The following is a 115343-nucleotide window of genomic DNA, read 5'->3' on the forward strand; positions in this document are numbered from 1 at the left end:
ACGCAAGACGATCAGACTTTTAATGAATGGAAGGAAGTAGGAGAAGACGTATTATTTCCACTACCTGCAAATGAAGAGCAAATGGAAATAACTAAAAAACTTTCTGAAAACTTTGGCATAGTTATACAGGGGCCACCAGGTACTGGTAAAAGCCATTCTATTGCTAATTTAATATGTCATCTTTTGGCTCATGGCAAAAGGGTATTAGTGACAAGTCAAACAGATAGGGCACTAAGGGTATTGTCTAATAAAATACCAGAAGAGGTTAGAGCATTATGCATTAGCATACTAGGAAATGATACTAAGTCTCTGGAAGAATTGGATGAGTCTGTTAGAAAAATAACAGAAAGTTTATCTATGGACACTAAAGAATTGCGTAAGGAAATAAAACTTTTAAAATATAAACACAATAATTGTGTTGAGTCGCAGAAAAGGTTATATAAAGAGCTAAAATGTATTGATGACAGAGAGAATGAAAAGATAGAATATGCGGGTCAAAAGTATACACTGATGTATATGGCTAAGTGGGTTAAAGATAATGAAGTTAATCATTCGTGGATAGTAGATAATCTTGATTTTAATAAAGAAAAACTCTTAACTTCTGAAGAATTTAAAAGGCTAGTTACATTGTCATCTGTGATTACAAAACAGCAAATAGATGAAATAGATAACATAAATAAATACATAGCGATACTTCCAAGGGAAGAAGAGTTATGTGATGATATCGAGGAACTAATTAAACTAGGGCAGCAAAAACATATTTATGAAGATGATATTAAGGACTTAAATAGTGTAAGTTCTATAGATTATGGAAATAGAAGATTACTAAAACTGGTAGATGATGCAATAGAAAAATTCGAGGGTTTTGATAATAGCTGGTTAGGTAATGTTATGAAAAGTTATTACTCTAATAGTGAGCAACAAGGTTTGTGGCAACAATTAGCACATAAAGGTAATGAATATATAAAAGAGATAAGTAAATTAAAACAAGAATTAAATAATCATAAATTGGAGTTGCCATCAATCATTGATATAAACACATTTAAAAATGATTTTGGTATTATAGCAAAAACAATTAACGAAAAAGGTAAACTAGGAGGTCTCTTTAAAATACTTCATGGGAATCTTAAATATATATTCGAGGGCTGCAAGGTAGATTATGAGTGTATAAATACAAGCGAGCAAATAATTGTGGTTGATTTATATATAAAACTGCAGCTAGTAGAGAGAGAACTTAAAAATATTTGGAATAACACAGTAAAAGAATATGGTGGAAAACTTATCGATGATACAAATTTAAATTATGTAAGTGAAATAGTAGATGATATTAAGAAGATTTACGAAATTATTAATTGGGACAAAACCTTTAAAAATAACATAATTAATTTTTTACCAGATAAAAACTTGAATGGAAAGAATTCAACCAGTGATTCTTATTGGTATGATAAAGAAACTTATGTTCATCTCAAAAATGAGTTTGAGAGTTTAAAGCACATAAATAGATATAATAAATTAAACCTAAAAATGGAAGAAATAAAGACAACCTTTAATAATGATGGCTCTTTAGGTAAATTACAACATGCTATAAATATAAGAAGCTTAAAGGGTGTACAAGCTATTTATATAGAGATCAGAGAACTAATGCAGATAGCCCATAATGCGTTAGAGTTAAAAAAATTATGTTATAAATTGAAAATGTGTTGCCCCCTATTACTTGAAAATATTATAAATGATGAAGATAAAACCATAGAAGATTTAGAGAGTTTAAGTTTTGAAAAGGCATGGACGTGGAGAAAATGGAATGACTATTTACAAAAATTAGAAGAGGTTGATATAGAAGTATTAGAGAAAGATATTGCCCGGGAAAAAGGTAAAGAAAAACAAATTATAAGAGATCTTGTTTCTAAAAGAAGTTGGTTTAATCAAATAGAGAGGACTACAGAGGCACAGAAACGAAGTCTATTTACATGGATGGAAGCTATAAAAAGGATAGGGAAAGGTACGGGTACTCAGGCAGTAAAGTATAGAAAAATCGCACAAAAGGAAATGGATAATTGTAAGGATGTAATTCCTGTATGGATAATGCCAATAAATAGAGTTATGGAGAATTTGAAGCTAACAGATAATTTGTTTGACGTTATAATCGTAGATGAGAGCAGTCAAAGTGATATATCGGCTATAACCGTTTTAATGAGGGCTAAAAAGGCGATTATTGTAGGGGATGAAAAGCAAATAAGTCCTGAAGCAATTGGAAAAGATCATGTTATTGTTGAAACACTTATAAGTACTTATTTAGAGGATATTCCACATGCTGAGTGGTTTGATTTAAAGACAAGTTTGTATAATACTGCCTTAAGAGTATTTCCGAGCAGGTTATTACTAAAGGAACACTTTAGATGCGTACCAGAGATAATTGGATTTAGTAATGAATTGTGTTACTCCAATGAAATAATACCTTTAAGGCGAATAGAAGAAAAAGAAAAAGTTGGACCATTTATAGTAACGTCTAAAGTGATAGGCGGATATAAGGACAAAACCAAGGCTATAAATGTATTAGAGGCAGAGAAGATCGTAGCACAGATATTAGAGTGCTGTAGTAACGAAAGGTATAAAGGCATGAGTATGGGGGTAATATCGCTTCTAGGAGACGTCCAAGCTGAATTAATACTAAGTATGTTAGTGGATAAACTCGGTATGGAGGAAATTTTGAAGCGAAGGCTTATATGTGGAGATGCATATTCATTCCAAGGTGACGAGAGAGATGTAATGTTCTTATCTATGGTTATTGCAAACAATGCCAAATTTGCAGCTTTAACTAAAGACTCTGATATAAGAAGATTTAATGTAGCAGCTAGCCGTGCTAGAAATCAAATGTGGTTATTTCACTCAGTAGATTTAGAGGACCTTAATGATAAGTGTGTTAGATATGCTTTATTAAAATATTGTATAGATGAGAATGAACCAAAGGGAGAGATTAAATCTGAGAAACATTTATTATTAAATGATTTTGAAGAAAATATAGGAAGACATATAAAAGAAAATGGGTATAAGATTACACCAAAAGTTAAAGTAGGAAAATATATTATAGATTTCGTTGTAGAAACAGACTTGTCTATACCTTCTAGCGATGATTTTTATAAAAAAATAGCAGTGAAATGTATTGGAATGACTGGCGACGAAGATTATGACTGGAAAAAACAGTATGAAATGCAGATGTGCCTCGAGAGAGTTGGATGGGAGTTTTATAAGATACGTGCTAGTGAATTTTATAGAAATCCTACATTAGTTATGGAGAAGTTGATTAAAAAATTAAGAAATTAAGGTAGATAAGAAAATTAGTATTGCTTGAATTTTTATACTAATATTTGTTATATAGTTATAACCATAACAATATAATAATACTATAATTTTTTTAATAAGAGGGTGAGAAGAATGACTTGCAAATCTGGAAGTACAATATGTATGATGTGGAAAAATAAAGAAGGTCAATCATTTAATGTAGGGGAATTAAGTAAAAAAACTGGAAAGTATTATTTTAGATATGACATTAATGGTGTGGAAAATGCTAAAGAATATGGATTTTGTCCATTGCCGTATTTCCCTAAAATAGATGCAAAGTATTTTAGAGAAGAATTATTTAGAACATTCTCGAAGTATATACCAGGTCATGGTAAAAAGGATAAAACGTCTATTTTAAAAGAGTATGGCCTTGAAAAATATGACGACTTCGAATTGTTAAAAAAAATCGGAGACAAAATGCTAAACGACAACATTGAATTTATTTCGCCTTTTGGTGAAGAAAAAACTGTTTTGGATGAAGAACATAGTGCTTTGGATGAAAAATAAATAAAAATGTTAAAAGCGTGTAAAATGAAAATATACTTTTTATTTTACATGCTTTTATTTTTTTGACATAAAAATTGTTCTCACAACATAGACATGTAATTCATAAAATAAAATGAGTAATAATTTGGGGTGGTATTTTGTTATACGTACTAATCTTAGCAGGTGGAAAAGGAACAAGACTTTACCCTCTATCTCGTGCCCAAAACCCAAAGCAGTTTTTAAATATTATTGATAATAAGAGCTTTTTAAGAAGCACTGTGGATAGAATAAAATGTTTGGTTAGCAATGAAAATATCTATGTAGTTACTAATGAAGAGTACTTTGATAAAATTTGTGAGGAACTTCCAGAGATTAAAAAAGAAAATATATTTGTAGAACCAAGTAATAAAGAGACCGCTACGTGTATTGGTCTATCTGCCGCGAAACTATTAAAACTAGACAAGGAAGCAACCATGATAGTGTTACCCTCAGATCACTATATAGAAAATGAAAGGAAGTTTAAAGAAACAGTATTACAAGGAGTTGAAATTGCAAATAAAAAAAGAGGTCTAGTAACCATAGGGGTACAGCCCACAAGAGCAGAGACTGGTTACGGTTATATAGAAATGGGCGATAGGGTAAATGCAGATATGCCTACATTTAGAGTAGAGCGATTTTTAGAAAAACCTAACTCAGAAGTAGCAAAAGATTTGCTTATAAAAGGTAATTTTCTTTGGAATAGCGGTATGTTCGTATGGAGAGCAGATGTGTATTTACGTGAAATGGAAAAGTATTTACCTAAGATGTATAAAAGATTAATGACCATATATCAATCTTTAGAGACTGATGAAGAAAGTAATGTAATAAAAGAACAGTATAATGAGATTGATGGGATATCAGTAGATTTTGGTATAATGCAGAAAACCAGAAAGGCATTTGTTATAAAATGCGATTTTGTATGGGACGATATAGGGACGTTTGCAGCACTTTCAAGATTTCTAAGTAATTTACGTGGTAATAATGTTTTGGGTAATACATTTATGGAAGAGAGCGAAAATTGCTCAGTATTTGGTAAAGATAGATTAATAATTGGTTTTGGTATAAAGGATCTTATAATTGTTGATGCGGGAGATGTAATACTCGTAATGGACAAAAATAAGGATCAGGAGATTAAACATTTAGTTAATGAACTTAAAGAAAGTAAAGAAACCGAGAAATATATATAAAACATTTTAATAAGCTCCACTTGGGTGTTCAGGCCTAGGTGGAGCTTTTTATCTATCCTTTTATATAGAAGATTAAATTTAACCCTAATCATTTAATTTAGTATATTTAAAAAAAGTTGCCAATATATCCTTATGGTGTATAATTACACTATAAGGATATATGCATTCTGAATATAAAATACAGTCAATATTAAAAACTAATTGAAAGGTGATGCATTTATGACAAGGATTGAATTTATAAAAAAAGTGGATGAGAAAGTAAAGCTTATAAGAACCGAAAAAGGATATACACAAGATAAAATGGCAGAAATACTCGGAATTTCTAAAAAAACACTAGTGCAAGCGGAAAAAGAAAGAAGTAGTTTGGGTTGGGCAGTTGCGATTGCAGTATGTGTTATCTTTAGAGATAGCGAGATATTGGAATTAACTTTTGGAGGAGATGTTGAAGACATTATTCATTCATTATCATTTCCAAATAACGATAAAAAATACATTCCAACACTTGGTGGGAGAATATGGTGGAAAAATATAGACACTAAAAATGGTTTCACAGTTCAACAAAATATGATATCAAAGCATTACAGAATTTTGGATAACAATCATAGAAGAATATGTTTTTCTTTTGAACATGAATATATAAATAAAAGGCTTAAGGAGCTTACCGACTAATATTAATAAATTATTTAATTGAATTTTATAAACATAAATAAGGGGAGGTTATAAAATGGAAAACAAGAGAACCTTAATAACTATTTTATCTGTTGCAACGGTTATTTTATCTGTTGCGAATGTTATTACCTGTATGGTTTTGAATTTTTTCGATTTAAAAATGGGAGGTCCAGCAACAATAAGAAGTGTGATTGTCACATTTTCATATATAGCAATTTGGATTTTCGTTTTAATAGTTGGCAGAATAATTAAAAATCGTGGAATTGTGAGGTATTGTTCGGCACTTTGGATTATCACGCTATTTATTGCTACATTAACGGTATATATTAATGCTACAGGAAATGCTGCTACTTGGGCACTACCTCTTGTTGTTTTATTTCTTTGTCCGTTGTGTGGAATCGGATTTTTTGTTAGTAGTGTTCTATATCAGTCTATCATAATTACAATTATATCTTTAGTGATGTTAATTATTACTGTTATATCGGCTAAGAGCAAATTAAACTTAAACATAAGGCCTCATTAATAATATTCATATTCGAGTTTGGCAATTAATTGAACATTAAATGTCAATAAGGTATAATATAGTATATATTATAGCGGTGAGGAGTGGAAAAAATGACAGATAAACAAAAATTAATAATTTTATTAGATGATTTTGAATTAGGATACACCGATGAAGATAATAACATTGTACTTAAGGAAGGCAATGAAAATGTAATAGGTCGAGGTGGCTACGGGGCTACATTTATATTTGAAAAATATAATTCTTTTGATGCATTAAAGATTCATAAAGAATAAATAAGGTTATGACTAAAAGATTATTTATATAGGGTAGCTTAGTTATTATACTATTATCAATTAGAAGCTGAAAGGCTTCTTTTTTTGTTTCGTATATTTTTAATAACACTACAGATTTTTAACAATAGAACAAATATTGCTAAGGATACTACCAGAATATCACTGATTAACTATGAAGAAGTATTCAATCCCAGGAGCAGCTATATCTATATGTACAAACCTTTCTCTGCAATGCTCACAAATATTATTCCGTTTAGGAGTCAAAAGGTACGTTATAAGACTTTTGTATTGTTTTATTCTAAAATACTAGTAAAATAGTAGAATGTTGATATGTGAGCACTTATTGACTCGTGAATATAAAAATTGTAAAAACAAGAGAAATAGAGTAAAATTGTATTAAGATAACAGTTAAGTTTTTTACTTAATATGCATTTATGGGGGGAAATATATGAAAAAGAAACATATTATTTTTATTAGTATTATTGGTGTAATAATAGTAGCTGGAATTATTGGTTACGCAGCTAAAAACAATAAAGGTTCAGCAGGTAATAAAGGGAAAGCAGTAGAGGTATATACGATACCGGCCAAAGACAAAATATTCGTAAATGGTATCGTTGTTCCTGAAAAAACGGAAAATATATTTCGAGATGAAACAAAAGGAACTATAGATAAGGTTTCGGTTACTAATGGACAAGTAGTAAAAAAGGGAGATTCTCTTTTTACATACAAAAACGATTCGGTTACAGATCAAATAGATAAGGAAAACCAAAGCATTACTAACAATGATAATCAAAAGAAGAAATTAGTTGATAAAAAAGCAAAGCAGAAGGGAGAAACACCCGTAGCGGCTACTGAGGCTAAATTAGATGGATATCAAGAGCAAATAGATACTGTGCAAACTTTAATCGATACTTCCAAGGATGTAGTCGAAAAGTTAAGAGATAAAGAATACACTTCTATAAAAGCTCCGATAGATGGAAAAGTAATATTAAGTGATTCTAAAGATATGACAAAACCATATATTGTAATAGAGTCTACTACAGTTTATGTAAAAGGTAATATTAATGAAAAGGATCAAACAAAGATAAAGGAAAATCAAAAAGTTGATATACTTATATTCGCTATAAATAAAACCATAACTGGAAAGATAAAAAGTGTAGGGAATAGTCCAGCTACGCCAGATGTAATGGCTGGGGCGCAAGGGTCTACAGGTGGAGCTTCTGCTGTATCTTATTATGATGCAAATATAGCACTTGATTCTCAAGAAAATGTTGTAAATGGGTTTCATGTACAAGCAACAGTGAAGCTTGAAGGAGAAGGCGAGATGAGAATACCCAAGAGTGCAATACTTGAGGAAGATGGAAAGCAATACGTGTTCAAGGTTGTGGATAAAAAGTTAAAAAAACAAATAATAACTTATAAAAAAGCTACAACACCTGAAGTTGTTGTACTTACTGGGTTAAATGAAAATGACAGTATAGCAAAATCTACTAAAGATATGAAGGAAGGTATTTCTGTTGAGTAATCTTATTGAGTTAACAAATATTAATAAGTATTATAAATTAAAGGATTCTAAATTACACGTATTGAAGGATATAAATTTAACTATAGAGCAAGGTGACTTTGTTATGATAATGGGAAAGTCAGGTAGCGGAAAAACTACGCTTTTAAATCTTCTTGGTTTCCTTGACCATTTTGATAATGGAAAATATGAATTTAATGGCAAGGATGTTACTCATCTTAGTGAAAATGAAAGATCAGAACTTAGAAATAGTTATCTGGGATTTATATTTCAACAGTTTCATTTGATAGATGCTTTAAGTATTGGTCAGAATGTTGAACTTCCTTTGCTTTATAAAGAAGGTACTGATATACCTAAAAAAGAAAGAGCTCGTAGGGTAGAAAAATATTTAGAGACTGTAGGATTGCTTCATAAAGAGAAGCAATCACCTTCGCAATTATCTGGAGGACAGCAACAACGTATTGCAATAGCGAGAGCTCTCATTAACAATCCTTACTTGATTTTAGCTGATGAACCAACAGGTGCTCTAGACAGTAAAACCAGAGAGGAAATTATGAATATACTAAAGAAACTTAATGAAGAAAATAAAACAATAATAATGGTAACACATGATGATGATTTAACTAAATATGCTAGCAAAGTAATCCATTTAAAAGATGGAGAGATAACAAAGGTGGATTAGATATGTCTATAATAAATTTAATCAAAACTTCGGTATACAGTCTAAAATCACATAAATTGAGAGTTTTTCTCACAATGATAGGAATAATTATTGGCATAAGCTCTGTAATAACTATTATGTCAGTTGGTAATGGGCTAAAGGTAAAAATGAATGAATCTATGGCAGACACGAGCGCAAATAAAATAAATGTTAATTTTGAACCAGAAAACAAGGATGTGGATTTAACCTTGATTGAATCCTTTAGTAAATCTGATCCATATTATCTTAAAACAGTACCTGGAGTAGAGAAGGCTGAGGCATCAAAGGATATGGGTGGGATGGGAGGATTTACATCAGGCGACGCTACGTATTTTGATAAAAAAACATACATTACGCTAGAGGATTATGATGGTAAAGAAATAAATGTTAAGTATGGTCGTTCTTTTAAAAAAAGTGAAAATGATAAAAAGTTAATTATATTGGGTTATAAAGTAGCAGAAAAACTTTTTAAATCTCCAGAAAAGGCTATAGGTTGTGGAATAACAGTAAATGGAGTTATCTACGAGGTAATAGGAGTTAAGCAAGAAGAGGGTGCATTTTCTCTAACGGGGGAAACAAGTTATATTTCAAAGGAATCAAAAGAAAATATGAATACAGATACAACTATTTCAAGCTTAGATGTTTATATTAAAGCTGGTGAAGATAAAGATAAGGTTTTTGAAAACGTAAAAAATGAGCTTGTTAAGGTTCATCCTAATTTAAAAGGCGAGTATAAGCTTCAGGATCCTCAGGCAGCGACTAAAATCTTTGGACAAATTATTGGTTATTTAACTGCTTTCATAGCGTTGATTAGTGGTATTTCCTTATTCGTTGGGGGAATAGGTGTAATGAATATAATGTATGTTTCTGTAACTGAGCGGAAACGAGAAATTGGTATACGTCGTGCTATTGGGGCAAAACCTAAAAGTATATTACTTCAATTTCTTATAGAAGCGATTATGGTGACAGGGCTTGGTGGTTTACTTGGCATATTATTTGGATTTATATTTTGTAAAATAATTGGTATATTTATGCCATTCCCTCCAGTCATGAGTGGGGCAAGCGTTATAGGAGCAACTGCAATCTCCGTTATTATTGGAATAATTTTTGGAATTATACCAGCAATTAATGCATCGAAAATGGATCCAATTAAGGCGATTTACAATTAAAAGTTAAATTTTGGCGAAAGTCATTATTATATTATTTTAAAAATATATTTATCGGAGGTAAAATTATGGAAAATGTTCAAAAACCAAAAGTAGGCGCAGGTATAAAAACAGTATCAATTATTGAATTAGTTTTAATGGGTTTTATGGCAATAGGTCTAATCACTAGTTTATTTATTACGGATAAGATTAAAGCTATCAGTAAAGCAGCAGGGGTACCTGAAACACCCACTTCAACTATAGTTATCAGTTTAGTAATTGCATTACTAGTAATAATAAGCGTTATTTTAATTTTAATGAAGAAAGAATTGGGAATATATATGTATTTTATTGCTACAGTAGCAAATATCGTATATTCAATTGTAACTACTGGATTTAAGCCAGCTATAATTCTTTCATTGATACTTCCTACACTTATGGGGATATTTATTTGGAAGAAAAAAGAAATTTTTAGTACTGAAACTAAAAACATAGAAGTATAACATTAATAAATGTTAGAGATATGAATTGTACCCCCTTTAATGGACACAACAATAAAAGTTGTAAAATCCATTTGAGGGGGTATTTTTAGCTTTCATATCAAGTCTATAGCTATTCTCTTTAACAGTTTTAATCGTATATGTCTGAAAACTCTATCTGTAGCCTCTCTATATCACTTATTTTAGCTATATTTGCATCTAAAATAAACGGTTGATTCTCTGGTAAACCTGTCTCAGGAAGGTCTATTATAAATTCACTGCCACTACCATATTGGCTCTCAACCCTAATTGTTCCGCCATGCATCTCAACAAGAGATTTTACAAGAGAAAGACCGATGCCACTCCCCTCTCTGTCTCTTGAAAGAGATTTATCTACCTGTACGAACCTTTCAAAAATAGACGATTTCATATCAGTAGGAATTCCAACACCTGTGTCCTTTACAGATACCGATATACCCCAATCTTTCTCTGTAATGCTCACAAATATGTTCCCTCCTAGCGGAGTGAATTTTATTGCATTTGAAAGAATATTTAATATTATTCTTTCAATTTTATATGCATCACAAACCATTATTTTATCTTCAATGTCAGTATCAAAAATAAGTTCCAACCCCTTACGTTCAGCGTAAGCGGTTACGGACAGCGTTATGTCTTCAATAATAGATACAATATTTTCATTTTTTAATCTAAGATTGAAATATCTTGCATCAATTTTGGTAATATCGATTAAATTATTTACTAACCTTAACAATCTATAACTGTTTTGCTTCATTATTTTATAATATTTCTTTATTTTCATTTCGTTTTTAACGGTAGGGTGATTTGTTTCATCCAAACTTAGTAATTGCAATGCGCTAAGAAGTACATTTATTGGTGTTCTAAGTTCATGGGATATATTACAAAAAAAATTATTCCTTAACTTGTCATATTCCATTGCATCATTTATAAGCTTGTTTTGATCGGAAATTTTCAACTTAAGATTCTCAGAGATTTTACGTTCTGAAATATTTCTTACCACACTAAGTATGCACCAATTGCCCTCATATTTAATAGCACTAGAGTATATTTCAACATCTATAATACAGCCATCGTATTTTATAAATTTTTCTTCAATTAAAGGTGCTGATATCTTATTATCTAGTATATTTTTAAATCTTTTAAGTACAATTTCACGATATTCATCGGGGACAACATCAAATACGCTTTTACCTATAATATCTCTAAAATCATTAAGACTCACCAAGTTCTCTACAGCTTTATTTACAAATATGGCTTTATAATTTGAATTTATGATATATACTCCCTCATGAATGTTATTTAGAATGTATGAAAGTTGCTGTTTGGCTGACTTATGATCAGCAAATTGTATATTTGTGTTCGCAAGTAGCAAAGTTGATTTCATTCTTTCACATTCAAAATGCCATTCGATTACGCTTTTTTTTATAAACATACTAAAAAAATCTAATCCTACAAAAATGCAATCATAAGGAATATTAACATATTGTGAAAATTTATGAAGTCTTTCTAAACTATCATCACAAATGCCTGTATCTAGGAATTTAATTTTCACTTGTTCTTTATCAAAGCCTAAGATTTCAATGTTTTTTTCCCAATTTTTAAGCCAACCTGGTGTAACAAGGTATGATTTTTCACTTATAAAATGAGCGATTATATCTCTATTAGTGAATAATTCAAAACAGTATTCAAGTCTATGTATTTTACATTTTTCACTATCAAGCACCATCTTATTTAAACTTGTACAGCATTTACCACCAATAATAATTATTTTATTACAGGTTGATTGACAACTATTAATTGCTTCTAACTGCTCATTATGGCCGGTATTTCCATAGATACACGCTGGTGTAAATTCTAAAATTTCGACATTCTTAATATTATTATCCTTTATTATAAATTTAAGTTCTTCAGAGAAAATTTTACAAATAATTATTCCTAATTTTTCATCCATTATTTACTTCACCCATTCTAAAATATATTTATCTTTTTTATAACATTCCTTTATTATACCTTAAAAGCAATATAATGTAATGCATATTGCTATATTTATTTTTGAAATATAAAATATAAAATGAAAATGTCACACCAACGAATGAAAGTAATTATGACTGATAAGTAATATTCATATTATAGTTACAAAATACACGAAAGTAACATGTTGTTGACACATTGTTGACATAAGAGGTGCCTATAATAAAAGTATAGACATTAACAAAAAAATAAATTAGTGAGGAGCAAATAATATGAAAAGTGTAGCTTTAAGAACTAAAATAATAACTGGAATAATAACCGGAGGCATGCTTTTATCCTCTGTTAGTCTAGCTTTTGCAACAGGTATTAAATCAACAAAGACAGATGTGAAGACACCTTCAAAAATTGAGGTTAAACAACCTAAGGCTGATGCACTAAAAGCTAGTGAGCAGGTTCAAAGGGATGCGCAGAGACAAAAAAATTTAGATGCTAAATTAGCAAAACTCGTAACTGATAAAACTATAACTCAAGATCAATCAGACAAAATTAAAGCAGCTATAGCTACGCAGGAAGCTGCAAACAAAGTAGAAAAGGAAAAGACTAAAACTATGACTAAGGCAGAGCGCAAATCATATATAGATAGCAACAAGACTACTCATATAAGTGCTTTAAAAGCTCTTGTAGATGCAGGTACTATAACACAGGCTCAAGCTGATAAAGTAGGATCTTTCGGTGCAATAGGTGGTCCAGGTAAACACGGAAAAGATATGAAAGGTGGAGTTAAGCTAGAATCAATACTTAAATTAGGTGTTAGTTCAAATATTATTACGCAGAGTGAAAGTGATAAAGTGTTATCATATGAAAAAACTAAAACCACAGATAATAAAATAAAAACTAATGTATATAAAGACTTAGTTGATAATAACATATTGACTCAGGCAAAGGTTGATGCTCTAAAAGCTAATGAGAAGGGTCAAATGGATACTCAAAGGCAAGCGAAAATGGAGACCAAATTAGCAAAACTTGTAACTGATAAAACTATAACTCAGGATCAATCAGATAAAATTAAAGCAGCTATAGTTACACAGGAAGCTGCAAACAAAGTTGAAATGGAAAAGACTAAAACTATGACTGCTGCAGAGCGCAAATCATACATGGAAAGTAAAAAGGGTACTCATATAAGTGCTTTGAAAGCTCTTGTAAATGCAGGAACTATAACACAGGCTCAAGCTGATAAAGTAGGCCATGGTGCTAACAATCATATGGCAGGTATAAAGATTAAATAGTTAAATTTGAAAATTAAATTATAAGTAAAAAGAGCATACGACGGGAAACCTGAGTATGCTCTTTTCTTTAATTTCCTTAAGAATTACTATTTTGATAAATGGTGGGTATGCTCTACAATGTTGCAAAATATCTTTACAAAACTGTTTGAAAGCTATATAATTAGCATTAAATGAAATTTCAGCACATGTAACATGCATATATTCTAGAATTATATGCAGTGGCTAAAGATGCAAATAAGGAAGGACTAAGAAGGGGGAGAATAAGTGAATAAGTTTAAATTAACAAATAATAATGAGTTTAAGATTGCAACAAATGATTTTAAGTTAGTGAATGAAAAACAGCCTATGTTGTTTAAAGAGATATTCCCATACTCAGAAATTCCTAAGGTTGTTTTTGGAGGTCAGCAGATTCCAATGTCTATACCTGATGATATTTGGATTACGGATACTACATTCAGAGATGGTCAACAGTCTATGGATACTTATACTGAAAAGCAAATAGTTAAAATATTTGATTATTTACACAAACTTGACAATAATTCGGGTATAATTAGACAAACGGAGTTCTTTTTATATACTCAGAAAGATAGAAATGCTGCTAGAAAATGTTTAGAAAGAGGATATGAATTTCCAGAGGTAACATCATGGATAAGAGCTAATAAAGAAGACTTTAAGCTTGTTAAAGATATGGGACTTAAGGAAACGGGAATGCTTATGTCCTGTTCTGATTATCATATATTCAAAAAGCTTAATAAAACAAGGCAAGAGGCAATGGACTTATATGTTTCATTGGTAGAAGAAGCATTAGAAAATGGAATAATTCCAAGATGCCATCTTGAGGATATAACTAGAGCTGATTTCTTTGGATTTGTTATACCACTAGTGCAAAGACTTATGGAACTATCTAAGAAATCTGGTATTAAGATAAAAATTAGGGCATGCGATACATTAGGACTTGGATTGCCATACTCTGGTACGGAATTACCAAGGAGTGTACCACAGATAATTAGTGGATTAATAAAGTATGGTGGAGTGCCCTCGGAATATCTTGAATGGCATGGACATAATGATTTTTATAATGTAGTTTCCAATGCTACTACAGCGTGGCTTCACGGATGCTCTGCAATAAATACCTCACTTTTCGGTATTGGTGAAAGAACAGGTAATTGTCCACTTGAAGCAATGATTGTAGAATATGGTCAAATAAGAGGAAATGTAAAAAATATGAATCTTAAGCTTATAAGTGAAATTGGACAATATTTTGAAGGTGAGTTTAAATATAGTATTCCACCTAGGACACCTTATGTTGGTAGTGAATTTAATGTTACAAGAGCGGGTATCCATGCAGATGGAATATTAAAGGATGAAGAAATATACAATATTTTTGATACTGAAAAAATATTAGGTAGGCCAATTATTGTGGCAGTTAACGAACACTCGGGGCATGCAGGTATTGCAGCTTGGGTTAATACCTATTATAGATTAAAAGATTTAGATAAAATTGATAAAAAAGATGAAAGAATTAATGTTATAAAAGATTGGGTAGATAAGCAATATGAGACTGGAAGAAGTACTGTAATGAAAAGTGAAGAATTAGAATTAATTACAAAAAAAATTATTCCACAATTAAGTACAAAAAAACATAATGCTGAGGAATTTTGATATATGTTAAAGATTATAGTCTATATTTACATTTAAAAAATGGAGGGATATTATGGAATATACTGTTGCACAAAAAATAATTAAAGCTCATTTGGTTAAGGGTGAAATGATTACAGATACTGAGATTGCAATTAAGATAGATCAAACCTTAACTCAAGATTCTACAGGTACAATGGCTTATCTACAATTTGAAGCTATGGGAATTGATAAAGTTCAAACTAAAAAATCTGTTGCTTATATAGACCATAACATTTTACAAACTGGTCCTGAAAATGCAGATGATCATTTATATATACAGACTGTTGCAAAAAAACATGGCATATATTTTTCTAAACCAGGCAATGGTATTTGTCATCAAGTCCACTTAGAAAGATTTGGAGTTCCAGGAGAAACTTTACTTGGTTCAGATAGTCATACTCCAACAGGTGGCGGAATAGGAATGCTAGCTATAGGAGCAGGAGGATTAGATGTAGCTGTTGCAATGGGTGGTGGAGAATACTATATAACAATGCCTAAAATTGTAAAAGTTAATTTATCAGGAAAACTTAGCCCTTGGGTTGCGGCTAAAGATATAATACTTGAAGTATTAAGACGTTTAACAGTTAAGGGTGGAGTTAACAAAATATTTGAATATGCAGGAGATGGGTTAAAAACTCTAAGCGTACCTGATAGGGCAACAATTACAAATATGGGTGCAGAACTCGGTGCTACAACTTCAATTTTCCCTAGTGATGACATAACATATAAATTTTTAAAAGCGCAACATAGAGAAGAAGATTTTGTAGAGTTAAAAGCGGACGATGGAGCAGTATATGATGAGACAGTTGAAATAGATTTAAGTAAAATAGAACCACTTGTTGCTTGTCCTCATAGCCCAGATAAGGTAGTTTTAGTATCATCACTAAAGGATATAAAAGTAGATCAAGTATTAATAGGAAGCTGCACTAATTCATCGTATGTTGATATGATGAAAGTGTCAAAAATACTTCTAGGTAAAAATATACCTGAGGACATGTCTCTTGCTATTGCGCCAGGTTCAAAACAAGTTTTAAATATGTTATCTAAAAACGGTGGACTTGGAGATATGATTGACGCCGGAGCAAGAATACTTGAAAGTGCATGTGGGCCATGTATAGGAATGGGTCAAGCGCCTTCAACTGGTGCAGTGTCCCTTAGAACATTTAATAGAAACTTTAAAGGTAGATCTGGTACAACATCTGCTAATGTTTATATTGTAAGCCCAGAAGTTGCAGTTGCGTCTGCACTTAAAGGGTATATTACAGATCCTAGAGAACTTGGAGAAGCTGTTAAAGTGGATATGCCAGAAGAATTTGTTATTAATGATAATTTAATAATAAGCCCAGCGGAAGATGGAAAAGATATAATAGTTAAAAGAGGACCAAATATAAAGCCATTCCCTAAAGCAAAAGAGTTAATAGGAAATGTTACAGGTAAAATTCTAACTAAGTTAGGGGATAATATTACAACGGATGATATAATGCCATCTAATGCTAAATTGCTTCCATTTAGATCTAATATTCCATACCTTGCAGAGTTTTGTTTAACACCTAGCGATGCAGAATTTCCAGCAAAAGCTAAAAAATATGATGGTGGAATAATAGTTGCGGGATCAAACTATGGTCAAGGATCAAGCCGTGAACATGCAGCACTTGCACCACTTTATTTAGGAGTTAAGGTTGTTCTTACAAAATCTTTTGCAAGAATTCATAAAGCTAATTTAATTAATAATGCTATAATTCCATTGGTATTTAATGACGTTAAAGATTATGAGGATATAGATATGATGGATGAATTAGTCATTGAAGATGCAGCAAATCAGATAAAAAAAGGTCTCGTTATTGTAAAAAACATAACAAAAGGATCGGAGTATAAAACTCTCCCTGAAGTAACTCAAAGAGAAAAAGAGATGCTTATACACGGTGGATTAATAAATCTTATGAAAAATAAGAAAAAGGTAGGTGTCTAGAATAATGAAACATAACATTACACTTATACCAGGAGACGGAATTGGACCAGAAGTAACCACAGCTACCGTTAAAATACTAGAAAAAAGCGGAGTCTGCATTAATTGGGAAATAGTACGTATGGGCGCAGAGGTTATAGAAGAGTTTGGTACTCCTATGCCCCCTTACGTTTTAGAGAGCATTAAAAAGAATAAGGTTGCACTTAAAGGACCCGTAACTACACCTGTAGGTAAGGGATTTAAAAGTGTTAATGTCACATTAAGACAGGAATTGAACCTTTATGCTAATATACGTCCTATAAGAACGTTTGAAGGGGTTCCTTCAAGATTTGAAAATGTTGATTTAATAATAGTAAGAGAAAATAGTGAGGATTTATATGCAGGTATAGAGCATATGATTACAGAGGATATTGCTGAGAGTATAAAGATAATAAGCAAAAAAGCTAGTGACAGAATTGTAGAATATGCTTTTAAAATAGCAAAAGAACAAAATAGAAAAGAAGTTATAGCTGTTCATAAAGCAAATATTATGAAACTTTCTGATGGATTATTCTTAAGATGTGCAAGAAACATAGCAGGGACTCACAAAGATATTGCATTTTACGATGTTATAGTTGATGCAATGAGCATGAAGCTTGTTATGAATCCAGAGAAATACGATGTACTTGTTATGCCTAATCTATACGGAGATATACTCTCTGATATGGCAGCAGGACTAGTTGGTGGATTAGGACTAGTACCAGGAGCAAACATCGGCGAAGAAGGTGCAGTGTTTGAACCAGCTCATGGATCAGCTCCAGATATAGCAGGAAAGAACATAGCAAACCCAACTGCTTGTATTCTATCATCAGTTATGATGCTAAGACACATAGGAGAAGCAAAGGCTGCGAATAAAATAGAACAAGCGGTAGTTGCTGTTCTTAAAGAAGGAAAACATTTAACTTGCGATTTAGGTGGTACCACTGGAACAATTGAGTTTACACAAGTTGTAATTGATAAAATGCTAGAACAAACTAATTAATAGTTGTAAATTTTAATATCTATCAACAAATAACTCATAAGCAGATTGCTTATGAGTTATTTGTTTGGAAAAACTATAGGGTATTATGATGTATAATGACTATAAGAAAGTTTAAAATGTAAATGTATATTTGTAAATACATATACATATATAGATAGATATATAGATAAATGTAAACATATATCTACATTTTATAATGGAAGGATAAAGAGTTATTATGAGAATAAATAAACTTCTTAGTAATTATGGTATTTGCTCAAGAACAGGAGCAAATAAACTTATTGAGGAAAATAGAATAATTGTAAATGGGAAGCAATGCATTCCTGGGCAGTGGGTAGAGAAAGAGGATAATATTCTTCTTGATAATGAGGATGTTTTAATGAGAGATAAAATTTATATTGCACTTAATAAACCAGTAGGGGTTACATGCACTGCAGAAAAAACAGTAGCTAGCAATATAATTGATTTCATGAACTATCCAGAGTACATATTTCCAGTTGGTAGATTAGATAAGTCATCTCAGGGGCTAATACTTATGACTAATGATGGTGAACTTGCAAATAATATTTTAGAATCTAAAAATGAACATGAGAAAGAATATATAGTAACTGTAAATAAGTCGTATGACAATAATTTCATTGAGGGCATGTCAAAAGGAGTTCAAATTTGCGGTATTAACACAAGAACCTGCAAAGTTAGTAGAATATCGGAGGATACTTTTCGAATTATTCTAACGCAAGGATTAAATAAACAAATTCGTAGAATGAGTAAAACTTTTGGATATACAGTTGTAAGACTAGAGCGTATTCGAATTGTTGATATAAAAGTTGATGGGATAGAGATAGGCAAGTGGCGTTACCTAACAAGTGGCGAGGTAATGGGATTAAGAAATAGTTAAAAGGATACCTTAGCTGCAATACTAAAGCATCCTTATTTTTATTAAAGTCATATAATTATTTAGTTTTAAAAGTTAAGCAGTCAGTCTCAGAGTACAGATTAACATTTTCACCATTAACTTCTATAGATTTAGCACTACACAGTTCATTGGAGTTATATATGCAAGTGCCTACATTACAAGAAACTACATCGCACCCATTACTATTAGAATGTACGATATTTGTAAGATCGCTATAGACGATACTATCTAAAAAAGTAGCACAACAAGTGTCAGAGTCTTTTCTAGCATTTTTTCCACCAACGTTTATGATATTAGCGTAACATATGTTTTCGTCATTATGGGAACAATTTAAAACACCACAGTTAATTTTTGACACAAAATCTCCTCCTTAATATATCTACTAAGAAGTTTAACCTAAAAGGTAATGAAATATTTATAATTAAAAATATTATTTTATTTTAAAAGAATATTTTATTTTTTATTATAAATTCAGTAATTTAGTCAGTGAGTGTGTTATAATTAAAATAATGTAGTAAAATAAACATGTGTGTTATCGAGAAAAATGAGTTGTTAATAAAAAAATTAGGGAAATATTAAAATTATATATGATTTTAAATCCCTTACAAGGCATATTAAAAAAATAGGCTAGCATGCTGACTGGTTATTTTTTGATGATGCCTAAATTGAAGAAAGAGGTGTCTTATCATAAAAAACGAAAATGAAATTAAAAAAGAAATTAAAGTTGAAAATAAAAAAGAAACTCCAAAAGTAGAAGTTAAATTAAACAAATACCAAACTCTAGAAGATATAACATTTTTAAAAATACTTAAAAAAGATGGCACAACCATTGATTGTAAAATAGATACTGAAGATTTACAAAGAGTATTAGAAAAAGGTCGTTGGTTTGCAGAGTGGAATAAAGATTTTAATAATTTCTTAGCACAAAATCTAGGTACTTATTATATCGAAGAAAAAAAATATAGAAGAAAGCAAAGTTTGCAATCATTTATATTAGAAGTTCATCCAAAAGCACCTGTAAGACATATTAATGGGGATACTCTAGATAATAGAAAATCCAACTTAGAAGTATATGATCAAAACACAATGAATAGTTATGAAGGAATAGATGAAGAGTCTGTTGCTGTAATATTAAGAGATAGATATGGTAAAGAGAAAGCAAGAACAATAATTGATAAAGAAGATTTAAATAGAGTAATTAACAATGGTTATACATGGGTTCTATTTAAAAAAGACACAGAGCCTTATGCTGTAGCAAATACTCCAGAAGGAAAAATATATTTGAATAGATTTATAATGAGTACAACAGAAGATATGATTACTCATCCTATAAACCTTAATACATTGGATAATAGAAAAGCTAATTTAGAAAATAAAAATCCAAATATAGAAAATGTTGAAAATGCAGTAAGTGAAGAAACAGAAAACTAATAATTATAAAAAAATCAGTGTAGAAGATAATTCTATACTGATTTTATTTTTTTGGTTTTATTTCTGGATCGATTTTAATTTGAAACTGATTTGTTTTACCCATAATATAAGCTAGTTTAATAATAGACTTTTCATCAATACTCATTTCTCTCTTGAACATTTTCTCGAATTGATCAGTTAAACTAGGAAGGTCGATTTTGTAATTTCTAGCACTTAATCTATTTAATCCTTTAACTTTAGGTATGTATATGTTAGGTTTTATTTCTTTGTTATAAATTTTCTTAAAAACTTCAGTAGTATAGAAAGCGTCATTAAAAGCATCATGGAATTGACTTTCTATAGGTACACTAAGTAGTTTAGCTGCATTACCTAGCCCAATGTTAATTCCTTTTTTGCAATCAAGCGCAGTAGATGCATAGGATTGTATGTCGATGTATTCTGTTGGCGATGGCAAAGGCTCTAACTCATAAAACTCTATATTACGAAATAATTCCTTTATATCGGCAATTCCCCATACGCATAATACACTTCTATCACTTTTAATAAAATTCGAAAAATCTTCATACATCTTTTCGAAAGATATGCCTTTATTAAGTTCCTCCATTGTTATGCCAGTAAGTTCTCTTACAAATGGATTGAGCGTAGTATAAATTTCTGGTTTTACTATTACATCAAGAGTTCCAATAGTCTCAAAATGGTCATTTAGTTTTATGGCGCCTATTTGAATTATTTCAAAGGGGCATTTAGGATTATTTAAACTTTTAGTTCCTTTTGCAAAATTGTAGCCTTGGTTAAATTCTAAATCAAATACAATATAATTCATTCAATTACCTCTAAACTTATTTAATAGTATATAGTATAGTCTTTAATTGTGGAAGTTATGATATTAAATATTATATCATTTATGGCAATGAAAAACACCTTGGTAGTTTGGACTTAGGTAATAAAAAATTGAACAATGGGTATAAAGTAGTTTATAATAAATAGAGTGGCTACATTTGATATTAGGAAAAACAACTAAATTATTTGAAATACGAGAGGAAGTTTTATATATGGGAAAGACATTGGTCTTAGCGGAAAAACCATCAGTTGGTAAAGAACTTGCTAAGTTTTTAAATTGTACTCAAGGTGGAAATGGATATTTAATGGGATCAAAATATATTGTAACATGGGCACTAGGACATCTTGTTACTCTAGCAGATCCAGAGGCATATGATGAAAAATATAAAAGCTGGAGAATAGAAGATCTCCCAATGCTACCAAAGGAATTAAAACTGGTAGTTATTAAGGAAACATCAAAGCAGTATAAGGTTGTACACGAACTCCTTAAAAGAGCAGATGTAGATGAACTTGTTATAGCGACAGATTCTGGGCGTGAAGGTGAGCTTGTAGCACGTTGGATCATTCAAAAGGCAGGGTTTAGAAAACCTATAAAGAGGCTATGGATATCATCTCAAACAGAAAAAGCGATAAGAGATGGATTTAATAATCTTAAACCAGGAAAAGAGTATGAGAACTTATTTTGGGCAGCGCAATCAAGAGCGCAAGCGGATTGGCTTATTGGGCTTAATGTTACAAGGGCTTTAACATGTAAATATAATGCACAATTATCAGCAGGAAGAGTTCAAACACCTACATTAGCGCTTATTGTTGAAAGAGAAAATGAAATAAAGAAATTCATTCCAAAGGATTATTGGACAGTAAGTGGAAAGGTAAATGACTTTACAGTTCATTGGTCAAGTAAAAATGGAGACTCACGTACATTTGATAAGAAAAAGGCAGAAGATATCGCAACTAAAGTAAACAATCAAATGGGAAAAGTAGTTGAGCTAAACAAAGCTTCTAAAAAAGAGCTTCCTCCACTTGCATATGATTTAACAGAGCTTCAAAGAGATGCAAATAGAAAATTTGGATATTCTGCAAAACAAACTCTTAATTTAATGCAGAGACTATATGAAAATCATAAGATATTATCTTATCCAAGAACAGATTCAAGGCATCTTACTACAGATATAGTACCTACATTACTTGATAGGTTAAAGAGCATAGCAATAGGACCATATGAGAAATTTGCAAGAAGTATAATAAAAGGTAGGATACATACTACAAGTAGACTTGTAGATAATAGCAAGGTATCAGATCATCATGCTATAATTCCTACAGAGCAGCATGTAGATTTATCCAGCCTAAATAGAGAAGAGAAAAATATTTATGACCTAGTTGTAAAAAGGTTCTTAGAAGTATTAAGTTTACCTTTTGAATATGAGCAGACCACTTTAGTTATAAATGTTAAGGGTGAAAGCTTTTCTGCAAAGGGTAAAATAGTTAAATCAAAGGGATGGAAAGAAATAAGTAGTTCAGGCGCTAACGAAGATAAGGATCAATCACTTCCACCAATTAATAAGGGGGAAGATGTTAAACTTAATTCAGTTAGGTCTGTTAATGAAAAGACTAAGCCACCTGCTAGATACAATGAAGCAACCCTTCTTACAGCTATGGAGCATCCAGGCAAGAATATAGAGGATGATAGTTTAAGGGAAGCTTTAGATAATACATCAGGACTTGGAACCCCAGCAACTCGTGCGGATGTAATTGAAAAACTATTCAACACATTCTATATGGAGAGAAAGGGTAAGGATATTCACCCAACTTCAAAGGGAATTCAACTAATAGGTTTAGTTCCGAAGGATCTAAAGTCTCCAGATCTTACTGCTAAATGGGAAAAACAACTACAACTTATTGGTAAAGGAAAAGCAAATTCTATGAGTTTCGTAAAGGAAATGAGAGAATATGCATCAAAACTTGTAGGTAACGTTGTGGCATCTACAGAGGCATATAAGCATGATAACGCAACAAGGGTGAAATGCCCTGACTGTGGTAAGAACCTTCTTGAGGTTAGCGGTAAAAGAGGAAAAATGCTAGTTTGCCCAGATAGAGACTGTGGATATCGTAAGGGAGTTTCACAAATGTCTAATGCTCGTTGTCCTACTTGCCATAAGAAAATGGAAATTAGAGGAGACGGAGACAATAAAATATTTGTTTGTGGGTGCGGATATAGAGAAAAACTCTCAGCCTTTAACAAACGTCGAGAATCAGAGAAAAGCGCATTAAATAAAAAAGATGTTAGTAGATTCTTAAATCAGCAGAATAAGAAAGATGAACCTGTCAATTCTGGAAATTCTGCTATGGCTGAGGCTTTTGCTAAGTTAAATTTAAAATAATGAAAAATAACCCAACGTATAAGATTTCTATTTATACGTTGGGCTATTTTTATTAGATTATTATTTAAATAAATCCTAACTAGGGCTATATAACCACTATATTGCATTGCATAATAATATGCTATATAATATAGATATGAGGTGGTAATTTGGATAGTCAATTTAAAAAAGGGTTATTAGAATTATGTGTATTAGGAATTGTATATAATAAGGATTGCTACGGATATGAATTAGTTGAGGAAGTATCAAAAATAATAAATATTTCAAGCGGAACGCTTTATCCTTTGCTAAAAAGATTGCAAAATGACAAGCATTTAGACTATTACATAATGGAGTCAATATCAGGACCACCAAGAAAATACTATAAAATAACTACTATAGGTAAAAATTATTTTAAGAAGCAAAGGGACGAATGGTTTGAAATTTCAAATTCAACATCTAATTTTTTAAGAGGGGTTGAGAATAATGGACATGAATAATTATTTAGATTCATTAAAAGATAAAATAGGTAATTTGCCAGAAGGATACAAAAGGGAAATATTAAAAGATTATGAAAATCATTTTCAAGAAGGTTTATTAGTAGGAAAAACTGAAAATAATATTGCATGCGAACTTGGAGAGGTTGATTTTATTGCGAAAAATATTATTGAAGAATATTGTATTGAACACTCTGAAAAGGTAACTGCTGTGAAACATACATTAAAAGCAATATATGCAGTTAAAAGATTTGGAGTTGGAACATTAAATCTTTTAATAGGTACACCATTTGTTATATCTATTGTAGTTTTTGTTATATCTTTATATATTCTTGATGTATTATTACTTTTGACTCCTGTTTTTTTATTATTAAATTTAATTTCTCCTAATTTGCCTATTAATTTTGGGGTTAATATATTGATGGTAAAGATTTTAATTGTATTAGTATTTGGTGTCAGTGGATATTTACTTTATAAGATTCTAAAAAAATGGAGTGCAAAATTCTTTAGTTGGGTTTTTAGATATATAATTAGAAGTATTAAATTTCAAGTATTAAATTAAGCTGGAAATTCTGCTATGGCTGAGGCTTTTGCGAAGTTAAATTTAAAATAGCTGGTGCCAACCACGTGGCAAGTGGAATGCGTGTTGTTGATGGTATGGGGACAATGTGATAGATATATATGTTTTAAAATTTCATAAAAAAAAAGTTTCATGGCTAAAGCTATGAAACTTTTTTCATATTTAATTCATAGTCATTTTTATTAAAAACTTCATTATACAACATAATAGAATCTTTTGATCCACCTGAAGTTGCTACATAATTTAACACTCCAACATTTCTCATATTCTCGCTACTAAATATTTCTTTTAATAATTTTATCATAAAAAACCTCCTATTAACTTTTATTTATAATATTATAATAGTCTAATTAAACAAAAGTGTACATGGTGTGAAGTGACAGAAATCGTTTCATAATATGAACAAAAGGTTAACAATGTGTTAATCTTTTGAATATACCTTGAAATTGTTAGAGAAACCGTATACAATGCAAAATTTGCTAGAAAGTTCAATAAACATTTTTGCAGTTGTTTATATATGGGAAAAATTTAAGATTTAACAAATGTCATGAATCAGAGAAAAATTTAGGCATCACATTTAATACGTTGGTTGGAAATTTATACAGAAATTAAGAGATAACTTCAAATGTTACTGATTTTACAAATAACTAAGGCAAAACAAAAAAACTGTAATTATATGAAATTACGACATAATATTACAAAATTTCCACCAATAAATAAACCGTAAACCTAGTTTAGATGTTAGTATAGGTATACAAAGAAAAAGACATGCTTTGTATAATAAAATTAGAGGGTGAGGTACAAAAGATGAAGAAATCTTTAAGAGCATTAATATTAACTTTAGGTATTTTAGCAACAACAGGAATAGGTTCAACGGCTTACGCACAAGATTGTAGTACAGTAAAACAAGTTAACTCAGTAGAAAGTATACAAGCTATATGCGCTAAGTACGGGACTGCAGTTCCAAAGGGTGTGGCAGTTAAGGCTCAGGTAGCGGCACCTTGCAAGGCAGCACCTACAAAAACTGCTCCTGTCAAAGCAGCGACTACAAAGGCTGTGCCTACGAAGACGACTGCTACAAAGGCAGCAGCAACGCCAGCAGCATCAACTTCAACAGCAAATAACAAATTAGAAAAAGAAGTAGTAACATTAGTTAATAAGGAAAGAGCAAAACAAGGACTAGCCCCTTTAACTGATAATGTTAAGCTTTCAAATGTAGCTAGAACTAAGTCAGAAGATATGGTAGCTAAAAATTATTTCGATCATACATCACCAACATATGGTTCACCTTTTGACATGATGAAACAATTTGGTATTACATATACAGCAGCTGGTGAAAACATTGCAATGGGTCAACAAACAGCATCTTCAGTAATGACTTCTTGGATGAATTCGCCAGGACACAAAGCTAATATTTTAGGTAAGAATTTTACTGATATTGGAGTTGGAGTAGCAAAAGATAAAAGTGGAGCTATTTATTGGACCCAAGAATTTATAGGTAAATAAATAATTTAATATCAATCTGTGTTTTTATATATTGTAAATCACAATATGTAGAAACATAGTTTTTTTTGTTTTGTAGAAAAAATAAATAGATAATAGTAGTATTTATAGCAAAATTTTTATTGAGTTAACATCATTTTATAAAATATATGGTACACTTTAGATTACAATAGAAGAAAGGATGGTGAGGTTTACATTAGTTAGGAGAATTTCAAGTTCTAATGGTGTCTATAACAAAATGTAGTCCTGAATTTATAGAAGAAGGTAAATTATATATAAATAAAATGATAAAACATATTAATAAAATAAAGATATATAGTATTATCATAAAGCATAGAGTATAAAGAATATTGTTGTAGATGTAATAATAACAATGGAAGTGATATAGTAAAATATATTAAAGAGGTTAAAGATTACTAAAAAATAGAGAGTGTGATTAAATGAAATTTTTAGAAAACATAGAAAATGGAACAATCAATATTAAAAAAATGGGAATTATTAAAGCTCTATTTGTAATGTTTCTATCAATTTTACTAGAGGTATTTGGACAGGTGCCTGTAGAGATTACGAATTTATTCTCTGGGAGATTTGAAAAAACATTGCCTTATGTAATTTTTGTTTTTGGTGTGTTGGTAAAATATTATGTTATTATCGTTTTACTTAAATGGCTTAGTAATAGAGCAAATGAAGAAAAGCATAAACCACATTTAAATTGGAAAAATTTTGTTTATGCAACACTTATGATTATATCCTTTCGACTTATATTTGATAACAGTTTGGTATTTTGGGTAAGCGGTATATCTACGCCGAGTTTTATAAATCAGGCGGTGGATGAACTTGCTGTATCACCTATTATATTAATAATTGGTGTTATAATTGTAGCACCTATATATGAAGAAATTATTTTTAGAGGGATTTTATTAAAAGGAATGTCTAAAAAAACAAATCCAGCTGTAGCGATTGTAGTATCTGCATTATTATTTGCAGTAATTCATATGAACATTCCCCAAGGCATAAATGCTTTTTTATTGGGATTAGTTCTTGGATTTATATATTTAAATAAGAGGTCAATATATTTAAGCATATTTGCACATTTTATAAATAATGTTCTTGCTCTTTCATTGTCTTCATTCTTTTCATCAATAGGTGGAGAGTATGCCATAGAGATTCATTGCATATTCTCATTTATAGGGATAGTACTTTTAATTATCGCTTTCGATGGATATAAACAAAATAAAATAAAGAATAAGCCTGCGATATACAAGCAATTTATAGAAGTATAGATGTGGCAATTGAAAAAATTGTAAAAAAACCTCTAACATGTTATTATAGTTAGAGGTTTTTTCAATCTAATAAAAGATTATTATATTATAGGTGATTATTTTAATTCACTTAACATTTGGTTTGCTTCGTCTTTTAATTGTTGAACTTCATTATCGGGAGCATCCTTTGTAGGATACCATCCCTTTTGTTTCATAGCATCAAATATCATATATTGGATGTTTTGATCATTTTTAAAATTACCAAGTAGAGTATTTCTTAAATTTGCACAAGAGGATTCAGTTATTCCTGTACTATAAGCTGTAATAGTTTGTTTTTCAGAAGTAAGTAAGTCTTGCATTAATTCTTTTTCAGTCATTTAATATCCCTCCATTTATATATTATTGATGAGAATCAAGGTATGATTTTAATGTATTAAAATTTTGTTTATGTGTATTACTAGCTTCAGTACAAAGATTTTTTAAATTTTGATCAGTGCATTGTGTACCATATTCATTAAATTTTTTATTAAGCAATGCTTCATATCCTAACTGATCTTTAATTACTTTTAAGTTGTTACTTTCAAGTTGCTTATTTTCAGTATTCATAATATTTATTACCTCCACTTATTTATTTAAATTGCTACCAAAGTATTATCTGCATTTTATGTTTAAATATAAGTGGTAAATTAATGAAAATATTGTAGCTCCGCTGGAGATGATTTAAGAGGTATTTATAGCGTGTTTTAAAAATTTAAGAAATTTTTAAGGTAATATTAATCAATATTTAATAAAAATAGAGTACAATTATATAATAACAAGGGTAATTAGATGGGAGTGACTATTATGCCTACTATAAATATGCTGTCATCAGCAGACAAAGTAAAAGGTCAAGGAGTAGGATCAGCTTACTTAGAACAAGTAGATTTAGTCAGAAATGGATTAGATAAAGAATATAAAGTTGTGATAAATAAAAAAGAAAGAACCGATATAATGCATTATCATACTATCGACCTTAAGCATTACTTAAGTATATGTTTTGCTAAAAGAAAAGGTGTAACAGTTGGTTATGTGCATTTTTTGCCAGAAACTATTGAAGGAAGTATTAAATTACCTAATATAATAAAAAAGATTTTTTATAAATATATTATAAGTTTTTATAAAAAAATGGATTATTTAGTTACAGTAAATCCTAATTTTATACCAAGGCTTGAGGCTTACAATATCGATAGAAAAAAAATTACGTATATTCCTAACTTTGTTTCAACTGAAAAATTTTATAATCTGCCAATTGAAAAGAAATATGTAGCGAAGGAAAAACTGAAAATTGATAGAGATGCGTTTGTTGTGCTTGGAGTTGGTCAAATACAAACCAGAAAAGGTGTTATTGATTTTATTGACATTGCAAAAAAAATGCCGGATGTACAATTTATCTGGGCAGGTGGATTTTCTTTTGGGGGTATTACCGATGGATACAAGGAATTAAAAAGTAAAATGGAGACTGCACCTAAAAACATTTTATTCACAGGAATAGTTGATAGAGATTTGATGAATGATATATATAATGTATCAGATGTTCTCTTTATGCCATCATATAATGAGCTTTTTCCTATGTCAATACTTGAAGCGATGAACACATCTACTCCAGTACTTTTAAGAGATCTAGAACTTTATGAAGATATATTATTTGACTATTACTTAAAAGAGCACGATAATAGAGGTTTCATGGAGGCTATACAGAACTTAAAAAATGATTCGAATTATTACGATCAGGCTAAAAAAAAGGCGATTCGTGGGCATGATTTTTATTCTAGAGAGAGCGTACTTGGTATGTGGAAAAGTTTTTATGAAAAGGTATGGCTAAAAAAAATAGGTAAATAAATAGAATGTTTTTTTTTCACATGTATTAATATAATTATTACTATACTATTATGGAAATTAACTACCTTTTACTCCTGTTAATTTTTGATTTTTCTGCGTTTATGAATGAATAAGCAAGAGTATTAATGCTTATTAAATGAAGAATTTTCATAAGGAAATTATAGTAATTAAAGGGGACTGATTATGAATATTGGAATTTTTACTGATGCTTATTATCCGCAAGTAAGTGGAGTGGTTACTTCTACTATGATACTAAGAAATGAATTAATTAGGCTTGGACATAGCGTAACTATTGTTACAGTTACACACCCGGGTGTAGAGGAGAAGGAAGGTATAATAAGACTACCTAGTTTGCCATTTTTCCTTTTACCTTCTCAAAGGGTGGGGATAATATATTCACATAAAAGTATGAACAAGATAAAAAAACTAGACTTAGACATAATACATACACAAACAGAATTTAGTATAGGTATCTTTGGGAGAATAGTTGCTAGAAGATTAGGTATTCCTGTAGTTCACACTTATCATACAATGTATGAAGATTATATCCATTATGTATCTAGTGGTATAATGCTTAAGCCTGCATCACAATTAGCGAAAAAGGTAAGTGAGTTATACTGTAGAGATTGCAGTGCTATAATAGTACCTACCATAAAGGTGAAAGATGCATTGCAACAGTACGGGTTAAGAAGACATATAGATGTAATACCTACAGGAGTTAATATAGAGCCCTTCAAAAAAAGTAATTTTGATGAAGAACTTATTAACGATGAAAAAAAATCTTTTGGTATAAATGAAACCCAACCAGTTGTACTATATATTGGGCGTATAGCGAAGGAAAAAAGTATAGATGTAATTATAAATAGTATGAATGAATTAATTCGAAAAATACCAAATTGTAAATTGCTTCTTGTTGGTGATGGACCAGAGCGTGAAAATTTAGAAACGTTAGCTAAACATTTAGGCATTGAGAAATCTGTAGTATTTGCTGGTGAAAAACCTTGGTCAGAAATTGGGAAGTATTATCAGATGGGTGATGTATTTGTAGGTGCATCTCTTACAGAGACACAAGGATTAACTTTTGCAGAAGCTATGGCGGCACAAATTCCTGTTGTAGCTAAGTACGATAAAAACTTGGATGGTATAATCAAAGATAGAATTAATGGAAGAGTATTTTATAAAGATGAAGACTTAGCCAAAATATTATCTGAAGTTTTAATTAATAAAGAGGAACATGATTCAATGGTGAAAAATGCTTATGATGGAATAGAACCATTATCATCTAAGTGTTTTGGTGAAAATGTTGAGAAAATTTATATGGAAGTTGAAAAACAAAGCTGTATGTTACAAAATCAAAAAGTGACATAATTAATTTATGAGGAGAAAATTGTAAAAGACAATTTTCTTCTTTTCTTTTATTTTAAAGAAAAAATTATCCTATATTATTTATTTATTTGGTACAATGTAATAAATATAAAAGAAATGGAGTGGGTTAGAATGAAAATACTTTATTATGATTGTTTTTCAGGTATTAGTGGGGATATGAATTTAGGAGCATTACTAGATTTAGGTATAGATGAGAAATATTTAATAGATGAATTAAGTAAGCTTAATTTAAATGGGTATGAAATAAAAGTATCAAGAGATATTAGAAAGGGCATAGAGGGAACCAAGGTGGATGTGCTTTTACAAGAGCATAGCCATGGGCATTCTCATGAGGAGGTTAGTGAGTTACATCTTCATGGGCACCATCACGATGATGCTCATGGTGAACATAATCATGAACATATCCACAATGACAATGAAGGCGACCATATGCATGTGCATGCAAGTATTGAGCATATTCATAAGGATCAAAGAAATCTTAATGATATAGAGAAAATTATAAATTTAAGTGAGTTAAATTCTAAAGTTAAAGAATTAAGTATGGAAATATTTATGAAGGTTGCGCTAGCTGAAGCAAAGGTTCATGGAAAACCCTTATATGAAATCCATTTTCATGAGGTGGGAGCGGTAGATTCTATAGTGGATATAGTGGGAGCTGCTATTTGTTTAAATTATTTAAATGTTGATAAAATAATGAGTTCTTCTGTAGAGCTTGGTGGTGGGTTCGTTAAGTGTGCTCATGGTCTTATACCAGTTCCAGCGCCTGCTACTGTTGAGATTTTAAAGGGGATTCCAGTAAAACTTGGAGCAGTGCCATTTGAAACTACAACCCCTACTGGAGCTGCAATTCTTGCAGCTAATGTCTGTGAATTTAAAGATGATAATAATTTTATTATAAATAAAATTGGTTATGGCATAGGGAACAGAGATACTGAAATACCTAATGTATTAAGAGTCATGTTAGTAGAGGAAGTAGAGAAAGTAAGTAACGAGGAATATGATGATGTAACAGTTGAGCAAATCATTGAATGTAATATAGATGATATGAATCCTGAGTTATATGAGTATATTATTGATATGGTTTTTAGCGAAGGTGCTTTGGATGCATATATAACTCCAATTATAATGAAAAAAGGAAGACCAAGCGTAAAAATAAGTATTTTATGTGAGGAAGATAAAACTACAAGGATGAAGGAAATACTGTTTAGAGAAACTACTACCCTTGGAGTAAGAAGTTTTAAAGTAGATAAAACAAAACTTAAAAGGGAGTTTATTAAAGTAAATACTAGTTACGGCGAAGTTACCGTAAAAGAATCTTATTATAAAGGCAAAAAAATAAAAAGCAAGTTTGAATATGAAGAATGCAAGAGAATAGCTAAAAGTACCGGGGTACCTATAAGTGAAGTATACGAGAAATTAAGAAATGAAATATAATATTATACTAAAGGATAAAATAAGGGAACTTTAAATTTAAAAAGGTGGGTGACATATGAATTCAAAAGAGATGGAGAACTTTCTTAAAAATATAAAAAATGGTGATATATCTATTGAAGATGGTATGGATAAGTTAAAAGATCTGTCTTATTCAGATTTAGGGTTTGCAAAAATAGATAATCATAGAGAACTTAGAGTTGGTTATCCAGAGGTTATATATTGTGAAGGTAAAACTGTGGAGCAGATAAAAGGAATAGTAAGTCTAATGCTTACTAAGGATGTTAATATTCTTGGCACAAGGGCTACCAAGGTTATGTATGAGGGTATTAAAGAAATATGTGGTGATGCCCAGTATAATGAACTTGCAAGGACAATTGTAATTAAAAGAAAGGAGACTGAACCATCGAGCACATATATTGCACTAGTAACAGGAGGAACGTCTGATATACCTGTTGCGGAAGAAGCCGCTGTTACTGCTGAAATTTTTGGAAATAGAGTTGAGAGAATTTATGATGTAGGTGTAGCTGGTATTCATAGGCTTTTTGATAATTTAGACGTTATAAGGCGCGCTAAGGTAATTATCACTGTGGCTGGGATGGAAGGAGCACTAACAAGCGTTGTTGGAGGCTTAGTTGATAAACCAGTTATAGCTGTTCCTACAAGCGTAGGGTACGGAGCTAGCTTTAAAGGGCTTGCTGCACTGCTTAGTATGTTAAATAGCTGCTCTAGTGGAGTAAGTGTTGTTAATATAGACAATGGTTTTGGAGCGGGATATTTAGCAAGCATTATAAATAAATTATAAACTATATTTAGAATTTATCTAAGGATAAAGATAAGTTATTCTCTTAACCGATGGTCATTATAGCCTTTGGTTAAGTGAGTAACTATTTTTTTTGTTAGAGATAAAGTATCATCATATTTGCCAGGTTATAAATTTTTTTTATAACGTAATAAATAATATATATTTGTTATAAAAAAAAATAAAAGTATAATAGAGTTAAATATAAAAGAAAAAAATTAAAAGGAGTGGTATTAAATGATAAATTTAAAAGGCCAAGACTTATTAAGAAATCCTTATTTAAACAAAGGAACTGCGTTTACAAAGGAAGAAAGAAAAAAGTATGAACTTATAGGATTATTACCAAACGATGTAAGAACTATTGAGCAGCAAGAACAGATAATTTATCAAAGAGCTAAAGATTTTGAAGATAAATTAGAAAAACGTAATTACCTTATGAACTTATATGACACTAACAAAACACTTTTCAGCTATGTTATAAGTAAACATATTACTGAATTTCTTCCTGTAATATATACTCCAACTATAGGTGATGCAGTAATAAACTATTCAAAAATCTATGATACTCCAAAGGATGCCGTTTTCCTTTCAATAGATCATCCCGAAGACATTAAAAAATCTATTGAGAACTCTTTAAAGGATCTTGATGAAATAAAATTGATTGTTGTTACTGATGGTGAAGGAGTTCTTGGAATAGGTGATTGGGGTGTTCAAGGAGTTGATATATCCATAGGAAAGCTTGCCGTATATACGGTAGCTGCAGGTGTTAATCCTAAAAATGCTCTTCCTATAGTAATAGATTCTGGAACAAACAACGAATCACTTTTAAATGATCCACTTTATCTTGGAAATAAACACAAAAGAGTCACTGGAGAAAAATACTATGACTTTATTGATAAATTTGTAAAGATTGTTCTTGAGTTATTTCCTGAAGTACTTCTTCATTGGGAAGATTTTGGGCGTGGCAATGCAAGTGCCATTCTTGAAAATTACAGATCAAAAATTTGTACGTTTAATGACGATATACAGGGGACTGGGGTAATGATGGTATCAGCAATGAGTGCTATTGGCGAGGTTACTGGTATACCAATTAAGGATCACAAAATATTAGTTTTTGGTGGTGGTACTGCGGGGATAGGTATATCAGATCAAATATTACTTGAAAAAATGCAAAGTGGATTATCAGAGGAAGACGCAATAAAGCAATTCTATCTTGTTGATCGCTTTGGTCTCATTACGCAAGATATGGATAATCTTACTGAGGGTCAGAAAAAGTATGCAAGAGCCAGAGGTGAATTTAAAAAACCACTTACTAATCTTGCTGAGATAGTAGAGGCTACTAAGCCTACAGTACTTATTGGAACTTCTGGAGTACCTGGTGCATTCACAGAAGAAGCCGTAAGAAAAATGGCAGAGTTAAATGAAAAACCTGCTATTATGCCTATTTCAAATCCTACTAAACTTGCAGAAGCAAAAGCTACAGACTTAATAAAATGGACAGATGGCCGTGCATTAGTTGTAACTGGAAGCCCCTCTGAACCAATTGAGCATAATGGGGTAACATACACTATTGGTCAAGCTAATAATGCGTTATTATATCCTGGATTAGGACTTGGTATAATAGTTGCAAAAGCTAAAACTGTATCCGATGGAATGTTATCTGCAGCCGCTCATGGAATAGCATCTCTTCAAGATTTTTCAAAGCCTGGAGCTGCAATTTTACCTTCAGTTGAAAAAGTTAGAGAAGCATCAAAACTTGTAGCAATTGCTGTGGTGAAGCAAGCAATTAAAGAAGGGTTAAACCAAATTGAAATTGTAGATGTTAAAAAGGCAGTGGAGGATAGTATTTGGGAACCAATTTACAAATAAAATAGATTAAGGGGCTGTTTTTACTTTTTAAGCAGTATCCCCATTATTTCTTTTTCAATAGAAGTCATATAATGTTCTTTTTTTACAACAAAAGATATATAAAAATTTATAACTGGAACTAGAGAGACTGTTTTTATTGATGACATATTTTCAACTGCCATATTGATCATTATTCCTATACCAACTCCAGAAGCTATTAGGGATTTTGCTGTTTGTATTTCAGTTGTGTAATAGAAATTTTTCATGTCAACACCATTTTCCAAACAAAGATCTTTTATTACTTTATTATGAATATATGAATCACCTAGGACCGTAAAACGCTCATCTTTAAGTTCGCTAAAGTTAACTTCAGGTTTATTTAAAAGTGGGTGACTATTACTTGTACAAACCATGAATTGGTCTGTTTTTAAAATAGTGGTATTAAGGTCATTATCTTTTAAAGGCGCAATGGAACCTATTAATGCAATATCAACTTGACCAGAATCTAGTAACTTTTTCATCGCTGTGGAACCTGTTTCAACAAGTTCAATATGGTTCACAAGACCATTTATATCTAACACCTTCATGAAAGGCGGGAAAAAATAAGCGCCAATCATCGGTGGAACTCCTAATTTTATTTTTGCTCCGCTTATTCTTGATATTTCAAGTTTTGCTGCTTTTAATTCATGTAGAACATTGTATGCTCGTTTCTCAAGGATTTTTCCAGCTTCAGTTAAGGAAAGTTGTGCTTTAGAATGATCTCTAATTACAAGTCTTTCTCCAAGTTCTTTTTCAATTTTATGTAGTGCCATTGTTATTGAAGGCTGGGAAACAAAAAGCATTTCTGCAGTTTTTGTGAAACTTTTATTTTGGCATAAATAATAAAAATATTCTAAATCTCTTATATTCATATATCACAACTCCTTAACAGATCAGCATACACTATTAATTTATATTAAGCAAATAATATTATAAGTTAATAATGTATGATTTGTATACTTTAACCGATATTACCATATAACTATAGATTGTATGGTACAATTGGGTTAAACTTGTAGTTATATATGAGGTGAGGAGGTATTCCAATGGAAAATAGAGCGGGAATAGTAGCTATTCTTTTAGGCGCAGTAATAACAGCGTGGACAGTGGGAAAGACCTGGTTTGGTAAAAAAAATAAATAAATTTAGTAAGTATGTTTCTTGAATTATCAAACATATTCAAGATAGTATATTGAATCAAAAGGAAAAAGTCATCTGGAATTCAGGTGACTTTTTCCTTTTATTAAATATGGTGTTTTTGTATTAATATGGATAGTAATTTAGAGGGCACGCCTTGGTAATAGGGAATATTAAACTATATTATAAGTTTTTGTATACTTTTCGATTGCCTAATCGTAATACTAATAGAGGGTTTTATAAATTTGTTTTAATTAAATATCTTTGATATGTGAAGAAATTGTAGATTTTATTATTAGATAATAAAAATAAATACTATTTAATATCTAATATGTTATGGTTCGAGTTAAAAAAATAAATTATATAGAAAAGAGGATGAGAATATTGGAAAATAAAAAAATATTATCTTTAACGGGAGTTTCTAAAAAATTTAAAGGAATAGAAATATTAAAAAATATTAATTTGAGTATAAATAAAGGTGAAGTAGTTGGAATCATCGGAACTAATGGCTGTGGAAAAACAACATTACTTAGAATAATAATGGGGCTTATCTATCCTAATGAAGGTGAAGTTATTGTTGATGGGAACAAAGTTTTACCAGGACTTTTAGGGGGACTACCAACAAATGTAGGGGCTCTAATTGAAAACCCTATATTTTTGCAGCATTTTACTGGATATACAAATTTACATATGTTGGCGTCTATTCGTAATGTTATTAATGATGACGATATAAGATCAGTTATTAAGCTAGTGGGGTTAGATAATAACAATAAAAAGTCTGTTGGAAAATACTCTTTAGGTATGAGGCAAAGATTAGGAATTGCACAAGCTATAATGGAAAACCCAGTACTTGTACTTTTTGATGAGCCTACTAATGGATTAGATTCAAATGGGGTGGAAATATTTTCAAACATTGTTAAGAGTATGAAAAGTAAAGGTTCAAGTTTTATTATTGTATCACATAGAAAAGAGGAAATTGATGAATTGTGTCATAGCATATATAAAATCGATGGTGGTAGTTTAACTATATTAAGAGATTTAGATAATAATGATGGTGTGCAATGATTACGTGCATGATTAAACACTATTTTTCTTTGAATTATAAAAAAAGGATTTATACTTTTGCTATGTTATTTGTTTTAACCATACTCTTAAAATATCTTGCTCCAGGAGATTGCCTGCCTAAAGGAGCGCCATTAGTTTTTTGGGACTTTCTATTTATTTACTTTTCATACCCATTAGTAATGATTTTAGTGATGCCTATAATTTACTGTTATTTAATTGGCGATATATTTACAAGGGATTGTGAAGGTGGCTACATAGAGTTTTTCTTATCCAGAATATCTAATAGAGTATCATACTTTATATCAAAAGTCGCAATTGTATTTATAACATCAAATTTGCTGTTTTTATGTTGCTTAGTTAATATAATTATTATTTCGCTCGTATATAAGTTACCATTTAAAGGTGAATATTATTACGATGTAGTAACATGCTCAATAAAATCTGGAAATAATATTATTACCACTTTAGCGATTCAATATGGATTATTTATTTTAACATTAAGTACATTAGGACTTATTATATTAATTATATCTTTGATATTTAATAATTCATTTTATAGTTTTGTGGGAGTAGGATTACTTGTGATACAAGGAACTCTGGCTATTTTTCATGATCAATCTCAGATGTTTTTTTCTCCGATTGTTCAAGGGAGGTTAGCGAATCATTCTACATTCTTTCCTTATAGAACTTTATCTTCAGGTAAGCCAGATTTGACATTTCAAAGTTTTACGGTAATTTATTCAATGAAATTTTTAGGTCTAATGCTAATATTACTTTTTGTTATAGGTTGTTTTAAGATTAGAACTATGAATTTATCTAAGAAAGGTTAAGATAACTAATGAAACGATTAATTGTAAACGAACTTTATTCATGCTATAAAAAAAGGAATGTTTATATATTAGTACTGTTATTCCTAAATATATTACTACAAGTATATATACTAATAGATACTAAAAATATAGAGAAAGTGGATGCTACAAGCACAGATGGAATTTTAAAAGTATGCGGAGGCCTCGATAAAATTTTTTATCTTCCAAATCTATTTCAATGGATATTGTTAATTGGTATTTTACTTTTGTTAGTTCAATCTAGCACAAGTATAATTGGTGGTTTTGATGTGCTTTTATTGACAAGAGCTGGCTCAAAATTAAGATGGTGGACTGCTAAAATATTATCTTTAATATTAATAACTTTTATTTTCACTATACTGTTAATGGTTATAACTAAATTTTTATCACACATAGCTTTTCCAGCTTTTAATAAATGGGGTACATATACTTATTTATATTATCCTAAAATTTTTGCTTCAAGCATTAATCCTCATAAAATGGAGTTTATCATTTTTTGTGTTTTACTCACAGGATTTATTGCTATAACAACATTATTTCAAACAATAAACTTAATTTTCAATAAGTATGCAAATAGTTATATAGTAATATTAATCTTATGTATAATGCTTGGAGTATTATACATGCAGGGAATAATCCCCAGAATAGTATCACCAATTAATTATCCATCAACCATAGATATAGCTCCAAATATTGGATCATATCTAAAAAGTATTGAAATGAACATTGTATTATTTTTAATAAACATAGTTGTTTCGATTATATTTGTAACACACAATGATTATACAGCTTCAAAAAATTAGAAGAACTAAGGAGTATTTAATATGGTTAAAAGATTTTTAAAAATAGAATTTATAAGAATTTGTAGGTGGCAAACATTATTAGCTTTTATAATTTTCATGGGAGCTTTTATTCATATATCAGTTATGAATAAACCTAACTTTTCGTTAAATCAAAGTAATTTCTTTATTGGCTATTTCAAAGCTTTATGCGTACCTATGCATAGTTATATGTCTTTAATCTTTCCTTTAGTAATTATATTAATATTTGGTGATTCATTGTTTTTAGATTACAAAACAAGTTTTCTCCAATTTTCACTTTCGAGAATAACTCATAAAGAATTTATTAGATATAAAACTATAGCTATATCTTTAGTATCATTTATAGTTACATTAGGATTTCAACTGGTTGCATTCTTGTACAGTATTATTACAAGTCCATATCACTTGCCTACGAAACCACTTGTAGAAGGTCACATAATACCTACTGTTTCATTAGATCTATATGTAAGCAATCCATTTATTTACATTTTTATAGTGATGATACTCTTTAGTATTATTTCTATGGTCATAACTGTTTCAGGTCTTATAACATCAAATATATTTAAAAATATATTTGCAGTTCAAGGTATCCCATGGATTATGTATATATTTATTGGCGAATTATTAATATGTGCAGTAAATGGAACTAGTATTTATTTTCATATTAGTCCAATACAAATGATTGGATATTGTTTATTTGATGAAAATTATAGTTTTATAGAAATTTTTCTATATTGGATTATACTTTGGATAGTATCATATTTTGCTACATATAAACTATTCATGAGAAAATTTAGATTAAGTTTGTAACTTTATGTGTTAGGCATAGTTATTTTAGAGATGATCCTCGGATGGCAAAATATAAGGATACATTTGAAAAAACGTATGAACTAAATATTATATTGAAATCCCATTTAGAATTTTTTAATGGGATTTCTTGTTTAGATTTTTATTACAATGCACGTAAAGGAAAAATAATACTTTTACTATGATGTAAATTCACTATTATAAACACTCTCATAGACTTTAAGAGTAAGGCTCGCAGTGTTTTGCCATGAAAATTGTTTAGCTCTTAGTAATGCCTTAGCACTAAGTTCAGATCTCAAATTTTCACTACTTAAAAGGTTCCCTATGGCAAAAGCGATACTTTCAATATCATAGGGATTTATTAAAATGCCAGTGTCGCCTACAACTTCTGGAATGGAGGTAAGATTAGAGGCTATAACAGGAGTTCCACAATTCATTGCCTCAAGTGGGGGAAGTCCAAACCCTTCATAAAAAGATGGATAGATGAGGGCATCACAGCTGTTATAAAAAAGAGGTAAATGCTCTTCAGGTACGAAACCTGCGAAAATAACATGAGATAACATGTTTAGTTCATTTGTAAGTTTCATTAATTTTTGACCGGAGTCTCTATAATCACCTACAATAACTAAATCGTAATTTTCACTTAAATCTTTATATACTTTAGAAAAAGCAGTTATTGCAGATGCTACATTTTTTCTTTCGCTAAAACCACCGAGATAGAGTAAAAATGGGTTATTTAAATTATATGCTTTTTTTAAAAAGTTTTTACAGTGAAGTCTATCAAGTGGTGCATATTTTGCGTCCGCAGCCAATGGAGTTACGAAGATTTTAGACTCGTCTATTGGGAAATATTTAAGAATATCTCGTTTTGAAAATTCAGACACTGTTATTATTCCATCAGAGTTACCTACAATTATTGGCATCTCTTTTAAAAATTTCAGTAAATAACCTCGTCCGACTGTTTCAGGCATAACGTATGGAATCAAATCATGGATAGTGACTACTTTCTTACAAGATATTGCCTGCGAAAAACCTATGCCGTTTTGTGGCATATGATATATATCTATGTTTTCTTTTGAAATATTTTCTGGGAAATAATAATCCTCAAAGAATCTTTGATGTTTTTTTGATGTCATTATTATTTTGCAGTTCTCTTTTTTTATACTTTCAAAATTATTTCCTGACCAAAAAATGTGGTAATTATTAGAAGAATCTATGGTGATTAAATTTTTAAGTATATTTTCTGTATAAGTCCCGATACCAGTTCCATTATATAAATTGATGCCTCTAGCATCAATTGCAATCTTCATAGGATTCACTCCTTAAAATTATTAAAAAAGCCTTATGGTTAAAAGAATTTATTAAAAATATTATATATATTAATATACTATTTTAACTTAAAAAGTGTGTCATTTGAGCAAATATAATTGTGCACAAATCATTCTAAATGTACATATATTGCAGTAGAACAATAATTTGGAGGCATTGATTTGGAAATAGAAGAGGTAAAGGAGATAGTAAAGGATAATTACTCTCTTAATATTGATAATATAGAAAAAATAAAAAACGTTTATAGGATAGAAACTAGAGATAATAAGTATTGTTTAAAAATAGTTAATTATGAACTTGGTCATTTTTTATTTATTATTGGCGCAATAAAACATTTGCAGAATAATGGATTTCAAAGTATACCTGAAATTATTGAGACTAATGATCAAAATGAGTATATAACACTCCAAAATAAATATGCTTATTTAACACTATGGGTAGATGCAAGGGAATGTGATTACGATAACCTAGAAGAAATAAAACTATGTACATCAAAACTTGCAGAGCTTCATAAAAAAAGTCTGAATTTTAAAGTCACACCTGATATGAAACCTAGAATAGCATGGCTTAAGTGGATAGAAACTTTTAAAACTCGAGGAAATGAGATATTGGATTTTAAGAGGAGGATAAGTGAAAAAAAATGTTTAACAGAATTTGACAGTAACTATTTGAAAATTATGCAAGGTGAGCTAGAAAGGTGTAATAAAGCAGTAAATAACCTGTATAGAAGCGAATACGTAAGTAAGATGAAGGAAGAAATTAAACATAGGGGGTTCTGTCATCATGATTACGCGCATCATAATGTGTTACTTGAGAAAAGTGGGGGCGTGAGTGTAATTGATTTTGATTATTGCATCTTAGACACTCATTTACATGATTTAAGTAGTCTTCTAATAAGGAGAATGAAAAACGGTAAATGGAACCTTGAAAATGCACTTTTCATAATGTATGAGTATGATGAGACATTTCCAATATACAAAAGTGACATAGAGGTAATGGCAGCGTTTATGGAATTTCCTCAAGAGTATTGGCAAATAGGAATTCAATATTATTGGGAAAAAAAGGATTGGGGAGAAGAGTTTTTCTTAAAGAAACTTGAAAAGATGAATGAGGACAAAGATGATAAACAAATTCTTATTGATAAGTTTAGAAAAATAAAATATGGGAGGTAACATTATGGGGAAAAGCAAAAAAGAGATGTGTATGGATGAGCCTGAATTTGACATAAGTGAAGTAGAAGAATCTACCGTTGAGGAATATGATATGAAGCTTGACAATATGAAGGATGAAGTTAAAAAACTTAAAAAAATAAGGAGAAGACAAAAAAAACTTAATGAGTTAGAGTTTCAGCATAAGGAAATTTTAAGAAAAATGGATAAAAGTTGTAAAAAGAACAAATAACATCGTGCTATAGTAAATAGCAATTAATAGATTGAATTTGAGGTGGTGCAAGTGGCAATAAGCATCTATAATGATTTTTCTGACTATATGATGTTTAAGGATATTAAAAAGGCAAATGTTATTGAGTTTGAATATAAAAATGCAGAGATAGACATACCAGAAGAATTAGTAATAAAGCAGTTTGTTGCTATTTATACAGTACATGAAAAATGTAGGGGGTTTAACGGTTATCTTAGAAATAGATTAAATAACAACACGGGTAAAACAGTAGAAGATTATAAAAAATCTATCAAAAAGCTTACTGTAGATATAAATAACATTAAAAAAGATGGACCTCAAAATTCATTTGAAGAAATAATTATTAAATATGGGGAAAAAGTTATTGATAGAGGAGAAGAGTGTATAAGGAAAGTGAAGGATTCAAATTATTTAGAAATTATAACAAGAAGTATGAGGCGGTCTGAAATATGCTTAGGGAATACAGATTTTCAAAACCTTAGGAAGAGTGATTTTATTTACGTGGTTGATTTTAATAATTGTAGTTACAACATGGTGGAGATGGATTGTCTCCCTTTACTTAGTAAGTTAAAAAGAAAAGGAGCAAAGTTTGATTTTTGTAAGCTCGCTAAAGAATTTTGTTATATCGAAGGACTAGATGCTGATAGTGAAAAATTTTTAATAGCATTAATCTCATATCCTCATGAGTTCATGAAATGTTGTAATAGATATAGAACAGGTAAAAGAGTGTGGCATGAGGATAAGTTTTCACAGAGGATTAAAAAAGCTTTAGTTCAAGATGGAGATCCTTTATTTTAAATTAGTAAAATGGAAACTAGAGAGGTGACAATATGTTAGACGTCAGATACAAAGATAAGGCGTATTTAAGTAAATATGATCTAGATATAAATTTATTTAGCAAATTTGATCTTGTGGTTTATGATGTTATTCCAGTAAGAAAGGTTTTTATACTTGATACAAACAAAGGTAATAAAGTTTTAAAAAAGGTAAACTATAGTATAGAGTTACTTGAGTTTATTAATTATGGTATTGAGTATATTAGAAATAATAATTTTGATAGAATTATTCAATTTGAAAAGACAAAATCCGAATTAATATATGTTCCATGGAAAAGTGATATATATTGCATTATGAATCTAGTAGAAGGGAGAGAGTGTGAGTATAGTAATCCAGTTGATGTAAATCTTGCATCTAAAGCAATAGCTGAGCTTCATAAAGCATCGCAAGGCCTTATGCATAAGGAAGAATTTGAAAGGCTACTTGCAAAGAATGAGCAGCGGTACTTAGGTGGTAAGATTATACAAAATTATAAAAATAAATTAGATGAACTTATGTTTTTTAAAAGCATAGCAACCTTAAATGAAAATAAAAATGAATTTGATGATATATTTTTAGAGCATGTAAAATATTACGCAGAAAATATAAAAAAAAGTTTAGATATTATTAAGGAATCAAATTATTACGAATTATGCGCTGAAAAAGAAAAAATCGTATTTTGTCATCACGATTTGGCTCATCATAATATATTAATTAATAAGGGAGAAGTGTATTTTTTAGATTTTGATTATGCTATTGTAGATTTAAGAGTTCATGACGTTTGTAATTTTATTAATAAAGTAATAAAAAATTTTTGTTATGATAAAGATAAATGTAGCAGTATTTTACAAGAATATACAGAGGTAAACCCATTAGATGATAGGGAACTCAAGGTGCTTTATGGTATGCTTAGTTTTCCAGAAGATTTCTATAGTATATCGAAAGACTATTATACAAGGAAAAAACAATGGAGCGAAGAGGTATTTTTAAATAGATTAAAGAAGAAAGTAGAGTATAAAGAGGATAGAGAAAAGTTTTTAGAAGACTTTAAAAATCATTATAATTGCTAGAAAAACCCCCACTTAGTGATAAAAGCACTATGTGGGGGTTTAAAGTAGTGAAATTATATTTTGTTTGTTTCTAGTATGTTTTGATAAGCAATTAGAGTGTTTGCGGCTGTATTATCCCAAGTTAAGGTAGAGGCTCTTTTTAATCCTTTAGTTATAAGAGACTGCCTTAAGAGATCATCATGAAGTACATTGTACATTTTTTCACTTAACTCATTAATGTCATAAGGATTTACAAGAAGTGTTGAATCTTTAACTATTTCAGGTATAGATGTGACATTTGAGGTTATTACAGGTATTCCACAGGCCATTGCTTCAATTGGTGGTAGACCGAAACCTTCATAAAATGAAGGATATACAAAGAGCTCACAAGCATTGTACATGAAGGGTATATGGTTCATAGATATAAAGCCTGGAAAGACTACTTTATCATCAATGTGAAGAGCTTGTGCTCTTTTTTTATATATATCATAGGATTTACCTTTGTTACCTGCAATGACTAATTTAATGTCTTTTTTTAATCTTGGAAGAAGCATGCTAAATGAATCAAGTAATCCAAGAATATTTTTTCTAGGACTGAACCCTCCGATATATAAAATATAGTCCCCTGTAATAGAATAGTTTTTTTTAACTATAGATTTACTAAAAGTTTTATCATAGGGTTTATAAATATCCTCACTAGCTAAATAAGTAACGTATATCTTTTCCCGTGGAAAGTTAAAAGCTTTAATAATATCTTCTTTTGAATACTCCGACACAGTAATTATTCCATCACACATAGGAATGATGTTTGGTAATTTTTCATTGAAAATTTTAAGATATTGGTCACCTACGGTATCTGGCATTTTATATGGAATAATATCATGTAGTGTAATAACAAAGGGGCAATCTTTGCTAATAGGTAAACCAATGCCATTTTGAGGGACATGGTATATATCTATAGACTTGTCTAGTAATGGGTTAGAAATATTTACTTCATTCCAGAAGTTATCTTGTTTTTCCTGTTTAATAGGTTTTATATGGAAATTATTTTTAAATGGTATACCTAGATTACAGTCGTTTGGTACAAAAAGCGAATAATCATTGTAATTATCAATTTTATTTAAAGAGTTAATTAGTTGGTAAGAATAAGTTCCTATACCAGTTCCTCTATACCACTTTGCAGCTCTAGCATCAATTCCGATTTTCATTTTAAGACTCCTTAAACAACGATTTAATATATCTATATATTTTATTATATTAAAAGAAAGCATAAATGTTATTAAAATATTCAAGAATTTATTCTAAAATAAAATATTAGTAATATAAATGATATAGGGGGTGAGTAATATGATGAGGGAATTTGAAATTGAAAGACAGTATGGCATTAAAATAGAAAGTATACGTCCTAACAAGGGAGTGTATTTACTAAAGACAGATGATGGAGCTAAGTGTCTAAAAAAAATAAGTTACGGTACACAAAAACTTTTGTTTGTATACGGAGCTAAAGAACATCTTGCAAATAATGGCTTTGACAAGGTGGATAGATATTTTTTGAATACTGAAGGAAATCCTTATGCATTAGTTAATGAAGATATTTACACACTTTCAAAGTGGATAGATGGTCGCGAGTGTGATTTTCGAGATGAAGAGGATTTGGTTTTAGCTGCAAAAAACTTAGCTTTGATGCATATTGCATCAAAGGGGTATGATCCACCAGAAAACAGTAAGTTAAAAACAGATCTCGGAAGATGGCCAAATTTAATGGAAAAAAGAATAAAGTCATTTGATAAAATGCAGGGAATGATTAGAAAAAAGAAGAATTTTAAAACGGATTTTGATATGAACTATATTAGGAGTGTAGAGGATCAAAAGATGCTCGGAAAAAGAGCTATGGCGATACTCGAGGACTCAAGGTATTTTGACATATGTAGGCAAACAGAAGAAGAAAAAGGGTTTTGCCATCATGATTATACTTATCATAATATTATTGTTGATAAAAATAATGATGTAAACATAATTGATTTTGATTATTGCAAAAGAGAAGTAAAAGCATATGATTTATCTAATTTTTTAATCAAAATGCTTAAAAAGCAGGATTGGGACATAAAGTATGCTGAAATAGTATTAGAGGCATACAGTAGTGTAAATCCTCTGTCATTAGAAGAGTACAGACTTGTATATGCATTCCTAGTATTCCCACAACGTTACTGGAGACTTTGCAATAGATACTACTATAATGAAGTTACGTGGATTCAAAACACTTTTAACAAGAAGATGGAGGAATTAATTTCTGAAAAAGAAAAGTTTATGGTATTTATTGAAGATTATAAAAGAGTATACAATCAGAAATAGTATGAAGCACACCATTCATTAAAGTTATGTAGATGAAATATTTACATAACTTTTTCATGCTCACCTATTAGCTATAATTTCATAATATATAACATGAGATTAAATGTGGAGGTGGTTTTGTGAAAATAGGAGATATTGTAGTAAGGAAATCTTACGGCGGAGACATTACTTTTAAAATAAAGGATGTTGTGATTAGAGATAATAAAGAAGTGTTTTTACTTAAGGGAATAAATTTAAGAATAGAAGCGGACTCAACAAGTGATGATTTACAATTGGTATCGGAAGATGTTATTTATGAAATTGATAGGGTTTTTAACAAAAAAGTAAATGAATCTATTAAGAAGATATTAATTAATAGGGTTAAAGGAACTAGGGGAGATAAATCGGAAGCAATTGATTTTAAAGGAAAAATTAAAGAATTACAATCAAAAAAAGAAAAATACAAAGACTATAAAAATAAAAATATGACTTTTGGAAGACCAGGAAAAATATTGCATGTGGATGGTGACGCTGAATACTTAGAAGTGTGTCTAAAGACTTATAAACAGCTATCTTTGGATGCTGTAGGTAGAGTAATATCTGAAAAAGACCAAGCAAATGAGATATTAAATCTTGTTAAAGAAGTTAAGCCTGATATAGTAGTGATTACGGGGCACGATGGCATGGTGAAGGGAATAAATGATTATATGAATTTAGATAATTATAGAAATTCAAAATATTTTGTAGATACGGTTATTGCCCTTAGATCTTATAATAGTAACTATGATGATTTAGTAATCTTTGCAGGTGCATGTCAATCATGTTATGAGGCAATTTTAGATGCTGGTGCTAATTTCGCTAGTGCTCCAAATCGTGTTCTAATCCATTGTTTAGATCCTGTTTTAGTTTCAGAGAAGATAGCCTATACAAATATAGAAACTGTTGTAGCTATAGAAGACGTTATAGAAAATACTATAACAGGACTTGCAGGTATTGGTGGATTGCAAACTAGAGGTAAGTATAGAGAGGGGTTTCCTAAATCAAAATATATATAGATGGATATAATAAAGGGCTTTATATATAAAATATAATACAATTAACGTTAAACTGGAGTTTTAGCGGGTAATGGTTCATAAAATAGATGAAAATTAATTATATGACTAATAATCAATGAAAAATGAATTTTGTTAACATAAAATCAACATTGACAATATTGTTATAGTAGTGATAAAATGTTATGCCTACTTGACAAAAACAAAAATATGATATATAATATAAAATGTGGAAAGAGGGTGTTTTGCAGTGGAAAAAATTAATGTATTGACCTCAATAAAAGATGAAATTGAAAGTCATGTTGGCGAGAGAGTAACACTTAAAGCTAATGGCGGAAGAAGAAAAATTCTTGTGGATAATGGAGTTATTGAAAAGACATATCCAAATATTTTTGTTATTAGATTAGAAAAAGACACCCACAGGACTGTGACGTATAGTTATTCAGATGTTTTGACAAAGACGGTTCAAATAGTTTTTGCAGGATAAGCGATACTGTATCATAGTATCGTTTTTTATATTTATAAATTAATCTTATGAATTTAGGATTAACAAGGCATATATTAGGTGAAATGCATTTAGTTAGCGATAACAATGTGTTTTACATGATATATGTTTTTTTATTTAAAAAATATGATGAATTATGTTATACGATTATAAAAAATAGATATCATATTTTGATCACTGTTTATATATATATTATATAGTAGGTATTTTAGGAGGGTGGCGATATGTAAATGTTACCCCAATAGAAATACAAGGAGGTATAATATGGAGATAAATTTAATTAAGGAAAATATTGAATATGAACAATTACTAGGAGAGAACACTGTTGATACAGTGGTGAAAGAGGAATACGTGATACCGGATACTCATCCAGACGTAAAAGAAATTCTTATGTTAGATGTTAAAGTTTCTATAAACTCTAAAGAGATAATTCAAGATAAAGTATTTTTAGAAGGTGAAATTCAATATAATGTACTTTATATTACAAAAGATCAAGAGCGCAGTGATGTTGAAAATGTTGTATATAATTCTAAATTTTCAAATACAGTAGATATAGTGGGTGCGATGCCAGAAATGCTTTGTGATGCTGAGTGTTTTGTAGAACATATGGAGTGCAGAATAGTTAATGAGAGAAAAATATGCTTAGAGGGTATTTTAAAATCAAAATCTGAAATATATAAAAATTATAATTTCCAAATAGTTAAGGATATTGAAGCAGTTAAGGATGTACAATATTTAAAAAATCCTACTAGTATAGATAAAGTAACAAAGAATTTTGAAGGTGAACTTATTGGGAAAGCTAATATAAAAGTTCCAATGGAGAAACCAGAGATTGCTAAAATTATAAAGTGTGATGTTAGTATTCATAAAAAAGAAGTAAAATTATACGAAGGAAAAATTCAACTTAATGCATATGCGCTTATTAATATGATATATAAGGGCAAAGATAGTAGGGAACTAATTTATGTTGAACACGAAGTTATGGTAAATAAGGAATTAGATTTTGAAGACGTAAAGCCTTATATGGATAATTATACAGATTTCAAGGTAGATGCGATGGAGTATGATGTTAAGGAAGATGACTTAGGAGAAAAAAGAATTATTGATGTAGAGTTTATAATAAAAACTAATACACGAGGTATGTATAAAGAAGAAGTGGATATGATTGAAGATGTGTATTCACCAACTACGATGCTTGAGATGGATAAAAAAGATTACGGTCTTAATGTAATGCAAGGACAATTATTAACGGAGACATTAGTTAAGGGTGATATAGAATTAGATAGTAGTAGAAGCACTCCAAGTAAGATTATTATGACTAATGCGAATGTTTGTATAACGGATAAAAAGGTAATAGAGGATAAGGTTGTAGTTGACGGTATTATGAATGTAACGGTGTTATACAGAAGTGATGATGAAGAAAAATATTTATCCGCTGTGTCTGAGGAGATTCCTTTCACATGTGGAGCTGATATATTAGGATCTAAGATAAATATGAGCAGCATGTGTAGAGTATCAATGGAGAATATAAATGTAGATATTGAGGCAGGAAATATAGCGGTTAGGGCTGTTGTAAAAGTGTATGTACGTGTAAATTATATGGTGCAAAAAAAATTCTTAGTTGATGTTTTTCCAATAGAGGGTGAAGTACCTACGAAAAGAGCTAGTGTTACTATTTATGTAGTTCAAGTTGCGGATACATTGTGGAAAATAGCTAAAAAATATAATACTACAATTCAAGACATTGCAAGAGTTAATCAAATAGAAGATCCTAATGTTATAAAAGTTTCGCAAAAACTTATAATACCAGGTAGAATAATTATATAACTAAAATGCCTTTGCCAACTTAGAAAAACTGATATTTATTTTAAACGGAATTAGCCCTAATGTGTTGTAAATAACACATTAGGGCTTTAATTATAGTATCTTATTTTAAATTATGTGTAGCAATATTAATTTTGTTGTAATATACTAATTTTAATGACAATATTGTATGAGAAACTGTTAATAAGAGTTGGAGGAAAATCATGTTAGTAAAAGCTTATGGAAAAATAAACATATCTTTAGATGTAGTAGGTAAAAGAGAAGACGGGTATCATCTACTAAAAATGATTATGCAAAATGTAGATTTATATGATTCTTTGTCCTTTCAAAAATGTAATAAGGGTATTAATATAAGCTGTAATAAACCTTACATACCTACAGATGAGAAAAATTTAGTATATAAAGCTGCAAAACTTTTTATGGATACTTATGATATTCATGAAGGCATAAACATATATCTTAAAAAAAATATCCCGGTTGCCGCAGGTATGGCGGGTGGTAGTGCAGATGCAGCAGCTGTTTTAAGGGCGCTTCCGCAGATATTTAAAATAGATGTGGATGTTAATGAACTTATGAAGCTTGGAGTAAAAATAGGGGCAGATGTTCCTTATTGCATAATGGGAGGAACTGCATTATGTGAAGGGATAGGAGAGATTATTACTCCCCTTAAGCCATTTAAAAATCAGATTTTAGTACTGGTAAAACCTAGTTTTGGGGTATCAACAAAGGAAGTTTTTAAAAATTTAGATATTTCCAAAATTTTTAAGCATCCAGATACTGATGCAATAATTAAGGCTATGGATGACGAAAAGGTAGAGGATGTATGTAACGGCATGAAAAACTTGCTTGAAAATGTTACTTTAAGAAAATATCCCGTGCTTAAAAGGATAAAAGAAGATATGATTAAAATGGGTGCAATGGGTTCTATGATGAGTGGAAGCGGACCTACGATATTTGCTTTCTTCGACGATATGTTAAAAGCCCAAAGATGTTATGATAAATTTAAAATTCAATATAAAGAAATATATTTAACAAGAACAATTTAAATGTAATTTTTTAGGGGAATATAAGAACGTGTAAAAATCATTCGTGATTTTTGCACGTTTTTTATATTTATTATCATGTATCAAGTGAATATTTTTCGTAAGTGTCGTAAAAACTAGCTGTATAAAATAAAAATAAAAATATTCAAGTATAGATTTTTCATAACTTGAATTAATTTGTTAATTACACTAAAAGAAGGAGTGACAAATGAGAATATTAGGTTTGTTTGATATATATTTTTTAGCAATGATGCTGATTGAAGGCGCCGTTGTAATTAGCGTAGATGCTAGATTTTTTAAGGAGTCTGGTAGTGTGATTCTTAGTAGAAAAGCGCACACAGTAGGCTGGATTTCAATAATTATAGCTATCATTCTATTTATACTAAGGTGGATATTTTAATAAGTCAGGATATTTAGACCATACATATATGTAAGGAAGTGAAGCTTATGAAGGAAATAATAAACGATAAAATTGAATTAAAAGCAGAAAAAAACATTAAATACCTAAAAGAGCTTTTACAAGATAACTCGGATATGATTTTTAGAACTTTTAATGTAGGAAAGTGGGAGGCATCGTTAATCTATATAGATGGAATGGCAGATAAACTGCTACTTGATCATTATGTGTTAGAGCCACTAATGCTTGCCGCAAATGGAATAGATAATGTAGAACAAATAAAAGACAATGTGCTTGCAGTCACTGATATGCGAGAAGTGAAAAAAATGAGTGAAGGAGTTAATGCTGCACTTTCTGGTGACACATTAATGTTTATAGATGGGTTAGACTGCGCCTATGTTATTGCTTCGCGTTCTTGGCCTGCTAGAGGGGTAGGCGATCCATCTGGTGAAACCGTAATTCGCGGAGCTAGGGAAGGGTTTACAGAAACTATAAGATTTAATACCGCGTTAATTAGAAGACGGATTAGAGATACTAGGCTACGAATTAAACGTAAAACCTTAGGGACTAGATCTAAAACAGATGTGGTTATTATGTATATAGATGATATCGCAAATAAAGGAGTACTTGATGAGCTTGAGCACCGAATCGATAAAATAAACATTGATGCAGTTTTTGATAGTGCATACATTGAGCAGTTAATAGAGGATAATAAATATTCTCCTTTTCCTCAAATACAAAGTACAGAGAGACCGGATGTAGTCGCTGCAGCTTTATACGAGGGAAGAGTAGCACTTCTTGTAGATAATTCTCCGTTTGCAATTATCGTTCCAGCTACATTACCTAATTTATTTCAATCGCCTGATGATTATTATCAGAGATGGATGCATGGTTCTATGGTTAGATTTATAAGAATGGTTTCTATTTTTATTTCTCTTACCGCGCCAGCACTTTATGTAGCAATCACATCCTATCATGCAGATATTATACCTACCAAATTAGCCTACGCTATAGCAGCATCCAGGGAAGGTGTTCCATTCCCGGCATTTATAGAGGCTATAATCATGGAAATATTTTTTGCTCTACTTATGGAGGCCGTGGTTAGGTTACCAAGGCCCATTGGAGCGACTATTGGTATAGTTGGAGGACTTGTTATAGGGCAGTCGGCAGTAAGTGCAGGAATAGTTAGTCCAATAATGATAATTATCGTGGCAATTACTGCAATTACTACATTTGTAACCCCCAGCTTTGAGGTCTCTATGGCTTTTAGATTTGTTAGATTTTTCCTTATAGTAGCTTCGGCAATTATAGGTTTCTATGGAATAATGATTGGACTTATTGTACTTCTTATTCATCTAGTTAGAATGAAAAGCTTTGGAGTACCTTATTTAGCTCCAGCAGTTAATACCAATATTAAAGATTTGAAAGATATGTATATTAGAGAGCCAATATCTGAACTAAAAGAGAGGCCTAAATATATGGAGACGGGAGATAAAATAAGACAGAAATAGATTGAATCGCTTTTTATTTGGAGGTGAACATTATATTATGGCAGATAGAGAAAAAGTTGAGGATTTTGGATTATTTACAACCATTGTGGTAGCGATAGTTGGTGTAGGAATTTTTTCTGCCCCAAGGGAAGTCATAAATAAAGTAGGCAGTGATGCATGGATAGTTACTATAATTTGTGGGATAGTAATTTCTTTATTATTGTATCTTATATACAAGGTAATGAAGAAAAATAACTTTGAGGATCTCACAAGTATACTACAAAATAATTTTGGTAAGTTCTTCGGAGGGATGGTTGCTATTGCTTTTTCAATTTATAGCATATTCATTGTGTCCCTTGGAATGAGGGAATTTGTCGAAGTAATTAAACTATATTTATTAAGACGAACTCCTACAGAATTTATTTTAATGATCACTATTTTGACCGGGACATATTTAGTAAGAGGGGAAATAGGTGATTTAATTAAGTTTAATGAAATATCATTTTGGGTTATGTTTATTCCAGCATTTGCAGTTTTAATACTCACTGTAATAAATGCGGACTTCACAAACTTATTACCAGTACTTCACAATAAGCCATCTGAATATTTTAAGGCTTCTAAATATATTCTGTTTTGTTTTGGAGGAATAGAAATAACATACCTTGTTCTTCCGTATGTTAAAAATAAAAAAGATTGTTTAGGTGTGTTAAAAAAGAGTGTAATATTTGTAACAGTCTTTTATTTGATAATAATGATTTTTGTTTTAGCTGTGTTTTCAAAAGCACAGAGTAAAGTGTTATTATGGCCGACTATTACTATGATAAAGTCATTAGATATACCAGACACGTTTATAGAACACTGGGAAGGGGTAGTAATGGCATTTTGGATATTCTTTTATTTCACAACATTTGTTAATACTTATTTCTTCTCATGTGAAATTGTAAAAAATGTAGTTAAGTTAAAGGATACTAAGTTATCTTCACTTTTAATTATGCCTATTATTTATGTCATAGCGTTATATCCAAAAAATATAGCTGAAATTTATAATTTACAATTTAAAACTACTCCCGTTTTATTAACAGCGATATTTATTTTTGTAGTGTTACCGATCCTCATTTTAATTATAGGCAAAGGTAAAGATCGCGGAAGGGGGGAAAGCAAAGATGAAATTTAAAAAAATTTTACCGATCATTCTAAGTTGTATTTTATTAAGTGGATGCTGGGATAAGGTGGAAATTGATAGGCGAAACTTTATATCTACTATAGCTGTTGACACTGGAGAAGATATTGGCAAAGAGAAAATGTTAAAGGATATTAAATCTGATGATCCATTTCCTGAGAGGCAAATTAAAAAGATCAATGTAACTTATGGATTTCCAGACATGAGTATGCTCGTAACAGGAAAAAGTGAAGGTGCTTTGGATAAATATATTAATACTGATGCATCTTCCATGGAAGATGCATATTCTGAAGCTACAGCTAAGAGCAGTAAAGATATATTCATGGGACATACAAAGCTTTTAATATTAAGTAGCAATTTATTGAAACATAAGGATACGGTTAAAGAAATAATCGATTATTTGCAGCGAGACCCTAGCATAAATAGGATGATGCAGGTAGTTGTTTCAGACGGTTTAGCGCAGGATTATGTAAAATTTAAACCTATGACTGAAAATAGTACGCAATACTATATTTCAGGACTTATGGATAACAGCAAGAAAAATTCTAGGATTATGAGTACTACTTTAAATGAATTTCTTATATTATTAAGTGAAAATGGCAATGCGTTATTACCTAGAATAACGATAGATAAGCAAAAAAATGAATTGATGTTAACAGGTGCTGCCATAATTCGAGATTATGAACTAAAAGGATATTTTACGCCACTTGAATTACTAGACATTCAAATGCTAAATGGTAAGTTTAAAGTTGGTAAAAAAGTTATTTATGTAGATGGTCATCCTGTCGATTATGTTATAGATGGATATACAAGGAAAATGAAAGTTATTCAGGAAGGTAGTAAGTTAACTATTAATGTAAATATCAATCTTGAGGGACAGATAAATGAATATTATGTAGGTAAAAAAATACTTGATAAAGGAGAGCTGCAAAGGTTACAGAATAATTTTAATAAGTCTATTAGTAAAGAGTGTGAAAAAATCATGGAAATTGCTATAAAAGAATTTGGGATAGATCCATTTGGTACTAGAGAATATATAGAAAAATTCAAACCAGATTTATGGAGCAAAATAGAGAAAAATTGGAATGAGGAGTATAAAAAAATATCAGTAAAGGTAATTGTTAATACTGAAATTAGAAGAATCGGAGCAGTTCAGTGAATATAATTACATAATATGGTAAAGATATTAATATAAACATTATATCCGGGGGGAATAAACATGAAAAAATTTATATTAACAAGTTTTGCCGTAATGATTATAATTTTCATAGCTTTAAATTCAACGAGTTTAAGTGGGAAGGCAAGTCAAAGTGATGTTGCGAGTAAACTTATAAGATTTCATGTAATAGCTAATAGTGATGATAAAATAGATCAAAATTTAAAATTAAAAGTAAGAGATTCTGTTTTAAAATATATATCACCAAAAATTGTGGATTGCAAAAATATAAAAGAGTCAAGAAAGATTATAAATAATGAAAATAAAAATATAAAAAAAATTGCAGAAAGAATTATAAAAGAAAATGGATTTAAATACTCAGTGGTTACATCTCTATCAGAGGAGTATTTTCCGGTTAAAACCTATGGGAATATAACTTTGCCTCAAGGCAAATACGAGGCTTATAGAATAATTATTGGAACGGGCAAAGGAAAAAACTGGTGGTGTGTAATGTTTCCACCACTATGTTTTGTAGATATTACAAAAGGTAACGTATCTTATGAAAAAACTGAAAAAGAAATGAAAACAGTATTATCGGATGATGAGTATAAAATGGTAGACAATACTGTTAATAGCAAAAAAATAATCGTTAAATTTAAACTAGGAGAAATTTTCACTAAATTATTTAGCTAAGTATAAATTAAATAGCGAATAGAGTATATAAAAATTAATATATTTTATATACCACCTTGGTAAAATATCAGGAGGAAAACATATGAAAATGTCAAAGAAAAGGATTCTGTATACAAGTATTGTGACTTTAATTGTTGTGTTTTCAACTACGTTTGCTATATTAATGTTTTTGGAAAGATTAGATTATAGAAATTATCTACAGGCAGAATATAGTAAAAACATGTATGAACTTATCGACTCTGTACAAAATATAAGAGTAAATCTAGGTAAATCGGCTATTGTTGGTTCCCCTGAGCAAAGTACAATAGTATTCGAAGAGGTTTTTAGATATTCTGCCACTGCAAACGATAAATTGCATTCGTTGCCAATTGATCAAGCGGTTGTTGGAGATACTAGTAAATTTTTAACCCAAGTGGGAGATTTTTGTTATACTTTAGCCCAAGCATCATCGGAGGGAAAGGAACTTACTGATAAGCAGTATGAGGTAATTGATAAATTAGAAACTCAATCATATACACTTCAAGAACAATTAAATGGTGTACTTTCTGAAATAAATGAAGGTAAAGTTAAATGGGGAGAAATTAGAAAGAAAAGTAGTGGGGTAATTGCAAAAACAGGTGAAAATCTTGTGACTCAAAGATTTACAGGTATACAAAAACAAATAGTCCAATATCCAGCATTAATTTATGATGGGCCTTTTTCTGATAATGTCGTCGAAATAAAACCTAAAGTATTGGCTGAAAAGGAAGTTAGTGAGAAAAAGGCAGTCCAGGTAGTAAATAATATGTTTGGCAAAGATAAAATTGAAAAGATTGAGTATAAGCAACAAGTTGGAAAGACAAATATACCAACTTATACTTTTTATATATCATTTAAAGGGAGAGATAAAGGCGATGCTAAAACAGTAATAGAAATAAGTAAAAATGGAGGCAAGGTAGTTTATTTGTTGGATAATAGAACTATAGGTAAAGCAACATTAAATATCCAAAAGGCAATAGAAGGCGGAAGTAAGTTTCTTAGCAAAACAGGATATAAAAATATGGAGTCTACATACACTTTAAACTATGGTAATACAGTGGTAGTAGCTTATGTGTATAAGCAGGGCGATGTAGCGATTTATCCAGATCAAGTAAAACTTAAGATTGCTTTAGATGATGGTAGCATTATAGGAATTGAATCTGAAAAATTTTTAGTTTCCCATGTAGAAAAGAGAGAAATCATTACTCCAAAAATAACCGAAGCTAAAGCACGAGAAAGGGTTAGTAAAAGGCTAAAAATAAACAAAATTAGTTTAGCGATTATACCTACCGAGACAAATAAAGAAGTTTTATGTTATGAATTCTTGGGATCATATAAGGGGAAAGATTTTATAGTATACATTAATGCTAGTACTGGTTATGAACAAAGAATAATAGAAATAATTGATACACCTAATGGAAAACTAACAATCTAGTAAATATAGAGAGCTAAATATCATAAAAATATAATATAGTAATTTTAATAGAGGATATTTATGCACAAAATGCAGATATATCCTTTATTCTGTTGAATTATTTTTAAATTAGCATTATAATTTTAACTTGTGTTATTATATACGGTGAAGTTTAAAAATTAAAATACAAAGTAATAGGTGCAATGATATAATAGTAATTATGGTTATAAGGAGAGAATGTTTATGAAAAAGAAAGTAGCGATATTATTTGGTGGACAGTCTACAGAACATGAAGTCTCGAGAGCGTCAGCAACATCAGTACTTAAAAATATTGATCAAACAAAATATGACATATACCCTATAGGAATAACTAAGGATGGGTTATGGTTTCAATATACTGGCAAAGTAGAAAATATAGAAAATGGGGAATGGGAAACGGACGAGTATTTTAAAATGCCAGAGGGTCAAAAGGTTTTATTTAATAAAGAAGTAGATGTAGTATTCCCCGTATTACATGGTTCTTTTGGAGAAGATGGAACTATTCAAGGTATGTGTAAATTGTATAATATACCTTGTGTAGGCCCTGGAGTAATGTCTTCTGCTATTTGTATGGATAAAATATATACAAAATATTTGCTCGAAAAATTTAATGTAAAGCAAGCTGATTATGTGGTAATAAATGCGAGTGAATATGTAAAAGACAAAGATAATCTGATAGCGAGTATAGAAAAAAAATTAGGATATCCGGTATTTATAAAACCGGCTAATGGTGGTTCTTCCGTAGGTATAACAAAGGCCCACGATCAAAAAGAATTAATAGTTGGAGTAATCGATGCCCTAAAATATGATAGAAAAATTTTAGTTGAGCAGGCTATTAATGCAAAGGAAATTGAAGTAGGAGTGCTGGGGAATGATGATCCAAAGGCTACTATTCCAGGAGAGGTAATCCCAGCAAAAGAGTTTTATGATTATGAAGCTAAATATAATAACGCGGAATCTAAGCTTTTAATACCAGCAGCACTAAATGAATCAAAACTCCAGAGTATTAAGGATGAAGCTATAAAAATTTACAAAATATTAGATTGTGCTGGAATGGCAAGAGTGGATTTTCTTGTAGATAAAGAAACAGAAGATATTTATTTAAATGAGGTTAATACTATACCAGGGTTTACTAAAATAAGTATGTACCCTAAAATGTGGCAAGCTACAGGTAAAACTTATGTGGAACTTATTGATGAACTTATTGAACTAGCTATTGAAAGGAATAATAAATAGTAAATTAAGAGAGGCGAAATACTTATGACAACAGCTTTGGCTATGATTTCGGGGGGCCTTGATAGTACTCTCGCAGCAAAACTTGTAAAAGATCAAGGAATAGAAGTTATTGGTATATGCTTTAAATCAAACTTTTTTGGAGAAAAAAATGCACTGAAAATGGTTAAACAAATAGATATACCACTAGAAGTTATAGACTTTTCAGATGCACATTTTGAAATGATGAAAAATCCAAAACATGGTTATGGTAAAAATATGAATCCTTGTATTGATTGTCATGCCATGATGATGAGGTATTGTGGAGAATTACTTGAAAAATTCCACGCTGATTTTATTATTACAGGAGAAGTTCTGAACCAAAGACCTATGTCTCAAAACAGATCATCTTTAGACATAGTAAAAAATGAATCCGGAGTAGGACATAAAATACTAAGGCCATTATGTGCAAAAAATCTTAATCCAACTCAAATGGAGATTGATGGTCTAATAGATAGAGAAGCGCTTATGGACATAAAAGGAAGAAATAGAAAGGTTCAAATGGAACTTGCCAAGGTGTGGGGTATTTTAGATTATCCATCACCTGCTGGTGGGTGTAAACTTACTGAACCTAATTATTCTATGAGACTTAAGGATCTTTTAGATCATAAAGAAAACCCAACAAAAATAGATTTAGAATTACTGAAAATAGGAAGGCAATTTAGATTGTCTAAAGATTCAAAAATTATATCTACAAGAACGGAGAAAGAGGGAGACCTTTTAGAACAATGTTTAACTGGAGAGGATTTGATGTTTTTAGCTAAGGATTATAACGGTTCTACAGTTGCTATAATAGGTATTGCTACAAATGAAGACATTGAATTCGCAGCAAGAATAACGGGCAGGTATTGTAAAGGGCGAGGCGAGAAAGTTGTATCTATTAGTTATGGAAAAGATGACCAGAGTCTAGATAGGTCTATAGATGCAATGCCTGCAACGGATGAGCAAATAAATAACTATATTATAAATTAGTGAGGGGCAAGTTTATGGAGAAGAACGCAGTAATTTCAGTAGTTAGCAGACAGTCTGATAGTGAAGAGGATGGAGATTCAATTGAAGTGGTAACGCCTGGAAAGTTTTACAAAGAAGACAATTGCTATTATGCAGTATACGAGGAAACAGAGATTTCGGGAATGGAAGGAACTACTACTACATTTAAAATCGATGAAGAAAAATTTACACTTATAAGAACTGGAACTACTAACACTGAAATGAACTTTAAAAAATATTCAAGAGACTTAACTTTATATAATACACCTCATGGAGCATTAGATCTTACGGTTGATACTAGAGAACTAAAAATGAACGTAGATAATAGTGGTGGAAATGTATTTATAGATTATGATATGATAATAGGAAATCAACAAGTTTTGAGTACGATTTTGGAAATTAAGATTAAAGCACAATAAAAATTAAGGCTATGTTCTATTTAGAATATAGCTTTAATTTTTTAATTTCATTTTATGGATAGTTTTTATGAATAAATGTCAATAATTTAATTGATGAAATAATTCAAAAAACTTGGGAGTGGTTTAATGCTTAAAAATATTGATTATGAAAAGATAATAGAAGCTATCTGTTATGTGAAAGGTATAAAAAGACATGAATCATTAAAAATATTAAAAGATAGAGAATGCAGGTATATATTATTCTTAGTATTACAAAAACATAAATGTGATGATGTTGAAATTGCTTATAAGAATTTTTTGATTTCTAGCAAAAGAGCTGCTAATTATGGATTAAAAAAAGCAGAGGAACGATTTTTTATTAATAAAGAATTTAGAGAGATGTATTTTGAAATAGAGAATATATTAGGGTTATGAATAAAAAAAACAAAAAAACAAAAAAAAGACTGGTGAATGATAAAAAAATGTGATAAGATATTAATATTGTTTTTAAAAAAACCTATACCATTATATTTAATGGGTAATTTCTATTATAAAATTGTAAACAACATTTGTCAAGCTATTTTAAAAATAATTAATATAAACTTTCAAAAATCTTAAAGTAATACATAAACAGTATTTAAAGAATAAATAGCAATTAAGAAAAAGTTATAAAACACAGGAGGAGTAATTATGAGTAGTACTAAGTACATATTTGTTACAGGTGGAGTAGTGTCATCTCTAGGTAAGGGAATAACAGCAGCATCACTCGGTAGGCTTTTAAAAAATAGAGGCCTTAAGGTTTCTATTCAAAAATTTGATCCGTATTTAAATGTAGATCCAGGTACCATGAGTCCATATCAGCATGGGGAAGTTTTTGTTACGGATGATGGTGCAGAAACAGATTTAGATTTAGGACATTATGAGAGATTTATTGATGAGAATCTAAGCAAGAGTAGTAATGTTACTACAGGAAAAGTGTATTGGTCTGTTATATCAAAAGAAAGAAGAGGCGATTTCTTAGGTGGTACAGTACAAGTAATACCGCATATAACTAATGAGATAAAAGAAAGAGTTTATAGAGTAGCTAAAGAAAAAGATGTAGATGTTGTTATAACTGAAATTGGTGGAACTATTGGAGATATTGAATCTTTACCTTTTTTAGAAGCTATAAGACAGGCGCAATATGAAGTGGGAAAAGAAAATGTTTGTTTTATCCATGTTACGTTAGTACCATATTTAAGAAAAGCTGGAGAACTTAAAACAAAACCTACTCAACATTCTGTAAAAGAACTAAGAAGTATAGGTATTCAACCAGATATCATAGTATGTAGATCTGAAAAAGAAATATCTGAAGATATGAAGGCTAAAATTGCAATGTTTTGTAACTTAGAAGCGGACTCTGTAATTCAAAATTTGGACGCTGAAAATTTATATGAAGTACCACTTATGCTTCATAATGAAGGATTAGATACTTTAGTATGTAAAAAATTAAAATTAGATTGTCATGAAATAGATAATACTGCGTGGATAAATATGGTTGATAGATTAAAGAATTTATCTGGAAATGTCAAAATAGCACTAGTTGGAAAATATGTTGAACTTCATGATGCATATATTTCTGTTGTTGAGGCACTTAGTCATGGAGGCCTCGCAAATGATTGTAATGTAGAAGTTAAATGGGTAAATGCTTGCGATGTAACTTCTGAGAATGTACATGAAATATTAGGTGATGTTCACGGAATATTAGTTCCAGGTGGATTCGGTGACAGAGGAATAGAAGGTAAAATTGAGGCAACGAAATATGCAAGAGAAAACAAAGTGCCATTTTTCGGAATATGTCTTGGTATGCAATGTGCTGTTATAGAATATGCAAGAAATGTTGCAGGATTAAGCGGAGCTAATAGTTCTGAAATTGATCCAGAGACTAAGTATCCTGTGATAGATTTAATGCCAGATCAAAAGGATTTAGATGAAAAAGGTGGCACTATGAGACTTGGGTTATATGCATGTAAGTTAGCAAAGGATTCAACATCTCATGAAGCTTATGCAGATGAAGTGATATATGAAAGACACAGACATAGATATGAATTTAATAATGAATATAGAAAAGCAATAGTTGCTGCAGGACTTTCACTTACGGGAACAAGTCCTGATGAAAAATTAGTGGAAATAGTTGAAATTAAAGATCACCCTTGGTTTGTTGGAGTTCAGTTTCATCCAGAACTTAAATCTAGACCCAATAACCCTCATGTACTATTTAGTGATTTTATTAAAGCTGCAATAGAAAACGATAAATAATATTAAATATATCCTATAGAGTGGACAAATGAAAAAGTCTACCCTATGGGATTTTTTTTGAGTTGATCTTAGGCGAAACTTAGAATGTTAAATAGAGTGGATTAAAATTATGAAATAGGATATAATTAACACAATATATCATTTCAAAAAATTCAGTGGATAGTATACTCGTTTTAAATTTCCATGATATTTATAAAATAGATATTACATATGAAATACCCTTCGGAGGTGCAGATTTTGATAAATAAAAATTTCGAAAATATTACAGTTGCCGAGCTAAAGCAGCGTTGCAAAGAGCTTGGTATTAAAAATATTTCTAAACTTAAAAAAAGTGAGTTAATTGAAGAGATAAACAAGACATCACAAGTTTCCATGCAAAAAGATGGAGTGATTTTAAGAGAAAAGATAAGTCCCAAAAGTTCTTCTACAGTTGAAGAAAATAGTATAGATAATTCAGAAAAGCATATCGAAACAAATTCAGCCCCAATTACTAAACCTACTTCTAATGAAAATATTGATACAGGTTTTAAAAATCAAAATGAAAATAAAAAAGAACAATTGCAAGAAATGATAAATGAATCAGGGTCGGCAAGAGGCGTGCTCGAAATAATTGAAAATAATAGCTACGGTTTTCTAAGAGGACACAATTATTTGTCAGGTTCTGATGATATTTATGTTTCACCATCTCAAATTAGAAGATTTAATTTAAAGACAGGTGATGAAGTAGAAGGTAAAGTTAGAACACCTAAGGAAGGCGAAAAATTCAAGGCTTTACTATACGTACTAAAGGTAAATGGAGAAAATCCAGAGAGAGCAGTAGGTAGAAAACCTTTTGAAAAGCTAACCCCTATTTATCCAACGCAGAGGCTTATACTTGAAACTAATGCAGCCGATTTATCTTCAAGGATGATGGATATTATTTCCCCTATAGGTAAAGGACAAAGAGGTATAATTGTAGCACAGCCAAAAGCAGGAAAAACGACACTTCTTAAAAAAATCGCTAATAGTATCTCTATAAATCATCCAGAAGTAAAATTAATAGTTGTTTTAATAGATGAAAGACCAGAAGAAGTAACTGACATGCAGAGGTCTATTAAAGGCGAAGTTATATATTCAACATTTGATGAAGAACCAGATCATCATACAAAAGTAGCTTCTATGGTGCTTGAAAGAGCTAAAAGAATGGTTGAACAAGGTCAAGATGTAGTTATACTACTAGATAGTTTAACTAGGCTTGCAAGAGCTTACAATTTAACTATAACACCTTCTGGAAGAACTTTATCTGGAGGACTTGATCCTAGTGCACTTTTGATGCCAAAGAAATTTTTTGGAGCAGCTAGAAATATTGAAGAGGGTGGAAGTTTAACTATACTTGCGACAGCTCTAGTAGAAACAGGTAGCAGAATGGATGATATGATTTTTGAAGAGTTTAAGGGAACTGGTAATATGGAAGTTCACTTGGATAGAAAACTTCAAGAAAGAAGAATATTCCCAGCTGTTGATATCTACAAATCAGGGACAAGAAGAGAAGATTTATTACTTACAAAGATTGAGATGGAGACTATATATAATTTAAGAAAAATAATGTATAGAGAAGGCAATGCTTTGGGCGTAACGGAAAAACTTCTTGGGTTATTATCTACAACTAAGAGCAATAAGGAATTTTTAGAAATGATAAATAAGAATTTTGAATTATTAGCTAGATAATATGCAGCTCTTCAGGAGCTGATTAAGGTAAGTAGTATAAACTATTTAAACGGCATATAAAAAGATAGTAGAATTATTTTCTATCTTAGCTATATGCCGTTTATTATTTTATAAATGAAAAAATGGAAAAGATAATTAAATCTTTTCCATTACTATATTATTCTACATCTTCATTTAATATGTTAAATTTCTTCATGAATCTATCAACTCTTCCACCGGCATCTATATTCTTTTGCTTACCAGTATAGAATGGATGGCAATTAGAACATACGTCTACTTTAAGTTCTTGTTTAGTAGATCCTGTAGTAAAAGTGTTTCCACATGCGCATTTAACGATTGTATCGTGATGATATTCTGGTTGTATTTCTTTTTGCATATTTTTCACCTCTTTTTAAAATAAATATATACCCGTATTGTCAACTATTCAATTTTATCATATAATTAATAATTAAGTCAATAAGAATAAAATTATTTTTTTACTTTATTATATAGTATATATTTGATAATATATATATGGATAAAATTTTTATTTGATTTAACTGTAATTTTAAGATGCGGTTGAATAAATTGGAGGTATAAATATGTACGGACCAAAAAATCATGGCTGGGTAGAAGTTATTATAGGACCTATGTACAGTGGAAAATCTGAGGAACTTATACGTAGAATAAGAAGAACTAAAATTGCAAAGCAGAAAGTGCAGGTTTTTAAACCGGAAATTGACGATAGATATAGTAAAGACGATGTGGTATCTCACTGTGGAGAAAAGGAAGAAGCGGTTAGGGTTAAGAATAGCTTGCAAATATTAGATCTTTTAGATGCTGACACACAAGTTATTGCCATCGATGAGGTACAGTTTTTTGACAAGGGAATTATAGATATAATTACATCACTTGCTGATAATAACAAAAGAGTTATATGCGCGGGACTAGATATGGATTTTAGAGGTGAACCATTCGGACCTATACCAGCTCTACTCGCAATAGCGGAATTTGTTGATAAAATTCAGGCGATTTGTGTAGTGTGTGGTAATCCTGCTACTAGAACTCAACGTCTAATTAATGGGAAACCAGCTAAATATGAAGATAAAATTGTATTGATTGGGGCTACGGAGTCGTATGAAGCAAGATGTAGAAAGTGTCACATTGTACCGAAAGAGGGGGTTTAACTATGGCTAAAAACACAAGCGTGGGAGGCCAAGCAGTAATTGAAGGGGTTATGATGAGAGGCCTTGCAGGAATTGCAACTGCTGTGAGAACTGAGCAAGGAGAAATCGTAGTTGAGAAAAAAAGTTACACATCGTATACTAAAAAGAATAAATTGGTAGGGCTACCTATAATAAGGGGATTCATATCTTTAATTGAATCATTAATTATAGGTATAAAGACATTAAATTATTCAGCTTCTTTTTTTGAAGAGGAAGGTGAACCTTCAAAATTAGATAAATGCATACAAAAATTGTTTAAAGAAAAAAGTAATGATGTAGTTATGGGGATATCCCTTGTAATTTCTTTGGCTCTATCTGTAGGATTGTTTTTTATTGTGCCAACCTTTGTGGCCAACTTGTTTAGTAAATTGGGTACAAATACAATGGGTATGAATATTGTAGAGGGAATTATTAGAGTTTTAATATTTTTGTTATATGTGTATTTAATAGGGAAAATGGAAGATATTAAGAGGGTGTATGAGTATCACGGTGCAGAACATAAGACTATATTTTGTTATGAGAACGAAGTTGAATTAACTCCAGAAAATGCTGCTAAATTTGGAAGGCTACATCCAAGATGTGGAACGAATTTTTTGTTTCTAGTTATGATAGTTAGCATTATAGTGTTTTCTTTAACTGGTTGGAACTCAATTGGAGAAAGAATAATGTATAGAATTATATTACTTCCTTTCATTTCAGGCATAAGTTATGAAATTATTAAATGGATGGGAAAAAGCAAAAGTAACTTAGCTACAATTCTTTCTTATCCAGGACTTAAATTACAAAACTTAACTACAAGAGAACCAGATTTATCTCAATTAGAAGTGGCAATAAGAGCACTTAAAGTTGCAGAAGGAATTATAGATTAATTGGTATAAAACATAGAAATTATGAATAATATTTACACGAAATGAATGGAGGTTGTGAAAAATTAATATAGAAAAAGAAAATACTATACAGGAAGTACTTTTAGAGTCATATAAAATTTTAAAAAAGGTCAATATTGAAAGTTATTTGTTAGATTCACAACTTTTGCTTGGTAAAGTTTTAAAAAAGGATAAATTGTTCATAATGATTAATAGAGACATTAAGATTAGCATAGAACAAGAAAATGAGTTTTTTAGGTTGATTCAGATTAGAAAAAATAAAATGCCTATAAAATACATTCTTGGCAAGTGCGAATTTATGGGCATGGATTTCATAGTAAAACCGGGAGTCTTAATACCGAGACCTGATACGGAAATTTTGGTTGAGGAAGTAATTAAATATATAAAGGAAAAAGGCCTCACGCAAATATGTGATGTTTGTACTGGAAGTGGAGCTATTGGTATATCAATAGCTGAGTTTATTAAAGAAGCCCTGGTAACGCTTTATGATATATCAGAAGATGCTTTAGCTGTTGCAAAGCTAAATATAGAAAGGTTTAAATTGTCTAAAAGAATTAATATAGAACATAGTGATTTGCTACAAGTAGCGATAAATAAACATAAGAAATTCGAAGTAATAGTTTCTAATCCGCCTTATATAAGAAAAGAGGTTATACCTACTCTAATGGATGATGTAAAAGGTTATGAACCGTTTATAGCACTATGTGGTGGGGAAGATGGTCTCGATTTTTATAGGAGAATTACAAAAGAAAGCACATTAGTTTTAGAAAAAGGTGGACTTTTGGCTTTTGAAATAGGATATGATCAAAAAGAAGCAGTTACAGATATCTTGCTTAAATCAGGGTTTAATAATATAGAGTGTATTAAAGATTTATCGGGAAATGATAGGGTTATTAAAGCTACATTAGTGGATTAATTATCTAACGGAATAGTTGTTATAAGAGGGAAATAATTGGATAGAAGCAATTTGTATATTGCATCTGATTATGATATACTTAACTAATGTGAAAATATATATACGGAGTGATAAAAAAATGTTAGATAGACTTGATTTTACGGAAAATAAATATGAGGAACTTTCAATAAAAATTAGCGATCCATTAGTTATTGCTAATCAAAAAGAATGGCAAAAATTATGCAAAGAACATGCTGGACTTGAAATAATTGTTACGAAATATAGAATATATAAAGAAGCAAAACAAGATTTGGAAACAAATAAAGAAATGCTTAAAGAAGAATCTGATAAAGAAATGAAAGATATGATTCAAGAGGAAATTAAAGAATTAAACGAAATTAAGGAAACAACGCAGGAAGAATTAAGAATTTTACTTTTGCCTAAGGATCCAAATGATGAGAGAAACGTATTTGTGGAAATTAGAGCAGGGGCTGGTGGAGATGAAGCTGCACTGTTTGCAGCAAATCTATTTAGAATGTATACAAGATATGCAGAACGTAATAGATGGAAAGTTGAAGTTATGAGTGCTAATGAAACTGATATCGGCGGATTCAAAGAAATAGTATTTATGATAAAAGGTGAATCTACATACAGTAAATTTAAATACGAAAGCGGAGTGCATAGGGTTCAAAGAGTACCAGACACAGAGTCAAGTGGAAGAATTCATACGTCTACAGCAACTGTAGCAGTTTTACCTGAAGTTGATGATGTAGATATTGAAGTTAGTGCTAATGATTTAAGAATAGATGTGTTTAGAGCATCTGGTAATGGAGGACAATGCGTTAATACAACGGATTCAGCAGTAAGAATGACGCATATTCCAACAGGACTTGTAGTTTCTTGCCAGGATGAGAAATCCCAGTTAAAGAACAAAGAAAAAGCTCTAAAGATACTAAAATCTAGATTATTTGACAGAGCTGAAGCTGAGAGATCGGCAGGAATAGCTGAAGAGAGAAAGAGTCAAGTAGGGACTGGAGATAGAAGTGAGAGGATAAGAACATATAATTATCCTCAAGGCAGGATAACAGATCATAGAATCGGGTTAACTTTGTATAAATTAGATGCTTTTCTTGATGGAGACATAGATGAAATGCTGAATAGTTTAATAACTGCTGACCAAGCAGAGAAGATGAAAGCTATGGGAAATAATAACTAAAGTATTATTATGAGTGAAAGGTGAAATTATGAATATAAATAAAGCCATTAGAAAGCAAAAAAAAACTTATAAAAGGTTTATGCTATCAATGTGCTTTATTTTTGTTTTATTACCAATTGCACTAATGATATCAAATATTATGAGTATGTTTTTTATAATTTATTTGATTTGCATAGAGGTAATGATTACTTTTGTGTTACTTCTTAGAATTAATGAAGAATATATTGATTTCAAACAGAATGGTTATAAAATCAGTATATGGTGTGGAATAACAAGAGTTAAATTTATAATTATATGTAAAAAAGTTGATTTAGTGCATACAGAGGGTCATGGTAGGAATTTGAAAATTATTATAATAACAAAATCAGGGTTTAGAAACAAAAGAATTCGTCCTGTGGATATAAATTTTTTTATGAAATACCCTTATGTAGCTAAAATGTATATTGAAATTAAGACTCAAAATTTAGAAAAAACATATTACTATTTAGTAATTAATAATGGTGGATTTAGGAAATATAGTTTATTAAATGATTTATATAAAACTTGTAACCAAGCAGTGTTTTCAGATGATGCTATAGAAAATATAAAAGAATATAGAGAATAGGTGTTTAGAAAATTAAGAGGTGTAATGATGGATACAAAGATTGTGATTTTAGATGTAAATAATATAGCACAAGATACAATTAATGAAGCGGGCATAGTTATAAAAGAAGGCGGATTAGTTGCTTTTCCCACAGAAACGGTTTATGGCCTTGGAGCAAATGCCTTAGATAAGACTGCTGTAGAAAAGATTTTTAAGGCGAAAGGTAGACCTCAGGATAATCCACTTATTGTGCATGTAGCTAATCGTAATATAGAGACCCTAGTTAAGGAAGTGCCAGATATAGCTAGGGAAATAATGAGTAAATACTGGCCAGGGCCAATAACATTAATTTTCAATAAGTCTGATTTGATTCCAAGTACTACGAGTGCGGGCCTTGATACTGTAGGAATACGTATGCCGTCAAGTGTTATTGCAAGAAGACTTATTGAAGCAGCTGGGACGCCTATTGCGGCTCCATCGGCTAATATATCTGGCAGACCTAGCCCTACAGAGGTGGAAAGTTGTATTGAAGATTTAAGTGGAAAGATAGAATATATTTTAGGCGGAGAGAAAAGCCAAATAGGCATTGAGTCAACAATAGTTGATTGCACATGTACTCCACTTTGCATACTTAGACCAGGAGCTATAACTATTGAAATGCTAAGAGAGATAGATGATAACATATATATTGATAAAAATGTAATGTCTAAACCAAAAAAAGATTTTAAGCCTAAGGCACCTGGTATGAAGTATAGGCATTATGCACCAAAATCCCCAGTAAAAATTATATGTGGAGACATAGAAAAAACTATTGCAAAAATCAATGAAATAGTGCAAACTAATATGGGTAATAAAAAAATAGGGATTATTGCAACTGACGAAACTAAAGATAAATATCCTTTTGGCACTGTTGTTTCTTTAGGAAATAGAAAACAGTTAGAGACTGTTGGAAGAAACCTATTTGAAGTTTTAAGAAGTTTTGATGCTATAGATGTAGATTTAATATTATCAGAAGCCTTTGAGGAAAAGGGCCTCGGATATGCTATAATGAATAGGCTTAAGAAATCCGCAGGTTTTGATATAACTTACGTATAGGTAGATAAAACTTTAATTTGTATATATTTTAGGAAAATATAAGGAGGATGACTATGGATATATTATATGTTTGTAATGAAAGAATGAAAAAAAGCTATATTTTGGAAGCTGTTTTCAATAAAATATGTAGTATAAACAAAATAGTCCCCCAGGTTAGGAATATTTTATTTTCTTTAAAACAAATTAGTAGTTCAAAAAATAATGTGTATTTATTATTTGATAAGATATGGAAGATAGTAGCATTTGAATAATTTATTTAAATGATGATATCTTCTTTTTTTGTAATATTATATATTATAGCAAAATATTTTGGAGGTGCTTTACAATGAGGATAGCATTGGGTAGTGATCATGGTGGTTTAAGCTTAAAAAAAGAAATAATTAAACATTTGAAGAGTAAAAATATTGAGGTAACAGACTTTGGTACTCATACTGAAGATTCCTGTGATTACCCAGATTATGCACTAAAGGTTGCACGAGAAGTAGTAGAAGGAAACTTTGAATTAGGAATACTCGTATGTGGTACAGGGATTGGAGTAAGCATTTGTGCTAATAAAGTACCTGGAATACGTGCTGCACTGTGCGCTGATACTTTTAGTGCCCATGCAACACGGGAGCATAATAATGCTAACATACTTACACTTGGAGAACGAACTACTGGGATAGGATTAGCTTTAGATATAGTAGATACTTTTATTAATGCTAAATTCTTAGGCGAAAGGCATCAAAGAAGAATTGATAAAATTACTGAAATTGAAAAAAAATACTGTAAATAAAATATTAGGAGGAAACACATATGAGTAAAGTAACACAAATTACACACCCACTTATACAACATAAATTGGCATATATAAGGGACAAAAACACAGGTTCAAAGTATTTTAGAGAGCTAGTTGAAGAGGTTGCTATGCTTATGGCTTATGAAGTTACACGTGATATACAATTAGAAGAAGTAGAAATCGAAACTCCTATTTGCACTACTAAATGTAAAGTTCTATCTGGAAAGAAAATGGCTATAGTGCCTATACTTAGAGCAGGTCTTGGAATGGTTGATGGTGTTCTTAAACTTATACCAGCAGCTAAGGTTGGACATATAGGAATGTATAGAAATGAGGAAACGCTTCAACCAGTTGAATATTTCTGTAAATTGCCTCAAGACATTAGTGAAAGAGATGTAATTATTACGGATCCTATGATTGCTACAGGCGGATCTGCAATGGATGCAATTTCAGCTCTTAAGAAAAGAGGAGCAAAGAACATAAGACTTATGTGTCTTATAGCAGCACCTGAAGGAATTAAAGCTATTAGTGACGCACATCCAGATGTAGATATATATGCAGCTTCAATTGATGAAAAATTAAATGAACAAGGATATATTGTACCAGGTCTTGGAGATGCAGGAGACAGATTATTCGGAACTAAATAAAGGGTAACAATAAAAAGCAACTTACAGGAAAATTCCTGTAAGTTGCTTTTTTAATTTATATAATCTTATTTGAAATATCTAGTAAGTAATCCTTGGAATGCACGACCATGACGAGCTTCATCTTTACACATTTCATGTACTGTATCATGTATAGCGTCATAGTTAAGTTTTTTAGCTAAAGTAGCTAAATCTTTTTTACCTTGACAAGCGCCATGTTCTGCATCAACTCTCATTTCAAGATTTTTCTTAGTATCAGCTGTTACTACTTCTCCAAGCATTTCTGCGAATTTTGAAGCATGATCAGCTTCCTCAAAGGCAATTCTTTTATAAGCTTCTGCGACTTCTGGGAAACCTTCTCTATCAGCTTGACGACTCATTGCTAAGTACATACCAACTTCAGTACATTCTCCAACAAAGTTAGCTCTTAATCCTTCAACAACTTCAGCGTCTACTCCTTTGGCAACTCCAACTTTATGCTCATCTGCCCATTCCATGTCACCTTCAGTTTTCTCTATAAATTTATCACTTTTAGCTCCACAAACAGGACAGACATCAGGTGCAGATTCCCCTTCATAGATATATCCACATACTGTACAAACAAATTTCTTCATATATAATTCCTCCTCGTATTTTTTTTGAGTAAGATTACAATTATAAATTGTATCCTCTCATATATTAGTTATATTATTTAATAAGTAGAATCAAAATTAGTGTTTATATTTGCTACAATTACAACTATACATCAATGGATAACAATTATCAAGTAAAATTTAATATCTTTTAAGAAACAGTTCGGGAATATTCGACAATTGGATCAAATTAGAATATCTTCAATTCCACTTAAATCTTTTATTTGAAATAGATTTTTATTAAAATCTATTAACCCATCATTTTTCATATTAACAAGTTCTCTTGAGAGAGATGGTCGTTGTACACCAAGATGCTCAGCAAGATTTTTCCTTGATATTGGAAGTACTAAATCTAAATTTTTTTGAACTTCATATTGAGATAATAAATAGTTAGATATTTTTTGTCTTAAAGTTTCAAACGATAGTTCCTTGATTTTTCGATTTAATAGAAGAATTTTGCTAGATAATAATTGCATGAAATTATTCAATACTATAGGGTAGGAACTACACATAGATATAACATCTTTTTTTGAAATATAGAGTATTGTTGAACAAATAGATGAGATTATAGTAGCGGGATATATATTTGTCTCTGAGAAAGCTATTGCTTCACCAAAAATTTTTCCTTTATTTAATTTTGCTAGGGTAACAATCTTTCCACTAGCGTAATGTTTTTGAACCTCTAGTTCACCTTCGATCACAATTCCTAGTGAGTCACAGATATCTCCCTCCAGGGCTACTATAGATGTGTGATAATCATCACTATTTTTAGAGTTATCGGAAATTGAATAGTTTATACTTATAATTAAATTTTGAAGCTCTAGAGAAGTTAAACCTTTAAATAAAATACAGTGTTTTAAATTGTTTACTAAATTATCCATTGAATCACCCTTAAATTTTATTTTGGTAACATGAGTTACATATTATTATAAGTAATTTTAATATAATTAGCCTATACAGTCAATCGAAAAGTTAATTAGTAAGCAAATATATATTTAAAAATTTGGGAGGTTTTAAAATGAAAAGAGATATCATTAATATAGATGAAAGTAAATGTAATGGTTGTGGATTATGTATAAATGCATGTCATGAAGGAGCTATAGAACTCGTGGATGGTAAGGCTAAATTAATAAGTGATGAGTATTGTGATGGATTAGGTGATTGTCTGCCGGAATGCCCAGTTGATGCTATTAAAATAATTCACAGAGACGCTATGAATTATGATATTGAGGCTGTTTTAATTAAAAAGGAGCAAATTGATAACAAAGAAGGTAAGAAGAATGATCTACCTTGTGGATGTCCTGGTACAATGGAAAAGTCTATAAAAAGAAATATAAGTTCTAATTTAGTACAATCAAAAGTTAGAGTAAACGCGAATGTAGAAGAATCAGTAGCTTCAATGTTAAATCAATGGCCAGTTCAGCTAAAGTTGGTTAGCTCAAAGGCGGGATTTCTAAAAGGAGCAGATATATTAATTGCTGCAGATTGTACTGCATATGCTTATGGAAATTTCCATAAGGAGTTTATTGAAGGGAGAATAACTTTAATAGGTTGCCCGAAGCTTGATGATAATGACTATTATAGAGATAAAATTGCTGAAATATTAGAAAATAATGAAATTAAGAGTATTACGGTTGTTAGGATGGAAGTACCCTGTTGTGCTGGTATTGTTTTTTCTGTAAAGGAAGCTATGCTTAAATCTAGAGTAATAGTTCCATATAAAGAGATAACTATTGGTATAAATGGAGTAATAATATAGTAAATTAACATATATAGTTTATCAAACACTTTAAATTTTTATTGTTTTAGTGTAAAATAATAGTGATTGATTATTAGATTATAAATTTTATATTTGATTTTTATCTAAATAATTAAAATATATTATATGAGGTATAATTATGGAAAGAATCGACAAGCATAATTATTATTTGGATATATGCGAAACAATATCTGAGCGAGGAACTTGTTTACGTAGGAATTTTGCAGCTATTATAGTAAAAAATGATGAAATTATGTCTACCGGATATTCGGGAGCACCTAGAGGAAGAAAAAATTGTTGTGATTTAGGCGTATGTAGAAGAGAAGAACTTAAAGTTCCAAGAGGGACAAGATATGAGCTTTGCAGATCAGTACATGCAGAGCAGAATGCAATTATATCATCAAGACGAAGCGATATGTTAGGAGCAACGCTTTATTTGGTAGGTAAAGAGGTAAGTAGCGGTGAATTGGTTGAAAATGCATCTCCATGTTCTTTATGCAAAAGATTTATAATTAATGCAGGTATAGAGAAAATAATAATTAGAGACGATAAAATACAATATAAGATAGTATTTGTACAGGAATGGATAGAAAACGATGACTCAATTCAAGGTGATGGTGGATATTAATTATGAAATCTTGTAAAGTAAAGTTAACTATTAATTTCATAGATTTTAGTCCATATTTATCAAATAAAAACACCGTTTTTGTGAAAGAAAGGTCCTTTTATGAGTGATAAATATATTTTAGCAATTATTACAGCTTTAATATCTGCTATATGTACACCTTTAGTTAAGAAATTAGCAATAAGAGTTAATGCCATTGATATCCCTAAAGATACAAGAAGGGTTCATACAAAACCTGTTCCGGTTATGGGAGGACTTGCCATATATATAGCCTTTGTTTTAGGAGTGATTTTATACAATGGAATTTTAACACCCTCTCAAACAGGGATAATTATTGGCGCGACTGTAATTGTTATTGGTGGAATTATTGATGATATTAAAGATTTAAGACCTAGATATAAACTCCTTATACAAATTATAGCAGCTATATGTTTATTGATGTCAGGTGTGAAAATATCAATGATAACCAATCCTTTTAGGGACGTTTACCCTTTTATAAGCATGGGATGGATTAACATACCAGTAACTATAATATGGATTGTAGGTGTTACTAATGCATTTAACTTAATCGATGGATTAGATGGATTAGCTGCAGGCATAGCGTTTATATCATGTGTTACTCTAATGATAGTTTCTATACTTAGCGGAAGACTTGAAGCTGCATTTTTAACAGCAGTCTTAAGTGGCGCAATTTTAGGCTTTTTACCATATAATTTTAATCCAGCATCTATATTTATGGGGGATACTGGCTCTCAATTATTAGGGTTTCTCTTAGCTGCTATCTCGATTGAGGGGGCTATTAAATCTGCGACGGCTTTTGTAATTGCAGTACCAATTTTGGCGTTTGCATTACCTATTTATGACACACTTTTTGCTATGATAAGACGAAAAGTTCATGGAAAGCCTATGATGCAAGCAGATAAAGGTCACTTGCATCACAGGCTATTGGCTATGGGACTCAGTCAAAAACAAGCAGTTGTTATCATGTATTTTATAAGTGCTATTCTAGGTGGAATTGCTATCATAGCTATGCAAATTAGTACACAAAGGGCATATTTTTTATTAGCAACGGTAGGAGTTGTTACTGTTTTAGTAGCATGGAAATATGGTATATTTGATCAAAAGGATTAGGCTATATATTATTCTATAGTTTACTAGCTTATATGTGATAATAAATTGAATTTATATAGGAGGTATCTGGTGGAAAATATTAAAATTATGGTTATATTTGGTACGAGGCCTGAGGCCATAAAAATGGCACCTCTAATTAAGGAACTAGAAAAATTTTGTCAAATAAAATGTAAAGTATGTGTTACCGCTCAGCATAGAGAAATATTGGACCAAGTTCTTGAAATCTTTAACATAGAACCTGAGTATGATTTAAACATAATGAAAACAAAACAAAGTTTAACAGGGATAACATGTTCTGTACTTTCTGGACTTGAGGAAATTTTTGATAAAGAAAAGCCGGATATGGTTTTAGTACATGGAGATACTACTACTACTTTTGCAGCAGCACTTGCAGCTTTTTATAGAAAGATACCTGTAGGGCATGTAGAAGCAGGTCTTAGAAGTTATAATAAATATTCACCTTATCCTGAAGAGATTAATAGAAAATTGACGGGTGCCTTAACAGAGCTACATTTTGCACCTACAACTATCTCTAGAGAAAATTTATTGCGAGAGGGAATAGATGAAAAAAATATTTTTGTTACAGGAAATACAGTTATAGATGCTATGAAATATACAATAAAAGAAAATTATGTTTTTGAAAATCATGAGTTAAATTTAATTGATTTTAAAAACAAAAAAATTATAATGGTTACAGCTCATAGAAGAGAAAATTGGGGAATTGGAATTGAAAATATATGCAAAGCTTTAAAAACAATTGTTGAAGAAAATCTAGATGTAGAAGTATTGTATCTTGTTCATCCAAATCCAGTAGTTAAAGATGTGGTTTACAGTATTTTAAAGGATGTTTCTAGAATACACCTGCTTAGACCTATAGATACTAGGGAAATTCATAATTTAATGAAAAAATGTTATCTTGTAATGACCGATTCAGGAGGAATTCAAGAAGAAGCACCTCATTTGGGAAAACCAGTTTTAGTGCTTAGAGATGTTACGGAGAGGGTAGAAGCCCTGAGTGCTGGCACAGTAAGGCTAGTTGGAATAGATAGAGATAAAATAGTACTCGAAGCTAATAAGTTAATTAGAAATGTAGAAGAGTATAATAATATGAGTAAATCAATTAATCCTTATGGCGATGGGAATGCTTCGATTAAGATAGTGGACGCACTTGTAAAATATTTTAACGACATTTCAGAAGGAAAATCTTCCACTTCTAAAAATGGGAGTTATATGCCATAATAAATAGAAAACCTCAGTGAAAGTATAAATCTCCTTCTGAAGTCGTTAATATTTCAGCTCCGTAGGAGATGATTTAACGACATTTAATTTAAAGTTGAGTCGATAAATTTAAGAATTAAATTCTTAAATTTATTTTTTTTTAATTCTAATGAATAAAGCAATCTAAAATAACAGTAGTGAAGATTATAAAATTCATAATCATTAGTAAAAAGATATTAGGTCTGAGTATATTAATTATCAAACTACAAGGTAGCTAAGAGCCTATATACTTAAAAATATCGTTAGGTACATGTATATTCACGAATATAACGGGTGATAATAATATGAAATGAGAATGCATAAAAGAAAAAAATGAAATTTTATAAAATATAACTTGCAATTGTTTTTAAGAAACAATATACTTAACTGGTAATATATGAAAATATAAACGTTTTGTAAATGTTTACCCAAATTAAACATACATACTAAAGTTAATAAAACCCATTGACAGCGGAATGTACAATGTAATATTATGAATATTAAGAAAGTTCACAATGTTATTAAAATGTAGTTTAATTGAATAATATAGATTTATAATTAGTTATTTAGACGTATTAAACCATAATAAGGAGTTATATAGAGGAATAGTGCTATTTAGATGAAAAAAAACATTAATTTGGCTTTAAAACATAAGATATCAAGAAATTTGGAGTTTTATTTATGAAAATTAGTAGACTATAATTACAATACTGTTAGAAAGTAAGGAGAAGTAAAAGTGAATAGTGATTTTAGGAACATGTTTAAAAAAATTGCTATATATGATTTCTTTATTTCTTTAATTTTTATTACAATAATTTATTTTACGGCTAAATCATATGCATTATTTTTTTTATTAGGGATAATAATAGCACTAATGAATCTTTATGTTAATGGTATTACAGTAGAGTATTCTCTTGAGAGTAAAAATTTAAAAGGTAAAGGCATGATTGTAGTAGGATCTTTTATAAGAGTTTTATTAGTGAGTATTATTGGGTTTGCTATTAGCAGACACAATATGTTCAATATAATTGCATATATCTTCGGATATAGTGTGCAGTTCATATCTTTAGTGTATTACGGAATTAACAACAAGAATAGTGAAAGGAAGTGATTTAATGGATAAAATACCGCCGTTATTTCATATTAAATTCTTTGGGTACAGTATTGGGATTGCAGGAAGCATATTTGTTCAGTGGTGCATGATAGCCATAATAGCTATATTATGTGTAATCTTTACAAGAAACTTGAAAGTAATCCCCGATAAGAAGCAGAATATAATAGAAATGATTATGGACTTTATTAACAATCTTGTCAAAGACAATATGGGAGAAGAATATATGGGGTTTGTACCTTATGTAGCAACAATAGTTGTCTTCCTTAGTATTGCAAATATCTCAGGAATGGTAGGGATTACACCTGCAACATCAGATTATAGTGTGTCATTGGCATTAGCATTAATAACATTCTTTGTTGTTCAATGGTTTGCTATAAAGAAGATAGGTATAGGGCACTATTTTAAAGGGTATGCTGAACCATATGCGTTTATATTACCTATCAATCTAATGGAAAGAGTTATGCTTCCAGTATCATTAAGTTTTCGATTATTTGGAAATATAACTGCAGGAGTTGTAATAATAGAACTGGCATATAAAGGCTTAGCTGGTTTGAGTGGATTTGCCCAATTTTTAATACCTATACCGTTGCATTTTTATTTTGATTTGTTTGATGGACTTATTCAAATGGTTATTTTCGTTATGTTAACTATGATTAACATAAAAGTAACAGCAGAGCATTAAATCTAGTTTTTAAAAATTAAGGAGGAATATATTATGGCTATAGATTCAGCAACAATAATCACAGGAGCATCTGCAATAGGCGCAGGTCTTGCAGCAATAGGATGTATTGGCGGAGGAATAGGAACAGGTAATGCTGCAGCTAAAGCTGTAGAGGGAGTAGCAAGACAACCAGAAGCTAGAGGATCTATAATTAGTACATTAGTAATAGGTGCAGCATTCTCAGAAGCTACAGCTATTTATGCATTCTTAATAGCACTAATTTTAGCATTTAAGTAAAATGGTACATATCAAAATGAAAAATTTTGAAATTAGGCCTAAAGGGGGCTTTAATAGATTATGAATTTAACCATAGATTTGAATAGAATTATATTCACTATAATAAATTTTATTGTATTGTTATTTGTCTTAAAGCACTTTTTTAGTAAGCCAGTAAATAAGATAATGGATGATAGAAAAAATGGAATAAATACATCTATTAAAAATGCTAAAGATAATGAACAAAAAGCAGAAAATTCAAGAATAGAAAAAGATAAATTATTACATGATTCAAAGACAAAAGGAAGAGAAATAGTAGAGGAGTATAAAGTGAAAGCTCAAAACATTTCTCAGGAAATCATTGATGATGCGAAAAAAGAGTCAGTTACACTAATGGATAGATCAAGAGTCGAAATAGAAAGAGAAAAAGAAAAAGCAGCAAGTGAAATTCAAAAACAAGTTATAGATTTATCTTTAATATTATCTGAAAGAGCTCTTGAAAAACATATTGATGAAAAAGAGCATAGAAAATTAATAGAAGATTTTATTGTTAAGGTAGGTAGCTAAAATGTATGAATACTTATATAAGAGATACGCATTAGCACTATATGAAGTTGCCGATGGAAAAGGGAAAGTAGAAGAATATTTAGATGACTTGCGGGAAATTGTTTCGCTTATTAAAAACGATGTTGATTTCCTAAAAGTTATTAAACATCCCAAAATCGGTACATCTAAAAAAAAGGAACTTTTTACTGAACTTTTCAAAGGTAAAATAGATGATGGATTGTTATCATTTTTGCTTATACTTATAGAAAAAGATAGAATATTGTTTCTTGATGTAAACCTTAAAGAAATGGAAAAAATACATCTAGAGCGTACCAATACACTATTAGCAGAAGTTAAGACAGTAATTCCTCTTGTAGAAACTGAAAGGGAGAATCTCAGGCTTAAACTAGCAAAGATGTATGATAAAAAAATTATTTTTGATGAAAGATTAGATAAAAAAATTATTGGTGGAGTATATATAAGAATCGGTGATGATGTTATCGATGGGACAATACAAAGCAAATTAGATGAAATGAAAAAATTAATGTTCAAATAGGAAAAGAGGTGAGTTTATGAATATAAAACCAGAAGAAATAACATCTATAATTAAAAAAGAAATCGAAGGTTATAAAAAAACAATTGAAACTGTCGACTCTGGAACAATAATTCAGATAGGTGATGGAATTGCAAGGGTTTATGGATTAGATGAATGTATGGAAAATGAACTTTTAGAGTTCCCGAATGGCGTATTTGGTATGGCATTAAATTTAGAACAAGATAACGTAGGGTGTGTGCTTTTAGGATCAGAAGAGGGAATCAAAGAAGGCGACATAGTAAAAAGAACTGGTAAGGTTGTAGAAGTTCCTGTAGGAGAAGCTTTAATAGGAAGAGTTGTTGATGCATTAGGTGTACCAATAGACGGTAAAGGACCAATTAAAACTACAGAGACAAGACCAATTGAGGTAATAGCACCTGGAGTTATTTCAAGACAATCAGTTAAGGAACCGCTTCAAACTGGAATTAAAGCAATAGACTCTATGGTGCCAATTGGAAGAGGACAAAGAGAACTTATAATTGGAGATAGACAAACAGGCAAAACTGCTTTAACTACAGATACTATTATAAATCAAAAGGGCAAAGATGTTATATGTATATATGTTGCCATTGGTCAAAAACAATCTACTGTTGCGCATATTGTTAATACACTATCTGAAATGGGAGCTATGGATTATACTATAGTTGTAGCAGCTACAGCTTCGCATTCATCACCACTTCAATATTTGGCGCCTTATGCTGGATGTACAATGGGTGAATTCTTTATGCATAATGGTAAGAATGTATTAATAGTTTATGATGATTTATCTAAACATGCTGTAGCTTATAGAGCTATGTCATTATTACTTCGTAGACCACCAGGTAGAGAAGCATATCCAGGAGACGTGTTCTATATTCATTCAAGATTGCTAGAAAGAGCAGCAAAACTTTCAGATAAATTGGGTGGAGGGTCATTAACCGCACTTCCTATAATAGAAACTCTTGCAGGAGATGTTACAGCATATATACCAACTAATGTTATTTCTATAACAGATGGACAAATATTCCTTGAAGCTGAATTGTTCCATTCTGGACAAAGACCAGCAATTAATGCTGGAATATCTGTATCAAGAGTTGGTGGAAATGCACAAATTAAGGCTATGAAACAAGTTACAGGAACTTTAAGACTTGAACTTGCCCAATATAGAGAACTTGCTTCTTTTGCTCAATTTGGAACAGATCTTGATAATGATGCTAAAATGAGGCTGGAAAAGGGTAAAAGATTAATGGAGATATTAAGGCAAGATCAATATTCACCAGTATCAGTAGAAAAACAAGTTATGATTTTCTTTGCTGGGGCTGGTAACCGTCTTGCAGATATTCCAGTATCTCAAATAACACGTTTTGAAAAAGAATTTTTTGAGTTTATGGATACACATCATGGAGAAATAGGTAAAACAATAATTACAAACAAAGTGTTAGATGATAAATTAAAACAACAACTTACTGATGCTATAGATGAATTTAAAGAAATATTCGCTATTGATGATAAGTAAAGATAAGAATTTAATTAAATATAAGGAATCAATTAATATAGCACCTTTAAGCTATAATTAATTTGTGTTGACTATATATTATCAGAGCTAAATGGCATTGATAATATATAGTCAAGACTAAAGAGAGGTGAAACATGGCAGGTGCAGGGCTTGTTGCAATTAAACGAAGAATAAGATCTATAACAAATACTACGAAAATTACAAAAGCAATGGGATTAGTTTCGACATCTAAATACCAAAAAATAAGGAAAAAATTAGATACTAATAATAATTATGTAGATAAGCTTGAGGAAGTTATTAAACAAGTTAAAGATAATTATGACGAGGATAGTATCTATATAAAAGGGAACAAAAGTAGTAAGAAAATGTATGTTGTTTTGACTTCGGATACAGGTCTTTGTGGCGGCTTTAATTGGGCAATAGTAAATGAATTGATAAGTAAACTTAAAGACAATAAAGAAGAATACGATATAATTATAGTAGGCCATAAAGGAAGAGTTATATTCAAAAAGCTCAATATTGAAACTGTGGCTGAATATGTCGATATTTCGGATGTTCCTACTCAAAAAGAAGCCACTACTATTATTAATCATGCTTTCAACATGTATAATAATGATGAAATAGGTGAGGTTTATATTGTTTATAAAAAACTTATTTCAGCACTGAAAAATGAAGTTAAAATTGAAAAGTTACTTCCTCTAAATTTTGAAAATGAAGAAAATAGAAATAAAGAGTATGTAAATATTGAAGCAATAGATGAAAAAGCATTAGGTGAAATAACAACCTTATTTTTAGGTGGTAAAACACTAAATTCAATGTTACATTCAAAAGCAAGTGAGCACAAATCTAGAATGGAATCTATGGGATCAGCCACTGAAAATGCTAATGACATACTTGATAAACTTAATTTAAAATATAATAGAAGTAGACAATATTCAATTACACAAGAAATTTCAGAAATAGTCGGAGGAGCGGAGGCTCTAAAGTAGAAAGGAGAGAGATTAATGGCAGGACATATAGGCAAAGTCGTTCAAGTAATAGGACCGGTTATAGATATAAGGTTTGACTCAGACAGTCTTCCTAACATTTATAATAGTATCGAAATTCAGATGAAAGATAGAGTAATTGTAGCTGAGGTTGAACAACATATCGGTGATGATATTGTAAGAGCGATAGCTATGGAAGGTACAGAAGGTTTAAGAAGAGGACTAGATGCGATTGATACAGAGCGCCCAATAATGGTGCCAGTTGGAGATGTGGTTCTTGGAAGGTTATTTAATGTTCTTGGAAAACCTGTGGATGAAATGGGTGAAGTTAAGGTAGAAAAATATATGCCTATTCATAGGTCAGCTCCAACATTTGCAGAGCAATCTGTTGAACCAGAAGTATTTGAAACAGGAATTAAGGTAATAGATCTTATAGCTCCATATCAAAAGGGTGGAAAAATCGGCCTTTTGGGTGGTGCAGGAGTTGGTAAAACTGTTCTTATACAAGAACTTATGAATAATATTGCAAAAGAACATAATGGTCTTTCAGTATTTACTGGTGTTGGCGAGAGAACAAGAGAAGGAAACGATCTTTATAATGAAATGAAGGAGTCAGGAGTTATTTCTAAAACTGCTTTGGTTTTTGGACAAATGAATGAACCACCAGGCGCTAGGATGAGAGTTGCGTTAACTGGTCTTACTATGTGCGAAAATTTTAGAGATCAAGGTAAAGATGTACTATTGTTTATAGATAACATTTTTAGATTTACGCAAGCTGGTTCTGAGGTTTCTGCACTACTTGGAAGAATACCAAGTGCTGTTGGTTACCAGCCAACACTTGCTACAGAAATGGGACAATTACAAGAAAGAATCACATCTACAAAGCAAGGTTCAATTACATCTGTTCAGGCAGTGTATGTACCAGCAGATGATTTTACAGATCCTGCTCCGGCAACTACATTTACACATCTTGATGCTACTACAGTACTCTCGAGAGGAATAGTTGAACTTGGTATATATCCAGCAGTAGATCCATTAGAATCGACATCAACAATGCTTGATCCTAGAATAGTAGGTAGGGAACATTATGATGTTACAATAGAGGTTAAACATATACTTGAAAGATATAAAGAACTTCAAGATATTATTGCAATACTTGGTATGGATGAATTATCTGAAGAAGATAAATTAGTAGTAACAAGAGCAAGAAAAGTACAAAGGTTCTTATCTCAACCATTTACGGTAGCTGAGCAATTTACTGGAATGAAAGGTAAATTTGTACCAGTAAAAGAAACTGTTAGAGGTTTTAAAGAAATTCTTGAAGGAAAACATGATGAATTACCTGAAGCTGCATTTATGTTTGTTGGTTCTATAGAAGAAGCAGTAGAGAAAGCGAAGACTTTGGCTAATCAATAATGTTTTTTATATAGCAGTTAGCCATTATGTTACTTATTTTATTTAAGATAACTAGTAAAAATTATTAATTATTCTTTAAAGGTATGTACATAGAAAGGTCGGTGTTATTTTATGAAAAATCATATAAAGCTTACTATGATTACTCCTGAGAAGCAGTTTTATAGTGGTGATATTCTGAGTCTTAACTCGCAAAGTGATGAAGGTGTATTTGGTATTCTTGCGAATCATGTTCCTATGATATCTCAATTAAAACCAACAGTTACAACATTTATACAGGTTGATGGGAAAGAGTTAAAAGCTTTTACATCAACAGGTGTCTTAAGAGTTCTTAAAGGTGAAGTAGAAATGCTATGTAGCGCCTGTGAATGGCCAGAAGATATAGATATTGAAAGAGCAAACGAGGCTAAAAAAAGAGCAGAAAAAAGACTAAATACTGATGATGAAGTCAGTTTAAAACGAGCTGAGAGTGCTGTTTTAAGGTCAGTTATGAGACTTAAGACAAAAGGATAGAAACTAAAAAATGAAGATATTAATTTATCTTCATTTTTTTATGCCCAAAAATAAACTAAAGTTGATTTAATAATCTAAGTGAGTAGTATTAAATTATTTTAAGCACATTTTTATTGGAATTTTATATATTAGTAGTATAAAGAAAAGATATATAAAAAGTTTGATTAATCCTATATACCCTACCTATATTTTAAATAAAATAGCCCTCTTCACACTTGTGCTGGGGGATAATTTTATTAATAGGACAAAAAAATAAAAACTGATAGTTATAGAATAAAAAGGTAAATTATTGTCAAGAATTTAATTGTTGCCAGCAATTTAACAAAATGGTAGGGGGATTAAAATGAGAAAAAAAGGAATAACGCTTTTATGTATAGTATTAAGTATGGCTATTATGCAAATTAATATTAGACTCACTAGTGCACATGAAAATCTTAATTTGTTTGATGAAATATTAATCCAAACTAAAAGTAAAACTGTAGAATATGGATTAAAGACATGTTTCGAAACTCAAGAAGATTCGAAAGAGATTTGTAACTATTTAATTTCTAAGTTAAATCTTGATAATAAAAAAACAATATTAACTAGAACTGAAAATAAAGATTACTATAACGTAGATTTTTCAAGTGAGAATGCAAATGGATATGTAGAGGCTCTGAAATACAAAAATAAGAGTCTTATAACTATAAATATAAGTAATGTAAGTAATGAAAATGGATTAGCATTTCTTAAAAATAATGTTAGTGCTAGCATTGGATCTAGAGGCAAAAATATTAAGTATTTTCAATATTTAAAGGCAAAAGTTGAAGAAACTAGTGAAAATGGTGGAGAAAATAATACTAATGTTATTAATCGAAAAATAATAAAAATATTAAAATCTTGTGGAACTGAAAATATTGAGACGGTGAATTTAAATAATGGATTAAGTACTATGGCATATACCAGAAAATTTGATGAGAAGGTAATTAATAACAAGTTAATTGATTTTAATTATGCTGTATGTAGTTATTCATCAGGAAAGTACATTATCATAGGTACACCTGAGATAATTACAACTTATTAAAAATTATCAATAATATGGAGGAAATGGATGGATAAATTTATTATAAAGGGTGGGAAAAGATTAGAGGGTGAAGTGAATGTAAGTGCAGCTAAAAATTCGGTCCTTCCTATACTTGCAGCAACTATATTAAATGGTAATAATTGTACTGTAGAAAATACTCCGATGCTTGAAGATGTATTTGTAATTTGTGATGTATTAAAATCTCTTAGAGCTGATATTAATATAGATAAAGTTAATAAAAGAGTTAAAATAAATACTGCTAATATATTTGCTAATGGAGCTAACGATGAATTAGTAAGGAAGATGAGAGCATCTTTCCTAATAATGGGGCCAATGCTTGGAAGATTCGGAAGTTTTAAGATATCTCTACCTGGTGGATGTAATATTGGAACTAGGCCAATTGATCTTCATTTAAAGGGGTTATCAGCATTAGGTGCAGAGGTGTCGGTAGGCCATGGATATGTGGAAGCAAAAGCAAAAAAATTAATAGGAAGCAACATATATTTAGATTACCCGTCGGTTGGTGCTACGGAAAATATAATGATGGCGGCAACTCTTGCACAGGGTGAAACCATAATAGGAAATGCAGCAGAGGAACCAGAAATTGTTGATTTAGCTATATTTTTAAGGGCGATGGGAGCAAAAATTGATGGAGAAGGAACAGATACTATAAGGATACTAGGAGTAAAAGATTTTAAAGAAGTTGTTCATAAGCCGATATATGACAGGATAGAGGCAGGTACATTTATGATAACTGCTGCAATAACAAAAAGCTTAATTAAAATTAATGGAGTTGATGAAATTCATTCAAAGCCAATAATAGCAAAACTCACAGAAATGGGGGTGGCAATAGAAATTAATAAAAATAGTGTAATAGTGGATGGTAGGCAAAAGTTAAATCCTATAGATCTAAAAACAATGCCATATCCAGGATTCCCAACTGATATGCAAGCACAGATGATGAGTTTATTATGTACAGTAAAAGGGACAAGTATAATCACGGAAACCATTTTTGAAAATAGGTTTATGCACGCTGTAGAGCTTAAGAGGATGGGAGCAAATATAAAAATAGACGGTAGAAGTGCTGTAATTGAAGGTATAGATACATTTACAGGTTCAGAGGTCACAGCTACAGATTTAAGAGCGGGGGCAGCACTAGTACTCGCAGGGCTTACAGCAGAGGGCACAACTGCAATAAAGGACATATATCATATTGATAGGGGGTATGTGTCGATTGAAAAGAAATTAAGAGGATTAGGAGCAGATATAGAAAGAGTGCATTATGATAAGTAATATAAGTTTTGATGAATTTTAAATAACAATAAAAAACAAAAGAATATGGCATAAAGATTAAAGAATTGGAATATATTAAATAATAATATATTCCGATTTTTTTATAATTTATTAAAAGTGTACAAGCCCTTATTATTTAACATAGGCTCAATAGTCCTAAAAAAGTAATAATCTTTATGTTTAATTAATATGTATAGAGTAAAACTTATTTATAACGAAGGGGAGGAAAAAATGAGAAGAGGTTTTAGTGTAATACAATTAAAGAACATTATTCTATTAATTATTGCTTTTGTTGCGTTTGTAATTATTACATCTGTGTTAATAGTGGGAGTTGGAAATAATAAATATATAAATATACAGAAAGATAAAAATAAAAGCACTGTAATTAAATCAGGAGATAATAAAAGCAATGTTGCTAAATCAGGAGATAATAAAAGTGGTATCAAATATGATTCAATGCCAAAGGTTACTAAAATTAGGGTGTTTATGACAAAGAAAAATACTATAAAAGAAATAAATTTAGAAGATTATGTTACTGGAGTCGTAGCATCAGAAGTGCCTGTTGAATTTGAGATAGAAGCTATAAAAGCTCAAGCAGTAGCTGCTAGGACTTATGCTTTAGCTCATGTTGCTTTATTAGGCGGAGGTGGATGTAAAAACGGAAAAGGAGCTAATGTATGCGATACAGTTCACTGCCAAGTTTATATGACTAAAGATGAACGTATAAAAGTATGGGGTAGAGTTAAAGGTGAGGAATACTGGAATAAAATTAAGAATGCAGTTGAAGCAACAGCAACTCAGGTTTTAACATATAATGACAATTTGGTTATGGAGCCATATTATTTTTCTACAAGTAGTGGGGAAACAGAAAATTCTGAGGATGTATTTAGTACGAGTGTACCTTATTTAAGGAGTGTAGCAAGTCCGGGTGAGGAAAAATTAAAAGATAGTAAAAGTAGTAAAACTTTTAATTATAAAGAGTTAAGTCAAATTATAAACAACAATTATGATAGTGCTAAGGTATCATCTTCTAACATTAGAGACCAAATAACAATAATTGATAGAACTCAGGCTGGAAGTGTTAAGAACATTAAGGTAGGAAGAATAACCATGAAAGGAAGTAAATTTAGAACAATGCTTGGTTTAAAATCAGCCAATTTTAAAATAAAATTTAATTCGAGTAGTGTAGAAGTGGATTGTAGTGGATATGGTCATGATGTTGGAATGAGTCAATATGGAGCAGAGGTTATGGCCAAAAACGGGAAAAAATATGTTGATATTTTAACTCATTATTATCAAGGCACCTCCGTATCTAAATAAAAAGTCATATAAATTAGGCTGGTTATCCTATATAGAGGTATAACTAGCCTAAAATTTTGAAAAAAAGTAAAATAAATTTAATAAAAATGTATGTTTTATTAAATTATGGACAAAAATACAAATGGAGGTGTTTGTATGAATAAAAACGCAAACAATAAGGCATTAAACTTTTTCAAGAAGGAGGGCTTCTACGTAATTTTATTTGTTTGTTTATGTATAGTAGCTGCAGTGGCATCTATAACAGCAAATAATAAAAGTAAAATTGCAAGCAAGCAGGAAGCAGTACAAAAGGAACAAGCGAATGCAGGTAATGTAAATGGAGGGAATCAAAAGAAATACGATGGTGCTCTTCAAGTGAAAAAAGAAAATATAGCTAAGACTAAAGAACTTAAACCAGTGCCTAACATAAAAAGTGTAGCAACTGCTGCAGTTTCTAGCTCAGTTAATGCTCAATTTGCAAATCCAGTGGCTAATGGGCTACTCGCAAGAGCATATTCAAAAGAAATTGATTCAGTAGTGTTTAAGACTGATGGAAGCTATAGAACAAATTTAGGAGTTGACATTCAAGCTAAAACAGGTGAGCCGGTGGTTGCGGTAATGGATGGAATAGTTAAAGAAGTTGGTACTGATGTTGTAGGTCAAAATGGGAATATGGTTGTAATAGATCATCAAAATGGCCTTGTTACTAAATATACTAGCTTAAGTGAAAAAATATTAGTAAAAAAGGGCGATAAAATAAGTAAGAAACAGCAAATTGGTACAGTGGGAAACTCTAGTTTAAATTCATATAAAGAAGTATATGGTTCTCATTTGCATTTTGAAGTTTTGCAAAATAATACGAATATTGATCCTGCTAAATATATAAAATATGATAAATACCAATCCACAAAAACAAAATAAAAAATATGACCATTTCAATTAGTTGTTTTTCCGAAATATATGGTCAGATGACTAATTGGAATGGAATTTAAAAGCAAGGTATTGCATATTTATTAATATAGAAGGGTTTAGGAGGTAACACTTTGAAAGACTATATTGAAGACAGAGTATTGGAAGTTGCTAAGTATATTATTGAGTCAAAATCCACAATAAGAAGAACCGCCAAGGTATTTGGAGTTAGCAAGAGTACTATACACAAAGACATGACTGAGAGATTACCAACATTGAATCCTAAAATTGCTAGTGAGGCAAAAACAATTTTAGATTTAAATAAAGCTGAAAGACATATTAGAGGTGGAGATGCAACTAGGCTTAAATATAAGGCAATTGAAGGATAAAACATTTCAAACTAAAAACTATAAAAAATATTATTGGTAAAAAAGGATATTTTTATGGCTTTATGTAATAGAGTTTAGTATAATCTAATTATTCTAATATACTAAAGAGCAGGAGTGAGTTTTGAGATGTTTTTTTTAAAAATGGGCACGGACATGGGAATTGATTTAGGAACAGCAACAGTACTTGTATATATCAAAGGAAAAGGCGTTATTTTAAAAGAACCTTCTGTTGTTGCCATAGATAGAAGTAATAATAGGGTATTAGCAGTTGGAGAAGAAGCTAGGCAAATGATAGGAAGAACGCCGGGAAATATTGTGGCAATACGTCCTATGAGGGACGGTGTTATTTCAGATTATGATATAACTGAAAAAATGTTAAAACACTTTATAAAGAAGGCTTGTGGTAAAAGAAGATTATCCGCTCCAAGGGTTGTGATTTGCGTCCCTTGTGAGTCAACTGAAGTGGAAAGAAGAGCAGTCGAAGATGCAGCTAGAAATGCAGGAGCTAAAAAAGTTCAACTTATAGAGGAACCTTTAGCGGCAGCGATAGGAGCTGGACTCGACATTAGTAAAGCAAGTGGTAATATGGTTATTGATATTGGTGGAGGTACTACCGATATTGCGGTTATTTCTTTAGGAGGCATGGTCGTACGTGAATCTATTAAAGTAGCTGGAGACAGGTTTGATGAAAATATCATAAAATATATTAGGAAAAAGCATAAATTAATGATTGGAGAGAGAACTGCAGAGGATTTAAAAATCAACATAGGTTGTGCTTATAGACAAGATGAAGAGGAAAGCATGGAGATAAGAGGAAGGGACTTAGTTACAGGTCTTCCGAAAAATCTGGCAGTAACATCCGAGGAAATGAGAGAAGCTTTAAAAGAGGCAGTATCGCAAATAGCGGGATGTGCACATTCAGTGTTAGAAAAAACACCGCCTGAGTTATCGGCGGATATAGCTGATAAAGGTATAATTATGACTGGTGGAGGTTCATTGTTAAAGGGACTCGACAAATTAATACAAGAGGTTACTAAGGTTCCAGTATATTTGGCTGAGGACCCGATATCATGTGTAGCACTCGGAACAGGTAAAGTATTGGATTACGTGGATAAATTAGGTAATTCATTTGGTGGATATAACAATTATTTATCAAAGTAAAAAGTGTAAACAAGCTATAAAAATAAGCAATACAATTATTCTAATAATTGTATTGCTTATTTTTATATATTTTAAAAAAATTAAAACATTATTAATTATTATAGATAAAGTAATTAGAGCATGTTAATAGGAATTAAATTGTTTTGATCAGTGGTAAGTGAGTATAAATAATATGAATGTATAAGGGATCTACTTAAAACATTAGCAATTTCCATTACTAAACTAAGTCTTATGTTTCTATTAGTGAATAATTCACTATCATTACTTGAATCTACTATACCAACTAATGAGATATTGCCTACTTTAGGAAGGTTTTTACCTACGCCTTTACCAGGATGGATTGGATAATTCCTAGCTTGGATTTCACCAATATTTGCAATATCGCCGAGACAAGCATCAACACCTATGATAGTGCAGTTTGGATGTTTAGCGTTTATTTCAGATAACTTACTATCTATGTTTAAGGCATGAATTGGATTATCTATAGTGCCATAAACGGGTAATGGAAAGGAACTATTCTTTAAAAAGGTACCAACCAAAGGTCCAAGGCAATCACCTATACATCTATCGGTACCTATGCAAACGACTAGAGTGTTTTTGTCAATATAGTCTTTTAGAAAATTAGAAATTGTATAGTATGCTAAAGGGTCTTTATAATGGGTTTTAGCTTTGCTCAAGAAATATACCTCCTTGCATTTCTGCCTTTGAAAAACAATTCTTATTTATTTTCCTATGAATCATTTATATGAATAAACTCCCAGCATTATTATTATAAAGAATAAAAAAATCATTAATTGGCAAATAATCTATATATAATAATTATTTGGGGTGATATTTTATGAAAAGAATTAATTCGTTATTCATTATTATATTCTCAACTTTAGTAAGTGTGATTAGCATGGTTTCATATCATTACTATGTTAATAATTTGCATAAACCTGAGGTGGCTGAGTATACAAAACATTCTAATTCAAGAACAACTAATAATGATGGGGTTAAAGTGCTTATAAGGGATAATATGCAGGATAAAAAATTGAGTAGTAATTATAAAAAAGAAGAAGAAAAGGTGAGCGGTAGTAGCTCAAATGTAATTTCATCAGATCTAGATACTAAAAAAAATGAGGAGGAGAAGGATAGTCTAGAAAATTATTATAAGTATATAGAAAAAAATGAAAAAGCAGTTTTTAAAGTATCCGCATCAAAAATAGAAGAAAATTTAACTACTTCTGATAAAATCAAGTTATTGTATGTAAGTATGAAGTTAGATAAAGAGGAGTATAAGAAAGTGAAGGAATATTTATATGCTAAAGATGTTGAGGGAGGGGTTCTTAAAGCACTTAAATTATTGAAAAAAGATTTATCGGAAAAAGAATATGACAAAGTTCGGAAAGTTGCTGGAAGGTTTATAGATATGAACTTGGCAGAAGAACTGAATTAACTATATTTAGGTAGGTTATATAAAAAAACTCTTGAATAATAAAAAGTTGTATTAGCGTTTAATACTGAGTAAATATGAGAATGATATAGTAATGTAGAGAAGAAGTCGTTTATTTAAGGAAAATAAATTTGTAATTTATTTTTTTAAGTTGTATAATAATCCTTGTCGACACGGCAAAACGATATATTAATAATGTGCTGGCATGGCTCAACGGTAGAGCAGCTGACTTGTAATCAGCAGGTTGTAGGTTCAATTCCTATTGCCAGCTTCACATATGGAGGAGTTCCCGAGTGGCCAAAGGGGGCAGACTGTAAATCTGTTACGTAATGTTTCGATGGTTCGAATCCATCCTCCTCCACCATTTATCGTGTTTATTTAATTCTGGGAGCATAGCTCAGCTGGGAGAGCATCTGCCTTACAAGCAGAGGGTCACAGGTTCGAACCCTGTTGTTCCCACCATAACAATTTTTTTATAATCGAATAAGTATATGCTAGCATGGCTCAACGGTAGAGCAGCTGACTTGTAATCAGCAGGTTGTAGGTTCAATTCCTATTGCTAGCTCCACATATGGAGGAGTTCCCGAGTGGCCAAAGGGGGCAGACTGTAAATCTGTTACGTAATGTTTCGATGGTTCGAATCCATCCTCCTCCACCAAAAGACATCAATAGATGTCTTTTTTTACTTATTTAATCTAAAAGAATTGATATGTTGACACTGCTGATTGCATGTGGTAGTATAATGAAAACTTAATATTGATAACTCTTATCAAGAGAGGTGGAGGGAAAAAGGCCCTATGAAACCCGGCAACCGGTGCTATGCACCATGGTGCCAATTCCTGCAGTTATAATCTGCAAGATAAGGGAGATGGATAAAACACCTCTTCTTATTTTTGGAAGGGGTTTTATTTTTATAAAAAATTATTATTTAGCATTAGAAAGGAGAATTAATATGAAAAGATTATTCACATCAGAATCAGTTACAGAAGGACATCCAGATAAAATTTGTGACCAAATTTCAGATGCTGTACTTGATGCTATATTAGAACAAGATCCTTACGCTAGAGTTGCTTGTGAAACTGCAGTTACTACTGGAATGGTATTGGTTATGGGAGAGATAACAACTAATTGTTATGTAGATGTTCCTAAAGTTGTTAGAAATACTATTGAAGGTATAGGATACACTAGAGCGAAATATGGTTTCGATGCTAGTACATGCGCAGTAATTACATCTATTAATGAACAATCATCAGATATAGCTATGGGTGTTGATGAAGACTTAGAGTCTAAGGAAGGCCGTACATCGAAAGTTGATTCAATAGGCGCTGGAGATCAAGGTATGATGTTTGGGTTTGCCACTAATGAGACACCAGAGTATATGCCTCTTCCAATTTCTATGGCACATAGATTAGCAAGAAGATTAAGTGAAGTAAGGAAAGATGGTACATTAAAATACTTGAGACCAGATGGAAAAACTCAAGTTACTGTAGAGTATGAAGACAATAAACCAGTTAGAATAGATACTATTGTTATTTCAACTCAACATGGAGTAGAAGCAACTCATGATCAAATTGAAAAAGATTTAATAGAAAACGTAATAAAGCCAATAGTTCCAAGTGAATTATTAGATGAAAATACGAAATATTATATAAATCCTACAGGTAGATTTGTTATCGGAGGACCACAAGGTGATTCTGGTTTAACAGGAAGAAAAATAATAGTTGATACTTATGGAGGATCTGGTAGACATGGCGGTGGATGTTTCTCAGGAAAAGATCCAACGAAAGTTGATAGATCAGCTGCATATGCTGCAAGATGGGTTGCTAAAAATTTAGTAGCTGCAGGGGTTTCAGATAAATTAGAAATTCAGTTAGCTTATGCTATAGGTGTAGCCAAGCCAGTATCTATAGAAGCAGAAACTTTTGGAACAGGAAAAATTTCTGACGATAAAATAGTTGCAATAATCGAAAAAGTATTTGATTTAAGACCAGCTGTTATTATAAGAGAATTAGATCTTAGAAAACCTATTTATAAACAAGTAGCAGCTTATGGACATTTTGGAAGAAATGATTTGGATTTAAGTTGGGAAAAATTAAATAAGGTTGATGAAATAAAAAAATATTTATAATATAAGTAAAAAAGGATGACAATTAATAATTGTTATCCTTCTTTTGCGTATATAATTATTAATTTTAAAGTAAAACAATTATAAAACCATATTTATTATGCAATTTATGGATTATTAATTAGAATTTTGATAAAACTTAAGATAGAGGTATACTATTGATAAAAGTTGTATAACACATATGATATAATATTATTATATAAATTTATAAATAGGGGAGATTTTATGTCAGAAATACAAGGAACAATCGAAGATATAGTATTTCATAATGAAGACAATGGATATATGATTGCTCATTTAAATGATAATAAAAAACAAATAACCGTGGTTGGCGTTGTGCCATATATAAGTGAAGGTCAGAATCTGAAGTTAACTGGAGAGTGGGTCAATCATCCTCAATTTGGTAAACAATTTAAGATAGTCCAATGTGAGGAAATTATACCTAGCTCACTTATGGGTATAGAAAAATATTTATCTTCAGGAGTTATTCAGGGAATAGGACCTGTAACTGCTAAAAAAATAGTACAGCGCTTTGGCGAAGATACTATGAATATATTAGATAATGAGATAGAAAAATTAAAAGAAATTGATGGTATAGGACAAAAAAAGATTCAGTTAATATTTGAATCTTACGCAAAGCAACGAGAAGTAAAAAATATTATGATATTTCTTCAAACATATGGAGTAACACCTAGCCAATGTGTAAAAATATATAAAAAGTATGGAGCAGAATCGATAAAAGTAGTTCAAGATAATCCTTATGTACTAACTGAAACTATTTCCGGTGTAGGATTTAAAATTGCAGATAAGATAGCGCGGAGTTTAGGGATTGATAAAGAATCACCTTTTAGAATACAAAGTGGGATTAATTATGTGGTTAATGAATTCTGTGCTATGGGAAACACTTATATGCCCCTTTTTAAATTGTATAAGCAATCTAAAAACATTCTTGGGGTTACTGATGAAGAAATTGAGAAAAATATTTATGATAATGTATTGAACGGGAAATTGAAGATTGAGAATATAGATGAAGAAGACTGCGTTTTTACTATGCCTTTTTATTATTGTGAATTAAGTATAACTAAAAAAATTATAACCTTATCTATAGAAGAGTATGAAGAATTAGAAATAGATATAGAAGAAAAAATTAATGATTTTGAGAACGAAAAAAATATACAATTTGCGACTTCTCAAAGAAGTGCAATTTGCGGGGCTATGGAAAATAGTATTGAAATTATAACAGGAGGACCAGGTACAGGTAAAACAACTATAATCAATTGCATTATAGAAATGTTTGAAAAAGCAGGACTTAAAGTGTATATGGCTGCTCCCACAGGACGCGCTGCGAAAAGGATGACTGAAGCTACTGGGCGTGAAGCGAAAACAATACATAGACTGCTAGAGCTTGGGATAGGTGGAGATGACAGTTCGCAGTTTACTAAAAGCGAGGAATCTCCACTTGATTGTGATGTATTAATTGTTGATGAAGCATCTATGATAGACATAATGCTTATGAATAGTTTGTTAAATGCGATTACAATAGGGACTAGACTTATAATAGTTGGTGACGTTGATCAGTTACCATCAGTTGGACCGGGTAACGTTCTGAGAGACCTTATTGATAGCAAAAGTGTTAAGGTGGTTAAACTTAAGGAGATTTTTAGGCAAGCACAGGAAAGTATGATTATTGTAAATGCCCATAAGATTAATAATGGTGAAATGCCTATTCTAAATAAAAAGGGTAAAGATTTTTATTTTATTGAAAACAATGAACCGGAGAAAACTTTAAATAACATAATAGCTTTAATAAATACAAGATTACCTAATTTTAATAAAGAGTGGGATAAAATGAAGAACATTCAAATATTATCACCCATGAGGAAAGGCATACTCGGCATAGAAAATTTAAATATCGAACTTCAGAAAATATTAAATCCTAAAATTAAAGGTAAAAAAGAAAAAGAATTTAGAAATACCATATTTAGAGTTGGTGACAAGGTTATGCAAATAAAAAATAATTACTCTATGAAGTGGCATAAAATGAACGCAAAGGCAGATGATGGCACTGGAATTTTTAATGGTGATGTAGGTTATGTAGAAGATATTAATGATGATAATGAGAATGTTGTTGTCATTTTTGATGATGATAAGCGCGTAGAATACGAGGGTGTGAATTTAGATGAACTAATGCTTGCTTATGCTATAACGATACATAAGAGTCAAGGAAGTGAGTTTGAAGTTGTAATTATGCCTATGTTTATGGGGCCACCACTTTTAATGAATAGAAATTTGCTATATACAGGTATAACTAGGGCTAAAAATATGGTTGTTTTAGTGGGAGAGAGAAAAGCTATTAGTTTCATGAAAGACAATAACAGAAGTTTCGAGAGATATTCTGCACTGGGATTTAGAATAAAACAAATAGTAGATGCAAATCTCAGTCTAGATTAATATTACGACGCCGCAGGTGATTATTTAATTATAAAGGAGATTTTACATGGTTTACTACGCAAAATTAAACCTTAGTAAGGAAAAAGATGAAATTAGTAAGGAAATTTTTAAAGCTTACATAAATGGTGAAAATAATATTGATATTGTATCTGTATTTTACAATTCCTCTGATATATTCTTAAAAACTATAGTAACATATGCAAATGAAAACAAAAAAATATTGTATATAACTAATGAAGACGAACGTAACACTGATATTCTTTATTATATTAATAAATTTAGTAATCTACGTCAATATGTGTATTCATCTACAACAAATTATAGGAGTGAAGGTGGGTATTTATATATATGTAGCCATGAGAATGCATTAAACCTACAAGAAAAATTTGATTTGGTTATTTATAATGATATTAGGAGTTTCCCAAAGTTTAATAAAGAGCAAATAAAAAATATATTACTGAAAATGCGAAACATAGGCGGTTTAGCTATAGCATATTGTGTAGAAAATGTTTTAAGCGAAGATAATACAATTATGTTTCCGATAAAAAATGCTAATATCCCAATTATTGAGCCTAGGATTATAACTACTAGAATAAATCTTAGTCTGGATATACCTTTAGTAGTTTATGAATATTTAAATTGGTCAATAATATCTAACAGAAAGGTAATAATATTTGTGCCGGACGCACAAAAGGCTATGTCAGTATTCGCGTACCTTAGTAATTTTAAAAAAAAGTTAAGTGAAAATATAGTTTTATTTATTAAAAGTAGAAGCGATGATAATATTAAAGTAAACTTTATGAATAAAGATAAGGGAATACTTGTAACAAATGACTTTGAAGAAAACTATTTAGAATTCCATTCGATTGATGTTATAGTTTACTTTGCTGATAACGTGAAATTTGACTATAAACAATTATTTTTTTTATCAAGCAAGGTCGGAAGATTTGAGAATATACAAAGGGGCGAGGCTATATTTTTAGCTAATGCCCAAACTGTTCAAATGGATAAAGCTAAAAGTATGGCTAGTAAATTTAATGAGAAAGCGTGGGAAAGAGGATTATTAAATATATAAAAAAGATACTTTATTGTTTAGTTCAAGTTATATATTCTGGTGATGAATCATGCGTAATATGTAGTGGATATAGTGAAGAAAGTGAAGCGCTATGCACTGTATGTAGAAAAAAACTTAGACGCTCCGAGGAAAGCTTTTATATAGGTAGTAGCGAAGAAGAATATGTTGCAAGGTCAGTGTTTTATTATTCGAGTATTGTTAAAGAACTGATTATTAGACTCAAATATAAAAATGATTTTATATGTGGCGAAATTTTGGCTAAATATATGCTGGAATCTGTTAAAAATAATTATTTGGAGTTTGATTTAATATCTTATGTACCTATGACTAAAAGAGCACTAAAAAATAGAGGATATAATCAAAGTGAGTTTTTGGCAAAATACTTATCACAATTTTTAAGTATTCCAGTTACATGCAATTTGATTAAAACGGAAGATACTAAAGATCAAATAGGTCTAAGTGGCGATCAAAGGTGGGACAATATGAAAAAATGCTTTGAAATTAAAGGAAGCGAGTTTATAAAAAATAAAAATATTTTACTTGTAGATGATGTTATAACCACTGGGGCTACAGCGTTTCATTGCGCACATATGCTAAAAGAGAATGGAGCGAATAATATTTTTATATTGACTATAGCCAAAAGTAATGTATAATACTGATTGTAGTAAGTTAGGTTTGTGGTTGAAAGTCGAGGCCAGTCGCAGGCGAAACGATCCACGTAAGTTAAACAAAGTTTAGTGAGCATGGTGCGGCTTAGAGGTTAGTCCTGCCGTTTTAACGAGCGAGAGTGTTAGTAGTGAGAAGGTAATTCTGGGTAGCAAAAGCTCCAGCAGGCGAGTGTGGGGGCAAAGACCAGGTCAACTAACTTACTATATAAAAACTCCTAATATAATATTAGGAGTTTTTATTTTTTCGTTTATGTAAACGATTGAAACATAAAAACAATTATAGTTAATTAACAATTCACATAAAGAAATAGAGTAATAATTAGGAATATTAAGGGATTGTCATTTAAATTGCTTTAATATTACGTAAATTCTGAATTTATGGTTGCTATTTAGCATTAAGTGTAATAGAATTGAGATACAAAACATATAGCATTATTAAATATAAAACGTTATGTGGATATTAGAAAGGGGTTGTACGTATGAAAATTAAAGTAATAGGAAAAAACATGGAAGTAACAGAAGCATTAAGAAATATGATAGACAAGAAAATATCTAGATTAGATAAGTATTTTAATCCGGATGTGGAAGCTCAGACAACCATGAGTGTCCATAAGAACAGACATACTATAGAAATTACAATACCTTTTAATGGAGTTGTTTTGAGATCAGAAGAAGTAAATGATGATATGTATACGTCATTAGATCTTGTTGTTGACAAATTAGAAAGACAAATTAGAAAAAATAAAACGAAATTAGAAAAAAGAAATAAAGGAACATCCCTTAAATTTCAGGGTATACCACAATATGATAATAGTGAAGATAATGGTTTAGAACCTAAAATAGTAAAAACAAAGAAATTTGCATTCAAACCGATGTCTGCAGAAGAAGCAGTGCTTCAAATGGAGTTAGTTGGACATAGTTTCTTTGTATATATGAGTGATGGCAGTACAGAAGTGAATGGTAATTCAGAAGTGAATGTAGTATATAAAAGAAAAGATGGAAATTATGGGTTGATAGAACCACAGTTTTAAGATTTAAAGGATTAAAGTAATCATGGTTACTTTAATCCTTTTTTAGCTTTAACTTTAAAAATTAAAATTAATAGAAAGTATACAATTGTATAAGTTGAATAGAATTAAATTAAGTGGTATACTTTACAAGTGTATATTTGGGAAGTATTAAAAAGAATAGTGAGGATGAAAAAATATGAGTTTAATTAAAAAATTATTTGGTAGTTATAGTGATAGAGAAATAAAAAGAATAACTTCAACAGTCGATAAAATAGAAGCATTAGATCCAATGATGACTAATTTAAGTGATGAAGAACTTAAAGCGAAAACAGAAGAATTTAAGGCTAGTTTAAGTAATGGAAAGACTTTAGAGGATATTTTGCCTGAAGCATTTGCAGTAGTTAGGGAAGCTTCATGGAGAGTTCTTAAAATGAAGCATTTTAGAGTGCAACTAATTGGTGGAATAATACTTCACCAAGGAAGAATAACGGAAATGAAAACTGGTGAAGGAAAGACTCTTGTGGCTACGCTTCCATCATATTTGAATGCCCTAGAAGGAAAAGGTGTTCATGTAATTACAGTTAATGATTATCTTGCAAAAAGAGATAAAGAAGAGATGGGTAGAATACATGAATTTTTGGGTCTTACAGTGGGTGTAATTATTCACGATATAGATCAAACTCAAAGGCATGCGGCTTATGATGCAGATATAACATATGGTACAAATAATGAATTCGGATTTGATTATCTAAGAGATAATATGGTTGTTTATAAAGAAGAAAGAGTTCAAAGGGAATTAAACTTTGTAATCGTGGATGAGGTTGACTCTATATTAATAGATGAAGCTAGAACACCACTTATAATATCTGGAGAAGGAGAAAAATCTACAGACTTTTATAAAGTGGCAGATCATTTTGTAAAGACATTAGTAAAAGAAGAAGATTACACTATAGATGAAAAAGCCAGTGCTGTTATAATGTCTGATGAAGGTATAGATAAGGCTGAAAAGTTTTTCAGTTTAGATAACTATGCTGATGCAACAAACATGAATATACAGCATCACGTAGTTCAAGCTTTGAAAGCAAACTATATTATGAGAAAAGATAAAGATTACATGGAAAAAGATGGAGAAATAATTATTGTAGATGAATTTACTGGAAGACTTATGGAAGGTAGAAGATATAGTGATGGGCTTCATCAAGCAATTGAAGCAAAAGAGGGCGTAAAAATTGAAAAAGAGTCAAAAACTCTTGCAACTATTACATTCCAAAACTATTTTAGAATGTACTCTAAAATAGCAGGTATGACTGGTACTGCGCTTACAGAAGAAAATGAGTTTAGAGAAATATATGGACTTGATGTACTAGTAATACCTACAAATAAGCCTTTAGCAAGATTTGATAATGCGGATTTAGTTTTTAAGACTGTAAGAGGAAAGTATAAGGCTATAATAGATGAAATAGTTGAAACTCATAAGATAAATCAACCTGTACTTGTAGGTACTGTAAGTATAGAAAAATCAGAATTATTATCTGAGATGCTTAAGAGAAAAGGGGTTCCTCATCAAGTGCTTAATGCTAAATACCATGAGAAAGAAGCGGAAATAATAGCTCATGCAGGGTCACTTGGTATGGTTACTATAGCAACTAATATGGCAGGGCGTGGTACGGACATTAAACTTTTCGATGGCGTTATTGAAGTTGGTGGACTTAAGATAATTGGAACTGAAAGACATGAATCTAGGCGTATTGATAATCAACTTAGAGGTCGTGCTGGTCGTCAAGGTGATCCAGGAAGTACAAGATTTTATATATCGCTAGAAGATGACTTGATGAGAATATTTGGTTCAGATAGACTTCAAGGTGTTGTAGGGAAGTTAGGATTAACTGATGAAGATGCTATTGAAAGCAAAATGGTAAGTGGTGCTATAGAAAGTGCTCAAAAGAAGGTTGAAGGAAATAACTTTGATATAAGAAAAAATGTTGTTCAATATGATGATGTAATGAACCAACAGAGAGAAATAATTTATAAACAAAGAACAGAAGTTCTTCAAGGTGAAGATACTAAAGAACAAATTCAAGATATGATAAAAGATATTATTTTTACCACAGTTGATTCGCATATTACTGATGTTGAAGAAGAACTTGATGAAGAACTTGAAAAATTAATTAGTTATTTTGAGGAAATATTTCTTCCAAAAGATATGGTTACAGTAGATGAGCTTGGGAAATTAACTAATGAAGAAATCAAGGAAAAACTCTTAGAAATCGCTCAGAGAATCTATACCCAAAGGGGAGAAGATTTTGATGATGAACAAATAAGAGAAGTTGAAAGAGTTATTCTTTTAAGAGTAGTAGATAGTAAATGGATGGATCATATTGATGATATGGAACATTTAAAGCAAGGTATTGGACTTAGAGCTTATAAGCAGCAAGATCCAACACAAGCGTACCAAATGGAAGGTAGCGACATGTTTGCTGAAATGATTTATAACATAAAGACAGAAACTATTAAATACTTATTCCATGTTCAAATAGAAAGAGCACCAGAGAGAGAAATGGTTGCACAAATAACATCAACTAATCATGATGATTCTGTTAAACAAGAACCAACTATAAAAGAAGCTAAAACAGGAAGAAATGATGAATGTCCTTGTGGTTCAGGGAAAAAATATAAAAACTGTTGTGGCAGATAATAGTTATAACATGATGATTTAATTAGAAGTTAAAAAAGAGGCATACAATTTACTTTGCATGCCTCTTTTTAATGACATTTCAGAAGGTAAGTCCTCCACTTTTATAAGTGAGAGTATAAATAGCCTTCTGAAGTCATTGATATTCAGCTCCGCAGGAGATGATTAATATAATAGAAGAGGTGTTAATATTGGTAATATTAGTTGAAGAAATATGGAGTGGTTTAAACATATTAAAGGGCAATGTCGAAGAAATAATGGTGTCTCTTTGACGTAACATCTATGGAAAAAGAGTTAAAGGAATACGAGTTTAAAATGCAGGAACCTAGTTTTTGGGAAGACATTATAAAAGCTCAACAAATTACTAAATTAGCTAAGGGAATTAAGGATAAAATTGATAGAATTAATCTATTGATTAGTAAGATAGAAGATTTAGAAATGTTAACGCAGTTAAGTTCCGATGAAGGGGATGATTCCTCTTTAGTAGAAATAAAAGTTGAACTTAAAGATTTAGCGCGTATTGCTGATCAGTTTAGGTTAGAAATTTTATTGTCTGGAAAATATGATAAAAATAATGCTATTTTAACACTTCATACCGGTGCGGGTGGAAGTGATGCCCAAGATTGGACAGAAATGCTTTATAGAATGTACTCAAGATGGTGCGAAAAAAAGGGATATAAAGTTGAAGTTTTAGACTATCAACCATCGGATGAGGCAGGTATTAAAGCAGTTACATTAAAAATTACGGGTGAGTATGCCTATGGATATTTAATGGCTGAAAAGGGCGTTCACAGACTGGTAAGAATTTCACCTTTTAATGCAAATGGCAAGAGGCAAACTTCATTTGCATCCTGCGAAGTTCTTCCTGAACTTACTGAGGATCAAGATATTGAAATAAAGCCTGATGACCTTAGAATAGACACATATAGGTCCGGAGGTGCAGGAGGTCAACATGTAAACAAAACTGACTCAGCTATAAGGATTACACATATCCCTACTGGCATTGTAGTGCAATGTCAAAATGAGAGAAGTCAGCATAGTAATAAACAAACTGCAATGAAGATGCTTATGGCGAAACTCTTGATTTTAAAGGAAAGTGAGAAAAAGGATAGGATAGAAGACTTAACCGGGGATTTGAAAGAAAATGGTTGGGGGAGTCAAATTAGATCATATGTTTTTCATCCATATAGTATGGTTAAGGATCATAGAACTAATATAGAAGTAGGAAATGTAGATGCAGTTATGGATGGCGATATTGATAGTTTCATTGAAGAGTATTTAAGACAAAGTAATAAATAACTTATTTTCTATTATAAAAGGTTGTGTCAAAATAATTTGATTCAACCTTTTTTTTATCTATAAAGTGTTTATAGGCATGAAATAGTATATCTAGTTAAAGCGCCTAACATACTTCCTTCAACTACCTCGTTTAATTTATTTACCATTATCTTTGGAGGTTCCTTCATACTATTTTTTATCCATTGTACTGTTATACCTACAAAAGCATGAGTGTAAAAATCTGCAATAAAACTTTTATCAGTAGTTGAAACTTTTATGCCAGAGGAAACATCGTTTACTACTCCCATAATAAGATCATAGGTTTCTTTAAAAAGGTACCCATCAAATGCATTTTGACCAGGAGTATTAAGAGCATTAGTATAAAAGGATTTATTGTTCATTAAATATGTTAAAGTTTTATACATGGCATCAGTCCAATGTTCATAGTTTGTGCCACCGGCTAAATTTTCTATGGCTTCAGTATAATAAATCCAGTTTACAAGATCGAATTTATCTTTGAAATGATAATAAAAGGTTTGTCTGTTAACGCCACAATTATCTGCAATTTGACGAATTGAAATTTTTGCGAGTGGTATTGTCTCCATTAATTTCTTAATTGATAGAGCAAGAGCTTTTTTAGTTATTTGGGATCCCGACATTAGTATCACCTACAAACATATGAATTAATAAAAGCAAATAATAATATTAACTTTTACTAACTTTATTATAACAAAAGGAATACGTGCATTCAAGAAAAAAGATAAGTGCATGGTTTTAGACTATTGATATGCTATTTTGATATCATTTACATAATAAACAACAATTTATTTTTCGACAAAAATTGTTTTAAATTAAATTTGTAAAAATAAAATTAGATAACAATGTAAAAAATAAATGAAAATATTTACTTTTAACATTAATATAAGAAAAAAATGAATAAAATGTTAAAATTTATATAAATGTGGTATATAGTGAAATTATTAAAAAAATTTAGGGAGGTACAATACATGTCAAAATTAAAATCAAGGGTTTATTCCTTTATAGTGAGCATATCTATGTTAGCTTTTATATTACCAACTTCTGAGGTGAGCGCTCAAACACTACAAGCAAAAACACTTTCAGATGCATTAACAAAGACGAGTATGGCAACATCATCGGAAAGTAATGGAAAACTAAGTCTTAAATTAAATGGTGAAGGACTTTCAAAAAGTGAACAACAACAATTTACACAAGTAAGTAAAATGTTAAATAATTTACAAGTAGTTTTCAATTCGAAAACAGCTGCAAGCAAAGAGGGTAAAATCTCGAAACAATATATTAAAACAATAGCAAATGTAGGAGGAACTCCTTACAACGCTGAGGTATGGAGTGACATGAACGTAAAAGGTAAAAATGTCGTAGCCAAGGAAATTGTAAAATCACCACAATTATTTAAAATGATGTCTCAATCTAAAAACATAAATAAATACATGATTATGGATTTCCCTCAAGGAGAAAATGGTAGTATTGATTTTAAGAAAATGATGAGTGGAAACAAGGAATTACAAAAATTGATTTTAACTATTACTCAAAAGTATTCATCACAATTAAATTTAAAAGGTGTTGTAACTAAGGATGGTAATGTATATAAAGTTAAAATTGATGATGCTAAGTTCAAAGAAATTATAAGAAAAGTAGTTAACATAACTGCAGAAAATAAGGAAATACAGGGTCTTATAAAAAATTATGTGGTTACATCAATGAAGAATAGTGGATCGTCAACTAAAGATATTAACAATACAAAAATTCAAATGGAACAGATGTTTACTAAAATTCAATCACAAAAGTTCTTAGATGCATTTAATAAAAACATGGACAAACTTGATAATATTAAGATACTTGGAAATAAAGGAATTGAAATTGCATATACAATAGATAAAAATGGATATGTAATAGGTACAAAAGGTAACATAGAAATTGTTATAGATGCAGCGAAGTTAGAGAAAGCCTTTGGAACAACAGGTCAAAGTGCATTGAAGGGTATATATACAGCAGATATAAAATTTGAAGTAAATAACAAAAATATTAATAAAAAGGTTAATGTTAAGTTACCAAAAATCACTGCGAAAAATTCATTTAATTATACTGAACTAATTAATGGTACACAACAAACACAAAAAGTAGAAGCACCTAATGAAGTTATAAAAAGTTCTAAATAGTTGTAATGGAACCAAGTTTAAAAGGAAATGCAAATAAAAATCGTCTCACTTTTTAAAAGTGAGACGATTTTTATTTGCATTTTAAATTTAAAAGTGGGATTTAATATGCTCTTCCCCAGATAACATTCGCTTTAGCTGGTTTACCACAACATAAGCAAACACCTGCATCCTCTGGTTGCTCAAATGGCATACATCTAGATGATGCGCCAGCAACCTCTTTTACTTTTTCCTCGCAAGAGAGGTCTCCACACCAAGGAGCATTAACAAAACCTAAAGTCTTATCAAGATTTTCTTTTAATTCTTCAACAGTTTTTGCACTAAAGGTCCTAATATTTTGTGCATCGCTAGCTTTTTCAAAGAGAGATTTTTGAATATCAATTAAAAGTTCTGGAATTTTTGATTCTAGTTCATCCATAGGAACAAATAATTTTTCACGGGTATCTCGCCTTACTAGGACTACTTGATTTTTTTCTATATCTTTTGGTCCAACTTCGAGTCTAAGTGGAACACCTTTCATCTCATATTCACTGAATTTCCATCCAGGCATTTTATCGCTAATATCTATTTTTACTCTAGCAACTTTTGATAACATATTCTTAAGTTCTGTTGCTTTTTCAATTACGCCTTCTTTATGTTGTGCAACTGGCACGATCATAAGTTGAATTGGAGCTATAGCTGGTGGAAGTATTAGGCCATTATCGTCACCATGAACCATAATTAAAGCACCAATAAGTCTTGTAGACATTCCCCAAGAAGTTTGGTGAACATAAGCAAGTTTACCAGTTTTATCTGAATACTGGATGTTAAAAGCTTTTGCAAAACCATCTCCAAAATTGTGAGAGGTTCCACATTGTAGTGCTTTACCATCATGCATTAAACTTTCAATTGTGTAAGTTTCATTTGCTCCAGCAAATTTTTCTTTTTCTGTTTTTTTACCTTTTATAACTGGAATAGCAAGGGTTTCTTCACAAAATTTAGCGTATATATTAAGCATTTTAAGAGTTTCTTCTTTTGCTTCTTCCTCAGTTGCATGTGCGGTATGGCCTTCTTGCCATAAAAATTCTGAACTTCTAAGAAAAGGTCTTGTGGTTTTTTCCCAACGCACTACTGAGCACCATTGATTATATAATTTAGGAAGATCGTTGTAAGATTGAATTATTTTTGAATAGTGATCACAAAATAATGTTTCGGAAGTAGGTCTTACGCAAAGCCTTTCTGCGAGTAGTTCATTACCTCCGTGTGTTACCCAAGCAACCTCTGGAGCAAAGCCCTTAACGTGGTCTTTTTCCTTTTCAAGTAAGCTCTCAGGAATGAACATTGGCATATATACATTTTCATGTCCTGTATCTTTAAACATTTGATCCAATATTTTTTGAATGTTTTCCCATATTGCATAACCATAAGGCCTGATTACCATGCAACCTCTAACGCTAGCATAATCAGCAAGTTCTGCTTTTTTAACAATGTCGGTATACCATTTTGCAAAATCTTCGTCCATAGAGGTGATAGATTCTACGAATTTTTTTCCTTTTGCCATAATTATTTTCCTCCTGTTTAATAAAAAATTTAAAATAAATACAAAAAAACCCGCATCCCGAAAAGGGACCGAGTATTACCTGCGGCACCACCCTAGTTGATATAAAAAAATAGTACGAAAAGATCTAATTTCTATTAATACTTTTCGTTCTATTGGGCATATTTACTTCTAATAATAGGGCACTTTAAAATTAATCATAGAATAAAAATAATCATATGTCAAGAAACAATTCGTGATTATTCTTAATATCTATTAAGTGTTTTTAGTACTCCTATTATAAAGTAAAGAGAATATTAGAATCCCGATTATAGAAATAAGAAAACATTCTTTATAATATAAGATAATGAGGTCGTCCTTAAAGGTACATTTAACTATCGCATTAGATGCTACATTATAACATCTTTCTATGGCGGGTAAACTTATGTGATCATAAGTATCTTTTGGCGTGTGTATACGTGTCATATCATTGTCACAAAATGTTATAGCGTCAATATTTTGTTTTCTAAAACTTTCGTGGTCACTTGCATCTTCAAAAAGATAATTGAAAAATATTTTTTCGCTTTCACATATTTTTGAAATTGATTTTATAAAAGGCATTTTAGTTGTATCATTTTTTGCCCCCATGATACATAGAGGTATAGGATTATTACTTCCAATCATGTCGAAATTAAAAATTTTACTATTTTTTATATAAGCTTTATATTTTGTGATAAATTGAGATGAACCTAAGCAACCGAATTCTTCTGCATTAAATCCTATGAAAAGAATGCTGCGATTTGGTTTGCCCAGTGAAGTTAAGCACTTGCTCATTTCTAGCATAAAAGAAAGTCCGGATGCATTATCTAGAGCACCACTATATATAGTTCCATTTAAATCTGTGCCTATATGATCAAAGTGGGCGGAAATGATTATTGGAGGACTAAATGTGTCCGTGCCTTCTAAATAGCCCATAACATTACTTACAGTTGTTTGTGAGACCTCATATGGAACAAAACAATCGACTGTATTATCTTTGCCTATTAAATCTTTAAGTCTTGTAAGGGATTGATTAGTAACCATAATATACATGTTGTACTTTGATCCACTAATAAAAGAACTTCTAAAAGACAAATCATCGTTAGGGGGAACAAATAATATGAACGGGCCGTCCGCGGTACTTACTTTTATGTAGTCCTTAGTTATTGCGGTGACATTACTTTTGTTAAAGGTTAAATGATTTGTTCGAAAGTTTACCATATCTTCTTTGAAATCCTTGCTATAAACAAAATCTTTTATTAAAATTCCGTCTTTACCGGATACTTTTAAATATGGACTACCTTTAATTGTTTTAGGATACTTTACTTTAAAATTTTGAAATTCATTACCCTTATAAGGTTTTAATCCGCTCTTTTTCAATTCGCTGTTAATGTATGTAGCAATTTCTTGATTTTCTAAAGTACCCGGCAATCTACCTTTAAATTGGTCGGATGAAATATACTTTATATTTTGGACTACATTTGTAGGATTGAACCTGTATAAGGTATAATACATATGCGAACTATAAAATAATAATAAAAGACAAAATATTAAAAAGATTGAACTGAATAGTTTTTTCATACATTTCTCCTAAAAATTTCTATATTCTATATAGATATGTGGGTAGAAATCGTGGTATGATTAAATAAGTTAATTTTAGCTGTTTAAGCTTAAAAATATAAATTATGTGAGGAGGATTGGCTATTAGTCATAAGATAATAAATAAACAACATACAAATTGATATTTATTTTGTTTATGATGATTTGTAGGTAGCCAAAAAATATGGAGAATATAAATAGTAGATTAATTAAAGAATTTGCAATAACTATGGAGCAGGCGGAAAGTGTAATTCAATTATTAGATGAAGGGAATACAGTCCCTTTTATAGCTAGATATAGAAAAGAGAGAACTGGTGGACTTGATGATATAATACTTAGAAATTTCACAGAGAGACTAATATATCTTAGAAATTTAGAGGAAAGAAAAACGGATGTAATACGACTTATAGGTGAACAAGAAAAACTAACCGCGGAAATTGAAAAATCAATAAATAAATCTGAGACGCTTACAGAAATAGAAGATATATATAGACCATACAAGCCTAAGAAAAGAACAAGAGCTATAATTGCAATAGAAAAGGGTCTTAAGCCACTGGCAGAAACTATTTTTAGTGGTGAATTTAAAGGTGACATAAATAAGTATGCAGAAGGGTTTGTATCCGAAGATAAATTAGTGAGTAGTGTTTTAGATGCACTTGCAGGTGCTGGTGACATAATAAGTGAAATGATTTCAGATGAAGCTGATTATAGAAAGTGGATTAGGGGCCAAGTACATAACTTTGGAAGCGTAGAAACTAAGGGAAGTTCTGAGGATACTACTCCATTTGAAATGTATTATGAGTATAAAGAAGGAATTAAAACTATACCGCCACATAGAATTCTTGCTATTAACAGAGGGGAGAAAAGTAAGATACTTTCTGTGAAAATTAAGGCTGATAATGATAAAATCATCGATTATTTAAGAAATAAATGCCTAAAGGGTAATAGTGAAACAGATAAATTTATAGAACTAAGTATAATCGATTCTGTAAAAAGACTTATATTCCCATCGATTGAGAGAGAAATAAGATCTGAATTAACAGAAAAGGGTGAAATAGGCGCAATAGATATATTTAAAGCTAATTTGAAGGCTTTATTAATGCAGTCACCTATAAAAGGAAAAGTGGTACTAGGATTTGACCCTGGATTTAGAACTGGGTGTAAAGTAGCAGTGCTTGATGAGACAGGTAAGGTTTTAGATATTGCTACGGTATATGCGACTGCTGGTAGTCAGGATGGCGTTAAAAAATCTATAGCTATTATTAAAGATTTAGTAATTAAAGATAATGTAGAAGTAGTGTCACTTGGTAATGGAACTGCTAGTCGTGAATCAGAAGAGATTTTAGCTCAAATTATTACAGAACTTAAGCAGGAATGTTCGAGAGATTTGTATTATGTTATAGTATCAGAAGCAGGAGCATCAGTGTATTCAGCATCAGAACTTGCATCTAAAGAATATCCAGACATAGATGTATCAATTCGAGGAGCTATTTCCATTGGGCGAAGGCTTCAAGATCCACTAGTAGAACTTGTAAAAATCGATCCTAAAGCTATTGGGGTTGGTCAATATCAACATGATGTAGCACCTAAGAAACTTGATGAATCTTTAAAAGGAGTTGTTGAGGATTGTGTTAATGCTGTTGGTGTAGATCTTAATATTGCAACGCCTGCACTTCTTGCATACATATCAGGAATAAATGCTGCTATCGCTCAAAATATTGTAGCATATAGAGAAGAAAATGGTAAGTTCAAGGCTAGGAAAGAATTGTTAAAGGTTAAAAGACTCGGGGCAAAGGCATATGAACAATGTGCAGGCTTTCTAAGAGTTATGGAGAGTAATGAATTTTTAGATAACACTTCAATTCATCCTGAGTCTTATAATGCTACTAAAAAATTATTGGATTTTCTAAACTATACAAAAGAAGATTTTAAATCTTTAAATTTCAAGGATATGGATGAGAGGATAAAAGACATTAATTTTAATGAACTTGCATTAAAATTAGAAACAGGTGCTCCAACTCTTAGAGATATTATTAAAGAAATTAAAAAGCCAGGCAGAGATCCAAGAGAGGAATTACCAAAACCAATATTAAAGACGGGTGTAGTTCAAATGAAGGATCTTAAACCGGGCATGAAACTTATGGGGACAGTTAGAAATGTATCTGATTTTGGTGCTTTCGTTGATATTGGAGTTCATCAAGATGGATTAGTGCATATAAGTCAACTATCAGATAAATTTGTAAAACATCCATTAGATGTGGTTAGCGTTGGAGATGTAGTAGAAGTTAGTGTAATTGAAGTTGATGAGAAAAGAAAAAGAATATCATTATCAATGAAAAATCAGTAATGAATATCTTGCTTTTTTTGTAAAACGTGTATATAATCAAATTATAAAATAAAATTTAATAATCTTCAGGGCGGGGCGAAGTTCCCCACCGGCGGTAAAGCCCGCGAGCCGTAAAGGCAGATTCGGTTAGATCCCGAAGCCGACAGTAAAGTCTGGATAAAAGAAGATGTGATATATGTGAATTCGCCCTGATATAGTTATATATCAGGGCTTTTATTATATCCATCCCTTAAAGATATATTTAATTAGGGGGTACAAAAATGAGAAACGAAAAACTTATTAAAATGATCAAAATTACACTATTATCTGTTATGGCATTTCTTTTGATGTATATTGAATTGCCTATACCGATATTTCCTGACTTCTTAAAAATTGATATTAGTGATTTGCCAGCGCTTCTAGGGGCTTTTGCCTTAGGACCAATAGCCGGAGTTCTTATTGAACTTTTTAAAAATATACTACATGGATTTTTAGCAAGTAAAACAGCATTCGTAGGAGAATTTGCAAATTTTTTAGTAGGATCAGTTTTAATATTAGTATCTGGATATATTTATAAGCTTCGTAAAAATAAGAGTGGTGCCATTATTGGGTTATTGGTAGGAACAATTGTTATGTCAGTTTTTGCAGCTATATTAAACTATTTCGTTGTATTACCTTTATACGAGACGGTATTAGGATTCCCAATAACTGCGGTGGTAGCAATGGGATCAAAAATAAATCATAATATAACAGATTTAAATTCTTTCATTATTTGGATGATAATTCCTTTTAATATTTTTAAGGGAATTGTATTATCTGTAATGACTTTAGCCTTATATAAGAGCGTTTCTCCTATACTTCATAAAGAACACATAGAAAGTAAATACAGAAGTAAACAACAGAATTATTAATAGAAATACAAAAGACTAGCATTTATAATGTGTACCCCTTGTCAAGGACAATTTTAAAAAAAGTCTATGCTGATTTGAGAAGATGATTTCTGTATTGAACAGGAGTCATCTTTTTTAGACCCCATTGATATCTAAATTTATTATAGTAGATCATATATTGCTTAATCTCTTGCTTTAGTTGTTCTAATGTTTCACATGATTTTATGTATGCCTCATCTTTGAAATGGCCAAAGAATGATTCTTGTGGAGCATTATCCCAGCAGTTTCCACGTCTTGACATTGATTGTCCTAAACCAGATTTTTTTACTAGCTTTTGAAATGTCGGATTCGTATAATGAAATCCTTGATCTGAGTGTATAAATGCATCTTTAGGCAATTTAATTTTTCTATTCTTTTTCAGATTATGTATAGTGTCTGTTACGATATCTAATCTCAAATTATCAGTCACATTGTATGCCAAAATCTCATTTGTAGATCCATCCTTAATCGTAGATAAATATGCCTTCTTACTTTTTCCGTAAAATAGATAAGTTATATCTGTAAGCAATACTTTTCCAGGTATATTCTGTTTGAAATTTCTATTTAATAGATTTTTTAAAACAGTATGCTCCTTTGTAGCTTTCATCATACGTTTATATGGATTCGCTTTTCTAATGGGGCAAATGATACCATACTTTTTCATTATTCTTCTAATACGTTTTAAATTGTATACGATTCCAAATTCGCCTTCTAATGTCATTTTTATTTGTCTAGCTCCTTTTTTACGATTTTTAAAGTTATATGCATTTAGTACAATTTCACCTACTGCTTCATCCAACCTATCGCGTTGGCGCCTACGGCTGAGAGCTTTAGTAGAGAAATAATTGTAATATCCAGAACGAGATACACCCGTAATTTTGCATAAATGGGTAAGCATATTTTTGAGCTTATATTTTTCGATTTGTGAATTTATAAGAATAAATTTTTCCTGTGCTACTAAGATTATTTCTTGCTTATCAGCCTTCTTTCTAGGATGTCGATTTTTTTTAACAATTCATTCTCAGCTTTCAGCAAGTTAATTTGGGCTTTAAGGCGCTCGCATCTTTCGTCTGCGGAAAGTTCTCTCACTCTTGGTCTTCCAGTATTCGCATTTCTTGCATCATTTAGTCCACATATACCTTCATTTCTATATGCAGCTCTCCAGCGAGATCCTGATGATTTAGCACGTTTAATCCCAACTATATCTATATCAAACCCATTTTCTTCAAATATCTCCCTTGGAAATTTTCTTTTTTCGTTCTCTATTATAAAAATGCGTTTAAATTCATCTGTATATGTAATTCCCTTCATACTTACTGCTTTAACATTTTTGTTTTTAGCTAGTATTGCTACATCTTTTTCTGTAAATGTTTTGTTGCTCATTTAAATTTCCACCATCCTTGTATATATCTAATTTAAATTATTATACTTTTCTTTATTATACATAAAAATACCCTACCGGGTAGACTTTTTTAAATCCGTCTGCCCTATAGGGTACATTATATTATTTGCTAGTCTTTTGTATATTTTATCTATAGGTTACGGTTCCACATGATTACAGCATCTTCGCCGTTATCTTCGTAATAATGACGCCTTAAACCTTCTTGCTGAAAACCATATTTTTCATATAAGTTTATAGCAATAAAATTTGAGCTTCTAACTTCTAGGGTTATTGCTGTAACTTTATGTTTCCTACAAAGCCTAAATAAAGCCTCAACAATAATATTGCCAGCACCATTACCACGGGCCTCGGGGTGAACTGCAATATTAGTTACATGAGCTTCATCTATAATTACCCACATTCCACCATAACCTACTATTGTATTACCTTTTTTTAATACAACGTATTTAGCAAACTTATTATCTAGTTCACTTTGGAGTGAGTCTAAGCTCCAGGAGATAGGAAAGCTTAACTCACTAATATTGAGTATGGATTTAATAGATGATTCATCCATTGGGTAAATTTTAAAGTCGTTATTCATTTTTCCTTTGCCTCATCTTTTCTTCATACTCACGCTCAGCTTGAGGTTTACGTAGGTAAATAGGGACAGATGCATATATGTCATCAAAAGTTCCATTAGATAAAAGTTTAAGACCTAATTCTCCAAGAGAGGTTGCCTTGGCTAGATTTAAATGATCTGGTGCAAAACTTACATTAGGTAAATTTGTTATAAGTTTTTCTTTGAATTTTAAGGTCCCATCTCCCACAAAGGATATGGTGCAATCCTTATCTTTAAGCATAGTTATTAATTCGTCTATTGATATATTAATGTAGTCACTGATACGATTAAGTTTTTTATCCTCAAAGGTATAGAGGGCGGTATAAACATTATCTCTTAAGGCATCTAGTATAGGACAAATAATTCCATCCGTATAAGCCAAGTTATATGCTAAAGAATCCAATGTAGATACGGTCACAAATGGCTTATTTGTGCCTTGGCTTAATCCTTTTATGGTAGCCATACCTATTCTAAGGCCTGTAAAGGAACCAGGGCCTTTTGAGGCTACAAACGCGTCAATATCATCTATGCTCATTTGTGTATTTTTAAATAATTCATCAATTATGGGCATTAGTATTTGGGAATGTTGTTTTTTATAATTAAAGGTTATTTCACCAAGGACTTTGTTATCGTCGAGGATTGCACAAGTTGCAGATTGCGTAGCAGAATCTAGACTTAAAATTTTCATAGTATTATCTCCTTTACATAATCGTATCTTTTATCAGAATACTCAATACTGATCTTTCTATAATTATCGCAAAGCTCAGGGAGCTTTTCTATAGTTATGGTTAATTTGTTTGGTGGAATTATTTCTTCAATGTAATTAGCCCATTCAATAACACTAACTCCATCGCTAAATATATACTCATCAAAGCCTATAGCTTCTATTTCATCCGGGTCATTTACTCTGTAGACATCAAAATGATATAATTTTAATCTTCCAGTATATTCATTTACAATAGTAAAAGTAGGACTTGTAATATTGTCTTTAATATCTAAGCCTTTTGCAATTCCCTTAGTTAAATGAGTTTTACCAGTGCCTAAGTCACCGATTAGGCAAATTATGTCACCTGGATTCACAAGTGAGCCTATTAACTCTCCTATTTTATAAGTTTCGTCAACTGTTGTTACTATGTATTCCATAAGTTTCACCTCATTAAATATTTTATCCTAAAACATAAAAAAAGAAAAGGGCTAAAAAGGGCTAAAGATATAAAAAACTCTTGCATTTTATTATAAAACATGATATAATTTGAATGTATTTTAGGGGTATAGCTCAGTTGGTAGAGTAGTGGTCTCCAAAACCATTGGTTGTAGGTTCGAGCCCTACTACCCCTGCCATTTTTATGTTTTAGGTTTTATGTTTTTTGTCTTAAAAGTTAATAAAG

The 115343-nt window shown here is 30.8% G+C and carries 110 protein-coding genes, 7 tRNA genes and 2 riboswitches (2 of these 119 only partly in view); of the genes, 97 read left to right on the top strand and 20 right to left on the bottom strand.

What is annotated here, in order from left to right:
* From A7L45_RS00805 to A7L45_RS00850, 10 genes are all read left to right on the top strand, one after another.
* Positions 1-3321, top strand: the 3' portion of a protein-coding gene (locus tag A7L45_RS00805; RefSeq protein WP_071611007.1) for an AAA domain-containing protein. It extends 759 nt beyond the left edge of the window; 3321 of the gene's 4080 nt are visible here — the last part of the coding sequence; the start codon falls outside the window, past its left edge; its stop codon occupies positions 3319-3321.
* Between the two features lie 111 nt (positions 3322-3432).
* Positions 3433-3846, top strand: a complete 414-nt coding sequence (locus A7L45_RS00810) for a HipA N-terminal domain-containing protein (protein ID WP_071611008.1) — start codon at positions 3433-3435, stop codon at positions 3844-3846.
* 137 nt (positions 3847-3983) lie between these two features.
* A complete protein-coding gene (locus A7L45_RS00815; protein WP_071611009.1) occupies positions 3984-5051 on the top strand; it encodes a mannose-1-phosphate guanylyltransferase in 1068 nt (355 codons plus the stop codon).
* Between the two features lie 219 nt (positions 5052-5270).
* Positions 5271-5720, top strand: a complete 450-nt coding sequence (locus tag A7L45_RS00820; RefSeq protein WP_071611010.1) for a helix-turn-helix transcriptional regulator — start codon at positions 5271-5273, stop codon at positions 5718-5720.
* Positions 5721-5775: 55 nt separating this feature from the next.
* The gene (locus tag A7L45_RS00825; protein WP_071611011.1) at positions 5776-6243 is read left to right on the top strand and encodes a hypothetical protein; all 468 of its coding nucleotides are present in this window, start codon (positions 5776-5778) and stop codon (positions 6241-6243) included.
* A 92-nt stretch (positions 6244-6335) separates the two neighbouring features.
* Positions 6336-6518 carry a hypothetical protein gene (locus A7L45_RS00830; RefSeq protein ID WP_071611012.1) on the top strand — a complete coding sequence of 61 codons (183 nt, stop codon included), beginning with the start codon at positions 6336-6338 and terminating at the stop codon, positions 6516-6518.
* A gap of 448 nt (positions 6519-6966) precedes the next feature.
* Positions 6967-8043 (top strand): efflux RND transporter periplasmic adaptor subunit, encoded by a 1077-nt coding sequence (locus A7L45_RS00835; protein WP_071611013.1) that lies wholly within the window; start codon positions 6967-6969, stop codon positions 8041-8043.
* Positions 8033-8722, top strand: coding sequence for an ABC transporter ATP-binding protein (locus A7L45_RS00840; RefSeq protein WP_207647769.1), 690 nt, complete (start codon positions 8033-8035; stop codon positions 8720-8722). Before A7L45_RS00835 ends, A7L45_RS00840 begins: the two co-directional genes overlap by 11 nt.
* 2 nt (positions 8723-8724) lie before the next feature.
* Positions 8725-9909: an ABC transporter permease gene (locus A7L45_RS00845; protein ID WP_071611015.1), complete on the top strand. Its 1185-nt coding sequence runs from the start codon at positions 8725-8727 to the stop codon at positions 9907-9909.
* 65 nt (positions 9910-9974) lie between these two features.
* Positions 9975-10388, top strand: coding sequence for a hypothetical protein (locus A7L45_RS00850; RefSeq protein WP_071611016.1), 414 nt, complete (start codon positions 9975-9977; stop codon positions 10386-10388).
* 127 nt (positions 10389-10515) lie between these two features.
* Here the strand turns inward: A7L45_RS00850 and A7L45_RS00855 are convergent, their stop codons facing one another.
* On the bottom strand, positions 10516-12354 hold the full coding sequence (locus A7L45_RS00855; RefSeq protein WP_071611017.1) for a PAS domain-containing sensor histidine kinase: 1839 nt from the start codon (positions 12352-12354) through the stop codon (positions 10516-10518).
* A 292-nt stretch (positions 12355-12646) separates the two neighbouring features.
* On the opposite strand from A7L45_RS00855, the gene A7L45_RS00860 reads away from it, so the two are divergent.
* The 5 genes from A7L45_RS00860 to A7L45_RS00880 all read left to right on the top strand — a co-directional run bounded on the left by A7L45_RS00860 (position 12647) and on the right by A7L45_RS00880 (position 19225).
* Complete coding sequence (locus tag A7L45_RS00860; protein ID WP_071611018.1) at positions 12647-13660, top strand: hypothetical protein; 1014 nt, start codon at positions 12647-12649, stop codon at positions 13658-13660.
* Positions 13661-14005: 345 nt separating this feature from the next.
* The gene (locus A7L45_RS00865) at positions 14006-15322 is read left to right on the top strand and encodes a beta/alpha barrel domain-containing protein (protein WP_071614810.1); all 1317 of its coding nucleotides are present in this window, start codon (positions 14006-14008) and stop codon (positions 15320-15322) included.
* A gap of 52 nt (positions 15323-15374) precedes the next feature.
* The gene (locus tag A7L45_RS00870; RefSeq protein ID WP_071611019.1) at positions 15375-17309 is read left to right on the top strand and encodes an aconitate hydratase; all 1935 of its coding nucleotides are present in this window, start codon (positions 15375-15377) and stop codon (positions 17307-17309) included.
* A gap of 4 nt (positions 17310-17313) precedes the next feature.
* Positions 17314-18327: an isocitrate/isopropylmalate dehydrogenase family protein gene (locus A7L45_RS00875; RefSeq protein ID WP_071611020.1), complete on the top strand. Its 1014-nt coding sequence runs from the start codon at positions 17314-17316 to the stop codon at positions 18325-18327.
* Positions 18328-18544: 217 nt separating this feature from the next.
* Positions 18545-19225 carry a pseudouridine synthase gene (locus A7L45_RS00880; protein WP_071611021.1) on the top strand — a complete coding sequence of 227 codons (681 nt, stop codon included), beginning with the start codon at positions 18545-18547 and terminating at the stop codon, positions 19223-19225.
* A gap of 55 nt (positions 19226-19280) precedes the next feature.
* On the opposite strand, the gene A7L45_RS00885 is transcribed toward A7L45_RS00880, so the two are convergent.
* Positions 19281-19601, bottom strand: a complete 321-nt coding sequence (locus A7L45_RS00885; RefSeq protein ID WP_071611022.1) for a DUF1540 domain-containing protein — start codon at positions 19599-19601, stop codon at positions 19281-19283.
* A gap of 620 nt (positions 19602-20221) precedes the next feature.
* Here A7L45_RS00885 and A7L45_RS00890 point away from each other — a divergent pair.
* Positions 20222-20674, top strand: coding sequence for a hypothetical protein (locus tag A7L45_RS00890; protein WP_224616830.1), 453 nt, complete (start codon positions 20222-20224; stop codon positions 20672-20674).
* Positions 20675-20717: 43 nt separating this feature from the next.
* Here the strand turns inward: A7L45_RS00890 and A7L45_RS00895 are convergent, their stop codons facing one another.
* Positions 20718-21497 carry a 3'-5' exonuclease gene (locus tag A7L45_RS00895; protein WP_071611024.1) on the bottom strand — a complete coding sequence of 260 codons (780 nt, stop codon included), beginning with the start codon at positions 21495-21497 and terminating at the stop codon, positions 20718-20720.
* 229 nt (positions 21498-21726) lie between these two features.
* Here A7L45_RS00895 and A7L45_RS00900 point away from each other — a divergent pair, with 229 nt between their 5' ends.
* The 3 genes from A7L45_RS00900 to A7L45_RS00910 all read left to right on the top strand — a co-directional run bounded on the left by A7L45_RS00900 (position 21727) and on the right by A7L45_RS00910 (position 24933).
* The gene (locus tag A7L45_RS00900) at positions 21727-23895 is read left to right on the top strand and encodes a DNA topoisomerase III (protein WP_071611025.1); all 2169 of its coding nucleotides are present in this window, start codon (positions 21727-21729) and stop codon (positions 23893-23895) included.
* Between the two features lie 149 nt (positions 23896-24044).
* On the top strand, positions 24045-24374 hold the full coding sequence (locus A7L45_RS00905; protein ID WP_071611026.1) for a PadR family transcriptional regulator: 330 nt from the start codon (positions 24045-24047) through the stop codon (positions 24372-24374).
* Complete coding sequence (locus A7L45_RS00910; RefSeq protein ID WP_071611027.1) at positions 24361-24933, top strand: DUF1700 domain-containing protein; 573 nt, start codon at positions 24361-24363, stop codon at positions 24931-24933. The genes A7L45_RS00905 and A7L45_RS00910 overlap by 14 nt, the downstream gene beginning before the upstream one ends.
* Before the next feature lie 160 nt (positions 24934-25093).
* Here A7L45_RS00910 and A7L45_RS23030 read toward each other — a convergent pair whose 3' ends face one another.
* On the bottom strand, positions 25094-25255 hold the full coding sequence (locus tag A7L45_RS23030) for a hypothetical protein (RefSeq protein WP_153882439.1): 162 nt from the start codon (positions 25253-25255) through the stop codon (positions 25094-25096).
* A gap of 503 nt (positions 25256-25758) precedes the next feature.
* Here A7L45_RS23030 and A7L45_RS00915 point away from each other — a divergent pair.
* Positions 25759-26457: a CAP domain-containing protein gene (locus A7L45_RS00915; RefSeq protein ID WP_071611028.1), complete on the top strand. Its 699-nt coding sequence runs from the start codon at positions 25759-25761 to the stop codon at positions 26455-26457.
* A gap of 437 nt (positions 26458-26894) precedes the next feature.
* The gene (locus A7L45_RS00920) at positions 26895-27737 is read left to right on the top strand and encodes a CPBP family intramembrane glutamic endopeptidase (RefSeq protein ID WP_071611029.1); all 843 of its coding nucleotides are present in this window, start codon (positions 26895-26897) and stop codon (positions 27735-27737) included.
* A gap of 95 nt (positions 27738-27832) precedes the next feature.
* On the opposite strand, the gene A7L45_RS00925 is transcribed toward A7L45_RS00920, so the two are convergent.
* Positions 27833-28093, bottom strand: a complete 261-nt coding sequence (locus tag A7L45_RS00925) for a spore coat protein (RefSeq protein ID WP_071611030.1) — start codon at positions 28091-28093, stop codon at positions 27833-27835.
* Positions 28094-28115: 22 nt separating this feature from the next.
* A complete protein-coding gene (locus A7L45_RS00930; protein ID WP_071611031.1) occupies positions 28116-28322 on the bottom strand; it encodes a hypothetical protein in 207 nt (68 codons plus the stop codon).
* 237 nt (positions 28323-28559) lie between these two features.
* On the opposite strand from A7L45_RS00930, the gene A7L45_RS00935 reads away from it, so the two are divergent.
* The 5 genes from A7L45_RS00935 (at position 28560) to A7L45_RS00955 (ending at position 35082) form a co-directional block, all read left to right on the top strand.
* The gene (locus A7L45_RS00935) at positions 28560-29594 is read left to right on the top strand and encodes a glycosyltransferase family 4 protein (protein ID WP_071611032.1); all 1035 of its coding nucleotides are present in this window, start codon (positions 28560-28562) and stop codon (positions 29592-29594) included.
* A 183-nt stretch (positions 29595-29777) separates the two neighbouring features.
* Positions 29778-30962: a glycosyltransferase family 4 protein gene (locus tag A7L45_RS00940; RefSeq protein WP_071611033.1), complete on the top strand. Its 1185-nt coding sequence runs from the start codon at positions 29778-29780 to the stop codon at positions 30960-30962.
* Positions 30963-31091: 129 nt separating this feature from the next.
* Positions 31092-32414, top strand: a complete 1323-nt coding sequence (larC, locus tag A7L45_RS00945; protein WP_071611034.1) for a nickel pincer cofactor biosynthesis protein LarC — start codon at positions 31092-31094, stop codon at positions 32412-32414.
* A gap of 55 nt (positions 32415-32469) precedes the next feature.
* Positions 32470-33216 carry a nickel pincer cofactor biosynthesis protein LarB gene (larB, locus tag A7L45_RS00950; RefSeq protein ID WP_071611035.1) on the top strand — a complete coding sequence of 249 codons (747 nt, stop codon included), beginning with the start codon at positions 32470-32472 and terminating at the stop codon, positions 33214-33216.
* A 234-nt stretch (positions 33217-33450) separates the two neighbouring features.
* Positions 33451-35082, top strand: a complete 1632-nt coding sequence (locus A7L45_RS00955; protein WP_071611036.1) for an NAD-dependent malic enzyme — start codon at positions 33451-33453, stop codon at positions 35080-35082.
* Between the two features lie 20 nt (positions 35083-35102).
* Here A7L45_RS00955 and A7L45_RS00960 read toward each other — a convergent pair whose 3' ends face one another.
* Positions 35103-35972, bottom strand: a complete 870-nt coding sequence (locus tag A7L45_RS00960) for a LysR family transcriptional regulator (RefSeq protein WP_071611037.1) — start codon at positions 35970-35972, stop codon at positions 35103-35105.
* Between the two features lie 648 nt (positions 35973-36620).
* Between A7L45_RS00960 and A7L45_RS00965 the strand changes: the two genes are divergently transcribed.
* Genes A7L45_RS00965 through A7L45_RS00980 form a run of 4 tightly spaced genes read left to right on the top strand, consistent with a single transcriptional unit; the run spans position 36621 to position 39780 of the window.
* Entirely contained in the window at positions 36621-37301 is a 681-nt protein-coding gene (locus A7L45_RS00965; RefSeq protein WP_071611038.1) for an ABC transporter ATP-binding protein, read from the top strand.
* Between the two features lie 29 nt (positions 37302-37330).
* Positions 37331-38131, top strand: a complete 801-nt coding sequence (locus tag A7L45_RS00970) for a hypothetical protein (protein ID WP_170288088.1) — start codon at positions 37331-37333, stop codon at positions 38129-38131.
* Positions 38132-38139: 8 nt separating this feature from the next.
* Positions 38140-38952 carry a DUF2705 family protein gene (locus A7L45_RS00975; protein WP_071611040.1) on the top strand — a complete coding sequence of 271 codons (813 nt, stop codon included), beginning with the start codon at positions 38140-38142 and terminating at the stop codon, positions 38950-38952.
* A gap of 21 nt (positions 38953-38973) precedes the next feature.
* Complete coding sequence (locus A7L45_RS00980; protein ID WP_071611041.1) at positions 38974-39780, top strand: hypothetical protein; 807 nt, start codon at positions 38974-38976, stop codon at positions 39778-39780.
* A gap of 176 nt (positions 39781-39956) precedes the next feature.
* On the opposite strand, the gene A7L45_RS00985 is transcribed toward A7L45_RS00980, so the two are convergent.
* On the bottom strand, positions 39957-41087 hold the full coding sequence (locus A7L45_RS00985; RefSeq protein WP_071611042.1) for a glycosyltransferase family 4 protein: 1131 nt from the start codon (positions 41085-41087) through the stop codon (positions 39957-39959).
* Positions 41088-41267: 180 nt separating this feature from the next.
* Here A7L45_RS00985 and A7L45_RS00990 point away from each other — a divergent pair, with 180 nt between their 5' ends.
* From A7L45_RS00990 to A7L45_RS01005, 4 genes are read left to right on the top strand one after another with little or no spacing between them, the layout of a single operon-like run.
* A complete protein-coding gene (locus A7L45_RS00990; RefSeq protein ID WP_071611043.1) occupies positions 41268-42278 on the top strand; it encodes a CotS family spore coat protein in 1011 nt (336 codons plus the stop codon).
* A gap of 4 nt (positions 42279-42282) precedes the next feature.
* The gene (locus tag A7L45_RS00995) at positions 42283-42507 is read left to right on the top strand and encodes a hypothetical protein (protein ID WP_084647311.1); all 225 of its coding nucleotides are present in this window, start codon (positions 42283-42285) and stop codon (positions 42505-42507) included.
* A gap of 51 nt (positions 42508-42558) precedes the next feature.
* Complete coding sequence (locus A7L45_RS01000) at positions 42559-43323, top strand: hypothetical protein (RefSeq protein ID WP_084647312.1); 765 nt, start codon at positions 42559-42561, stop codon at positions 43321-43323.
* Between the two features lie 32 nt (positions 43324-43355).
* Positions 43356-44411, top strand: coding sequence for a CotS family spore coat protein (locus A7L45_RS01005; protein ID WP_071611044.1), 1056 nt, complete (start codon positions 43356-43358; stop codon positions 44409-44411).
* Positions 44412-44464: 53 nt separating this feature from the next.
* Here A7L45_RS01005 and A7L45_RS01010 read toward each other — a convergent pair whose 3' ends face one another.
* The gene (locus A7L45_RS01010; protein WP_071611045.1) at positions 44465-45598 is read right to left on the bottom strand and encodes a glycosyltransferase family 4 protein; all 1134 of its coding nucleotides are present in this window, start codon (positions 45596-45598) and stop codon (positions 44465-44467) included.
* A 139-nt stretch (positions 45599-45737) separates the two neighbouring features.
* Here A7L45_RS01010 and A7L45_RS01015 point away from each other — a divergent pair, with 139 nt between their 5' ends.
* The 17 genes from A7L45_RS01015 to rho all read left to right on the top strand — a co-directional run bounded on the left by A7L45_RS01015 (position 45738) and on the right by rho (position 64197).
* Complete coding sequence (locus A7L45_RS01015) at positions 45738-46742, top strand: CotS family spore coat protein (RefSeq protein ID WP_071611046.1); 1005 nt, start codon at positions 45738-45740, stop codon at positions 46740-46742.
* A gap of 119 nt (positions 46743-46861) precedes the next feature.
* The gene (yabG, locus tag A7L45_RS01020) at positions 46862-47776 is read left to right on the top strand and encodes a sporulation peptidase YabG (protein ID WP_071611047.1); all 915 of its coding nucleotides are present in this window, start codon (positions 46862-46864) and stop codon (positions 47774-47776) included.
* A 247-nt stretch (positions 47777-48023) separates the two neighbouring features.
* Entirely contained in the window at positions 48024-48260 is a 237-nt protein-coding gene (locus tag A7L45_RS01025) for a Veg family protein (RefSeq protein WP_071611048.1), read from the top strand.
* 282 nt (positions 48261-48542) lie between these two features.
* Positions 48543-50105 (top strand): DUF3794 and LysM peptidoglycan-binding domain-containing protein, encoded by a 1563-nt coding sequence (locus tag A7L45_RS01030; protein ID WP_071611049.1) that lies wholly within the window; start codon positions 48543-48545, stop codon positions 50103-50105.
* Positions 50106-50305: 200 nt separating this feature from the next.
* Complete coding sequence (gene ispE / locus A7L45_RS01035; protein ID WP_071611050.1) at positions 50306-51148, top strand: 4-(cytidine 5'-diphospho)-2-C-methyl-D-erythritol kinase; 843 nt, start codon at positions 50306-50308, stop codon at positions 51146-51148.
* A 205-nt stretch (positions 51149-51353) separates the two neighbouring features.
* Positions 51354-51545: a CLC_0170 family protein gene (locus tag A7L45_RS01040; RefSeq protein WP_071611051.1), complete on the top strand. Its 192-nt coding sequence runs from the start codon at positions 51354-51356 to the stop codon at positions 51543-51545.
* A gap of 47 nt (positions 51546-51592) precedes the next feature.
* Entirely contained in the window at positions 51593-53053 is a 1461-nt protein-coding gene (locus tag A7L45_RS01045) for a spore germination protein (protein WP_071611052.1), read from the top strand.
* Positions 53054-53090: 37 nt separating this feature from the next.
* Entirely contained in the window at positions 53091-54206 is a 1116-nt protein-coding gene (locus A7L45_RS23645) for a GerAB/ArcD/ProY family transporter (protein ID WP_084647313.1), read from the top strand.
* On the top strand, positions 54196-55371 hold the full coding sequence (locus A7L45_RS23650; protein ID WP_071611053.1) for a Ger(x)C family spore germination protein: 1176 nt from the start codon (positions 54196-54198) through the stop codon (positions 55369-55371). The genes A7L45_RS23645 and A7L45_RS23650 overlap by 11 nt, the downstream gene beginning before the upstream one ends.
* A gap of 60 nt (positions 55372-55431) precedes the next feature.
* Positions 55432-56061, top strand: a complete 630-nt coding sequence (gene spoIIR, locus A7L45_RS01060; protein WP_071611054.1) for a stage II sporulation protein R — start codon at positions 55432-55434, stop codon at positions 56059-56061.
* Positions 56062-56143: 82 nt separating this feature from the next.
* Complete coding sequence (gene ypeB, locus A7L45_RS01065) at positions 56144-57514, top strand: germination protein YpeB (protein WP_071611055.1); 1371 nt, start codon at positions 56144-56146, stop codon at positions 57512-57514.
* A 222-nt stretch (positions 57515-57736) separates the two neighbouring features.
* Complete coding sequence (locus A7L45_RS01070; protein WP_071611056.1) at positions 57737-58768, top strand: D-alanine--D-alanine ligase family protein; 1032 nt, start codon at positions 57737-57739, stop codon at positions 58766-58768.
* 24 nt (positions 58769-58792) lie between these two features.
* Complete coding sequence (locus tag A7L45_RS01075; RefSeq protein WP_071611057.1) at positions 58793-59776, top strand: tRNA 4-thiouridine(8) synthase ThiI; 984 nt, start codon at positions 58793-58795, stop codon at positions 59774-59776.
* A 14-nt stretch (positions 59777-59790) separates the two neighbouring features.
* The gene (locus tag A7L45_RS01080; RefSeq protein WP_071611058.1) at positions 59791-60213 is read left to right on the top strand and encodes a YwiB family protein; all 423 of its coding nucleotides are present in this window, start codon (positions 59791-59793) and stop codon (positions 60211-60213) included.
* Positions 60214-60339: 126 nt separating this feature from the next.
* On the top strand, positions 60340-60627 hold the full coding sequence (locus A7L45_RS01085; RefSeq protein ID WP_071611059.1) for a ribose-5-phosphate isomerase: 288 nt from the start codon (positions 60340-60342) through the stop codon (positions 60625-60627).
* Positions 60628-60882: 255 nt separating this feature from the next.
* Positions 60883-62490 carry a CTP synthase gene (locus tag A7L45_RS01090; RefSeq protein ID WP_071611060.1) on the top strand — a complete coding sequence of 536 codons (1608 nt, stop codon included), beginning with the start codon at positions 60883-60885 and terminating at the stop codon, positions 62488-62490.
* Between the two features lie 237 nt (positions 62491-62727).
* Positions 62728-64197, top strand: coding sequence for a transcription termination factor Rho (gene rho / locus A7L45_RS01095; RefSeq protein ID WP_071611061.1), 1470 nt, complete (start codon positions 62728-62730; stop codon positions 64195-64197).
* A 157-nt stretch (positions 64198-64354) separates the two neighbouring features.
* On the opposite strand, the gene rpmE is transcribed toward rho, so the two are convergent.
* Positions 64355-64573: a 50S ribosomal protein L31 gene (rpmE, locus tag A7L45_RS01100; RefSeq protein WP_071611062.1), complete on the bottom strand. Its 219-nt coding sequence runs from the start codon at positions 64571-64573 to the stop codon at positions 64355-64357.
* A 205-nt stretch (positions 64574-64778) separates the two neighbouring features.
* Between rpmE and A7L45_RS01105 the strand changes: the two genes are divergently transcribed.
* The 9 genes from A7L45_RS01105 to upp all read left to right on the top strand — a co-directional run bounded on the left by A7L45_RS01105 (position 64779) and on the right by upp (position 71503).
* Positions 64779-65363, top strand: coding sequence for a thymidine kinase (locus A7L45_RS01105; protein WP_071611063.1), 585 nt, complete (start codon positions 64779-64781; stop codon positions 65361-65363).
* Positions 65364-65365: 2 nt separating this feature from the next.
* A complete protein-coding gene (locus A7L45_RS01110) occupies positions 65366-66271 on the top strand; it encodes a DUF1385 domain-containing protein (protein WP_071611064.1) in 906 nt (301 codons plus the stop codon).
* A 67-nt stretch (positions 66272-66338) separates the two neighbouring features.
* Entirely contained in the window at positions 66339-67205 is an 867-nt protein-coding gene (prmC, locus tag A7L45_RS01115; protein WP_071611065.1) for a peptide chain release factor N(5)-glutamine methyltransferase, read from the top strand.
* Between the two features lie 118 nt (positions 67206-67323).
* Entirely contained in the window at positions 67324-68400 is a 1077-nt protein-coding gene (gene prfA / locus A7L45_RS01120; RefSeq protein WP_071611066.1) for a peptide chain release factor 1, read from the top strand.
* Between the two features lie 28 nt (positions 68401-68428).
* Positions 68429-69004, top strand: coding sequence for a hypothetical protein (locus A7L45_RS01125; RefSeq protein ID WP_071611067.1), 576 nt, complete (start codon positions 68429-68431; stop codon positions 69002-69004).
* A gap of 27 nt (positions 69005-69031) precedes the next feature.
* Entirely contained in the window at positions 69032-70078 is a 1047-nt protein-coding gene (locus A7L45_RS01130) for an L-threonylcarbamoyladenylate synthase (protein WP_071611068.1), read from the top strand.
* Between the two features lie 53 nt (positions 70079-70131).
* A complete protein-coding gene (locus tag A7L45_RS01135; RefSeq protein WP_071611069.1) occupies positions 70132-70329 on the top strand; it encodes a hypothetical protein in 198 nt (65 codons plus the stop codon).
* 74 nt (positions 70330-70403) lie between these two features.
* Positions 70404-70853 carry a ribose 5-phosphate isomerase B gene (gene rpiB, locus A7L45_RS01140; protein WP_071611070.1) on the top strand — a complete coding sequence of 150 codons (450 nt, stop codon included), beginning with the start codon at positions 70404-70406 and terminating at the stop codon, positions 70851-70853.
* A gap of 20 nt (positions 70854-70873) precedes the next feature.
* Positions 70874-71503: a uracil phosphoribosyltransferase gene (gene upp / locus A7L45_RS01145; protein ID WP_071611071.1), complete on the top strand. Its 630-nt coding sequence runs from the start codon at positions 70874-70876 to the stop codon at positions 71501-71503.
* A gap of 65 nt (positions 71504-71568) precedes the next feature.
* On the opposite strand, the gene A7L45_RS01150 is transcribed toward upp, so the two are convergent.
* Positions 71569-72114: an NADH peroxidase gene (locus tag A7L45_RS01150; RefSeq protein ID WP_071611072.1), complete on the bottom strand. Its 546-nt coding sequence runs from the start codon at positions 72112-72114 to the stop codon at positions 71569-71571.
* A 203-nt stretch (positions 72115-72317) separates the two neighbouring features.
* A complete protein-coding gene (locus A7L45_RS01155; protein WP_071611073.1) occupies positions 72318-73013 on the bottom strand; it encodes a Crp/Fnr family transcriptional regulator in 696 nt (231 codons plus the stop codon).
* Between the two features lie 137 nt (positions 73014-73150).
* Here A7L45_RS01155 and A7L45_RS01160 point away from each other — a divergent pair, with 137 nt between their 5' ends.
* The 19 genes from A7L45_RS01160 (at position 73151) to mreB (ending at position 90617) form a co-directional block, all read left to right on the top strand.
* Positions 73151-73891 carry an ATP-binding protein gene (locus A7L45_RS01160; protein WP_071611074.1) on the top strand — a complete coding sequence of 247 codons (741 nt, stop codon included), beginning with the start codon at positions 73151-73153 and terminating at the stop codon, positions 73889-73891.
* Positions 73892-74030: 139 nt separating this feature from the next.
* Complete coding sequence (locus A7L45_RS01165) at positions 74031-74519, top strand: deoxycytidylate deaminase (protein WP_071611075.1); 489 nt, start codon at positions 74031-74033, stop codon at positions 74517-74519.
* 99 nt (positions 74520-74618) lie between these two features.
* Positions 74619-75647: an MraY family glycosyltransferase gene (locus A7L45_RS01170; protein WP_071611076.1), complete on the top strand. Its 1029-nt coding sequence runs from the start codon at positions 74619-74621 to the stop codon at positions 75645-75647.
* A 69-nt stretch (positions 75648-75716) separates the two neighbouring features.
* On the top strand, positions 75717-76886 hold the full coding sequence (wecB, locus tag A7L45_RS01175) for a non-hydrolyzing UDP-N-acetylglucosamine 2-epimerase (protein ID WP_151553950.1): 1170 nt from the start codon (positions 75717-75719) through the stop codon (positions 76884-76886).
* Between the two features lie 754 nt (positions 76887-77640).
* Positions 77641-78015 (top strand): ATP synthase subunit I, encoded by a 375-nt coding sequence (locus tag A7L45_RS01180; RefSeq protein WP_071611077.1) that lies wholly within the window; start codon positions 77641-77643, stop codon positions 78013-78015.
* A 4-nt stretch (positions 78016-78019) separates the two neighbouring features.
* On the top strand, positions 78020-78700 hold the full coding sequence (locus tag A7L45_RS01185) for a F0F1 ATP synthase subunit A (protein ID WP_071611078.1): 681 nt from the start codon (positions 78020-78022) through the stop codon (positions 78698-78700).
* Positions 78701-78733: 33 nt separating this feature from the next.
* Positions 78734-78976, top strand: a complete 243-nt coding sequence (atpE, locus tag A7L45_RS01190; protein WP_071611079.1) for an ATP synthase F0 subunit C — start codon at positions 78734-78736, stop codon at positions 78974-78976.
* A 60-nt stretch (positions 78977-79036) separates the two neighbouring features.
* Positions 79037-79522 (top strand): F0F1 ATP synthase subunit B, encoded by a 486-nt coding sequence (locus tag A7L45_RS01195; protein WP_071611080.1) that lies wholly within the window; start codon positions 79037-79039, stop codon positions 79520-79522.
* Position 79523: 1 nt separating this feature from the next.
* Entirely contained in the window at positions 79524-80057 is a 534-nt protein-coding gene (locus A7L45_RS01200; RefSeq protein WP_071611081.1) for a F0F1 ATP synthase subunit delta, read from the top strand.
* 16 nt (positions 80058-80073) lie between these two features.
* A complete protein-coding gene (atpA, locus tag A7L45_RS01205; protein ID WP_071611082.1) occupies positions 80074-81591 on the top strand; it encodes a F0F1 ATP synthase subunit alpha in 1518 nt (505 codons plus the stop codon).
* Positions 81592-81725: 134 nt separating this feature from the next.
* Complete coding sequence (gene atpG, locus A7L45_RS01210; protein ID WP_071611083.1) at positions 81726-82580, top strand: ATP synthase F1 subunit gamma; 855 nt, start codon at positions 81726-81728, stop codon at positions 82578-82580.
* A 15-nt stretch (positions 82581-82595) separates the two neighbouring features.
* Complete coding sequence (gene atpD / locus A7L45_RS01215; RefSeq protein ID WP_071611084.1) at positions 82596-83993, top strand: F0F1 ATP synthase subunit beta; 1398 nt, start codon at positions 82596-82598, stop codon at positions 83991-83993.
* Positions 83994-84104: 111 nt separating this feature from the next.
* A complete protein-coding gene (locus tag A7L45_RS01220) occupies positions 84105-84503 on the top strand; it encodes a F0F1 ATP synthase subunit epsilon (RefSeq protein WP_071611085.1) in 399 nt (132 codons plus the stop codon).
* A 343-nt stretch (positions 84504-84846) separates the two neighbouring features.
* On the top strand, positions 84847-85566 hold the full coding sequence (locus A7L45_RS01225; protein ID WP_071611086.1) for a YwmB family TATA-box binding protein: 720 nt from the start codon (positions 84847-84849) through the stop codon (positions 85564-85566).
* A gap of 27 nt (positions 85567-85593) precedes the next feature.
* The gene (gene murA, locus A7L45_RS01230) at positions 85594-86859 is read left to right on the top strand and encodes a UDP-N-acetylglucosamine 1-carboxyvinyltransferase (protein WP_071611087.1); all 1266 of its coding nucleotides are present in this window, start codon (positions 85594-85596) and stop codon (positions 86857-86859) included.
* Between the two features lie 231 nt (positions 86860-87090).
* Positions 87091-88179, top strand: a complete 1089-nt coding sequence (gene spoIID, locus A7L45_RS01235; protein ID WP_071611088.1) for a stage II sporulation protein D — start codon at positions 87091-87093, stop codon at positions 88177-88179.
* 135 nt (positions 88180-88314) lie between these two features.
* Positions 88315-89079: a M23 family metallopeptidase gene (locus A7L45_RS01240; RefSeq protein ID WP_071611089.1), complete on the top strand. Its 765-nt coding sequence runs from the start codon at positions 88315-88317 to the stop codon at positions 89077-89079.
* Positions 89080-89201: 122 nt separating this feature from the next.
* Positions 89202-89456, top strand: coding sequence for a sporulation transcriptional regulator SpoIIID (gene spoIIID / locus A7L45_RS01245; RefSeq protein ID WP_071611090.1), 255 nt, complete (start codon positions 89202-89204; stop codon positions 89454-89456).
* Positions 89457-89582: 126 nt separating this feature from the next.
* Complete coding sequence (gene mreB, locus A7L45_RS01250) at positions 89583-90617, top strand: rod shape-determining protein (protein ID WP_071611091.1); 1035 nt, start codon at positions 89583-89585, stop codon at positions 90615-90617.
* A gap of 113 nt (positions 90618-90730) precedes the next feature.
* Here the strand turns inward: mreB and yyaC are convergent, their stop codons facing one another.
* Positions 90731-91294: a spore protease YyaC gene (yyaC, locus tag A7L45_RS01255; RefSeq protein ID WP_071611092.1), complete on the bottom strand. Its 564-nt coding sequence runs from the start codon at positions 91292-91294 to the stop codon at positions 90731-90733.
* A gap of 161 nt (positions 91295-91455) precedes the next feature.
* On the opposite strand from yyaC, the gene A7L45_RS01260 reads away from it, so the two are divergent.
* The 13 genes from A7L45_RS01260 to prfB all read left to right on the top strand — a co-directional run bounded on the left by A7L45_RS01260 (position 91456) and on the right by prfB (position 103372).
* Positions 91456-92055 (top strand): hypothetical protein, encoded by a 600-nt coding sequence (locus tag A7L45_RS01260; RefSeq protein ID WP_071611093.1) that lies wholly within the window; start codon positions 91456-91458, stop codon positions 92053-92055.
* 196 nt (positions 92056-92251) lie between these two features.
* A tRNA-Thr gene (locus tag A7L45_RS01265) sits at positions 92252-92323 on the top strand.
* Between the two features lie 8 nt (positions 92324-92331).
* Positions 92332-92416 (top strand) — tRNA-Tyr (locus tag A7L45_RS01270).
* 22 nt (positions 92417-92438) lie between these two features.
* Positions 92439-92514, top strand: a tRNA-Val gene (locus A7L45_RS01275).
* A gap of 31 nt (positions 92515-92545) precedes the next feature.
* A tRNA-Thr gene (locus A7L45_RS01280) sits at positions 92546-92620 on the top strand.
* A 5-nt stretch (positions 92621-92625) separates the two neighbouring features.
* Positions 92626-92710, top strand: a tRNA-Tyr gene (locus A7L45_RS01285).
* Positions 92711-92815: 105 nt separating this feature from the next.
* Positions 92816-92918: riboswitch (SAM riboswitch) on the top strand.
* Between the two features lie 86 nt (positions 92919-93004).
* The gene (metK, locus tag A7L45_RS01290; RefSeq protein ID WP_071614815.1) at positions 93005-94180 is read left to right on the top strand and encodes a methionine adenosyltransferase; all 1176 of its coding nucleotides are present in this window, start codon (positions 93005-93007) and stop codon (positions 94178-94180) included.
* 222 nt (positions 94181-94402) lie between these two features.
* Complete coding sequence (recD2, locus tag A7L45_RS01295; protein WP_071611094.1) at positions 94403-96628, top strand: SF1B family DNA helicase RecD2; 2226 nt, start codon at positions 94403-94405, stop codon at positions 96626-96628.
* A gap of 46 nt (positions 96629-96674) precedes the next feature.
* Positions 96675-97703 (top strand): hypothetical protein, encoded by a 1029-nt coding sequence (locus tag A7L45_RS01300; RefSeq protein ID WP_071611095.1) that lies wholly within the window; start codon positions 96675-96677, stop codon positions 97701-97703.
* A complete protein-coding gene (locus A7L45_RS22695; protein WP_071614816.1) occupies positions 97676-98356 on the top strand; it encodes a ComF family protein in 681 nt (226 codons plus the stop codon). Before A7L45_RS01300 ends, A7L45_RS22695 begins: the two co-directional genes overlap by 28 nt.
* Positions 98357-98850: 494 nt before the next feature.
* The gene (hpf, locus tag A7L45_RS01310) at positions 98851-99402 is read left to right on the top strand and encodes a ribosome hibernation-promoting factor, HPF/YfiA family (protein WP_071611096.1); all 552 of its coding nucleotides are present in this window, start codon (positions 98851-98853) and stop codon (positions 99400-99402) included.
* A 175-nt stretch (positions 99403-99577) separates the two neighbouring features.
* Positions 99578-102076, top strand: coding sequence for a preprotein translocase subunit SecA (secA, locus tag A7L45_RS01315; RefSeq protein ID WP_071611097.1), 2499 nt, complete (start codon positions 99578-99580; stop codon positions 102074-102076).
* Positions 102077-102264: 188 nt separating this feature from the next.
* Positions 102265-103372 (top strand): peptide chain release factor 2 gene (gene prfB / locus A7L45_RS01320; protein WP_224616812.1). Its coding sequence is split into 2 segments (ribosomal slippage): positions 102265-102342 and positions 102344-103372, totalling 1107 coding nucleotides; the frame shifts between segments, so codons are not numbered across the junction.
* 68 nt (positions 103373-103440) lie between these two features.
* On the opposite strand, the gene dhaS is transcribed toward prfB, so the two are convergent.
* Positions 103441-104010, bottom strand: a complete 570-nt coding sequence (dhaS, locus tag A7L45_RS01325) for a dihydroxyacetone kinase transcriptional activator DhaS (RefSeq protein ID WP_071611099.1) — start codon at positions 104008-104010, stop codon at positions 103441-103443.
* A 348-nt stretch (positions 104011-104358) separates the two neighbouring features.
* Between dhaS and A7L45_RS01330 the strand changes: the two genes are divergently transcribed.
* Complete coding sequence (locus A7L45_RS01330) at positions 104359-105549, top strand: hypothetical protein (protein ID WP_071611100.1); 1191 nt, start codon at positions 104359-104361, stop codon at positions 105547-105549.
* Positions 105550-105649: 100 nt separating this feature from the next.
* On the opposite strand, the gene proS is transcribed toward A7L45_RS01330, so the two are convergent.
* Positions 105650-107086: a proline--tRNA ligase gene (gene proS, locus A7L45_RS01335; RefSeq protein WP_071611101.1), complete on the bottom strand. Its 1437-nt coding sequence runs from the start codon at positions 107084-107086 to the stop codon at positions 105650-105652.
* 252 nt (positions 107087-107338) lie between these two features.
* On the bottom strand, positions 107339-108682 hold the full coding sequence (locus A7L45_RS01340; RefSeq protein ID WP_071611102.1) for a M28 family metallopeptidase: 1344 nt from the start codon (positions 108680-108682) through the stop codon (positions 107339-107341).
* A 202-nt stretch (positions 108683-108884) separates the two neighbouring features.
* Here A7L45_RS01340 and A7L45_RS01345 point away from each other — a divergent pair, with 202 nt between their 5' ends.
* Positions 108885-111047, top strand: a complete 2163-nt coding sequence (locus A7L45_RS01345; protein WP_071611103.1) for a Tex family protein — start codon at positions 108885-108887, stop codon at positions 111045-111047.
* Between the two features lie 57 nt (positions 111048-111104).
* Positions 111105-111219, top strand: a riboswitch (FMN riboswitch).
* Between the two features lie 88 nt (positions 111220-111307).
* The gene (locus A7L45_RS01350) at positions 111308-111937 is read left to right on the top strand and encodes an ECF transporter S component (RefSeq protein ID WP_071611104.1); all 630 of its coding nucleotides are present in this window, start codon (positions 111308-111310) and stop codon (positions 111935-111937) included.
* Between the two features lie 64 nt (positions 111938-112001).
* Here A7L45_RS01350 and A7L45_RS22465 read toward each other — a convergent pair.
* The 4 genes from A7L45_RS22465 to tsaE all read right to left on the bottom strand — a co-directional run bounded on the left by A7L45_RS22465 (position 112002) and on the right by tsaE (position 115098).
* A protein-coding gene (locus tag A7L45_RS22465) for an IS3 family transposase (RefSeq protein ID WP_152025075.1) occupies positions 112002-113338 on the bottom strand; the annotation gives its coding sequence in 2 pieces (ribosomal slippage) (positions 112002-112954 and positions 112954-113338; 1338 coding nt in all).
* A 149-nt stretch (positions 113339-113487) separates the two neighbouring features.
* Positions 113488-113937 (bottom strand): ribosomal protein S18-alanine N-acetyltransferase, encoded by a 450-nt coding sequence (gene rimI, locus A7L45_RS01365; RefSeq protein WP_071611107.1) that lies wholly within the window; start codon positions 113935-113937, stop codon positions 113488-113490.
* Entirely contained in the window at positions 113930-114643 is a 714-nt protein-coding gene (gene tsaB / locus A7L45_RS01370; protein WP_071611108.1) for a tRNA (adenosine(37)-N6)-threonylcarbamoyltransferase complex dimerization subunit type 1 TsaB, read from the bottom strand. The genes rimI and tsaB overlap by 8 nt, the downstream gene beginning before the upstream one ends.
* On the bottom strand, positions 114640-115098 hold the full coding sequence (tsaE, locus tag A7L45_RS01375) for a tRNA (adenosine(37)-N6)-threonylcarbamoyltransferase complex ATPase subunit type 1 TsaE (protein WP_071611109.1): 459 nt from the start codon (positions 115096-115098) through the stop codon (positions 114640-114642). Before tsaE ends, tsaB begins: the two co-directional genes overlap by 4 nt.
* A gap of 122 nt (positions 115099-115220) precedes the next feature.
* Between tsaE and A7L45_RS01380 the strand changes: the two genes are divergently transcribed.
* Both A7L45_RS01380 and A7L45_RS01385 read left to right on the top strand, forming a co-directional pair.
* Positions 115221-115296: transfer RNA gene (locus tag A7L45_RS01380), tRNA-Trp, on the top strand.
* A 45-nt stretch (positions 115297-115341) separates the two neighbouring features.
* Positions 115342-115343, top strand: a tRNA-Trp gene (locus A7L45_RS01385); it runs 74 nt beyond the window's last position.

Source organism: Clostridium estertheticum subsp. estertheticum (assembly GCF_001877035.1).
Lineage (GTDB): Bacteria > Bacillota > Clostridia > Clostridiales > Clostridiaceae > Clostridium_AD > Clostridium_AD estertheticum.

Bases quoted from the DNA above. Each gene is read 5' to 3' on its own strand.
- rpmE (WP_071611062.1), bottom strand. From the start codon at position 64,573: ATGCAAAAAGAAATACAACCAGAATATCATCACGATACAATCGTTAAA.
- A7L45_RS01125 (WP_071611067.1), top strand. From the start codon at position 68,429: ATGAATATAAATAAAGCCATTAGAAAGCAAAAAAAAACTTATAAAAGG.
- A7L45_RS01070 (WP_071611056.1), top strand. From the start codon at position 57,737: ATGAAAAAGAAAGTAGCGATATTATTTGGTGGACAGTCTACAGAACAT.
- A7L45_RS01085 (WP_071611059.1), top strand. From the start codon at position 60,340: ATGCTTAAAAATATTGATTATGAAAAGATAATAGAAGCTATCTGTTAT.
- dhaS (WP_071611099.1), bottom strand. From the start codon at position 104,010: ATGTCGGGATCCCAAATAACTAAAAAAGCTCTTGCTCTATCAATTAAG.
- A7L45_RS00925 (WP_071611030.1), bottom strand. From the start codon at position 28,093: ATGACTGAAAAAGAATTAATGCAAGACTTACTTACTTCTGAAAAACAA.
- A7L45_RS00935 (WP_071611032.1), top strand. From the start codon at position 28,560: ATGCCTACTATAAATATGCTGTCATCAGCAGACAAAGTAAAAGGTCAA.
- mreB (WP_071611091.1), top strand. From the start codon at position 89,583: ATGTTTTTTTTAAAAATGGGCACGGACATGGGAATTGATTTAGGAACA.
- A7L45_RS23650 (WP_071611053.1), top strand. From the start codon at position 54,196: ATGAAATTTAAAAAAATTTTACCGATCATTCTAAGTTGTATTTTATTA.
- A7L45_RS00915 (WP_071611028.1), top strand. From the start codon at position 25,759: ATGAAGAAATCTTTAAGAGCATTAATATTAACTTTAGGTATTTTAGCA.
- A7L45_RS01340 (WP_071611102.1), bottom strand. From the start codon at position 108,682: ATGAAAAAACTATTCAGTTCAATCTTTTTAATATTTTGTCTTTTATTA.
- A7L45_RS23030 (WP_153882439.1), bottom strand. From the start codon at position 25,255: ATGATAAAATTATTAAAAGAAATATTTAGTAGCGAGAATATGAGAAAT.
- A7L45_RS01225 (WP_071611086.1), top strand. From the start codon at position 84,847: ATGAGAAAAAAAGGAATAACGCTTTTATGTATAGTATTAAGTATGGCT.
- A7L45_RS00955 (WP_071611036.1), top strand. From the start codon at position 33,451: ATGATAAATTTAAAAGGCCAAGACTTATTAAGAAATCCTTATTTAAAC.
- A7L45_RS00880 (WP_071611021.1), top strand. From the start codon at position 18,545: ATGAGAATAAATAAACTTCTTAGTAATTATGGTATTTGCTCAAGAACA.
- A7L45_RS01155 (WP_071611073.1), bottom strand. From the start codon at position 73,013: ATGGATAATTTAGTAAACAATTTAAAACACTGTATTTTATTTAAAGGT.
- A7L45_RS01005 (WP_071611044.1), top strand. From the start codon at position 43,356: ATGTTAGACGTCAGATACAAAGATAAGGCGTATTTAAGTAAATATGAT.
- proS (WP_071611101.1), bottom strand. From the start codon at position 107,086: ATGGCAAAAGGAAAAAAATTCGTAGAATCTATCACCTCTATGGACGAA.
- A7L45_RS01160 (WP_071611074.1), top strand. From the start codon at position 73,151: ATGAAAAGAGATATCATTAATATAGATGAAAGTAAATGTAATGGTTGT.
- A7L45_RS00900 (WP_071611025.1), top strand. From the start codon at position 21,727: ATGGGAAAGACATTGGTCTTAGCGGAAAAACCATCAGTTGGTAAAGAA.
- hpf (WP_071611096.1), top strand. From the start codon at position 98,851: ATGAAAATTAAAGTAATAGGAAAAAACATGGAAGTAACAGAAGCATTA.
- A7L45_RS01350 (WP_071611104.1), top strand. From the start codon at position 111,308: ATGAGAAACGAAAAACTTATTAAAATGATCAAAATTACACTATTATCT.
- A7L45_RS01045 (WP_071611052.1), top strand. From the start codon at position 51,593: ATGAAGGAAATAATAAACGATAAAATTGAATTAAAAGCAGAAAAAAAC.
- tsaE (WP_071611109.1), bottom strand. From the start codon at position 115,098: ATGGAATACATAGTAACAACAGTTGACGAAACTTATAAAATAGGAGAG.
- atpA (WP_071611082.1), top strand. From the start codon at position 80,074: ATGAATATAAAACCAGAAGAAATAACATCTATAATTAAAAAAGAAATC.
- A7L45_RS01080 (WP_071611058.1), top strand. From the start codon at position 59,791: ATGGAGAAGAACGCAGTAATTTCAGTAGTTAGCAGACAGTCTGATAGT.
- spoIID (WP_071611088.1), top strand. From the start codon at position 87,091: ATGAGAAGAGGTTTTAGTGTAATACAATTAAAGAACATTATTCTATTA.
- A7L45_RS00835 (WP_071611013.1), top strand. From the start codon at position 6,967: ATGAAAAAGAAACATATTATTTTTATTAGTATTATTGGTGTAATAATA.
- metK (WP_071614815.1), top strand. From the start codon at position 93,005: ATGAAAAGATTATTCACATCAGAATCAGTTACAGAAGGACATCCAGAT.
- A7L45_RS00960 (WP_071611037.1), bottom strand. From the start codon at position 35,972: ATGAATATAAGAGATTTAGAATATTTTTATTATTTATGCCAAAATAAA.
- A7L45_RS01040 (WP_071611051.1), top strand. From the start codon at position 51,354: ATGAGAATATTAGGTTTGTTTGATATATATTTTTTAGCAATGATGCTG.
- A7L45_RS00980 (WP_071611041.1), top strand. From the start codon at position 38,974: ATGGTTAAAAGATTTTTAAAAATAGAATTTATAAGAATTTGTAGGTGG.
- A7L45_RS00860 (WP_071611018.1), top strand. From the start codon at position 12,647: ATGAAAAGTGTAGCTTTAAGAACTAAAATAATAACTGGAATAATAACC.
- A7L45_RS00910 (WP_071611027.1), top strand. From the start codon at position 24,361: ATGGACATGAATAATTATTTAGATTCATTAAAAGATAAAATAGGTAAT.
- A7L45_RS01090 (WP_071611060.1), top strand. From the start codon at position 60,883: ATGAGTAGTACTAAGTACATATTTGTTACAGGTGGAGTAGTGTCATCT.
- A7L45_RS00850 (WP_071611016.1), top strand. From the start codon at position 9,975: ATGGAAAATGTTCAAAAACCAAAAGTAGGCGCAGGTATAAAAACAGTA.
- tsaB (WP_071611108.1), bottom strand. From the start codon at position 114,643: ATGAAAATTTTAAGTCTAGATTCTGCTACGCAATCTGCAACTTGTGCA.
- A7L45_RS01165 (WP_071611075.1), top strand. From the start codon at position 74,031: ATGGAAAGAATCGACAAGCATAATTATTATTTGGATATATGCGAAACA.
- A7L45_RS01075 (WP_071611057.1), top strand. From the start codon at position 58,793: ATGACAACAGCTTTGGCTATGATTTCGGGGGGCCTTGATAGTACTCTC.
- rimI (WP_071611107.1), bottom strand. From the start codon at position 113,937: ATGAATAACGACTTTAAAATTTACCCAATGGATGAATCATCTATTAAA.
- A7L45_RS01130 (WP_071611068.1), top strand. From the start codon at position 69,032: ATGGATACAAAGATTGTGATTTTAGATGTAAATAATATAGCACAAGAT.
- A7L45_RS23645 (WP_084647313.1), top strand. From the start codon at position 53,091: ATGGCAGATAGAGAAAAAGTTGAGGATTTTGGATTATTTACAACCATT.
- A7L45_RS01170 (WP_071611076.1), top strand. From the start codon at position 74,619: ATGAGTGATAAATATATTTTAGCAATTATTACAGCTTTAATATCTGCT.
- A7L45_RS01135 (WP_071611069.1), top strand. From the start codon at position 70,132: ATGGATATATTATATGTTTGTAATGAAAGAATGAAAAAAAGCTATATT.
- A7L45_RS00810 (WP_071611008.1), top strand. From the start codon at position 3,433: ATGACTTGCAAATCTGGAAGTACAATATGTATGATGTGGAAAAATAAA.
- A7L45_RS01345 (WP_071611103.1), top strand. From the start codon at position 108,885: ATGGAGAATATAAATAGTAGATTAATTAAAGAATTTGCAATAACTATG.
- rpiB (WP_071611070.1), top strand. From the start codon at position 70,404: ATGAGGATAGCATTGGGTAGTGATCATGGTGGTTTAAGCTTAAAAAAA.
- A7L45_RS01185 (WP_071611078.1), top strand. From the start codon at position 78,020: ATGGATAAAATACCGCCGTTATTTCATATTAAATTCTTTGGGTACAGT.
- A7L45_RS01330 (WP_071611100.1), top strand. From the start codon at position 104,359: ATGTCAAAATTAAAATCAAGGGTTTATTCCTTTATAGTGAGCATATCT.
- atpG (WP_071611083.1), top strand. From the start codon at position 81,726: ATGGCAGGTGCAGGGCTTGTTGCAATTAAACGAAGAATAAGATCTATA.
- A7L45_RS01300 (WP_071611095.1), top strand. From the start codon at position 96,675: ATGGTTTACTACGCAAAATTAAACCTTAGTAAGGAAAAAGATGAAATT.
- A7L45_RS00975 (WP_071611040.1), top strand. From the start codon at position 38,140: ATGAAACGATTAATTGTAAACGAACTTTATTCATGCTATAAAAAAAGG.
- A7L45_RS01110 (WP_071611064.1), top strand. From the start codon at position 65,366: ATGGCTAAAAACACAAGCGTGGGAGGCCAAGCAGTAATTGAAGGGGTT.
- A7L45_RS01015 (WP_071611046.1), top strand. From the start codon at position 45,738: ATGATGAGGGAATTTGAAATTGAAAGACAGTATGGCATTAAAATAGAA.
- larC (WP_071611034.1), top strand. From the start codon at position 31,092: ATGAAAATACTTTATTATGATTGTTTTTCAGGTATTAGTGGGGATATG.
- A7L45_RS01105 (WP_071611063.1), top strand. From the start codon at position 64,779: ATGTACGGACCAAAAAATCATGGCTGGGTAGAAGTTATTATAGGACCT.
- A7L45_RS00995 (WP_084647311.1), top strand. From the start codon at position 42,283: ATGGGGAAAAGCAAAAAAGAGATGTGTATGGATGAGCCTGAATTTGAC.
- upp (WP_071611071.1), top strand. From the start codon at position 70,874: ATGAGTAAAGTAACACAAATTACACACCCACTTATACAACATAAATTG.
- A7L45_RS00845 (WP_071611015.1), top strand. From the start codon at position 8,725: ATGTCTATAATAAATTTAATCAAAACTTCGGTATACAGTCTAAAATCA.
- A7L45_RS00940 (WP_071611033.1), top strand. From the start codon at position 29,778: ATGAATATTGGAATTTTTACTGATGCTTATTATCCGCAAGTAAGTGGA.
- A7L45_RS00870 (WP_071611019.1), top strand. From the start codon at position 15,375: ATGGAATATACTGTTGCACAAAAAATAATTAAAGCTCATTTGGTTAAG.
- A7L45_RS00930 (WP_071611031.1), bottom strand. From the start codon at position 28,322: ATGAATACTGAAAATAAGCAACTTGAAAGTAACAACTTAAAAGTAATT.
- atpD (WP_071611084.1), top strand. From the start codon at position 82,596: ATGGCAGGACATATAGGCAAAGTCGTTCAAGTAATAGGACCGGTTATA.
- A7L45_RS00985 (WP_071611042.1), bottom strand. From the start codon at position 41,087: ATGAAGATTGCAATTGATGCTAGAGGCATCAATTTATATAATGGAACT.
- A7L45_RS00830 (WP_071611012.1), top strand. From the start codon at position 6,336: ATGACAGATAAACAAAAATTAATAATTTTATTAGATGATTTTGAATTA.
- A7L45_RS00825 (WP_071611011.1), top strand. From the start codon at position 5,776: ATGGAAAACAAGAGAACCTTAATAACTATTTTATCTGTTGCAACGGTT.
- larB (WP_071611035.1), top strand. From the start codon at position 32,470: ATGAATTCAAAAGAGATGGAGAACTTTCTTAAAAATATAAAAAATGGT.
- ispE (WP_071611050.1), top strand. From the start codon at position 50,306: ATGTTAGTAAAAGCTTATGGAAAAATAAACATATCTTTAGATGTAGTA.
- A7L45_RS01195 (WP_071611080.1), top strand. From the start codon at position 79,037: ATGAATTTAACCATAGATTTGAATAGAATTATATTCACTATAATAAAT.
- A7L45_RS00855 (WP_071611017.1), bottom strand. From the start codon at position 12,354: ATGGATGAAAAATTAGGAATAATTATTTGTAAAATTTTCTCTGAAGAA.
- ypeB (WP_071611055.1), top strand. From the start codon at position 56,144: ATGAAAATGTCAAAGAAAAGGATTCTGTATACAAGTATTGTGACTTTA.
- murA (WP_071611087.1), top strand. From the start codon at position 85,594: ATGGATAAATTTATTATAAAGGGTGGGAAAAGATTAGAGGGTGAAGTG.
- A7L45_RS01220 (WP_071611085.1), top strand. From the start codon at position 84,105: ATGAAAAATCATATAAAGCTTACTATGATTACTCCTGAGAAGCAGTTT.
- A7L45_RS01030 (WP_071611049.1), top strand. From the start codon at position 48,543: ATGGAGATAAATTTAATTAAGGAAAATATTGAATATGAACAATTACTA.
- A7L45_RS01240 (WP_071611089.1), top strand. From the start codon at position 88,315: ATGAATAAAAACGCAAACAATAAGGCATTAAACTTTTTCAAGAAGGAG.
- A7L45_RS00920 (WP_071611029.1), top strand. From the start codon at position 26,895: ATGAAATTTTTAGAAAACATAGAAAATGGAACAATCAATATTAAAAAA.
- secA (WP_071611097.1), top strand. From the start codon at position 99,578: ATGAGTTTAATTAAAAAATTATTTGGTAGTTATAGTGATAGAGAAATA.
- A7L45_RS00895 (WP_071611024.1), bottom strand. From the start codon at position 21,497: ATGAATTATATTGTATTTGATTTAGAATTTAACCAAGGCTACAATTTT.
- A7L45_RS01200 (WP_071611081.1), top strand. From the start codon at position 79,524: ATGTATGAATACTTATATAAGAGATACGCATTAGCACTATATGAAGTT.
- A7L45_RS01010 (WP_071611045.1), bottom strand. From the start codon at position 45,598: ATGAAAATCGGAATTGATGCTAGAGCTGCAAAGTGGTATAGAGGAACT.
- recD2 (WP_071611094.1), top strand. From the start codon at position 94,403: ATGTCAGAAATACAAGGAACAATCGAAGATATAGTATTTCATAATGAA.
- A7L45_RS00820 (WP_071611010.1), top strand. From the start codon at position 5,271: ATGACAAGGATTGAATTTATAAAAAAAGTGGATGAGAAAGTAAAGCTT.
- A7L45_RS00865 (WP_071614810.1), top strand. From the start codon at position 14,006: ATGTTGTTTAAAGAGATATTCCCATACTCAGAAATTCCTAAGGTTGTT.
- A7L45_RS01150 (WP_071611072.1), bottom strand. From the start codon at position 72,114: ATGAAGAAATTTGTTTGTACAGTATGTGGATATATCTATGAAGGGGAA.
- prfA (WP_071611066.1), top strand. From the start codon at position 67,324: ATGTTAGATAGACTTGATTTTACGGAAAATAAATATGAGGAACTTTCA.
- atpE (WP_071611079.1), top strand. From the start codon at position 78,734: ATGGCTATAGATTCAGCAACAATAATCACAGGAGCATCTGCAATAGGC.
- A7L45_RS01260 (WP_071611093.1), top strand. From the start codon at position 91,456: ATGAAAAGAATTAATTCGTTATTCATTATTATATTCTCAACTTTAGTA.
- A7L45_RS00875 (WP_071611020.1), top strand. From the start codon at position 17,314: ATGAAACATAACATTACACTTATACCAGGAGACGGAATTGGACCAGAA.
- spoIIR (WP_071611054.1), top strand. From the start codon at position 55,432: ATGAAAAAATTTATATTAACAAGTTTTGCCGTAATGATTATAATTTTC.